Source organism: Burkholderia contaminans, assembly GCF_029633825.1.
In the GTDB taxonomy this organism is placed as follows: domain Bacteria; phylum Pseudomonadota; class Gammaproteobacteria; order Burkholderiales; family Burkholderiaceae; genus Burkholderia; species Burkholderia contaminans.
In genome coordinates this window covers 227046-337728 of the sequence record NZ_CP090640.1, presented here as the reverse complement: position 1 = coordinate 337728, position 110683 = coordinate 227046, and the positions used below count along the sequence as shown (strand labels likewise).

109 protein-coding genes, 1 tRNA gene, 1 other RNA gene, 2 pseudogenes and 1 riboswitch (2 of these 114 only partly in view) are annotated in these 110683 nt (G+C 67.2%); of the genes and pseudogenes, 60 read left to right on the top strand and 53 right to left on the bottom strand.

Features of this window, described 5'->3' with window-relative positions; translation table 11 throughout:
• Positions 1-77, top strand: partial view of a DUF3579 domain-containing protein gene (locus tag LXE91_RS01630; RefSeq protein ID WP_039368274.1) — the 3' end only. The gene continues 244 nt to the left of window position 1, outside the view; the window shows 77 of its 321 coding nt (coding positions 245-321); its start codon lies off the left edge, out of view; its stop codon occupies positions 75-77.
• A 157-nt stretch (positions 78-234) separates the two neighbouring features.
• On the opposite strand, the gene rpsT is transcribed toward LXE91_RS01630, so the two are convergent.
• Positions 235-507 carry a 30S ribosomal protein S20 gene (gene rpsT, locus LXE91_RS01625; RefSeq protein ID WP_039368270.1) on the bottom strand — a complete coding sequence of 91 codons (273 nt, stop codon included), beginning with the start codon at positions 505-507 and terminating at the stop codon, positions 235-237.
• 304 nt (positions 508-811) lie between these two features.
• On the opposite strand from rpsT, the gene murJ reads away from it, so the two are divergent.
• Together murJ and LXE91_RS01615 are read left to right on the top strand one after the other, a co-directional pair.
• Positions 812-2362, top strand: a complete 1551-nt coding sequence (gene murJ, locus LXE91_RS01620) for a murein biosynthesis integral membrane protein MurJ (protein ID WP_039368267.1) — start codon at positions 812-814, stop codon at positions 2360-2362.
• An 8-nt stretch (positions 2363-2370) separates the two neighbouring features.
• Positions 2371-3213, top strand: coding sequence for a SirB1 family protein (locus LXE91_RS01615; protein WP_039368457.1), 843 nt, complete (start codon positions 2371-2373; stop codon positions 3211-3213).
• A 63-nt stretch (positions 3214-3276) separates the two neighbouring features.
• On the opposite strand, the gene LXE91_RS01610 is transcribed toward LXE91_RS01615, so the two are convergent.
• From LXE91_RS01610 to lpxK, 5 genes are all read right to left on the bottom strand, one after another.
• Positions 3277-4035, bottom strand: a complete 759-nt coding sequence (locus LXE91_RS01610; RefSeq protein ID WP_039368263.1) for an SDR family NAD(P)-dependent oxidoreductase — start codon at positions 4033-4035, stop codon at positions 3277-3279.
• A 295-nt stretch (positions 4036-4330) separates the two neighbouring features.
• Positions 4331-4993, bottom strand: a complete 663-nt coding sequence (gene adk / locus LXE91_RS01605; protein ID WP_011352990.1) for an adenylate kinase — start codon at positions 4991-4993, stop codon at positions 4331-4333.
• Between the two features lie 207 nt (positions 4994-5200).
• Positions 5201-5986 (bottom strand): 3-deoxy-manno-octulosonate cytidylyltransferase, encoded by a 786-nt coding sequence (gene kdsB / locus LXE91_RS01600; RefSeq protein ID WP_039368261.1) that lies wholly within the window; start codon positions 5984-5986, stop codon positions 5201-5203.
• Positions 5987-6096: 110 nt separating this feature from the next.
• Entirely contained in the window at positions 6097-6291 is a 195-nt protein-coding gene (locus tag LXE91_RS01595; RefSeq protein ID WP_010090898.1) for a Trm112 family protein, read from the bottom strand.
• A complete protein-coding gene (gene lpxK / locus LXE91_RS01590) occupies positions 6272-7300 on the bottom strand; it encodes a tetraacyldisaccharide 4'-kinase (RefSeq protein WP_039368256.1) in 1029 nt (342 codons plus the stop codon). The genes LXE91_RS01595 and lpxK overlap by 20 nt, the downstream gene beginning before the upstream one ends.
• Before the next feature lie 449 nt (positions 7301-7749).
• Between lpxK and xseA the strand changes: the two genes are divergently transcribed.
• On the top strand, positions 7750-9132 hold the full coding sequence (xseA, locus tag LXE91_RS01585) for an exodeoxyribonuclease VII large subunit (protein ID WP_278068106.1): 1383 nt from the start codon (positions 7750-7752) through the stop codon (positions 9130-9132).
• A gap of 227 nt (positions 9133-9359) precedes the next feature.
• The gene (gene sodB, locus LXE91_RS01580) at positions 9360-9938 is read left to right on the top strand and encodes a superoxide dismutase [Fe] (protein WP_011352986.1); all 579 of its coding nucleotides are present in this window, start codon (positions 9360-9362) and stop codon (positions 9936-9938) included.
• 107 nt (positions 9939-10045) lie between these two features.
• On the opposite strand, the gene chrA is transcribed toward sodB, so the two are convergent.
• Complete coding sequence (gene chrA / locus LXE91_RS01575; RefSeq protein WP_039368249.1) at positions 10046-11257, bottom strand: chromate efflux transporter; 1212 nt, start codon at positions 11255-11257, stop codon at positions 10046-10048.
• An 88-nt stretch (positions 11258-11345) separates the two neighbouring features.
• Positions 11346-12053: a Crp/Fnr family transcriptional regulator gene (locus LXE91_RS01570; RefSeq protein ID WP_039368246.1), complete on the bottom strand. Its 708-nt coding sequence runs from the start codon at positions 12051-12053 to the stop codon at positions 11346-11348.
• A gap of 81 nt (positions 12054-12134) precedes the next feature.
• Between LXE91_RS01570 and LXE91_RS01565 the strand changes: the two genes are divergently transcribed.
• The 3 genes from LXE91_RS01565 to LXE91_RS01555 all read left to right on the top strand — a co-directional run bounded on the left by LXE91_RS01565 (position 12135) and on the right by LXE91_RS01555 (position 14401).
• Positions 12135-12659 carry an Mpo1 family 2-hydroxy fatty acid dioxygenase gene (locus LXE91_RS01565; RefSeq protein WP_039368242.1) on the top strand — a complete coding sequence of 175 codons (525 nt, stop codon included), beginning with the start codon at positions 12135-12137 and terminating at the stop codon, positions 12657-12659.
• Positions 12652-13698, top strand: coding sequence for a 2-dehydropantoate 2-reductase (locus LXE91_RS01560; protein WP_039368239.1), 1047 nt, complete (start codon positions 12652-12654; stop codon positions 13696-13698). Before LXE91_RS01565 ends, LXE91_RS01560 begins: the two co-directional genes overlap by 8 nt.
• Before the next feature lie 100 nt (positions 13699-13798).
• Positions 13799-14401 carry a class I SAM-dependent methyltransferase gene (locus tag LXE91_RS01555; RefSeq protein WP_039368236.1) on the top strand — a complete coding sequence of 201 codons (603 nt, stop codon included), beginning with the start codon at positions 13799-13801 and terminating at the stop codon, positions 14399-14401.
• 22 nt (positions 14402-14423) lie between these two features.
• Here LXE91_RS01555 and LXE91_RS01550 read toward each other — a convergent pair whose 3' ends face one another.
• Together LXE91_RS01550 and mdtD are read right to left on the bottom strand one after the other, a co-directional pair.
• Positions 14424-15698, bottom strand: a complete 1275-nt coding sequence (locus LXE91_RS01550) for an EAL domain-containing protein (RefSeq protein WP_039368234.1) — start codon at positions 15696-15698, stop codon at positions 14424-14426.
• 190 nt (positions 15699-15888) lie between these two features.
• Entirely contained in the window at positions 15889-17325 is a 1437-nt protein-coding gene (mdtD, locus tag LXE91_RS01545; RefSeq protein WP_039368231.1) for a multidrug transporter subunit MdtD, read from the bottom strand.
• A gap of 218 nt (positions 17326-17543) precedes the next feature.
• On the opposite strand from mdtD, the gene LXE91_RS01540 reads away from it, so the two are divergent.
• Positions 17544-17867, top strand: a complete 324-nt coding sequence (locus tag LXE91_RS01540) for a DUF2917 domain-containing protein (protein WP_039368229.1) — start codon at positions 17544-17546, stop codon at positions 17865-17867.
• Positions 17868-18317: 450 nt separating this feature from the next.
• Complete coding sequence (locus LXE91_RS01535) at positions 18318-19709, top strand: CoA transferase (protein WP_039368224.1); 1392 nt, start codon at positions 18318-18320, stop codon at positions 19707-19709.
• Positions 19710-19730: 21 nt separating this feature from the next.
• Here the strand turns inward: LXE91_RS01535 and LXE91_RS01530 are convergent, their stop codons facing one another.
• Positions 19731-20477, bottom strand: coding sequence for a GntR family transcriptional regulator (locus LXE91_RS01530; protein WP_011352976.1), 747 nt, complete (start codon positions 20475-20477; stop codon positions 19731-19733).
• A gap of 166 nt (positions 20478-20643) precedes the next feature.
• On the opposite strand from LXE91_RS01530, the gene LXE91_RS01525 reads away from it, so the two are divergent.
• The gene (locus LXE91_RS01525; RefSeq protein ID WP_039368222.1) at positions 20644-21489 is read left to right on the top strand and encodes an aldo/keto reductase; all 846 of its coding nucleotides are present in this window, start codon (positions 20644-20646) and stop codon (positions 21487-21489) included.
• Between the two features lie 60 nt (positions 21490-21549).
• Positions 21550-22872 carry a hypothetical protein gene (locus tag LXE91_RS43645; RefSeq protein WP_172625597.1) on the top strand — a complete coding sequence of 441 codons (1323 nt, stop codon included), beginning with the start codon at positions 21550-21552 and terminating at the stop codon, positions 22870-22872.
• 478 nt (positions 22873-23350) lie between these two features.
• Here LXE91_RS43645 and LXE91_RS01515 read toward each other — a convergent pair whose 3' ends face one another.
• The 5 genes from LXE91_RS01515 to LXE91_RS01495 all read right to left on the bottom strand — a co-directional run bounded on the left by LXE91_RS01515 (position 23351) and on the right by LXE91_RS01495 (position 28584).
• On the bottom strand, positions 23351-24361 hold the full coding sequence (locus LXE91_RS01515) for a HoxN/HupN/NixA family nickel/cobalt transporter (protein WP_039368220.1): 1011 nt from the start codon (positions 24359-24361) through the stop codon (positions 23351-23353).
• A gap of 155 nt (positions 24362-24516) precedes the next feature.
• Positions 24517-26628 (bottom strand): elongation factor G, encoded by a 2112-nt coding sequence (fusA, locus tag LXE91_RS01510; RefSeq protein ID WP_039368218.1) that lies wholly within the window; start codon positions 26626-26628, stop codon positions 24517-24519.
• A 216-nt stretch (positions 26629-26844) separates the two neighbouring features.
• The gene (locus tag LXE91_RS01505) at positions 26845-27345 is read right to left on the bottom strand and encodes a DUF192 domain-containing protein (protein WP_039368216.1); all 501 of its coding nucleotides are present in this window, start codon (positions 27343-27345) and stop codon (positions 26845-26847) included.
• A 163-nt stretch (positions 27346-27508) separates the two neighbouring features.
• On the bottom strand, positions 27509-27724 hold the full coding sequence (locus LXE91_RS01500; protein ID WP_011352970.1) for a hypothetical protein: 216 nt from the start codon (positions 27722-27724) through the stop codon (positions 27509-27511).
• Positions 27725-28005: 281 nt separating this feature from the next.
• Entirely contained in the window at positions 28006-28584 is a 579-nt protein-coding gene (locus LXE91_RS01495) for a pseudouridine synthase (protein WP_039368213.1), read from the bottom strand.
• Positions 28585-28861: 277 nt separating this feature from the next.
• On the opposite strand from LXE91_RS01495, the gene icd reads away from it, so the two are divergent.
• Positions 28862-30118, top strand: coding sequence for an NADP-dependent isocitrate dehydrogenase (icd, locus tag LXE91_RS01490; protein ID WP_039368210.1), 1257 nt, complete (start codon positions 28862-28864; stop codon positions 30116-30118).
• Positions 30119-30399: 281 nt separating this feature from the next.
• Positions 30400-32628: an NADP-dependent isocitrate dehydrogenase gene (locus LXE91_RS01485; RefSeq protein WP_039368206.1), complete on the top strand. Its 2229-nt coding sequence runs from the start codon at positions 30400-30402 to the stop codon at positions 32626-32628.
• A 123-nt stretch (positions 32629-32751) separates the two neighbouring features.
• On the opposite strand, the gene LXE91_RS01480 is transcribed toward LXE91_RS01485, so the two are convergent.
• Positions 32752-32976 carry a hypothetical protein gene (locus LXE91_RS01480; protein ID WP_006490888.1) on the bottom strand — a complete coding sequence of 75 codons (225 nt, stop codon included), beginning with the start codon at positions 32974-32976 and terminating at the stop codon, positions 32752-32754.
• Between the two features lie 657 nt (positions 32977-33633).
• On the opposite strand from LXE91_RS01480, the gene LXE91_RS01475 reads away from it, so the two are divergent.
• Positions 33634-35241, top strand: coding sequence for a multicopper oxidase family protein (locus LXE91_RS01475; protein WP_039368203.1), 1608 nt, complete (start codon positions 33634-33636; stop codon positions 35239-35241).
• Positions 35242-35425: 184 nt separating this feature from the next.
• Here LXE91_RS01475 and LXE91_RS01470 read toward each other — a convergent pair whose 3' ends face one another.
• The gene (locus LXE91_RS01470) at positions 35426-35629 is read right to left on the bottom strand and encodes a cold-shock protein (protein ID WP_006478030.1); all 204 of its coding nucleotides are present in this window, start codon (positions 35627-35629) and stop codon (positions 35426-35428) included.
• Positions 35630-36173: 544 nt separating this feature from the next.
• Here LXE91_RS01470 and clpS point away from each other — a divergent pair.
• The 4 genes from clpS (at position 36174) to LXE91_RS01450 (ending at position 41171) form a co-directional block, all read left to right on the top strand.
• The gene (gene clpS, locus LXE91_RS01465) at positions 36174-36488 is read left to right on the top strand and encodes an ATP-dependent Clp protease adapter ClpS (protein WP_006398529.1); all 315 of its coding nucleotides are present in this window, start codon (positions 36174-36176) and stop codon (positions 36486-36488) included.
• On the top strand, positions 36485-38785 hold the full coding sequence (clpA, locus tag LXE91_RS01460; protein ID WP_039368198.1) for an ATP-dependent Clp protease ATP-binding subunit ClpA: 2301 nt from the start codon (positions 36485-36487) through the stop codon (positions 38783-38785). Before clpS ends, clpA begins: the two co-directional genes overlap by 4 nt.
• A gap of 104 nt (positions 38786-38889) precedes the next feature.
• Entirely contained in the window at positions 38890-40269 is a 1380-nt protein-coding gene (locus tag LXE91_RS01455; protein WP_039368448.1) for an amino acid permease, read from the top strand.
• A gap of 131 nt (positions 40270-40400) precedes the next feature.
• Positions 40401-41171 carry a COG4705 family protein gene (locus LXE91_RS01450; protein ID WP_039368195.1) on the top strand — a complete coding sequence of 257 codons (771 nt, stop codon included), beginning with the start codon at positions 40401-40403 and terminating at the stop codon, positions 41169-41171.
• 52 nt (positions 41172-41223) lie between these two features.
• Here the strand turns inward: LXE91_RS01450 and dut are convergent, their stop codons facing one another.
• The 5 genes from dut to LXE91_RS01425 all read right to left on the bottom strand — a co-directional run bounded on the left by dut (position 41224) and on the right by LXE91_RS01425 (position 47442).
• Positions 41224-41670, bottom strand: a complete 447-nt coding sequence (dut, locus tag LXE91_RS01445; protein ID WP_021160741.1) for a dUTP diphosphatase — start codon at positions 41668-41670, stop codon at positions 41224-41226.
• A gap of 55 nt (positions 41671-41725) precedes the next feature.
• Positions 41726-42937 carry a bifunctional phosphopantothenoylcysteine decarboxylase/phosphopantothenate--cysteine ligase CoaBC gene (coaBC, locus tag LXE91_RS01440; RefSeq protein ID WP_039368192.1) on the bottom strand — a complete coding sequence of 404 codons (1212 nt, stop codon included), beginning with the start codon at positions 42935-42937 and terminating at the stop codon, positions 41726-41728.
• A 67-nt stretch (positions 42938-43004) separates the two neighbouring features.
• Entirely contained in the window at positions 43005-43505 is a 501-nt protein-coding gene (gene lspA, locus LXE91_RS01435; protein ID WP_039368190.1) for a signal peptidase II, read from the bottom strand.
• Between the two features lie 2 nt (positions 43506-43507).
• Positions 43508-46345, bottom strand: coding sequence for an isoleucine--tRNA ligase (gene ileS, locus LXE91_RS01430; RefSeq protein WP_039368187.1), 2838 nt, complete (start codon positions 46343-46345; stop codon positions 43508-43510).
• Positions 46346-46449: 104 nt separating this feature from the next.
• Positions 46450-47442: a bifunctional riboflavin kinase/FAD synthetase gene (locus LXE91_RS01425; RefSeq protein WP_039368185.1), complete on the bottom strand. Its 993-nt coding sequence runs from the start codon at positions 47440-47442 to the stop codon at positions 46450-46452.
• Between the two features lie 122 nt (positions 47443-47564).
• Between LXE91_RS01425 and purN the strand changes: the two genes are divergently transcribed.
• From purN to nadC, 6 genes are all read left to right on the top strand, one after another.
• Positions 47565-48227 (top strand): phosphoribosylglycinamide formyltransferase, encoded by a 663-nt coding sequence (gene purN, locus LXE91_RS01420; protein WP_039368183.1) that lies wholly within the window; start codon positions 47565-47567, stop codon positions 48225-48227.
• Positions 48224-49489, top strand: a complete 1266-nt coding sequence (locus LXE91_RS01415; RefSeq protein WP_039368181.1) for an RsmB/NOP family class I SAM-dependent RNA methyltransferase — start codon at positions 48224-48226, stop codon at positions 49487-49489. Before purN ends, LXE91_RS01415 begins: the two co-directional genes overlap by 4 nt.
• 18 nt (positions 49490-49507) lie before the next feature.
• Positions 49508-50890 (top strand): mechanosensitive ion channel family protein, encoded by a 1383-nt coding sequence (locus LXE91_RS01410; protein ID WP_039368180.1) that lies wholly within the window; start codon positions 49508-49510, stop codon positions 50888-50890.
• Positions 50891-51116: 226 nt separating this feature from the next.
• Positions 51117-52310, top strand: a complete 1194-nt coding sequence (locus LXE91_RS01405; protein WP_039368179.1) for a DesA family fatty acid desaturase — start codon at positions 51117-51119, stop codon at positions 52308-52310.
• Between the two features lie 352 nt (positions 52311-52662).
• The gene (nadA, locus tag LXE91_RS01400; protein WP_039368445.1) at positions 52663-53799 is read left to right on the top strand and encodes a quinolinate synthase NadA; all 1137 of its coding nucleotides are present in this window, start codon (positions 52663-52665) and stop codon (positions 53797-53799) included.
• Complete coding sequence (gene nadC / locus LXE91_RS01395) at positions 53799-54764, top strand: carboxylating nicotinate-nucleotide diphosphorylase (protein WP_223274381.1); 966 nt, start codon at positions 53799-53801, stop codon at positions 54762-54764. The genes nadA and nadC overlap by 1 nt, the downstream gene beginning before the upstream one ends.
• A gap of 90 nt (positions 54765-54854) precedes the next feature.
• On the opposite strand, the gene nadB is transcribed toward nadC, so the two are convergent.
• From nadB to radC, 4 genes are all read right to left on the bottom strand, one after another.
• On the bottom strand, positions 54855-56441 hold the full coding sequence (nadB, locus tag LXE91_RS01390) for an L-aspartate oxidase (protein ID WP_039368177.1): 1587 nt from the start codon (positions 56439-56441) through the stop codon (positions 54855-54857).
• 160 nt (positions 56442-56601) lie between these two features.
• On the bottom strand, positions 56602-56769 hold the full coding sequence (gene rpmG / locus LXE91_RS01385) for a 50S ribosomal protein L33 (RefSeq protein WP_006478046.1): 168 nt from the start codon (positions 56767-56769) through the stop codon (positions 56602-56604).
• A gap of 17 nt (positions 56770-56786) precedes the next feature.
• Complete coding sequence (gene rpmB / locus LXE91_RS01380) at positions 56787-57020, bottom strand: 50S ribosomal protein L28 (protein WP_004186391.1); 234 nt, start codon at positions 57018-57020, stop codon at positions 56787-56789.
• A 237-nt stretch (positions 57021-57257) separates the two neighbouring features.
• Entirely contained in the window at positions 57258-58031 is a 774-nt protein-coding gene (gene radC, locus LXE91_RS01375; RefSeq protein WP_039368174.1) for a RadC family protein, read from the bottom strand.
• Here radC and LXE91_RS01370 point away from each other — a divergent pair.
• The 9 genes from LXE91_RS01370 to LXE91_RS01330 all read left to right on the top strand — a co-directional run bounded on the left by LXE91_RS01370 (position 58030) and on the right by LXE91_RS01330 (position 65361).
• A complete protein-coding gene (locus LXE91_RS01370) occupies positions 58030-58155 on the top strand; it encodes a hypothetical protein (protein ID WP_256093565.1) in 126 nt (41 codons plus the stop codon). The two genes, radC and LXE91_RS01370, sit on opposite strands and share 2 nt — an antisense overlap.
• 11 nt (positions 58156-58166) lie before the next feature.
• On the top strand, positions 58167-58622 hold the full coding sequence (locus tag LXE91_RS01365) for an FKBP-type peptidyl-prolyl cis-trans isomerase (protein ID WP_027786673.1): 456 nt from the start codon (positions 58167-58169) through the stop codon (positions 58620-58622).
• A 2-nt stretch (positions 58623-58624) separates the two neighbouring features.
• Positions 58625-59605, top strand: coding sequence for a 4-hydroxy-3-methylbut-2-enyl diphosphate reductase (ispH, locus tag LXE91_RS01360; protein ID WP_034178810.1), 981 nt, complete (start codon positions 58625-58627; stop codon positions 59603-59605).
• Between the two features lie 269 nt (positions 59606-59874).
• On the top strand, positions 59875-60549 hold the full coding sequence (locus tag LXE91_RS01355; RefSeq protein ID WP_039368166.1) for an amino acid-binding protein: 675 nt from the start codon (positions 59875-59877) through the stop codon (positions 60547-60549).
• Positions 60550-60760: 211 nt separating this feature from the next.
• Positions 60761-61711, top strand: a complete 951-nt coding sequence (locus tag LXE91_RS01350) for a branched-chain amino acid ABC transporter permease (protein WP_006488946.1) — start codon at positions 60761-60763, stop codon at positions 61709-61711.
• 18 nt (positions 61712-61729) lie between these two features.
• On the top strand, positions 61730-62899 hold the full coding sequence (locus LXE91_RS01345; RefSeq protein ID WP_039368160.1) for an ABC transporter permease subunit: 1170 nt from the start codon (positions 61730-61732) through the stop codon (positions 62897-62899).
• 23 nt (positions 62900-62922) lie between these two features.
• Positions 62923-63699: an ABC transporter ATP-binding protein gene (locus tag LXE91_RS01340; RefSeq protein ID WP_011352945.1), complete on the top strand. Its 777-nt coding sequence runs from the start codon at positions 62923-62925 to the stop codon at positions 63697-63699.
• Complete coding sequence (locus tag LXE91_RS01335) at positions 63699-64415, top strand: ABC transporter ATP-binding protein (RefSeq protein WP_039368157.1); 717 nt, start codon at positions 63699-63701, stop codon at positions 64413-64415. Before LXE91_RS01340 ends, LXE91_RS01335 begins: the two co-directional genes overlap by 1 nt.
• 274 nt (positions 64416-64689) lie before the next feature.
• Positions 64690-65361 carry a DUF2278 family protein gene (locus LXE91_RS01330; protein ID WP_039368152.1) on the top strand — a complete coding sequence of 224 codons (672 nt, stop codon included), beginning with the start codon at positions 64690-64692 and terminating at the stop codon, positions 65359-65361.
• 24 nt (positions 65362-65385) lie between these two features.
• Here the strand turns inward: LXE91_RS01330 and LXE91_RS01325 are convergent, their stop codons facing one another.
• From LXE91_RS01325 to LXE91_RS01315, 3 genes are all read right to left on the bottom strand, one after another.
• Complete coding sequence (locus LXE91_RS01325) at positions 65386-65841, bottom strand: GNAT family acetyltransferase (protein WP_039368149.1); 456 nt, start codon at positions 65839-65841, stop codon at positions 65386-65388.
• Between the two features lie 13 nt (positions 65842-65854).
• Positions 65855-67039 carry an acetylornithine transaminase gene (locus LXE91_RS01320; RefSeq protein ID WP_039368141.1) on the bottom strand — a complete coding sequence of 395 codons (1185 nt, stop codon included), beginning with the start codon at positions 67037-67039 and terminating at the stop codon, positions 65855-65857.
• Positions 67040-67332: 293 nt separating this feature from the next.
• Positions 67333-68364, bottom strand: a complete 1032-nt coding sequence (locus LXE91_RS01315; protein ID WP_039368138.1) for a CDP-6-deoxy-delta-3,4-glucoseen reductase — start codon at positions 68362-68364, stop codon at positions 67333-67335.
• A 107-nt stretch (positions 68365-68471) separates the two neighbouring features.
• Between LXE91_RS01315 and LXE91_RS01310 the strand changes: the two genes are divergently transcribed.
• Positions 68472-69509, top strand: a complete 1038-nt coding sequence (locus LXE91_RS01310) for an NAD-dependent epimerase/dehydratase family protein (RefSeq protein ID WP_039368135.1) — start codon at positions 68472-68474, stop codon at positions 69507-69509.
• Here the strand turns inward: LXE91_RS01310 and LXE91_RS01305 are convergent.
• Entirely contained in the window at positions 69492-69677 is a 186-nt protein-coding gene (locus LXE91_RS01305) for a hypothetical protein (RefSeq protein ID WP_039368131.1), read from the bottom strand. The genes LXE91_RS01310 and LXE91_RS01305 overlap by 18 nt on opposite strands.
• A 108-nt stretch (positions 69678-69785) precedes the next feature.
• On the bottom strand, positions 69786-70502 hold the full coding sequence (locus LXE91_RS01300) for a pseudouridine synthase (protein WP_039368128.1): 717 nt from the start codon (positions 70500-70502) through the stop codon (positions 69786-69788).
• 114 nt (positions 70503-70616) lie between these two features.
• Here LXE91_RS01300 and copC point away from each other — a divergent pair, with 114 nt between their 5' ends.
• From copC to LXE91_RS01280, 4 genes are all read left to right on the top strand, one after another.
• Entirely contained in the window at positions 70617-70991 is a 375-nt protein-coding gene (copC, locus tag LXE91_RS01295; protein WP_039368126.1) for a copper homeostasis periplasmic binding protein CopC, read from the top strand.
• A gap of 63 nt (positions 70992-71054) precedes the next feature.
• The gene (locus tag LXE91_RS01290) at positions 71055-71555 is read left to right on the top strand and encodes a DinB family protein (RefSeq protein ID WP_039368122.1); all 501 of its coding nucleotides are present in this window, start codon (positions 71055-71057) and stop codon (positions 71553-71555) included.
• Positions 71556-71741: 186 nt separating this feature from the next.
• Positions 71742-72515: an SDR family oxidoreductase gene (locus tag LXE91_RS01285; RefSeq protein WP_039368119.1), complete on the top strand. Its 774-nt coding sequence runs from the start codon at positions 71742-71744 to the stop codon at positions 72513-72515.
• Positions 72516-72681: 166 nt separating this feature from the next.
• On the top strand, positions 72682-73611 hold the full coding sequence (locus LXE91_RS01280) for a LysR family transcriptional regulator (protein ID WP_039368116.1): 930 nt from the start codon (positions 72682-72684) through the stop codon (positions 73609-73611).
• Positions 73612-73651: 40 nt separating this feature from the next.
• Here LXE91_RS01280 and LXE91_RS01275 read toward each other — a convergent pair whose 3' ends face one another.
• The gene (locus LXE91_RS01275) at positions 73652-74545 is read right to left on the bottom strand and encodes a LysR family transcriptional regulator (protein ID WP_039368113.1); all 894 of its coding nucleotides are present in this window, start codon (positions 74543-74545) and stop codon (positions 73652-73654) included.
• Between the two features lie 105 nt (positions 74546-74650).
• Here LXE91_RS01275 and LXE91_RS01270 point away from each other — a divergent pair, with 105 nt between their 5' ends.
• Entirely contained in the window at positions 74651-75541 is an 891-nt protein-coding gene (locus tag LXE91_RS01270) for an alpha/beta fold hydrolase (protein WP_039368111.1), read from the top strand.
• Between the two features lie 30 nt (positions 75542-75571).
• Here the strand turns inward: LXE91_RS01270 and LXE91_RS01265 are convergent, their stop codons facing one another.
• Positions 75572-76471 carry an SDR family oxidoreductase gene (locus LXE91_RS01265; protein WP_039368110.1) on the bottom strand — a complete coding sequence of 300 codons (900 nt, stop codon included), beginning with the start codon at positions 76469-76471 and terminating at the stop codon, positions 75572-75574.
• A 44-nt stretch (positions 76472-76515) separates the two neighbouring features.
• The gene (locus LXE91_RS01260; RefSeq protein WP_039368108.1) at positions 76516-77253 is read right to left on the bottom strand and encodes an SDR family oxidoreductase; all 738 of its coding nucleotides are present in this window, start codon (positions 77251-77253) and stop codon (positions 76516-76518) included.
• A gap of 118 nt (positions 77254-77371) precedes the next feature.
• Between LXE91_RS01260 and LXE91_RS01255 the strand changes: the two genes are divergently transcribed.
• The gene (locus tag LXE91_RS01255) at positions 77372-78274 is read left to right on the top strand and encodes a LysR family transcriptional regulator (RefSeq protein ID WP_039368106.1); all 903 of its coding nucleotides are present in this window, start codon (positions 77372-77374) and stop codon (positions 78272-78274) included.
• Positions 78275-78318: 44 nt separating this feature from the next.
• Here the strand turns inward: LXE91_RS01255 and LXE91_RS01250 are convergent, their stop codons facing one another.
• The 4 genes from LXE91_RS01250 to LXE91_RS01235 all read right to left on the bottom strand — a co-directional run bounded on the left by LXE91_RS01250 (position 78319) and on the right by LXE91_RS01235 (position 81007).
• On the bottom strand, positions 78319-78486 hold the full coding sequence (locus LXE91_RS01250) for a hypothetical protein (protein WP_172625596.1): 168 nt from the start codon (positions 78484-78486) through the stop codon (positions 78319-78321).
• 148 nt (positions 78487-78634) lie between these two features.
• A tRNA-Leu gene (locus LXE91_RS01245) sits at positions 78635-78719 on the bottom strand.
• A 106-nt stretch (positions 78720-78825) separates the two neighbouring features.
• On the bottom strand, positions 78826-79983 hold the full coding sequence (locus LXE91_RS01240) for an ABC transporter substrate-binding protein (protein WP_039368439.1): 1158 nt from the start codon (positions 79981-79983) through the stop codon (positions 78826-78828).
• 82 nt (positions 79984-80065) lie between these two features.
• A complete protein-coding gene (locus LXE91_RS01235) occupies positions 80066-81007 on the bottom strand; it encodes a CysB family HTH-type transcriptional regulator (protein ID WP_027785173.1) in 942 nt (313 codons plus the stop codon).
• A gap of 216 nt (positions 81008-81223) precedes the next feature.
• Here LXE91_RS01235 and LXE91_RS01230 point away from each other — a divergent pair, with 216 nt between their 5' ends.
• The 6 genes from LXE91_RS01230 (at position 81224) to cobA (ending at position 87433) form a co-directional block, all read left to right on the top strand.
• Complete coding sequence (locus LXE91_RS01230) at positions 81224-82903, top strand: nitrite/sulfite reductase (RefSeq protein ID WP_039368099.1); 1680 nt, start codon at positions 81224-81226, stop codon at positions 82901-82903.
• A gap of 25 nt (positions 82904-82928) precedes the next feature.
• Positions 82929-83486: a DUF934 domain-containing protein gene (locus tag LXE91_RS01225; RefSeq protein ID WP_039368095.1), complete on the top strand. Its 558-nt coding sequence runs from the start codon at positions 82929-82931 to the stop codon at positions 83484-83486.
• A complete protein-coding gene (locus tag LXE91_RS01220) occupies positions 83483-84235 on the top strand; it encodes a phosphoadenylyl-sulfate reductase (RefSeq protein WP_039368092.1) in 753 nt (250 codons plus the stop codon). The genes LXE91_RS01225 and LXE91_RS01220 overlap by 4 nt, the downstream gene beginning before the upstream one ends.
• A 76-nt stretch (positions 84236-84311) precedes the next feature.
• On the top strand, positions 84312-85274 hold the full coding sequence (gene cysD, locus LXE91_RS01215) for a sulfate adenylyltransferase subunit CysD (protein WP_039368091.1): 963 nt from the start codon (positions 84312-84314) through the stop codon (positions 85272-85274).
• A gap of 22 nt (positions 85275-85296) precedes the next feature.
• Complete coding sequence (locus tag LXE91_RS01210) at positions 85297-86613, top strand: sulfate adenylyltransferase subunit 1 (RefSeq protein WP_039368088.1); 1317 nt, start codon at positions 85297-85299, stop codon at positions 86611-86613.
• Between the two features lie 70 nt (positions 86614-86683).
• Positions 86684-87433, top strand: a complete 750-nt coding sequence (cobA, locus tag LXE91_RS01205; protein WP_039368085.1) for a uroporphyrinogen-III C-methyltransferase — start codon at positions 86684-86686, stop codon at positions 87431-87433.
• 81 nt (positions 87434-87514) lie between these two features.
• Here cobA and LXE91_RS01200 read toward each other — a convergent pair whose 3' ends face one another.
• The 3 genes from LXE91_RS01200 to lptF are packed head-to-tail and all read right to left on the bottom strand — an operon-like array spanning position 87515 to position 90169.
• Positions 87515-87898, bottom strand: coding sequence for a sirohydrochlorin chelatase (locus LXE91_RS01200; RefSeq protein ID WP_039368082.1), 384 nt, complete (start codon positions 87896-87898; stop codon positions 87515-87517).
• Positions 87899-87925: 27 nt separating this feature from the next.
• Positions 87926-89074, bottom strand: coding sequence for an LPS export ABC transporter permease LptG (gene lptG, locus LXE91_RS01195; protein WP_039368079.1), 1149 nt, complete (start codon positions 89072-89074; stop codon positions 87926-87928).
• A gap of 3 nt (positions 89075-89077) precedes the next feature.
• Complete coding sequence (gene lptF, locus LXE91_RS01190; RefSeq protein ID WP_039368076.1) at positions 89078-90169, bottom strand: LPS export ABC transporter permease LptF; 1092 nt, start codon at positions 90167-90169, stop codon at positions 89078-89080.
• 122 nt (positions 90170-90291) lie between these two features.
• Here lptF and LXE91_RS01185 point away from each other — a divergent pair, with 122 nt between their 5' ends.
• The 3 genes from LXE91_RS01185 to LXE91_RS01175 are packed head-to-tail and all read left to right on the top strand — an operon-like array spanning position 90292 to position 93041.
• Positions 90292-91803, top strand: coding sequence for a leucyl aminopeptidase (locus tag LXE91_RS01185; RefSeq protein WP_039368075.1), 1512 nt, complete (start codon positions 90292-90294; stop codon positions 91801-91803).
• A gap of 34 nt (positions 91804-91837) precedes the next feature.
• A complete protein-coding gene (locus LXE91_RS01180) occupies positions 91838-92254 on the top strand; it encodes a DNA polymerase III subunit chi (protein ID WP_039368072.1) in 417 nt (138 codons plus the stop codon).
• A gap of 25 nt (positions 92255-92279) precedes the next feature.
• Positions 92280-93041: a DUF2486 family protein gene (locus tag LXE91_RS01175; RefSeq protein ID WP_039368069.1), complete on the top strand. Its 762-nt coding sequence runs from the start codon at positions 92280-92282 to the stop codon at positions 93039-93041.
• Between the two features lie 144 nt (positions 93042-93185).
• Here LXE91_RS01175 and LXE91_RS01170 read toward each other — a convergent pair whose 3' ends face one another.
• Together LXE91_RS01170 and ilvD are read right to left on the bottom strand one after the other, a co-directional pair.
• Positions 93186-93512: a c-type cytochrome gene (locus tag LXE91_RS01170; protein ID WP_039368066.1), complete on the bottom strand. Its 327-nt coding sequence runs from the start codon at positions 93510-93512 to the stop codon at positions 93186-93188.
• A 416-nt stretch (positions 93513-93928) separates the two neighbouring features.
• Positions 93929-95602 (bottom strand): dihydroxy-acid dehydratase, encoded by a 1674-nt coding sequence (gene ilvD / locus LXE91_RS01165; protein ID WP_039368063.1) that lies wholly within the window; start codon positions 95600-95602, stop codon positions 93929-93931.
• 135 nt (positions 95603-95737) lie between these two features.
• Here ilvD and LXE91_RS01160 point away from each other — a divergent pair.
• Together LXE91_RS01160 and lgt are read left to right on the top strand one after the other, a co-directional pair.
• A pseudogene (locus LXE91_RS01160) lies at positions 95738-96650 on the top strand (LysR family transcriptional regulator).
• A gap of 89 nt (positions 96651-96739) precedes the next feature.
• On the top strand, positions 96740-97630 hold the full coding sequence (lgt, locus tag LXE91_RS01155; RefSeq protein WP_039368060.1) for a prolipoprotein diacylglyceryl transferase: 891 nt from the start codon (positions 96740-96742) through the stop codon (positions 97628-97630).
• Positions 97631-97741: 111 nt separating this feature from the next.
• Here lgt and LXE91_RS01150 read toward each other — a convergent pair whose 3' ends face one another.
• The 5 genes from LXE91_RS01150 to LXE91_RS01130 form a co-directional block, all read right to left on the bottom strand.
• A complete protein-coding gene (locus LXE91_RS01150) occupies positions 97742-98482 on the bottom strand; it encodes an SIMPL domain-containing protein (RefSeq protein ID WP_031398447.1) in 741 nt (246 codons plus the stop codon).
• Positions 98483-98663: 181 nt separating this feature from the next.
• Positions 98664-99143 carry an EVE domain-containing protein gene (locus LXE91_RS01145; RefSeq protein ID WP_039368055.1) on the bottom strand — a complete coding sequence of 160 codons (480 nt, stop codon included), beginning with the start codon at positions 99141-99143 and terminating at the stop codon, positions 98664-98666.
• 71 nt (positions 99144-99214) lie between these two features.
• Positions 99215-99396, bottom strand: a non-coding RNA gene (gene ssrS / locus LXE91_RS01140) — 6S RNA.
• Positions 99397-99476: 80 nt separating this feature from the next.
• Positions 99477-99791, bottom strand: a complete 315-nt coding sequence (locus LXE91_RS01135; protein ID WP_011352906.1) for a cell division protein ZapA — start codon at positions 99789-99791, stop codon at positions 99477-99479.
• Positions 99788-100138, bottom strand: a complete 351-nt coding sequence (locus tag LXE91_RS01130; protein WP_021160796.1) for a hypothetical protein — start codon at positions 100136-100138, stop codon at positions 99788-99790. The genes LXE91_RS01135 and LXE91_RS01130 overlap by 4 nt, the downstream gene beginning before the upstream one ends.
• 154 nt (positions 100139-100292) lie before the next feature.
• A riboswitch (cobalamin riboswitch) is annotated at positions 100293-100543 on the top strand.
• A 159-nt stretch (positions 100544-100702) separates the two neighbouring features.
• Here LXE91_RS01130 and LXE91_RS01125 point away from each other — a divergent pair.
• The 5 genes and pseudogenes from LXE91_RS01125 to cobC all read left to right on the top strand — a co-directional run bounded on the left by LXE91_RS01125 (position 100703) and on the right by cobC (position 104955).
• A pseudogene (locus tag LXE91_RS01125) lies at positions 100703-101700 on the top strand (FecCD family ABC transporter permease).
• Positions 101697-102512: an ABC transporter ATP-binding protein gene (locus LXE91_RS01120; protein WP_039368050.1), complete on the top strand. Its 816-nt coding sequence runs from the start codon at positions 101697-101699 to the stop codon at positions 102510-102512. Before LXE91_RS01125 ends, LXE91_RS01120 begins: the two are co-directional and overlap by 4 nt.
• A gap of 52 nt (positions 102513-102564) precedes the next feature.
• On the top strand, positions 102565-103620 hold the full coding sequence (cobT, locus tag LXE91_RS01115; RefSeq protein ID WP_039368436.1) for a nicotinate-nucleotide--dimethylbenzimidazole phosphoribosyltransferase: 1056 nt from the start codon (positions 102565-102567) through the stop codon (positions 103618-103620).
• The gene (locus LXE91_RS01110) at positions 103610-104386 is read left to right on the top strand and encodes an adenosylcobinamide-GDP ribazoletransferase (RefSeq protein ID WP_039368047.1); all 777 of its coding nucleotides are present in this window, start codon (positions 103610-103612) and stop codon (positions 104384-104386) included. Before cobT ends, LXE91_RS01110 begins: the two co-directional genes overlap by 11 nt.
• The gene (cobC, locus tag LXE91_RS01105; RefSeq protein WP_039368044.1) at positions 104371-104955 is read left to right on the top strand and encodes an alpha-ribazole phosphatase; all 585 of its coding nucleotides are present in this window, start codon (positions 104371-104373) and stop codon (positions 104953-104955) included. The genes LXE91_RS01110 and cobC overlap by 16 nt, the downstream gene beginning before the upstream one ends.
• An 89-nt stretch (positions 104956-105044) precedes the next feature.
• Here the strand turns inward: cobC and LXE91_RS01100 are convergent, their stop codons facing one another.
• From LXE91_RS01100 to cobU, 4 genes are read right to left on the bottom strand one after another with little or no spacing between them, the layout of a single operon-like run.
• Positions 105045-105959: a cobalamin-binding protein gene (locus LXE91_RS01100; RefSeq protein WP_039368042.1), complete on the bottom strand. Its 915-nt coding sequence runs from the start codon at positions 105957-105959 to the stop codon at positions 105045-105047.
• The gene (gene cobD, locus LXE91_RS01095) at positions 105956-106975 is read right to left on the bottom strand and encodes a threonine-phosphate decarboxylase CobD (protein WP_039368039.1); all 1020 of its coding nucleotides are present in this window, start codon (positions 106973-106975) and stop codon (positions 105956-105958) included. Before cobD ends, LXE91_RS01100 begins: the two co-directional genes overlap by 4 nt.
• Complete coding sequence (cbiB, locus tag LXE91_RS01090; RefSeq protein WP_039368037.1) at positions 106968-107912, bottom strand: adenosylcobinamide-phosphate synthase CbiB; 945 nt, start codon at positions 107910-107912, stop codon at positions 106968-106970. The genes cobD and cbiB overlap by 8 nt, the downstream gene beginning before the upstream one ends.
• Positions 107906-108460: a bifunctional adenosylcobinamide kinase/adenosylcobinamide-phosphate guanylyltransferase gene (cobU, locus tag LXE91_RS01085; protein ID WP_039368034.1), complete on the bottom strand. Its 555-nt coding sequence runs from the start codon at positions 108458-108460 to the stop codon at positions 107906-107908. The genes cbiB and cobU overlap by 7 nt, the downstream gene beginning before the upstream one ends.
• Before the next feature lie 74 nt (positions 108461-108534).
• On the opposite strand from cobU, the gene LXE91_RS01080 reads away from it, so the two are divergent.
• From LXE91_RS01080 to LXE91_RS01070, 3 genes are all read left to right on the top strand, one after another.
• The gene (locus LXE91_RS01080) at positions 108535-110037 is read left to right on the top strand and encodes a cobyric acid synthase (RefSeq protein WP_039368433.1); all 1503 of its coding nucleotides are present in this window, start codon (positions 108535-108537) and stop codon (positions 110035-110037) included.
• An 81-nt stretch (positions 110038-110118) separates the two neighbouring features.
• Positions 110119-110259, top strand: a complete 141-nt coding sequence (locus LXE91_RS01075) for a hypothetical protein (protein WP_172625595.1) — start codon at positions 110119-110121, stop codon at positions 110257-110259.
• A gap of 150 nt (positions 110260-110409) precedes the next feature.
• On the top strand, positions 110410-110683 hold the 5' portion of the coding sequence (locus LXE91_RS01070; RefSeq protein ID WP_039368031.1) for a DoxX family protein. 140 nt of this gene lie beyond the right edge of the window; 274 of the gene's 414 nt are visible here — the first part of the coding sequence; its start codon is at positions 110410-110412; its stop codon lies off the right edge, out of view.

Sequence of the window (110683 nt, the reverse complement as noted above, 5' to 3'; positions counted from 1 at the left end):
TGCTGAATTTCGCGAAGGACAACAACCTCGTCGTGACCGAGGCGTGCGAACTGCCGGACTACGGCGTGAAGAAGTGATGCCGGCGCGGGCGAGGGCGCTTGCCGCGCCCGCCCTCGTGGCAACTGTCGTCGGCTTGCAGGATGCGCCGGCGACAGGCGACAAAAAAGCCCGCCTAGGCGGGCTTTTTTGCGATCGCAGGAAACAGGAACGCCCGCGTGAGCGGGCGCACCGGATTTACGCTGCTGCCTGCAGACCCTTGACGGCTGCGGCCAGGCGGCTCTTGCTGCGAGCGGCCTTGTTCTTGTGAACGATCTTCTTGTCGGCGATCGTGTCGATCGTCTTGACGGCAGACTTGAACAGCTCTGCAGCCTTTGCTTGATCGCCGGCGTCGACAGCCTTGCGAACAGCCTTGATCGCGGTACGGAATTTCGAGCGCAGCGCCGAGTTGTGCGAATTTGCCTTCGCGGCCTGGCGGGCGCGCTTGCGTGCTTGTGCGGAGTTAGCCATGACGGTTCCTTATCCTGTCCTGTTTCCAGAGCTTGGAGCCTAGACGGCCAAGCGCTGCTTTTCGATCCGTCCCCTGAGAGCGATTGCCCAGGGGCGCATAAAAAACGGTGATTTTAACCGAGGCAGGGACATGAAAACGGCAGTTGCCGTGCATGTACGAGCCCAGAAACCGGCGATTATAGCAACAAAATCAAGCGCGTGGCAAGTTCAACGTGACACCCGCCGAGGAGGGCGCCGCGCGCGTGCGCGCTTTTCGGCATCGGCCGCTGGCCGGGCCACGCAACGTCCGTATAATAAGCGCCCCATGAATCTATTCCGAGCCCTGCTGACGGTCAGCGGCTTCACGCTGCTGTCGCGCGTGACCGGACTGGCCCGCGAGACGCTGATCGCCCGTGCGTTCGGCGCCAGTCAATACACCGACGCGTTCTACGTTGCCTTCCGTATCCCGAACCTGCTGCGCCGCCTGTCTGCCGAAGGTGCGTTCTCGCAGGCGTTCGTGCCGATCCTCGCCGAGTTCAAGAACCAGCAGGGGCATGACGCGACGAAAGCGCTCGTCGACGCGATGTCCACCGTGCTGGCGTGGGCGCTTGCCGTGCTGTCGGTGGTCGGGATCGCCGGCGCATCGTGGGTCGTGTTCGCGGTCGCGTCCGGCCTGCACACCGACGGGCAGGCGTTCCCGCTCGCGGTCACGATGACGCAGATCATGTTCCCGTACATCGTGTTCATCTCGCTGACGACGCTCGCCTCCGGCGTGCTGAACACGTACAAGAGCTTCTCGCTGCCCGCGTTCGCGCCGGTGCTGCTCAACGTCGCGTTCATCGCCGCAGCCGTGTTCGTCGCGCCGCACCTGAAGGTACCGGTGTTTGCGTTGGCATGGGCCGTCATCGTCGGCGGCGTGCTGCAGTTCCTCGTGCAGCTGCCGGGCCTGAAGAAGATCGACATGGTGCCGCTGATCGGCCTCAACCCGCTGCGCGCGCTGCGCCACCCGGGCGTGAAGCGCGTGCTCGCGAAGATGGTGCCCGCGACGTTCGCGGTGTCGGTCGCGCAACTGTCGCTGATCATCAACACCAACATCGCGTCGCGGCTCGGGCAGGGCGCCGTGTCGTGGATCAACTACGCCGACCGCCTGATGGAATTCCCGACGGCGCTGCTCGGCGTCGCGCTCGGCACGATCTTGCTGCCGAGCCTGTCGAAGGCGCACGTCGATGCCGATTCGCACGAGTATTCGGCGCTGCTCGACTGGGGCCTGCGCGTCACGTTCCTGCTCGCGGCGCCGAGTGCGCTCGCGCTGTTCTTCTTCGCGACGCCGCTCACCGCGACACTGTTCAACTACGGCAAGTTCGACGCGCACACCGTCACGATGGTCGCGCGCGCGCTGGCGACCTACGGGATCGGCCTCGTCGGCATCATCCTGATCAAGATCCTCGCGCCGGGCTTCTATGCGAAGCAGGACATCAAGACGCCCGTGAAGATCGCGATCGGCGTGCTGATCGTCACGCAGATCTCGAACTACGTGTTCGTGCCGCTGATCGGCCACGCGGGCCTGACGCTGAGCATCGGCGTCGGCGCGTGCCTGAACTCGCTGCTGCTGTTCATCGGGCTGCGCAAGCGCGGCATCTACCAGCCGTCGCCGGGCTGGCTGCGCTTCTTCGTGCAGCTGATCGGCGCGGCGCTCGTGCTCGCCGGCCTGATGCACTGGCTGTCGATCAGCTTCGACTGGACCGGGATGCGTACGCGGCCGCTCGATCGCATCGCGCTGATGGCCGCGTGCCTCGTGCTGTTCGCTGCACTATATTTCGGTATGTTGTGGGTGATGGGCTTCAAATACGCTTATTTCAGAAGGCGCGCCAAGTGACGACCGCAATGACCCGCGTCCTCGACTACTTCAGCACGCTCGTGGCGGACGACGACAGTCTGCCCGTCACGGAAGCGGCGCTGTCGCTGGCGCAGGACGCGTATCCCGACCTCGACCTGCAGGGCACGCTGGCCGAACTCGACATGCTGGCGGCGCGGTTGCGCCGGCGGCTCACGGACGATGCGGACCTGAAGGGCCGCGTCGCCGCACTGAACGATTTCTTCTTCCGCGAGCTCGGCTTCGCGTGCAATCACAACGACTATTACGACCCCGATAACAGCCACCTGAACGCCGTGCTGAAGCGGCGGCGCGGGATCCCGATCTCGCTGTCGGTGCTGTATCTGGAGCTCGCCGAGCAGATCGGCGTGCCGGCGCGCGGCGTGTCGTTCCCCGGTCACTTCCTGCTGCGCGTCACGCTGCCGGACGGCGACCTGATCATCGATCCGGCCAACGGCCATTCGCTGTCCGAAGCCGAGATGGTCGAGATGCTCGAACCGTACGTCGCGCGGGCGGCCGGTGCGGTCGACAGCGCGTTGCGCGCGCTGCTGCAGCCGGCGACGAGCCGAGAGATCATCGCGCGGATGCTGCGCAACCTGAAGACGATCTATCTTCAGACGGAACGCTGGCAGCGGCTGCTCGCGGTGCAGCAGCGGCTCGTGATCCTGCTGCCCGAGCACCTCGACGAAGTCCGCGACCGCGGTTTCGCGTATGCGCGGCTCGATTACCTGCGGCCCGCGCTCGAGGATCTCGAACAGTATCTCGGCGAGCGGCCGGACGCGGACGACGCCACCGTCGTCGAGTCGCAGGTGACCGAATTGCGGCAGCGGATGCAGCGCGACGGCGAGGACTGAGCTACCGCGACGCTGCCGGAACCCTGAATGAAAAACGCCCGCATCGCGGGCGTTTTTTTATGCCTATTTCGGCTGCATCCGGATCGCGCCGTCGAGGCGGATCACTTCACCGTTGAGCATCGGATTCTCGACGATCTGGCGCACCAGCAGCGCGTATTCGGCCGGTTTGCCGAGCCGCGGCGGGAACGGCACCATCGCGCCGAGCGCGTCCTGCACGTCCTGCGGCATGCCGAGCAGCATCGGCGTCTCGAACAGGCCGGGCGCGATCGTCATCACACGGATGCCGCTGCGCGACAGATCGCGCGCGATCGGCAGCGTCATGCCCGCGACACCGGCTTTCGACGCCGCGTATGCGGCCTGGCCGATCTGCCCGTCGAACGCGGCAACCGACGCTGTGCTGACGATCACGCCGCGCTCGCCGTCCGCCGTCGGCGCGGTGGCAGCCATCGCGGCGGCCGCGAGCCGGATCATGTTGAATGTGCCCACGAGGTTCACGTTGATCGTCTTCGCGAACACGTCGAGCGGATGCGCGCCGTCCTTGCCGACGGTCTTCGCGGCGGGCGCGATGCCCGCGCAGTTCACGAGGCCGCGCAGCGTGCCGGCTTGCGTCGCCGCGCTGACGGCCGCGTGCGCGTCGGCTTCGCTCGACACGTCGCAGTGCACGAAGATGCCGCCCAGTTCGGTCGCGAGCGCCGTGCCCGCCGCGTCGTTCAGGTCGGCGAGCACGACCATGCCGCCTGCCTGCGCGAGCATCCGCGCGGTGCCGGCGCCGAGGCCCGATGCGCCGCCCGTGATCAGAAACACGTTGCCGCGAATGTCCATGACTGTCTCCGTTGTTGAGCGCCCCTGGCGCTTTAGCGCTCAGGGCGGACCCATCCAAGGTGATCGACCGCTGCTGGCGCCTCGGCGCTGGTTGCGGTGCCGCGCAAAGCGGTTGCGCGGTTCGATGCCGTGCGAGCGGTTGAGATGCCGGCGCCCGGGTCACGGGAGCGCCCGCACCCGACCGATTGTACGGGGCACGCTTGCGCGACGGCGAGACCGGAGCGGTCGTGCGAAGCCCGCCCGGGCAAAAAAAAGCCGCCCGGAACGGGCGGCTTGCGGGTGCGCGATGCGCTGCTTACTTCAGTGCGCCAAACGCGCGCTCGCGGATTTCCTCGACGCTGCCGAGGCCCGAGATCTTGCGATACTGCGGCGCCTTCAGGCCGTTTTCCTCGCCGCGCTGCGCCCAGTCGCCGTAGTACGTGATCAGCGGCTTGGTCTGCGCTTCGTACACTTCGAGACGCTTCTTGACGGTTTCTTCCTTGTCGTCGTCGCGCTGGATCAGCGGCTCGCCCGTCACGTCGTCATGGCCTTCGACCTTCGGCGGGTTGAACTTGACGTGGTACGTGCGGCCCGATGCCGGGTGCGTGCGGCGGCCGCTCATGCGCTCGATGATTTCCGAGAACGGCACATCGATCTCGAGCACGTAGTCGATCGCGACGCCGGCTTCCTTCATGGCGTCAGCCTGCGCGATCGTGCGCGGGAAACCGTCGAACAGATAGCCGTTCGCGCAGTCGGATTCCTTCAGGCGCTCCTTGACGAGGCCGATGATCAGCGCGTCCGGCACGAGCTTGCCGGCGTCCATGTAGCCCTTCGCCTCGACGCCGAGCGGCGTGCCGGCCTTCACGGCCGCGCGCAGCATGTCGCCCGTCGAGATTTGCGGGATGCCGAATTTTTCCTTGATGAAGTTTGCCTGGGTGCCCTTTCCCGCGCCGGGCGCGCCCAACAGGATCAAACGCATGGTGATATCTCCAGTATGTAGATTCGTGTGGCGAGACGAAAAAGCGCCGGCGACGGTGTGCGCGGGGCTTGCCTGGCGCGTGGCGGGCCGGTCTGATGCGGCGCGTCGGGTTGAGCGACGCGCGGCTGCCGGCAGGGCCGCGGGCGGGGTCAAGCGAGGACGCGCTGGTCGCGGACGGCTCGCACAATCGCCTGATTATGCCACGGGTTATTTTGATGACGGCTGAAAAAGGGCCTGCACGCGTGCGAGATCGGCCGGCGTGTCGATCCCGGCTTCCGGCGCGGACTCGGTGATCAGCACTGCGATGCGCTCGCCGTGCCAGAGCGCGCGCAGCTGCTCGAGCTGCTCGGCCTGTTCGATCGGCGCCTGCGCGAGCGTCGGATAGGTGCGCAGGAAACGCGCGCGATAGGCATAGAGGCCGATGTGCCGATAGACCGGGAAGGCCGGTGCAGGCATGGCCGCGACGTCGGGCCAGTGCGGCTGGTACGCGTCCCGGCTCCACGGAATCGGCGCGCGCGAGAAGTACAGCGCGACGCTCTGCGCGTCGAGCGCGACCTTCACCACGTTCGGGTTGAACACGTCGGCCGCGTCGTGGATCGGGTGGGCGGCCGTCGCAATCGCGCAGGCCGGATGGGTCGCGAGGTGCGACGCTACGTCGCGCACGAGCACGGGGTCGATCAGCGGTTCGTCGCCCTGCACGTTGACGACGACGGTGTCGTCGCTCCACCCGAACGTCGCCGCGACTTCCGCGAGCCGGTCGGTGCCGGACGGATGGTCGGCGCGCGTCAGCACCGCTTCGAAACCGTGATCGCGGGCCGCATCGAGCACGCTCTGCGCGTCGGACGCGACCAGCACCTGCTGCGCGCCCGCTTCGCGCGCGCGCTCGGCGACGCGCACGACCATCGGCTTGCCGCCGAGATCGGCGAGCGGCTTGTTCGGGAGCCGCGTCGAAGCGAGCCGGGCGGGAATGACGGCGATGAAGGGTTGAGTCATCGGGGAGGGCGGTGAAGAGAGCGGAGCGGGCGGCGCGTCAGAACGGGGGCCGCCCGCGGGTTCGGCGCCCTCGCTGCGGACGGGCCGCGACGAGGGCCGGGTCGGGCGGCTTAGCGGCCGGCCGGGTCGACCGGCGTGCCTTCGACGGTCTGACGTGCCTCGTCGACCAGCATCACGGGGATGCCGTCGCGGATCGGGTAGGCGAGCTTGTCCGCGTTGCAGATCAGCTCCTGCGCGGCACGGTCATAGTGGAGCGGGCCTTTGCAGATAGGGCACACAAGGATTTCAAGCAGGCGAGCGTCCACGGAGTTTCTCCACAACGAGGGCAATGAGGCGAGGGTCGAGCGCGGCTTCGACGGGGACCACCCACAGTCGGGCGTCGCGCCAGGAAGCGCCCAATTTTACTGCATCCTTCTCGGTGATCAGGATCGCATCGACGGCGTCGTCGACGAACGGATTTTCGGCGAACGCGTAGTGGTCGGGAAGCGCGCGCGTCGCGGGCGCGAGACCGGCCGCGCGCAGCGTCGCGAAGAAGCGTTCCGGCGCGCCGATGCCGGCCGCGGCGAGCACGCGCTCGTTCGCGAATTGCGACAGCGGGCGGCGCAGCGCGGGCTGGTCGAGGTGCCACGCGGCGCCCGGCGTGAGCGCGAGCGAATAGGTGTCGGGCCACGGCGGCAGCGCGCCGCTGTACGGATCGTTGACGAGCGTGGCGTCGCGATGCCGCGACAGCGGCTCGCGCAACGGTCCGGCCGGCAGCAGGAAGCCGTTGCCGCCGAGCCGGTGGTCGAACACGACGAGCTCGACCGTGCGCGCGAGGCGGTAATGCTGCAGGCCGTCGTCGCTGACGATCACGTCGACGTCCGGATGCGCGGCCCGCAGCGCCTGCGCGGCCGCGACGCGATCCGGGCAGACCCAGACGGGCGCGCCGGTGCGGCGTGCGATCAGGAGCGGTTCGTCGCCGCCCGCGCTGGCGCGCGACGCGGGCGTGACGGCGGTCGGCGCCTTCACGTTCGCACCGTAGCCGCGCGACACGATGCCGGGCGTGAAGCCGGCCGCGCGCAACGCGTCGACGAGGGCGATCACGGTCGGCGTCTTGCCGGTGCCGCCGACGGTCACGTTGCCGACCACGACGACGGGCACGCCGACGTCGACCGGCTTCTTCCAGCCCTGCGCGTAGGCGGTGCGCCGTAACGCCGCGCACAGGCCGAACACGCATGCAAACGGCGTGAGCGCCCACGCGAGCGCGCCGCGGCGCTGCCATTCGCGCGTCAGGCGGGCTTCGAGCCGGGCGAGCGGGCCATCGGGCGCGCTCATCGGGCCGGGCGCGGCAGGTCGTGCGCCGCGGCGTGGGACGGATTCGTCAAGGCGGATTCTCCGTTGGGCGGCGCATGCCGCGGGGTCTGCGGAAGGCGGCACTCTAGCGCGCCGCAGGCGGGGCGGCTAGCGCGACCGGCCGCCGCAGCCTGCGGGGCCGGATCGTGGGGGCTTGTGGATAACTCTGTGAAAAACTCCTCGTTCGATGACGTCAAACGCCCGCCGGGTGGGCTTCGAATCGGATGAGAATCATTCAGAAAGATTTAAAAATATATAAAAATCAATGTGTTGGAGCGAATTGTCTGGGTTTTGCAGCGGTTTTCCCGCGTTTCAGGCCGATGATTGCCAAAGTGTGGACACCTTCCGAACGTCACGGTACATGCGGCCGGCGCTGGACGTCGCGCGCGTGTCGGACTATCGTGTCGCCGCCAGCATTCATCCGACCGTCCATGCCTTCCGACTCCCCATTTGCCGCACCGGGCGCGACCCGCGGCGGCGACGAAGTGATTCCCGTTTCAGCGCTCAATCGCGCAATTTCGACGATGCTCGAGCGCTCGTTTCCGCTGCTGTGGATTTCGGGCGAAGTGTCGAATTTCACGCGCGCCGCGAGCGGCCACTGGTATTTCTCGATCAAGGACCAGCAGGCGCAGATGCGCTGCGTGATGTTCCGCGGCCGCGCGCAATACGCGGAGTTCACGCCGCGCGAAGGTGACCGGATCGAGGTGCGCGCGGTCGTCACGATGTACGAGCCGCGCGGCGAAGTGCAGCTCAATGTGGAGGCCGTGCGGCGCACCGGGCAGGGGCGCCTGTACGAGGCGTTCCTGCGGCTGAAGGCGCAGCTCGAGAGCGAGGGACTGTTCGCGCCCGAGCGCAAGCGGCCGCTGCCGGCCCACCCGCGCGCGATCGGCATCGTCACGTCGCTGCAGGCGGCGGCGCTGCGCGACGTGCTGACCACGCTCGCCCGCCGCGCGCCGCACATTCCGGTGATCGTCTATCCGGCGCCCGTGCAGGGCGCCGGTTCCGCCGAAAAGCTCGTCGCGGCCGTCGAGACCGCGAATGCGCGCCGCGAGGTCGACGTGTTGCTGGTCTGTCGCGGCGGCGGGTCGATCGAGGATCTGTGGTCGTTCAACGACGAGGCGCTGGCGCGCGCGATCGCGGCGAGCGAACTGCCGGTCGTCAGCGGCGTCGGGCACGAAACCGATTTCACGATCGCGGACTTCGCGGCCGACGTGCGCGCGCCGACGCCGACCGGCGCCGCCGAGCTGGCGAGCCCGCAGCGCGCTTTGCTGCTGCGCGAGGTCGGCGAGCGCCAGCGCGCGCTCGCGCGCGGCATGGAGCGCCGGCTCGAACAGCGCGCGCAGCAGCTCGACTGGCTCGCGCGCCGGCTGGTGAGCCCGGCCGAGCGGCTGCAGCGGCAGCGCACGCACGTCGAGCAGCTCGCGGTGCGGCTTGCGTCGGCGGCGTCGCGGCCGGTGCGCGACGCGCGCGCGCGGTTCGCGCTCGCTCAGCTGCGCTGGCAGCGCGCGCGCCCCGATCCGTCGCAGGCGCGCCGGGCGCTCGCGGGGCTGTCGCAGCGTCTTGCGCAGGCCTTGCAGCGCCGTCACGAACGCGACACGGCTCGCGTGTCAGCCTGTGCGGCACGGCTCGAGGTGCTGAGCCCGCAGCGCACGCTCGAGCGCGGCTATGCGGCGCTGATCGATGCGCAGACGGGCCGTGCGGTGCGCACGCCGAACGCGCTGAAGCCGCAGCGCCGGCTGACCGTGCATCTCGCGGAAGGCTCGGCCGACGTGTCGATCGCCGACGTGCAGCCGCGGCTGACGGATACGATCTGACGTAACGGGTGCAAGCGGCGCGAAGGTTGCGGCAACGGACGCATCGTGCACGGGAACGGATGCTGCTCATCGTCGGGTTCGTCCTACCGGACGATGCGCAAACATCGCTTTTCCGCATACCGCGGATAAATGGCCCGTGAGTTTGCGGGGTTATTCGTCCTCGCCTACAATCGGACGCTCGGCAGCATCCAACACAGCCTCCCTACATACTCAACGAAGGAATCGCCATGGCTCATACGCTCCCGCCGCTCCCGTACGCTGAAGACGCACTCGCGCCGACCATCTCGCTCGAGACGATCCAGTACCACTACGGCAAGCACCATCAGGCTTATGTGACGAACCTGAACAATCTGATCCCGGGCACGGAATTCGAAAACCTGTCGCTGGAAGAGATCGTGAAGAAGTCGTCGGGCGGCATCTTCAACAACGCCGCGCAAATCTGGAACCACACGTTCTTCTGGAACAGCCTGTCGCCGAACGGCGGCGGCGCACCGACGGGCGCACTGGGCGACGCGATCAACGCGAAGTGGGGTTCGTACGACGCATTCAAGGAAGCGTTCACGAAGGCTGCAGTCGGCACGTTCGGCTCGGGCTGGGCATGGCTCGTGAAGAAGGCTGACGGTTCGCTCGACATCGTGTCGACGAGCAACGCGGCAACGCCGCTGACGACCGCCGACAAGGCACTGCTGACGATCGACGTGTGGGAACACGCGTACTACATCGACTACCGCAACGCACGTCCGAAGTTCGTCGAAGCGTTCTGGAACATCGTGAACTGGGACTTCGCAGCGAAGAACTTCGCGTAAGGTCCGGCGCCTGCGCGCCGCTACGGCGCGCGGCACCCAGCAAAAAGCCCTCGAAACGAGGGCTTTTTGTTTTCTGTCGAGGTGGAACGTGCTGCGCGTATCGCCGGTCAGGCCAGGACGCCGAGCCCCCAGCCGAGCGCGGCGCTCGCGATCACGACGGCCCACGGCGGCACGCGCCAGAACACCAGTGCAACGAACGCGACGAGCGCGGCGGCCAGATCGCGCGGCGCCACGATCGTATCGGTCCAGACCGGGTGATAGAGCGCGGCGACCAGCAGCCCGACGACGGCCGCGTTCACGCCCGCGAGCGCGGCCTGCATGCGCGTGCTGCGGCGCAGCTGTTCCCAGAACGGCGCGGTGCCGGCCACCAGCAGGAACGACGGCGCGAAGATCGACACCAGCGCGATCGTGCTGCCGAGCCAGCCGTTCGGCGCGGTGCGCAACGACGCGCCGAGGAACGCCGAGAACGTGAACAGCGGCCCCGGCACGGCCTGCGCGACGCCGTATCCGGCCAGGAACGCCGCATCGCCGACCCAGCCGGGCGCAACCACGGCCGCCTGCAGCAGCGGCAGCACCACGTGTCCGCCGCCGAACACGAGCGCGCCCGTCCGGAAGAACGCATCGACGACGGCAAGCGTATCGGAGCGCAGCGTGCGGGTCGCAAACGGCAGGACGACGAGGAGCGCCGCGAACAGCGCGAGCCACAGCACGCCCGCGCGAGGCGACACGTGCAGCGGCAGCGGATCATGCGCGCCACGCGTCGGCTGCGGCAGCAGCACGAGGCCGGCCAGCCCGGCGGCGACGATCACTGCAACCTGGGTCCACGCGGCCGGTGCGAGCAGCACAACGCAGGCGGCCGCGGCCATCAGCGTGACGCGGCGCGCATCCGGGCACAGCGTGCGCGCCATGCCCCACACGGCTTGCGCGATCACGGCGACCGACACGATGCGCAGCCCGTGCAGCGCACCGGCTTCGATCGGCGCGCCCGTTGCGTGCACGCCGAGCGCGAACAGCGTCATCAGCAGCGCCGACGGCAGCGTGAAGCCGAGCCACGCCGCGAACATGCCCGCGTAGCCGGCGCGCGCGAGGCCGATCGCCATCCCGACCTGGCTGCTCGCGGGTCCCGGCAGGAACTGGCACAGCCCGACGAGATCCGCGTACGTGCGCTCGGTGAGCCAGCCGCGCCGCGTGACGAATTCGGTGCGGAAGTAGCCGAGATGCGCGACCGGGCCGCCGAACGACGTCAGGCCGAGCCGCAGGAACGCGATGAACACGGGCCACGGATGGCGGGAAGGGGCGGAGGCGGTTGACGTGCTCAAGGCGGTGCGGACAGAGATGAACGGACGAGCCGCCACGATAGCGCAACGCGGTAACGGCGGGGAGGCCGCGCTGCGGTGGTGCCGAAACTCAGCGCATGCCGTCGGGCAACCCGCTCGCCCGCCGCAGCGCATCGACGTCGACGAGCTCGATTTCGCCCACGTGCAGCCGCACGACGCCGTCGGCCTGCAGCGCCTTCAGCAACTGGTTGGTGGTCTGCCGCGTCAGCGACAGCATCGCCGCGAGCTTTTCCTGCGACAGCCGGATGCGGGTGCGCCCGGCGCTGATTCCGCCGTAGCCGTCGGCGATCATCAGCAGGCGGGCGGCGAGCCGCTGCGCGGCCGGCATCACGCTCATCGATTCGACGGTCAGGAAGCTCAGGCGCAGCTTCTGCGCCATCAGCAGCGCGAATTGCCGCCAGTATTGCGGCGTCGCGTCGAGGATCGCGAGCAGCGCGGCCTGCGGCACGTGCAGCAGCAGCGCGTCGTCGAGTGCGATCGCGTCGTGCGTGCGCGGCTGGCCGTCGAACAGCGCGATTTCGCCGAACCAGGTGACGGGCTCGGCCACCGTCAGCAGCGCTTCCTTGCCCTGCGGGTCGACCGCACCTATCGTGAGTGAACCGGCCAGTACCGCGTACAGCCCGCATGGCGGGTCGCCGCGCCGGAACAACGCATGGCCGGCCGGCAGCCGGCGCAGCGCCGCGCGGGCGAGCAGGTCCGCGCGCAACGCGGGCGGCAGCGCGGCGAACCACGGGTTCGCTTCGATCTGCGGCAGGTACGGGGCAAGCGGAGAGGGCATGGGCGCGCGATGTCGGGTAGCTGACAGAGGTTCTCGGGCGTGACGCGCATCATAGCGCTCAACCATGGACCAGGAGACGCGATGAAAACGCTCGAAGACCATCTTGCCCAGTATGCGGCCTACCACCGCGACGCGCGCAACATCGCGACGCATCTGGTCGGCATTCCGATGATCGTGTTCGCGGTCGAGGTGCTGTTGTCGCGGCCGGCGCTCGGGATGCTGGCCGGCGTCGCGCTGTCGCCGGCGCTGCTGATGGCCGTCGCGTTCGCGGTGTTCTATCTGCGCCTCGACCTGCGGTTCGGGATCATGATGACCGCGCTGTTCGCGCTCGGCCTGTGGGCCGCCCAGGCGCTCGCGTTGCTGCCGACTGTGCAATGGCTCGCAGTCGGCGTCGGCGCGTTCGTCGTCGGCTGGATCGTGCAGTTCGTCGGGCACTGGTTCGAGGGGCGCAAGCCCGCGTTCGTCGACGATCTGGTCGGCCTGATGGTCGGGCCGCTGTTCGTCGTCGCCGAGGTCGCGTTCTTCGCGGGGCTGCGCGGCGACGTGCGCCGCGAAGTCGAGCGTCGGGCCGGGCCCGTGCACGGCGGCGCGCATTCGCATGTCTGACGCACCGGCCTGTGTGTTCGGCGCGGGTGCCGTCGGCTGCTATCTCGGCGGACGTCTGGCGGCGGCTGGCGCGGATGTGACGCTCGTCGGCCGTGCACGGATCGGCGACGCGATTCTTCGGCACGGGCTGACGCTGACCGACCAGCGCGGCTATCGCGCGACCCTCGCGCCGGCCGATGTCGTGTTCGAGACCGATCCGGCGGCTGCGGCGACCGCGCGGCTCGTGCTCGTGGCGGTCAAATCGGCCGCGACGCGTGAGGCCGCGGCGCAGCTTGCCGGCGTGCTGCGGCATGGCACGGTCGTGATCAGCTTCCAGAACGGCCTGCATAACGCCGACGTGCTGCGCGAAGCGCTGCCGCAAGCCACCGTGCTGGCCGGCATGGTGCCGTTCAACGTGATCGAGCGCGAGCCCGGTGCGTTTCACCAGGGCTCGGCCGGTGCGCTGGCGGCCGAAGCCTCCCCCGCGCTGACGCCGTTCGCCGGCGCATTCGCGCGTGCCGGGCTGCCGCTCGCGCTGCATCGCGACATGCGGGCCGTGCAATGGGCGAAGCTGCTGCTCAACCTGAACAACGCGGTCAACGCGCTCGCGAACCTGCCGCTGCGCGACGAACTCGCGCAACGTGCGTACCGGCGCTGCGTCGCGCTTGCGCAGCGCGAAGCGCTGCACTGGCTGGCGCGGGCCGCGATCCGGCCCGCGCGGCTGACGCCGTTGCCGGCCGGGTGGCTCCCGGCCGTGCTCGACTTGCCCGATCCGGCGTTTCGCGTGCTTGGCGGCCGGATGCTCGCGATCGATCCGCTCGCGCGTTCGTCGATGTCCGACGATCTTGCGTCGGGGCGGGCGACGGAAGTCGAGTGGATCAACGGCGAGGTCGTGCGGCTGGCCGCCCACTTCGGCGGGCAGGCGCCCGTCAATGCGCGACTCTGCGCGCTCGTGCATGACGCGGAACGTGCGGCGGCGCGTCCGGCCTGGCGCGGCGATGCGCTGTGGGCCGAGCTGACCGCGCAGGCGCCGCATACGGGCAACGTGCGGGCTGCGTAGGGCTGCACGACTCGCCGCGTGGCCGTGCGCGATGCCGAACGGAGTGTGCAACGGCTAAGATGCGGAGTGCGTCATGCGACGCCTTTACGGAGCCGTCACCATGGTGGATCGCCCGACTCTCGATGCCTACGACGCCCATGCCGCGCAATACGCGCAGGACTGGCTCGACCAGGCTGCGCCCGACGACATGTACGCGCTGCTGGAGCAGCATTTCTTGCCGGGGCCGACTGCGGACGTCGGCTGCGGGGCCGGACGCGATACGGCCTGGCTCGCGTCGCGCGGCTTCGACGTGCGCGGCTACGACGCGAGCGCCGCGCTGCTCGACGAGGCGCGGCGCCACCATCCGGACCTCACCTTCGAGCTGGCCGCGCTGCCGGCGCTGGCCGGCGTGCCGTCCGGCGCGTTTCGCAACGTGCTGTGCGAAACGGTCGTCATGCATCTCGAACAGGCGGAAGCGGCGGCCGCCGCCACGCGGCTGGCCGATCTGCTGATGCCGGGCGGCACGTTGTACATGAGCTGGCGGGTGGCCGGAAACGGCGCGTTGCGCGACGAGCGCGGCCGCCTCTACACGCCGCTCGATTCGGCGCGGATGCGGGCGGCGCTCGGCGCCGGCACGCAGGTGATCGATGAGCACGAAGTCGTCAGCGCATCGTCCGGCAAGCGTGTGCACCGGCTGATCGTACGCAAGACCGCCGCGGCCTGAGCAGGGCGGCGCGGCGGCGCGCTCATTCGCGGTTGAGTGCCGCTTCCCAGTTGATGTCGACGCAAAGTACCTGCATGCCGGTCGCGACCGGCGCGGCGATCGATGCGGTCACGCACAGGTGCGCCTCGTTGATCGACAGGTAGGGCGCCGTCAGGTGCACACGGCCCGGTGCGCGCATCGCGTCGATGAAGTACGGGCGACGTTCCCAGCTCGCGCCTTCGGAGTGCAGCAGCGGCCGGAAGCGCTTGGCGCGCTGCGAGACGCTGCCGCGTGCGAGCACGTTGTCGCCGATCTGGCGACCCGATGCGTCGAGCAGGAAGCAGCGCGCGGTCTCGGGCAGCCCGAGCACGACGGCCGCCGCGTCGGTGAGCGGCTCGCCTGCGCCGAGCTTGCGGCTTGCTTCCTCGAGCGCCGCGACGTACGGTGCGAGCCGTTCCGCCTGCGTGCGCTCGCGTTCCGCGACGCGCAGCCGCAACGCGGCCGACAGTGTGTCCATGCAGCCCGCGGCGGCCTGCGGCTGCACCGGTTCGACGCTCGGCCCCGCGAAGTACTGGCCCTGCACGAAATCGACGTCGCACTCCAGTGCGATCAGCGCGTCGCGCTCGGTCGCGAGCCCGCCCATCAGCACGAGTTGCCCGGATTCGTGCAGCAGCGACACGAGCCCCGGCAGCACGCGTTCGAGATGTGAGTGCTCGCTCGCCTGCGCGAGGATGCCGCGGTCGAGCGTGACGATGTCGGGATGCAGGTGCCACACGCGGTCGATGTTCGAATGCTTCGCGCCGAATCCGACCAGCGCGATCAGGAAGCCGGCCTTGCGCAGCCCGTCGACGATCGCCGCGTAGCGCGGCGTTTCGCCGCCTGCCTGTTCGGGCACCTCTAGCACCACGCGATGCGGCGGCAGCCCGAGCGCCTTCAGGTTCGCGAGCATCGCGTCGCTGTAGACGGTATCCATCAGCGCGGCCGGATGCAGGCTCAGGAAGAGCCATTCGTCATGGCTGTCGAATGCGTGGAAGTTGCCGAGATGCAGCGATTCGGCGAGCCGGCCGAGCTCGAGCAGGTCGCCGCGCCGCGCCGCCTGCGTGAACACCTCGTGCGACGCCACCTGGCGGCTTTCCTCGTCGTGCGCGCGCAGCGACGCGTGATAGCCGATCGCGCGGCGATGCGACACCGAGAAAACGGGCTGGAACACGCTGAACACGGTGTAGCCGCCGTACAGCACGGTGCGCCGGTTCCCGTCGTCGCCCGCGACGGGGCGGGGCGGCTGAAAGCCGGGGGGATCGATTTCGATCATGCTCATGATGTCGGCCGAAGGAAGACTGCCAGTTTACCTAGAGAATAGGCGAGCAAGAAGCGTGCACGGCATCGTACCCCGTGCGGCGGCGCGTCGCGGTGGCGTCGCCGGGCATGGCGGATGTATCAGATGCGCATCGCGGGGCTGCGATGCACCGTGATGGTGCGCGCCGACCCGGTTCGGCGCGCACCACGCATCACGCGCGCTCGGACGGGTCGGTCTTGCGCGCGGTACTGCGGATCTCGGGCGCGAGCTGCGCGAAGATCCACGCGGAAGCCGCCGTGATGATCCCGACGCAGATGAACGTCGCATGGAACGCCGGCAGCGTGTTGCTCGGCGTCACGGTGCGCAGCATGCCCGTGAACGTCGCGAGCAGCGCGCCCGCGACCGTGACGCCGAGGCTCATCGACAGCATCTGCACCAGCGAGAACAGGCTGTTGCCGCTGCTCGCGCCGCCCGTGCCGAGATCCTTCAGCGTCAGCGTGTTCATCGCGGTGAACTGCATCGAGTTGAAGCCGCCGAACAGCGCCAGATGCACGACCTTCACCCACACCGGCACCGTGTCGCGCATCAGCGCGAAGCTGGCCATCATCACGCCGACCATGATCGTGTTCGCGAGCAGCACCTTGCGGTAGCCGTGCTGCGTGATCAGGCGCGTGATGATCCGCTTCGAGAACATCCCGGCGGCGGCCACCGGCAGCATCATCAGCCCGGCCTCGAAGGCCGAGTAGCCGAGGCTCACCTGCAGCAGCAGCGGGATCAGGTACGGCATCGCGCCGCTGCCGATCCGCGCGAACAGGTTGCCGAGCAGCCCGACGCTGAAGGTATGGATCCGGAACAGTTCCAGTGAAAAGATCGGTTGCGGCGCGCGCACCGCATACAGCCCGTACGCGACGAAGCACGCGAGGCTCAGGATCAGCAGCACGAGCACGGCCGCGTGCTGCATCCCGAGATCGGCGAGCCCGTCGAGCGACAGCGAGATCGCGACCATGCCGATCGTCAGCAGCAGGTAGCCCTTCAGGTCGAAACGGCCGACGGCCGGGTTGCGTGAATCGGGCATCGAATAGAAGGTCGCGATGCAGCCCGCGACGCCGACCGGCACGTTGATCAGGAAGATCCAGTGCCACGACGCGATCTTCACGAGCCAGCCGCCGAGCGTCGGCCCGATCAGCGGGCCGATCAGGCCGGGAATCGCGACGAACGACAGCGCGGCCAGGTAGCGCTCCGCCGGAAAGGTGCGCAGCACCGCGAGCCGTCCGACCGGCAGCAGCATCGCGCCGCCGACCCCCTGCACGACGCGGAACGCGACAAGTTGCGTGAGCGTATGCGCATTCGCGCACAGCAGCGAGCCGAGCGAGAACACCAGGATCGCGCTGAAGAACACGCGCCGCGTGCCGAAGGTATCGGCGAGCCAGCCCGACACCGGGATCATCACCGCCATCGTCAGCGAGTACGCGATCACGACCGACTGCATCCGCAGCGGCGATTCGCCAAGGCTCGCGGCCATCGACGGCAGCGCCGTGTTCACGATCGTCGCATCGAGTGTCTGCATGAAGAAGCCCGTTGCGACGAGCCAGAGCATCACGGTGAGGTTTTTTTCGCCGGGGGCGGCGGCAGGCGGACGCTGGAACATGGGGGCGGGATGGTGGCGCGGGACAGCCGACATTGTAGGGAAAGCCGTCGCGTCGTGCCGGTTCGGCGCAAGGGCGGCGCGAAGTCCGGCCGGCGGGCGCCCGTCCCCGTCGATCGACCAGTACAGTTCAGCCAAAAGTGTCTGCAGCCGTATCTGTCCGTGTGCTGCCGCTGTCCGAAATACTGACGCCATCGGACCCGTGCGACCAGGAGGCTGCCATGCGCGAACTGCGACTTTATGTGATCGATGGCGACGAGCCGGCCGGTCGGTGGCGGATCGTCGATCGCACCTCGCTGGAGGTGGCCGACGGCGAGGTTTGGGCGACGATCGAGGGCTTGCCGGATGATCACTGGCTGGGGGCCGGGGCCTCGCTGATGCTGACGCCCGGCATGCATGTATGGGTCAGCGCGGGGTCGCAGCGTGCGACGTTCGCGTTCGGTCCGCTCGAGGTGCCGGCGCCGCGCGCTGCGCACCCGTGGTGGAGGCCGCTCGTCTCGTGGCGAGACGGCCGGCGTCATGCGCCCGTATCGCTGCCGACGTAGCGCGCCCGGGGCGGGATTCGTTCCCTGTCCTGACATTGTTCGAGCGCATGCGTGATCCTGCAGGCCGTTTGGTCATGCGGCGATCTGGGTGATCTGCGAGTCCGGCTCGGGTGCATTCCGGTCGAACGAACGTTCGCCGCCGCCGCGCGAGCGTTTCGCGTCGGCACGGCAGCGTGCGGGCAGCCACGCTCGGTCCGCGTGATGGGAGCGGTGCCCGGTTGCGTGATCCGGTAGTGAGCGCAGCAGGTCACGGTTCACATGTGCAGGGGTTCGCGCCGGTATGGAGGAGAACGGCTGGCTTCCCGCGCACAGGAAGGTGTGATGTCGGCCGCTTCTGCCGGAGCGCAGGGAATGCGACCGTGCATGACATGCGGATTCGTGCAGCCAGTATTGCTCGCGACTGCCGCCGATCCTAGACTCGATCTTGTCTTCCTCACCGCTCATTCCGCCATGACACCCGAACTCGCTTTGGCGCATCTGTGGCGGCTCGCACGCGGCGACCCCGGCACGCTCGCCCGTGCGACCGTGACGGGGCAGGACACGACGTTGCCGTCGACCTTCCGCGTCGGCACGCTGGCCGCGGCGACGATCGCGGCAGCCGGGCTCGCGGCGGCCGAATGCCACCGCCTTCGCACGGGCGTCGCGCAATCCGTCGACGTGTCGGTGCGCGACGCGCTCGTCGCGTTCCGCAGCGAACGCTACCTGCGCGTGGACGATGGTCCGCCGCCGGAGTTGCGTCATCCGGTGACGGGCTTCTTCGAGACGGGCGACGGCCGCTGGATCCAGTTGCACGCGAACTTCCCGCATCACCTGAACGGAATTCTCGACGTACTCGGCTGCGGCGCGCAGCGGGACGCTGTTGCCGCGGCGATCCGCGCGCGGGACGGTGCGGCACTCGATACCGCGCTGGCCGACGCCGGGCTGTGCGCGGCATTGATCAGAACACCTGACGAGTGGGCGTCGCTCGAGCAGGCGCGCGCGATCGCGTCGCTGCCGCTGTTCGAAATCGAGCGGATCGGTGACGCGCCGGTCGAGCCGATCGGTCGCGGCGAAGCCGGCCAGCCGCTCACGGGTGTGCGTGTGCTCGATCTCACGCGCATCATCGCCGGGCCGGTCGCGGGCCGCACGCTGGCGTCGCACGGCGCGCAGACGCTGCTCGTCAACGGCCCGCACCTGCCGAACATCGCGCCGCTCGTGATCGACAACGGGCGCGGCAAGCGTTCGGCGTGGATCGACCTGCGCGACGCGGCGGGCATCGATACGCTGCACGCGCTCGCACACGATGCGGATGTGTTCCTGCAGTCGTACCGGCCCGGCGCGCTCGCAGCGCGCGGCTTCGCGCCCCACGCACTGGCGATGCGGCGGCCCGGCATCGTGTACGTATCGATATCCGCGTACGGGCATGCGGGGCCGTGGGCGCAGCGGCGCGGCTTCGACAGCCTCGTGCAGTCGGCGAGCGGGATCGCATGGCAGGAGCAGCAGGCCGCGCACGCGGACGGGCCGCGCCACCTGCCGTGCCAGGCGCTCGATCATGCAACGGGTTATCTCGCGGCGTTCGGTGCGATGATCGCGCTCGCGCGCCGGGCGCGCGAAGGGGGAAGCTGGCACGTACGGCTGTCGCTCGCGCAGACGGGACGCTGGCTGCAGTCGTTCGGCATCGTGCCGGACGGCCTGCAGGCACCCGACTTCACGCGCACCGACGTGCGCGACCGGATCGAGCGCATCGCGTCGCCGTTCGGCACGCTCGATGTGGTGCGGCCGGCCGAGCGGTTGTCGGCGACGCCGCCGTCGCTTGCGCGACCGCCCGTGCCGCTCGGCACCGATGACGCGCGCTGGCTGTGAGCGCCGGCGGCGCGGCCGGCGTTACTTGCGCAGCTCGACGACGAAGTCGTAGTAGTCGTTGCGGCAGTAGGTGTCGGTCAGTTCGATCGCGCGCTGGTCCGACGTATAGCCGATTCGTGTGATCAGCAGCAGCGCGTCGTGCGGCGCGATGCCCATCTGCTCGGCGATCTCGTCGGTCGCGTTGACGGCGCGGAAATGCTGCAGTGCGCGCACGATCGGCGTGCCGCGCGCTTCGAGATAGCTGTACAGCGAGCCGCCGATCGCCTGCGGATCGGGGATCAGCGTCGCGGGAAACGTCGAATTCTCGACGGCCATCACGATGCCGTCGGCGAGACGCAGGCGCTTCAGGCGCGTGACCGACGCGGCCGGCGACAGCCCGAGCTGGATCACTTCGTCGCGGTTCGCCGGCTGGATCTCGCGCGCGAGCCATTGCGAGCTCGGCTTGAAGCCGCGGCGCTCGAGCATTTCGCTGAAGCTCGACAGCCGCGACAGCGGATCTTCATAGCGTGGCTGGATGAAGTTGCCGGCGCCCTGCGTGCGGCGAATCAGGCCTTGCTCGACGAGCAGCGCGATCGCCTTGCGCGCGGTGATGCGCGAGACGCCGAGCGCATCGGACAGCACGCGTTCGGAGGGCAATGCCTCCCCGGCCGTCCAGCGGTTGTCGTGGATCGCGTCGCCGAGCTTGCGGGCGAGCTGCAGGTAGAGCGGCGTGTCGTTGTCGGGGTCGGGGCGCAGGTCCTGCCAGCGGTCGTCCGTGGATGCCTTCATGGAGTGGGTATCGATCTGATTGCGGCCATTCTAAGTCATCACGTGGCGCCGTTATAGCCGGTTTTTGCCGTGCAATAGGTGAATGGCGCGCCGATTGACTACACTGATGTGTCGTATTCCATGGCTGGGCCGCGGTGCGCGGCCACGAATCCGCAACGAGGAACGCATGACAGACACGATCGCCACGGTCGTCCTGCCGGACGGCGAGACGATTCCGAAGCTTGGCCTGGGCACGTGGGAAATGGGCGAGCGGCCCGCCCGGCGCGCCGACGAGATCGCGGCGCTGCGCGAAGGCGTCGCGCTCGGGATGACGCTGGTCGATACGGCCGAGATGTACGGTGACGGCGCGACCGAGGAACTGGTCGGTGAAGCACTCGCGGGCTTGCGCGACGACGTGTTCCTCGTCAGCAAGGTCTATCCGCACCATGCGAGCCGGCGCGGTGTCGTCGCCGCGTGCGATGCGAGCCTCAAGCGCCTGAGCACCGATCGCCTCGACCTGTACCTGCTGCACTGGCGCGGCTCGGTGCCGCTCGAAGAGACGGTCGAAGGCTTCGAGGCGCTGCAGCGCGCGGGCAAGATCCGTCACTGGGGTGTCAGCAACTTCGATACCGCGGACATGGCCGAGCTCGTCGATGAAGCCGGTGGCGGCGCGTGTGCGACCAACCAGATCCTTTACAACGTCGCGCGTCGCGGCCCCGAGTTCGACTTGCTGCCGTGGCTTGCCGACCACCGGATGCCGGCGATGGCCTACAGCCCGGTGGATCACGGGCGGCTGCCGAAGCACTCGCCGCTCGACGAGATCGCGCGGCAGCGCGGTGTGTCGGTGATGCGCGTCGCGCTCGCGTGGGTGCTCGCGCAGCCGGGGGTGTTCGCGATCCCGAAGGCGTCGCGGCTCGAACACGTGCGCGACAACCGGGCCGCGCTCGATTTCGTCTTCAGCGATGACGAGCGCGCGCAGCTTGACGCTTACTTCCGTCCGCCGCGCAGCAAGCGCGCGCTCGAGATGCTCTGACGGCACCCGCCCAGGCAACGTCTCCGGTCAGTGGTTGCCGCCGGAAGAGCCGCCGTTGCCGTGACCGCCGCCATTGCCGTGGCCACCGTTGCCTTCGCCGTTGCCCGAGCCACCGTTGCCGTGACCGCCGCCATTGCCCGAGCCGCCGTTGCCACCGCCAGTGCCTTGACCACCGTTGCCATGGCCGCCACCGTCGCCGTGGCCACCGCCGTTGCCGTGGCCGCCGCCGTCGCCATGGCCACCACCGTCGCCATGGCCACCACCGTCGCCATGGCCACCGCCGTCGCCATGGCCGCCACCGTCGCCGTGGCCGCCACCGTTGCCATGGCCGCCACCGTCGCCGTGGCCACCGCCGTTGCCGTGACCACCGCCGTCGCCATGGCCACCACCGTTGCCTTGGCCACCACCGTTGCCGTGGCCACCGCCGTCGCCATGACCGCCACCGTTGCCATGACCGCCACCGTCGCCATGACCGCCACCGTCGCCGTGGCCACCGCCGTTGCCGTGACCACCGCCGTCGCCATGACCGCCACCGTCGCCATGACCGCCACCGTCGCCGTGGCCACCGCCGTCGCCATGACCGCCACCGTCGCCGTGGCCACCGCCGTCGCCGTGACCACCGCCGTCGCCGTGACCACCGCCGTCGCCATGACCGCCACCGTCGCCGTGGCCACCGCCGTCGCCATGACCGCCACCGTCGCCATGGCCGCCACCGTCGCCGTGGCCACCGCCGTTGCCGTGACCACCGCCGTCGCCATGACCGCCACCGTCGCCATGACCGCCACCGTCGCCATGGCCGCCACCGTCGCCATGGCCACCGCCGTCGCCATGGCCGCCACCATCGCCGTGACCACCGCCGTCACCATTGCCACCGCCTCCGTGTCCGCCATGGCCTCCGCCACCGGAAGTGCCGCCCCCCGAAGTGCCGCCCCCCGAAGTGCCGCCACCGGAAGTACCACCACCCGAAGTGCCACCACCCGAAGTGCCACCACCCGAAGTGCCACCACCCGAAGTGCCGCCACCCGAAGTGCCGCCACCCGAAGTGCCGCCACCCGAAGTACCGCCACCCGAAGTACCTCCACCCGAAGTACCTCCACCCGAAGTGCCGCTACCACCGGAACTACCGTTACCACCGTTGCCGGACGAGTTGCCTCCGCGACCCGTGCCGCTCGTCCCGCCGGACGTTCCGCCTGTCGTTCCACCGACACCGGCAGGTCCGACGGCACCGTTGCCGTTATTTCCACCGCTACCGTTGCCGCTGCCACTACCGTTGGCCGGCCCAGGGCTGCCGCTCCCACTGCTGCTCGGGCCGGCCCCGTTCCCGCCGATACCATGACCGGCATAGACCTGCACCGCACACCCAGCCGGATTGGCCGCGCATGACGTAGCGTCGGCGACCAGCGTCATGATGGTGTCTGCGCCGGCGTTCGCGCCGGGCGCGGAATCAGGCGTGGTGGTTTGTGCGACGGCATACGAGCAGCAGCACGCAAACGCGGCCGCGGCCAGCAAGGTTGCACGAGGGCGCCGTCCCGCCGGGCGGGACGGTTGTTTCGTCTTATGCATCATGGCCTCCCCATGCGCGCGACGCCTCGTTGCCGCGCGGCTAGCTACGTGTAGTGCAGGGAGCCATAAAAGATTCGTTATCCTATCGGTAACCGATTGCCTTAGGGCCGGCGCTTGACGCCAGCCGCGAACGCGGATCGGCACGCGGGCCCGCCGTGCGAATCCCTATGTGCGAGATTCGTGCCATCGGCTGCTTGTGCCCGTCGCGCAAGGCGCGTGCGAGCGCGCGACGCATGCACGCAGCATCGTCGGGGGGATTTTGTTTCCGGAATGAAACGTCCGGGCGTTCGCGCGTGGCTCAGCGTGCAGGCGCGTCAGCCGCGCGCTGCCAGCGGTGGAACAGGATCGACGCGATCCAGCAGACGAGGAACAGGGCGACGATGCCATACCCGATCGAGCCGAAGCGTTCGCCGAGCGCGTCGAGCGCGTCGCGCACGGGGCCCGTCAGCGACAGCTTGTCGGCCAGCAGGCCGGCTGCCTCGATCCCGCCGATCGCCAGTGCGACGGCCGCCGACACGAACGTGATGCTCGCGTTGTAGAGCAGCTTGCGCTGCGGATCGTCCATCGCCCAGCCGTACGCGTGAATCATCAGCACGTTGTCGGTCGAGTCGATCAGCGTCATGCCGGCGGTGAAAAGCGCGGGAAACAGCATGACCGTATAGACCGGCAGCCCCTGGCTCGCCTGCGCAGCGGCGATCGCGAGCAGGCCGATTTCGGTTGCAGTATCGAAACCGAGCCCGAACAGCACGCCGACCGGATACATGTGCCAGCTCTTCGACACGAACCGGAACAGCGGGCGCAGCAGCCGGGAGACGAGCCCGGCAGGGCGGTGCACATGCGCGGCATCGTGCGCGTGCCCGTGCGTGCCGCGATAGCGCCGCCACACGTCGCGCAGGATCACCAGGTTTACGCACGCGAGCACGAGCAGGAAGGTGGCCGACACCGCCGTGCCGATCGTGCCGCCGATCTCGCGGAATGCGTCGAACCGGTCGCGCAGTGCGAACGCGGTCAGCGCGATGCCGAGCGTCGCGGCGATCACGATCGTCGAATGGCCGAGCGAGAAGAACAGGCCGACGCTCACCGGACGCTGGCCTTCCTGCATCAGCTTGCGCGTTGCAACGTCGATCGCGGCGATGTGGTCGGCGTCGACCGCATGACGCAGCCCGAGTCCGTATGCGATCGCCGCGGTGCCGAGCAGCAGCGGATGGTCGCGCAACACGGCGAGCGCCCACAGCCAGACGGCGGCGTTCGCGGCGATCAGGCCGGCATAGAGGATCAGCAGGCGGCGCAGGGCAGGGGTGAGCGGCATCGGGATGGTTCCATCTGACGAATCGCGATCCATTGTGGCACGCGAAAAAAACGCCTGGCGTGCCGATCAAAAGGCCGCGGGCGCCGAATGAAAAAAGGCCCGTCCGGAACCGGACGGGCCTTGCCTGCAGGCAGCAGCGCGCGAGCGCGCCGCGCTTACTTCACTTTCGCGCTGATCACGCCTTCCGACACGTTGGCCGGCGTTTCCGCGTACTGCTTGAACTCCATCGTGTAGGTCGCGCGGCCCTGCGTGGCCGAACGCAGCGACGTCGAATAGCCGAACATTTCCGCGAGCGGCACTTCGGCGCGCACGAGCTTGCCGCCGCCGCCCGCGATGTCTTCCATCCCCTGCACGATGCCGCGACGGCTCGACAGGTCGCCCATCACGTTGCCCATGAATTCCTCGGGCGTCTCGACCTCGACGGCCATCATCGGCTCGAGCAGTACGGGTTTTGCCCGGCGCATCGCTTCCTTGAACGCCATCGAGCCGGCCATCCGGAACGCGTTTTCGTTCGAGTCGACGTCGTGGTACGAGCCGAACGTCAGGTGCACCTTCACGTCGACGACCGGGTAGCCCGCAAGCACGCCGCTCTTCAGCGTCTCGGTGATGCCCTTGTCGACGGCCGGGATGAATTCGCGCGGAATCACGCCACCCTTGATCTCGTCGAGGAACTCATAGCCCTTGCCGGGATTCGGCTCGAGCGTGATCACCGCGTGGCCGTACTGGCCGCGACCACCCGACTGCTTGACGAACTTGCCCTCGACGTCGGATGCCGTCGTGCGCACTGTCTCGCGATACGCGACCTGCGGCTTGCCGACGGTCGCCTCGACGCCGAATTCACGCTTCATCCGGTCGACCAGGATTTCGAGGTGGAGCTCGCCCATCCCCGAAATGATCGTCTGGCCGGACTCTTCGTCGGTCTGCACGCGGAACGACGGATCTTCCTGCGCGAGGCGGTTCAGCGCCAGGCCCATCTTTTCCTGGTCGGCCTTCGTCTTCGGCTCGACGGCCTGCGAGATCACCGGCTCCGGGAATTCCATCTTCTCGAGGATGATCGGCTTCGCCGGATCGCACAGCGTGTCGCCGGTGGTCGCTTCCTTCAGGCCGACGGCCGCCGCGATGTCGCCTGCGCGCACTTCCTTGATTTCCTTGCGCTCGTTCGCGTGCATCTGCAGGATCCGGCCGAGCCGTTCCTTCTTGTCCTTGGTCGCGTTGAGCACGGTGTCGCCCGATTCGACCACACCCGAATACACGCGGAAGAAGATCAGCTGGCCGACGAACGGGTCGGTCATGATCTTGAACGCGAGCGACGAGAACGGCTCGTCATCGCTCGGATGGCGTTCCGCCGGCTTTTCCGGATCGGCGAAGTCGTGGCCGAGAATGGCCGGCACGTCGACCGGCGACGGCAGGTAGTCGATCACCGCATCGAGCATCGCCTGCACGCCCTTGTTCTTGAACGCGCTGCCGCACAGCATCGGCACGATCTCGTTCGCGATCGTGCGCTTGCGCAGCGCGGCCTTGATCTCGTCCTCGGTCAGCGATTCATGGTCGTGCAGGTACTTCTCGAGCAGTTCCTCGCTCGCTTCCGCCGCGGCCTCGACCATCTTCTCGCGCCATTCGTGGGCGAGATCGACGAGGTTCGCCGGGATGTCCTCGTACGAGAACTTCACGCCCTGGCTTTCGTCGTCCCACACGATCGCCTTCATCTTCACGAGATCGACGACGCCCTGGAAATGATCTTCCGCGCCGATCGGAATCTGGATCGGCACGGCGACGCCTTTCAGGCGCTCGCCGATCTGCTTCTGCACGCGGAAGAAATCGGCGCCGATGCGGTCCATCTTGTTGACGAACGCGATGCGCGGCACCTTGTACTTGTTGGCCTGGCGCCAGACGGTTTCGGACTGCGGCTGCACGCCGCCGACCGAGTCGTAGACCATGCACGCGCCGTCGAGCACGCGCATCGAGCGCTCGACTTCAATGGTGAAGTCGACGTGCCCGGGCGTGTCGATGATGTTGATCCGGTGCTCGGGGTAGTTGCCGGCCATGCCCTTCCAGAAGGCCGTGGTCGCGGCCGACGTGATCGTGATGCCGCGTTCCTGCTCCTGCTCCATCCAGTCCATCGTGGCCGCGCCGTCGTGCACTTCACCGATCTTGTGGCTCACGCCGGTGTAAAACAGGATGCGCTCGGTCGTCGTGGTTTTGCCGGCATCGATGTGAGCGCTGATCCCGATATTGCGATAGCGCTCGATGGGGGTTTTGCGGGGCACGTGAACCTCCTTAGGTTCGGATGTAAGCGGGCCGACAGTGGCGGCCCGGGCTGGTCAAGCGAGACTTAAAGCATAGCGCTTGCGCGTGGCTTTTGCAGATGCGGCCGGCAGCGGCGGAATCAAGCCGGGCGTCACCGCCGGCGGGCGAAAAAAAGCCGGCGCGCAACGGGCGGCCGGCTTCGGTCGTTGCGCGGCACCGCGCCGCGGCAATGGCCGTCACTGGGCCTTCGGCAGGCCTTCGAGCTTCATGCCGGGCTTGATGCCCTTCGCCGCGAACCAGCCCTTGCTCATTTCGAGCGCATAGACGCCGTTGTTGCGCGGGCAGTGGTTGTCGGTCGTCTCGGCCTTCATCTCGTCGATGTCGGTGATCGTGCCGTCCGCGCGGATGAACGCGATCGACAGCGGGATCAGCGTGTTCTTCATCCAGAAGCAATGCACGGCGTTCTCGTTGAACACGAACAGCATGCCTTCGTTCGGCGCGAGCTGCGAACGGTACATCAGCCCCTGTTCGCGGTCGGGGTCGTTCGCGGCGACGGCCGCGTCGATCACGTACATGCCGGCGCGCAGCTTCACACGCGGGAATTCGCTCGGCTGCTTGGCGCCGGGCGGCACTTGCGCGCTGGCGGCCTGCATGCCGAACGCCATGACGGCGAGTGCGGCGGGAAACACGGCGGCGCGCGCAAGGCGGCCGAGCGACGAGCGCAGGGAGAATTGCACAGCAAGGCTCCTATCTGGAAAACGAGACCCGCATGGTACGCGATGCGTGTCGTCGGGCACAAAAAGAAAAAGGCAGATCGCCTTGCGGTGATCTGCCTTTCAACGCCGTAAGAACGGCAAGACTGCGTGTTCTTGACTGCGTTATTTATTACAGCAAGCTTACTTAGTTCGAAGCAGCTGCCGGTGCTGCTGCGTCGCTCGCTGCAGCCTTCTTCGATGCCTTGTGGTGCTTCTTGGCTGCGTGGTGCTTCTTGGCAGCGTGCTTAGCCGGTGCCGAAGCAGCTTCAGCAGCAGCCGGAGCAGCTTCCGGAGCCGATGCTTGTGCGAAAGCAGCCGTTGCGAAGAGACCAGCGACCAGAGCAGCGATCAGTTTGTTCATGTTGTGTTCCTCAGCTTTAGTTAATTAACCAAATGACCCGGCAATAGGAGTCATGTCGTCTAACGGTGCCATCCACCTTTCGGTTGACAGACGCTTCGAGAAATTTCTCATTGCGCTGCGGGCGCCGAATCGTATTCGATAAAAACGTCGCTTTCGTGACGCAAACACGGGTTCGGCCGCCAATGCCGGATAGCTAAGGTTGGCATCTGCGTGGTTTAACGCGCGATCTTCGCAGCCGGTTGACGAAAAAGATGACGAAAAATTCGCCCGTCCCGAATTCGTCATCCGGCGGCCGCGAAACCCTCCCACGGTGCGCGTGGCGGCAGTGCGATCGTTTCTCCCGGTGCAATGCCGAGCGCGAATATATCCAGTGCGCCGATGCCGACACGCACCAGGCGCAGCGTCGGGAAGCCGACGGCCGCCGTCATCCGGCGCACCTGACGGTTCTTGCCCTCCGTGATCGCAAGCTCGATCCACGTCGTCGGGATCGCGGCGCGGTAGCGGATCGGCGGATTGCGCGGCCACAGCGTGTCGGGCGGTTCGATGAATTCGGCGCGGCACGGACGCGTCACGTAGTCGCCGAGGTCGACGCCGCGCGCGAGCGCCTTCAGGTCGGCGGGGCCCGGCGCGCCCTCGACCTGCGCCCAGTAGCGCTTGACGAGCTTGTGGCGCGGCTCCGCGATGCGCGCCTGCAGCGCGCCGTCGTCGGTGAGCAGCAGCAGCCCCTCGCTGTCCGCGTCCAGCCGGCCGGCCGCGTAGACGCCGGGCGTTTTTACCCAGTCGCCGAGCGACGGGCGCGTCTCGTGCGCGGAAAACTGGCAAATCGTGCCGAACGGCTTGTTGAGGGCGATCAGGTTCATGGCGGGGCGTCCGTCCGGCGCGCCGCGGGAAGCGGGGGCGGGCGGTCTATGGCAAATGGCGGAATCTTAATGCATAATACGGAACGGCAAGTCCTCTGTCTTATATAAGACATAAGTGGGGGCTTGATACGCAGTGCCGCGCTTCATGCCGAAGTGCCCGGTTGGGGCGCTAGAATAGCGGCTCGCTGTTGCCGTCACGGGGTGGCCATGCCGCGCCCCTGCCGCGCGCGCAGCTTCGACCAGCATCACCTGCTCAGCCACGTCACTGGAGTCGATCATGCCGTATCAGCACATCAAGGTTCCGGAAGGCGGTGACAAGATCACCGTCAACAAGGACTTCTCGCTCAACGTTTCCGATCAGCCGATCATTCCCTATATCGAAGGCGACGGTACGGGCTTCGATATCACGCCGGTCATGATCAAGGTGGTGGACGCGGCGGTCGCGCATGCCTACAAGGGCCAGCGCAAGATCCACTGGATGGAGATTTTCGCGGGCGAGAAGGCGACGAAGGTGTACGGTCCGGACGTGTGGCTCCCGGACGAAACGCTGCAGGTGCTCAAGGAATACGTGGTGTCGATCAAGGGGCCGCTCACGACCCCGGTCGGCGGCGGCATCCGTTCGCTGAACGTCGCGCTGCGCCAGGAACTCGACCTGTACGTGTGCCTGCGCCCGGTGCAGTACTTCAAGGGCGTGCCGTCGCCGGTGCGCGAGCCGCAAAAGATCGACATGGTGATCTTCCGCGAGAACTCGGAAGACATCTACGCGGGCATCGAATGGGCCGCGGGCTCCGAGCAGGCGAAGAAGGTGATCAAGTTCCTGCAGGACGAGATGGGCGTGAAGAAGATCCGCTTCCCGGAAACGTCGGGGATCGGCGTCAAGCCCGTGTCGACGGAAGGCACCGAGCGTCTCGTGCGCAAGGCGATCCAGTATGCGATCGACAACGATCGCAAGTCGGTCACGCTGGTGCACAAGGGCAACATCATGAAGTTCACGGAAGGCCTGTTCCGTGACGCCGGCTATGCGCTCGCGCAGAAGGAATTCGGCGGCGAGCTGATCGACGGCGGCCCGTGGATGCGCGTGAAGAACCCGAAGACGGGCAACGAGATCGTAATCAAGGATTCGATCGCCGATGCGTTCCTGCAGCAGATCCTGTTGCGCCCGGCCGAATACGACGTGATCGCCACGCTGAACCTGAACGGCGACTACATCTCCGACGCGCTGGCCGCGCAGGTCGGCGGCATCGGGATCGCGCCGGGTGCGAACCTGTCGGATTCGGTCGCGATGTTCGAAGCGACGCACGGCACCGCACCGAAGTACGCCGGCAAGGATTACGTGAACCCCGGTTCCGAGATCCTGTCCGCGGAAATGATGCTGCGCCACCTCGGCTGGACGGAAGCAGCCGATACGATCATCGCCGCGATGGAGAAGTCGATCCTGCAGAAGCGCGTCACGTACGACTTCGCGCGCCTGATGGAAGGTGCGACGCAGGTGTCGTGCTCGGGCTTCGGTGAAGTGCTGATCGAGAACATGTAAGACCCCTTCCGGGGTGGGCCGGCAGGTTGCCGGCCGCCCCGGCGCCTACTGCCGGCGCCGGAGCGTTTCGTGGATGGCAGGTTTGTTGGCAGGGCGGTCCGGCATGCGGGCCGCGGCGCCGCGATGCGGCCCGGAGCCCCTTGCAAGGTAGAACATGACGGCCCTCGCAATACCACCGCCCGGCTGAGCCGGCGCGCCCCTTTCGCGACCGACCCGGTCGCTCCCCGCCGGTTACCCGCCGGCGCTCCCAGTCCAAATTTTCACGTAGCAACGCATCGACCATGTCCACTTCGCCCAAGATCATCTACACCCTCACCGACGAAGCGCCCGCGCTCGCGACCTATTCGCTGCTGCCGATCGTCAAGGCCTTTACGCGCTCGTCCGGCGTCGCCGTCGAAACGCGCGACATCTCGCTCGCCGGCCGCATCATCGCGGCATTCGCGGACATCCTGCCGCCCGAGCAGAAGGGTTCCGACGATCTGGCCGAACTGGGCCAGCTCACGCTGAAGCCGGAAGCGAACATCATCAAGCTGCCGAACATCAGCGCATCGGTGCCGCAGCTCAAGGCCGCGATCGCCGAACTGCAGGCACAGGGCTACAAGCTGCCGGCCTATCCGGAAGATCCGTCGACGGACGAAGAGAAGGCGGTCAAGGCCCGCTACGACAAGATCAAGGGCAGCGCGGTGAACCCGGTGCTGCGCGAAGGCAACTCCGACCGCCGCGCGCCGCTGTCGGTCAAGAACTACGCCCGCAAGCATCCGCACAAGATGGGCGCGTGGAAGGCCACGTCGAAGGCCCACGTCGCGCACATGACCGAAGGCGACTTCTACGGCAGCGAGAAGTCGGCGCTGATCGCCGATGCCGGCAGCGTGAAGATCGAACTGACGACGACCGACGGCGCGAAGAAGGTGCTGAAGGAAAAGACGGCCGTGAAGGCCGGTGAAGTGATCGACGCGTCGGTGATGAGCCGCAACGCGCTGCGCAGCTTCATCGAAGCGCAGATCGCCGACGCGAAGGCGCAGGACGTGCTGTTCTCGGTGCACCTGAAGGCGACCATGATGAAGGTCTCGGACCCGATCCTGTTCGGTCACTTCGTGTCGGTGTTCTACCGCGACGCGCTCGCGAAGCACGCCGACGTGCTGGCGCAGGTCGGCTTCAACCCGAACAACGGTATCGGCGACCTGTACGCGCGCCTGAAGGACCTGCCGGCCGACACGCGCGAAGCGATCGAAGCCGACGTCAAGGCCGAATACGCGGTGCGTCCGCGCCTGGCGATGGTCAACTCGGACAAGGGCATCACGAACCTTCACGTGCCGAGCGACGTGATCGTCGACGCATCGATGCCGGCGATGATCCGCGATTCGGGCGGCATGTGGGGCCCGGACGGCCAGTTGTACGACGCGAAGGCCGTGATTCCGGACCGCTGCTACGCAGGCGTCTACCAGGCTGTGATCGAGGACTGCAAGCAGCATGGCGCGTTCGATCCGGTCACGATGGGCAGCGTGCCGAACGTCGGCCTGATGGCGCAGGCGGCTGAAGAATACGGTTCGCACGACAAGACGTTCCAGATCCCGGCGGATGGCGTCGTGCGCGTCACCGACGAAGCGGGCAACGTGCTGCTCGAGCATGCCGTGGAAGCGGGCGACATCTGGCGCATGTGCCAGACGAAGGATGCACCGGTGCAGGACTGGGTCAAGCTCGCGGTCAACCGCGCACGCGCGACCGGCGCACCGGCCGTGTTCTGGCTCGATCCGGCTCGCGCACACGACGCGCAGATCATCGCGAAGGTCGAGCGTTACCTGAAGGATCACGACACGAACGGCCTCGACATCCGCGTGATGACGCCGGTCGACGCCACACGTTTCTCGCTCGAACGGATCCGCGCGGGCAAGGACACGATCTCGGTGACCGGCAACGTGTTGCGCGACTACCTGACCGACCTGTTCCCGATCATGGAACTCGGCACCAGCGCGAAGATGCTGTCTATCGTGCCGCTGATGGCCGGCGGCGGGATGTTCGAAACGGGTGCAGGCGGCTCCGCGCCGAAGCACGTGCAGCAGTTCGTCGAGGAAGGCTTCCTGCGCTGGGATTCGCTCGGCGAATTCCTCGCGCTGGCCGCGTCGCTCGAACACCTCGGCAACGCATACCGGAACCCGAAGGCGGTCGTGCTCGCGAAGACGCTCGACCAGGCGACCGGCAAGTTCCTGGACGAGAACAAGTCGCCGGCGCGCAAGGTCGGCGGCCTCGACAACCGCGGCAGTCACTTCTACCTGTGCCTGTACTGGGCGCAGGCGCTGGCCGAGCAGACCGAGGACGCGGCGCTGAAGGCACAGTTCGAAGGCGTGGCGAAGGCGCTGTCCGACAGCGAAGCGCGCATCCTGGAAGAACTGGCGGCTGCGCAGGGCAAGGCGCAGGCCATCGGCGGCTACTACCGTCCGAATGTCGACCTGACGAGCCAGGCCATGCGCCCGAGCGCGACGCTGAACGGCATCGTCGACGCGGTCGCCTGACGCAGGCCGCGCGATCGCGCGGGCCGATGCATGTGCCGGTGCGGCGGGCATTGCCGCCTGACGCTGGTCACAAAAGAAAAACGCCCCGGTCGCCCGGGGCGTTTTTCGTTGCCGGCTTGTCATTCAGACGTGAACGATTTCCCATTCGGCGATTTCGTGCGGCACTTCGAGCGTTGCCGTGTCCAGTTCGGACAGTTGTTCGCAGTCGCCGCGGGAGATGTGGTCGGCTGCCACTTCGGGGCACGAGAATGCGCCGAGCAGGGCGTTGCCGAACGTCGCTTCCCAGCCGCCGTTACCCGGCAGGATGTAGAACGACCCGAGCGCTGAACCAAAGCGAAATCCCTTCATTTCCGTTCTCCCTTTCTGATCACAAGCGATTCTGTTGTGCCGCCTGCCGGCTTGGCCGGCTGTGGCCCGACTGGCTGCTTGCGCCGGGTTCCGTATCGAACGTCGTGGCGAAGCGTCAGTGCATGGAACAAAGTCTACGTCCGCGACCCGGTCGGATGGTGCATGTAGAACGGCTTCACTAAACAAAATTTCTCTTTTAAAAACAAATGATTATTTGCGTCATTTTGTATTGCGGAACGTTTTTCGGCATCGCGAAACGGGGATTTTGTGCCCTGCACCACGAATTTTTATAACGCAGAGACTTATTCCGCATCGTGAAATATTGGCGGGTTTGCGGATCGGTGAAGTGACCGGCGCCATGGTGGGGCGGAACGGCAGGCCCAAGGATGCCGCGTGGGAACTGCCGGGGGCAGGGTTGAGTGGCACTTAGGCCATGAGCGAAGGGCCGCGCACCACTGACCGACTATGCGTGCGGAATCACGTGCGGAGTTGTCGCGCGCTGCGGCGTATCGCCGCCGGGCGGTGGCGCTTCCCGATGTGGGCCTGCGGTTATGATGACGCGGGCATCGGGATTCGCGTCGCGCATCGGCGCGTCAGCCGGCCGGCGCGGGCGTCGCGGCGGCCGCGCGACCCAGCATGGATAACGAGGAACGATTGATGATACGGAGAACCTTCCTGTCGCATGCCATTGGTGTCGCGGCCGCGTCGCTGTTCGCGCGTGCCGCGTGGGCGCAGCATGCCGGTCACGCCGGCATGGCCGGCATGGACTCGATGGACGACATGCCCGGCATGTCGGGCATGCCAGGGATGGCGGGTCACGGGCCGCGCGGCAAGTCCGCACCGGCCGCGCTCGCGGCCGCCGACGCGCTGCCGGCCGGCGCGCCGCTCGCGGCGCTGCGCACGCTTGCGAACGAAAGCCGCGAGCCCGGCATGTTCCGGGCCACGCTGGTGGCGCAGCCGGTGGCGCGCCCGATGCTGCACGGCGCACGGCCGACCACGTTCTGGCAGTTCGGCGCGGGTACGCAGGGCCCCATCGTCGGTCCACTGATCGACGTGCGCGAGGGCGACACGGTCGAGATCAGGTTCGTGAACAAGCTGCCGCAGCCGTCGACGATCCACTGGCACGGCCTGCCCGTGCCACCTGACCAGGACGGCAATCCGTCCGATCCGGTTGCACCCGGCGCGTCGCGCGTGTACCGCTTCACGTTGCCGAAGGGGAGCGCCGGCACTTACTGGTACCACCCGCATCCGCACATGATGACGGCCGAACAGGTCTTCCGCGGGCTCGCCGGCCCGTTCGTCGTGCGCGCCGTGGACGATCCGCTGGTGGGCTGGCCCGAGCGCAACCTGTTCGTGTCGGACCTGAAGCTTGCGCGCGACGGCACGATTGCACCGAACGACATGATGGACTGGATGAACGGCCGTGAAGGCCAGTTCGTGCTGGTCAACGGCGCCCGCCGGCCGCGGATCGATGTCGCGGGCGACGAGCGCTGGCGCGTGTGGAACGCGTGCAGCGCGCGCTATTTGCGCGTCGCGTTCGACGACGGCCGCGCGTTCGAGCACGCAGGCACCGACGGCGGCCTGTTCGACGCGCCGCGCCGTGTCACGTCGCTGTTGATCGCGCCGGGCGAACGGGCGGAGTTGCTGGTCCGCGCCGGCGACCGCGCGTCGCGCGCCGTGCTGCAGGCGGCCGAATACGACCGCCGCAAGATGTCGATGTCGCACGATGACGGGCACGGCAGCCTGCCGCCCGATCCGGCGCTGGCCCTGGCCGACGTCGCATTCGCGCCTGCCGCCGCACGTGCGCTGCCGGCGACCCTGCGCGCGGTGCCGTCGCTGGGCGAACCGGTCGCGCACAAGGAGGTCGCGTTCGGCGAGGAGATGGACATGGACGCGATGATGAAAGGCGCGGCGCACGGCCGCCCGGCGGGCATGCGCTTCACGATCAACGGCGACACCTACGCGCCGCATCGCACGACGCTGACGAGCCGCCGTGGCGACGTCGAGCGCTGGACGATCCGCAACGGCACCGACATGGATCACCCGTTCCACCTGCACGGCACGCAGTTCCAGGTGATCGAGCGCGCGTCGGGCGGTTCGCGCACGAGCGAGCCGTTCCGTGCATGGCGCGATACGGTGAACGTGCGCAGCGGCGAAACCGTGACGATTCTCGTCACGCAAGACATGCCCGGAGAGCGCATGTTTCACTGCCACATTCTCGAACACGAGGATCTCGGCATGATGGGCACGCTGAAGGTCGTGTAACGAGGTGGCGATTATGTTTCACGCGCGGGAGGAGTATTCGATCTGCGCGTGTGACAAGACAATGTGTGTTCAGTTATCGGGATTGAACGAAAAGGCCGGCCAATCGATTATCGATTGGCCGGCCTCAAATAAAGAAACCCGGCGCAAGACATGCGCCGGGTTTCTTCGTCTGATATCCGGTGCCTTATGCGGCCTGGATGTTCGACGCTTGCTTGCCCTTCGGTCCTTGAACGACGTCAAAGCTCACCTTCTGGCCTTCCTTCAGCGTCTTGAAGCCATTCATGGTGATAGCCGAGAAGTGCGCAAACAGATCCTCACCGCCCTCATCGGGAGTGATGAAACCGAAGCCCTTCGCGTCGTTGAACCACTTAACGATACCAGTTGCCATTTTCCTACTTCCCCTGTCACACAGTCGCTGCTACTTACCACGAGCACGCTCGAAAAGCTAAACGACCTGAAACGCAGCCGTTCCCCCCTCACAAGCTCACCTCGGCCTCTTTCATTTTGCCAACCGGCAAATTGAAAAAAGTGCCAGCTTGATTGTTGGCGCTCTTTATTGGAGTGTCAAGTGGAATTTTTAGACGTTTAGAGGGACGTTGTAAAGAACCCATTTTCAGGGTTTTTCCGGCTTTGCTTAGCAGCACGCGGCCGAGCGCGAGGTCTTGAAAAGCCGCATAATCGGCTCATATACCAGGCTCGAGTGACACGCGTTCGAGTCGTCCCGGCTTGTGGGATACTGGATGCAGACACGACGTTCCGGTGCGGTTCCCCTGACGGTTCGTGTTCCGCGCCACGCGTGAAAGCCGGCACCGCAGCCGGCTTTCGTATGGCGCGAAGAAGATCGCGTGTTCCGGGATTCCGGGGAGGGCGCCGGCCGGTCGGTCGGGTAATGGCAGGATTGCGGGCCTGTCCGAGTTGTTTAGAATGGGTGTATGGCGATTATCCCGGACAAGCAGGACAGCACCGTCCTGGAACGCAAGCAGCAGAAGCTCAAGCCGCCTTCGATGTACAAGGTGGTGCTGCTGAACGACGACTTCACGCCGATGGAATTCGTTGTGATGGTGGTCCAGGAGTATTTCAAGAAGGATCGCGAGACGGCCACGCAGATCATGCTGAAGGTCCATCGCGAAGGGCGAGGGGTTTGTGGGGTCTATACGCGGGACATCGCGTCGACCAAGGTTGAGCAAGTCGTTACCCATGCGCGGCAGGCAGGGCATCCGCTGCAGTGCGTGATGGAGGAAGCATGATTGCCCAGGAATTGGAAGTCAGCCTGCACATGGCGTTCATGGAAGCACGCCAGGCGCGCCATGAGTTCATTACGGTCGAGCACCTGCTGCTGGCCCTGCTGGATAATCCGACGGCAGCCGAGGTGTTGCGCGCGTGTGCGGCCAACATCGAGGACTTGCGTCAGAACCTGCGCAATTTCATCCACGACAACACACCTACCGTCCCGGGTACCGACGATGTCGATACCCAGCCGACGCTCGGTTTCCAGCGCGTGATCCAGCGCGCGATCATGCACGTCCAGTCGACGTCGAACGGCAAGAAGGAAGTGACCGGCGCGAACGTGCTGGTCGCGATCTTCGGCGAGAAGGATTCGCATGCCGTGTACTACCTGCAGCAGCAGGGCGTCACGCGCCTCGACGTCGTGAACTTCATTTCGCACGGCATCGCGAAGACGAACAACGGCGAAGCCGCGAAGTCGTCCGACGCGAATGCGGAAAGCGAAGACGCGAATGCGCAGAAGGAAACCCCGCTCGCGCAATTCACGCAGAACCTGAACCAGATGGCGAAGGACGGCCGCATCGATCCGCTGATCGGTCGCGAGCCCGAGGTCGAGCGCGTGGTCCAGGTGCTGTGCCGCCGCCGCAAGAACAATCCGCTGCTCGTCGGCGAAGCCGGCGTCGGCAAGACCGCGATCGCGGAAGGGCTCGCCTATCGCATCACGCGCGGCGAAGTGCCGGACATCCTCGCGAACGCGCAGGTCTACTCGCTCGACATGGGCGCGTTGCTCGCGGGCACCAAGTACCGCGGCGACTTCGAGCAACGTCTGAAGACGGTGCTGAAGGAGCTGAAGGAGCGTCCGCACGCGATCCTGTTCATCGACGAGATCCACACGCTGATCGGCGCGGGCGCCGCGTCGGGCGGCACGCTCGATGCGTCGAACCTGCTGAAGCCGGCGCTGTCGTCCGGCGTGCTCAAGTGCATCGGCGCGACCACGTTCACCGAATATCGCGGCATCTTCGAGAAGGACGCGGCGCTGTCGCGGCGCTTCCAGAAGGTCGACGTGACGGAGCCGAGCGTCGAGCAGACGGTCGCGATCCTGCGCGGGCTGAAGTCGCGCTTCGAAGAGCATCACGGCGTCAAGTATTCGTCGGGCGCACTGTCGGCCGCAGCCGAACTGTCGGCGCGCTTCATTACCGACCGTCACCTGCCGGACAAGGCAATCGATGTGATCGATGAAGCGGGCGCCGCTCAGCGCATCCTGCCGAAGTCGAAGCAGAAGAAGACGATCGGCAAGAGCGAGATCGAGGAAATCATCTCGAAGATCGCGCGCGTGCCGCCGCAGAGCGTATCGCAGGACGACCGCAGCAAGCTGCAGACGCTCGACCGCGACCTGAAGAGCGTCGTGTTCGGCCAGGATCCGGCGATCGATGCGCTCGCAGCCTCGATCAAGATGGCGCGCGCGGGCCTCGGCAAGATGGACAAGCCGATCGGCGCGTTCCTGTTCTCCGGCCCGACGGGTGTCGGCAAGACCGAAGTGGCGCGCCAGCTCGCGTTCACGCTCGGCATCGAGCTGATCCGCTTCGACATGTCGGAATACATGGAGCGTCATGCGGTGAGCCGGCTGATCGGCGCGCCGCCGGGCTATGTCGGGTTCGACCAGGGCGGCCTGCTGACCGAGGCCGTCACGAAGAAGCCGCATTGCGTGCTGCTGCTCGACGAAATCGAGAAGGCGCATCCGGACATCTTCAACGTGCTGCTGCAGGTGATGGACCACGGCACGCTGACGGACAACAACGGCCGCAAGGCGGATTTCCGCAACGTCATCATCATCATGACGACGAACGCGGGCGCCGAGTCGATGCAGAAGGCGACGATCGGCTTCACGACGCGCCGCGAAACCGGCGACGAGATGACCGACATCAAGCGCCTGTTCACGCCGGAGTTCCGCAACCGCCTGGATTCGATCATCAGCTTCCGCTCGCTCGATGAGGAAATCATCATGCGCGTGGTCGACAAGTTCCTGATCCAGCTCGAGGAACAGCTGCACGAGAAGAAGGTCGACGCGCTCTTCACCGACGCGTTGCGCAAGCATCTCGCGAAGCACGGCTTCGACCCGCTGATGGGCGCGCGGCCGATGCAGCGGCTGATCCAGGACACGATCCGGCGCGCGCTGGCCGACGAGCTGCTGTTCGGCAAGCTCGTCAACGGCGGGCACGTGACGGTCGACGTCGACGAAAGCGACAAGGTGCAGTTGTCGTTCGACAAGTTGGCGAATCCGCCGCACAAGCCGAACGAAGAGGCGGTCGAAGTCGAGTAAGCGATAATCGGGTAGTTCATGCGAACGGCGCGGGATGTTTTCCGCGCCGTTTCGTTTTATCTGGCGCCGGCGGCGCGATGGTGGTGCAGGGGAGTGGCAACGCAGTGACACAAGAACAACGAACGTTCGACGACATCGTCGCGCGCGAACAGGGTTTGCGCCATGCGCTGACGTCCGGGCAGATGGCGATGATCGCGATCGGCGGCGCGATCGGCACGGGGCTGTTTCTCGGCAGCGGGTTCGCGATCGGGCTCGCCGGCCCGAGCGTGCTGGTCTCGTATGCGATCGGCGCGCTGATCGCGCTGCTGCTGATGGGCGCACTCGCGGAAATGACGGTCGCCCATCCGACGGCCGGGTCGTTCGGCGCGTATGCCGAGCACTATGTCGGCCCGCTGGCGGGTTTCCTGGTGCGCTATGCGTACTGGTTCGCGGTCGTGTTCGCGATCGGCACCGAGATCAGCGCGATCGCCGTGTTCATGAAGTACTGGTTCCCGGCCGTGCCCGGATGGTATTGGGTGATCGGATTCTCCGCGCTGCTGATCGCCGTTAACCTCGCGAGCGTCACGCTGTACGGCACGGTCGAATACGCGTTCTCGCTGCTGAAGATCGCGGCGATCGTCGTGTTCGTCGTACTCGGCGCCTATCTCGTCGGGTCGGCGCCGGCCGCATCGGGCATCGGTTTCGCGAACTACACCGCGCACGGCGGCTTCATGCCGAAGGGGCCGTGGGGCACCTGGGTCGCGGTGATCGTCGCGATCTTCAGCTACATGAGCATCGAAGCCGTCGCGATCGCGGCCGGCGAGGCGCGCGATCCGCAGCACGCGGTCACGCGCGCGTTCCGCTCGACCGTGTTCCGGCTCGTGCTGTTCTACCTGCTGACGCTGTCGCTGATGCTCGCGATCGTGCCGTGGACGCAGGCCGGCACCGACGAAAGCCCGTTCGTGAAGGTGATGGCCGCGACTCATGTGCCGTACGCGGCAGGCGTGATCAACTTCGTGCTGTTGATCGCGGCACTGTCGGCGATGAACAGCCAGCTTTACGTGACGACGCGGATGATGTTCAGCCTGTCGCGTGCGCGGCTCGCGCCGGCGGTGTTCGGCCGGCTCGGCACGAACGGCGTGCCGCGCGCGGCGCTGTGGATCTCGACGAGCGGCGTCGCGGTCGCGGCCGTGCTGGTCGCGCTGGCGCCCGACACCGCGTTCACCGTGATGATGGCGATCGCGATGTTCGGTGCGCTGTTCACGTGGCTGATGATCTTCGTCACGCACCTGCGCTTCCGTTCGCGCTATCGCGGCCCCGCGCTCGCGTTCCGGATGTGGGGCCACCCTTTCGGCAGCCTGCTCGGTGCCGGCCTCGTCGCAGCGATCCTGTTCACGACCGCGTTCACGCGCGAATTCCGGATGACGATGGTGGTCGGCGTCGTGTTCGTCGTGCTGCTTACGCTCGCGTACGCGCTGCATTACCGGCACCAGCACGCGCGTTGACGGGCGCGGCCCGCCCGCACCGATTCTCCATTCCCTAAGGTTCCGTTAAGCCCGCGGCGACTACATTCGATCCTGTCTGCAAGGCAGGCCGGCCCGCGCCGGCCCGCCGCTTTCCTGCAAAAGGGGTTCGAATGAACAAACTTCCTGAAATCACGCTCGCGTTCTGGATCATGAAGATCTGCGCGACGACGCTCGGCGAAACCGGCGGCGACCTGCTGTCGATGACGCTGAACGTCGGCTACGCGGTGAGCTCCATCCTGCTGTTCGGCTTCTTTCTCGTGACGCTGGGCGCGCAGCTCAGGACGACCCGCTATCGCCCGGCGATCTACTGGGCCGTGATCGTCGCGACGAGCACGGCCGGCACGACGATGTCAGACTTCATGGACCGCACGCTCGGTCTCGGCTATGCGGCCGGCTCGTCGATCCTCGTCGCGATCCTGCTGGCGATCTTCGCTGTGTGGCGCCTCAGCGGCGAATCGCTGTCGGTCGACCTGATCCGCACGCGCAAGGTCGAGTTGCTGTACTGGATCGCGATCCTGTTCTCGAACACGCTCGGCACCGCGCTCGGCGACTTCCTCGCGGACAGCTCGGGGCTCGGCTTCGGCGGCGGCGCGCTGCTGATCGGCGGGCTGCTCGCGGTGATCGTGCTCGCGCACTATTTCACGCGGATCTCCGGCGTGCTGCTGTTCTGGGCCGCGTTCGTGCTCACGCGTCCGTTCGGCGCGACGGTCGGCGACCTGCTGACGAAGCCGGTTGCGAAGGGCGGCCTTGCGCTCGGCACGATCGGCTCGTCGGCCGTGCTGCTCGGTGTGCTGGTTGCGATGGTGATCTACGCGATCGCGGCTCAGGCGCGGCAGCGCGACCTGGCGCCGGCGCGGATCGCACAACCCGTCGAGGAATGACGGCGACGGAATAGAAAAAAAGGGGCCGCGGCCCCTTTTTTCGTTGCGTCGTTCAGTGACGGCCGGTGCTGCCGAAGCCGCCCTCGCCGCGATCGCTTTCGGCGAAGTCGTCGACGATGTTGAACTGCGCCTGCACGACCGGCACGATCACGAGCTGGGCGAGCCGCTCGAACGGATTGAGCACGAACTCGGTCTGGCCGCGGTTCCACGTCGAGACCATGAGTTGGCCCTGGTAGTCGGAATCGATCAGGCCGACGAGGTTGCCGAGCACGATGCCGTGCTTGTGGCCGAGGCCGGAGCGCGGCAGGATCAGCGCCGCGTAGCCGGGATCGGCGAGATGGATCGCGAGGCCGGTCGGCACGAGCGTCGTTTCGCCCGGCTGCAGCGTGACCGGTGCATCGAGGCACGCACGCAGGTCGAGGCCCGCGCTGCCGGTGGTCGCGTAGGCGGGCAGGTAGTCGCGCATGCGCGCGTCGAGAATCTTCAGGTCGAGTTTCATGCGGTCGTCGAATGGGTCGGGAAGGGCGCGGCAGCGACGGCCGCCGCGCGGGAGATCAGATCAGGCGGTTGTCGGGCAGGCGCTTCGCGATTTCCGCGACGAGCGTGTGCGCGAGTTCGTCCTTCGGTGCGCGCGGCAGGCGCGTGAGGCCGGCGGCCTCGAACAGCACGACTTCGTTGTCGTCGCGCCCGAACGTCAGCGGGCCGAGGTTGCCGACGAGCAGCGGCACGTTCTTGCGCTTGCGCTTTTCGTCGCCGTGCACGTCGAGGTCGCCGCTTTCGGCCGCGAAGCCGACGCAGAACGGCGGGGCGGGCAGCGCCGCGACCGACGCGAGGATGTCGGGGTTCTCGACGAACGCGAGCGTGGGCACCTTGTGGTCGGCCGTCTTCTTCATCTTGTGCTCGGCCGGCTGGGCGACGCGCCAGTCGGCGACTGCAGCCACCGCGATGAAGATGTCGGCATCGGCGACGGCATGCATGACCGCGTCGTACATCTGCTGCGCCGTCTGCACGTCCTGGCGGTAGACGCCCCACGGCGTGTCGAGCGCGACCGGCCCCGCGACGAGATGCACGTCGGCGCCGGCCTGCTGCGCGGCGCGCGCGAGCGCGAAGCCCATCTTGCCGCTCGAGCGGTTCGTGAGGCCGCGCACCGGGTCGAGCGGTTCGAACGTCGGGCCGGCCGTGATCAGCACGCGCCGGTGCGCGAGTACCTTCGGCGCGAAGTGCGCGACGATCGCTTCGTAGATCGCCTCGGGCTCGAGCATCCGGCCGTCGCCGACTTCGCCGCATGCCTGCGCGCCCGAATCCGGGCCGAGCACCGACACGCCGTCCGCGCGCAGTTGTGCGGCGTTGCGTTGCGTGGCCGGGTTCTGCCACATCTGGCGATTCATCGCGGGAACGACGAGCAGCGGGCAATCGCGCGCGACGCACAGCGTCGACAGCAGATCGTCCGCGAATCCGTGCGCGAGCTTCGCGAGGAAGTCCGTCGATGCGGGCGCGATCACGATCGCATCGGCTTCGCGCGACAGGTCGATGTGCGCCATGTTGTTGTCGATGCGCGCGTCCCACTGGCTCGTGTAGACGGGCCGGCCCGACAGCGCCTGCATCGTGACGGGCGTGATGAACTGGGTAGCGGCTTCGGTCATCGCGACCTGCACGGTCGCGCCGGCCTTTACGAGCAGCCGCGTGAGCTCGGCGATCTTGTAGCAGGCGATCCCGCCCGTCAGGCCGAGAACGAGGTGTTTTCCTGCGAGTTCTGCGTGTGCCAACTCAGGCCTCCAAGGGTCAAACGGAACGGCCGGCGCGAAGCCGGCCGTCGACGCCGAGTATGCGCGCTTAGCGTGAGCCGCGCACGCGACGCAGTTCGTCGTAGATCAGCAGCACCGCGCCGACCGTGATCGCGGAGTCGGCGAGGTTGAACGCCGGGAAGTGCCAGGCGCCGAGATGAAAATCGAGGAAGTCGATCACGTGGCCGTAGACGAGCCGGTCGATCACGTTGCCGAGCGCGCCGCCCAGGATCATCGCGAGCGACAGGCTGAACAACCGCTGCTGGCCGTGACGTTTCAGCAGGAAGCAGATCACGAGCGTCGCGCCGATGCCGAGCGCGGTGAATGCCCAGCGCTGCCAGCCGCCCGCGGTCGACAGGAAGCCGAACGCGGCGCCGCGGTTGTACACCAGCACGAGATTGAAGAACGACGTCAGCTCGTGCTGCGCGCCGTACGCGAACGTCTTCAGGATCGCGATCTTCGACAGTTGGTCGAACAGGATCACGATCAGCGAAATGCCGAGCCAGGGCGCAAGCGCGCCGCTGGCCGGTTTCGACAGGGTTTTCGCCATAGTTAAGCAGCGCTCCGGATTTCGCCGTTTTCGAACAGGTTGGAGAAGCAGCGGCCGCACAGCGTCGGATGATCGGCATGCGCGCCGACATCTTCACGGTAGTGCCAGCAGCGCTCGCACTTCTGGTACTTCGACGCGGCCACGTCGACGCTTTCCTGCGCTTCGTCGTCGACCTTGACGACCGTCGCAGCCGACGTGATCAGCACGAACTTGAGATCCTCGCCGAGGCTCGTGAGCGCGTCGTAGCGTGCGCCGCTCGCGTGCACGGCGACTTCGGCCTGCAGCGACGAACCGATGCGGTTCGCGGTGCGGGCTTCCTCGAGCGCCTTCGTCACGTTGCCGCGCACATCGCGCAGCAGTGCCCACTTCTCGATCAGCGCGGCGGAGCCGGCGACTTCCGGATACGCGTAGTAGGTTTCCGTGAAGATCGTGTCGCTGGCCGGCTGGAACACCTTCCACGCTTCTTCCGCCGTGAACGACAGGAACGGTGCGAGCACGCGCAGCAGGCCGTGCGTCAGGTGGTACAGCGCCGTCTGCGCGGAGCGGCGTGCGAGCGAATCGGCCGCGCTCGTGTACAGGCGGTCCTTCAGCACGTCGAGGTAGAAGCCGCCGAGATCTTCCGAGCAGTACGTCTGCAGCTTCGCGACGACCGGGTGGAATTCGTACTTCTCGTAGTGGCCGAGCAGCTCCGTCTGCAGTTGCTGCGAGAACGCGACCGCATAACGGTCGATCTCGAGCCATTCGTCGACGGGCACCGCATGCTGCGCGAAGTCGAAGTCCGACAGGTTCGCGAGCAGGAAGCGCAGCGTGTTGCGGATGCGGCGATAGCCTTCCGTCACGCGCTTCAGGATTTCCTCGGAGATCGCGAGCTCGCCCGAATAGTCGGTCGACGCGATCCACAGGCGGATGATTTCCGCGCCGAGGCGGTTCGCGACTTCATGCGGGTCGATGCCGTTGCCGAGCGACTTGCTCATCTTGCGGCCTTCGCCGTCGACCGTGAAGCCGTGCGTGAGCAGGCCCTTGTACGGTGCGCGGCCGTCGATCATCGACGCGGTGAGCAGCGACGAGTGGAACCAGCCGCGGTGCTGGTCCGAGCCTTCGAGGTAGAGGTCGGCCGGGAACTGCAGCTGATCCTTGTGCGAGCCGCGCAGCACGTGCCAGTGCGTCGTGCCCGAATCGAACCACACGTCGAGCGTGTCGCGGTTCTTCTCGTACAGGTTCGCGTCGTCGCCGATCAGCTCGCGCGGGTCGAGCGTCTGCCACGCCTCGATGCCCGACTGCTCGACGCGCTTCGCGACTTCCTCGAGCAGTTCGAGCGTGCGCGGATGCAGCTCGCCGGTTTCCTTGTGCACGAAGAACGCCATCGGCACGCCCCACTGGCGCTGGCGCGACAGCGTCCAGTCAGGACGGTTCGCGATCATGCTGAACAGGCGCTGCTTGCCCCACGACGGGTAGAACGCGGTCGCGTCGACGCCTTCGAGCGCCGTTTCGCGCAGCGTCTTGCCGCCGTCGCGCGGCGTCACGTCCATCCCGGCGAACCACTGCGACGTGGCGCGGTAGATGATCGGCGTCTTGTGGCGCCAGCAGTGCATGTAGCTGTGCGTGTACTTCTCGCTGCGCAGCAGCGAGCCGGCTGCATTCAGCGCCTCGACGATCTTCGGGTTCGCGTCCCAGATCGACAGGCCGCCGAACAGCGGCAGCGATTCGATATAGCGGCCGTCGCCCATCACCGGGTTGATGAAGTCGGAGTCGGTCATCCCGTGCGCCTTGCAGGACAAGAAGTCCTCGATACCGTACGCGGGCGACGAGTGCACGACGCCGGTACCGGTGTCGGTCGTCACGTAGTCGCCGAGGTACACGGGCGCGGTGCGCTTGTAGCCGGGGTGAGCCGACGCGAGCGGGTGATGGAAGCGCAGGCCCGCGAGCTTCACGCCCGGCGCGGTCGCAACGACGCGGCCGGTCAGCTTGAAGTCGGTCATGCAGGCTTCGACGCGCTCTTCCGCGATGATCAGCAGCCCGCGCTCGGTGTCGACCAGCGCGTAGACGATTTCCGGATGGAGGTTCAGCGCCTGGTTCGCGGGGATCGTCCACGGCGTGGTGGTCCAGATCACGATGCCGCCTTCGGCGCGCGGCAGCGCCGGCAGGCCGAACGCCTGCGCGGTCTTTTCCGGTTCCGCGAACGCAAACATCACGTCGATCGTCGGATCGGTGCGGTCCTTGTACTCGACTTCCGCTTCGGCGAGCGCCGAGCCGCAGTCGAAGCACCAGTTCACCGGCTTCAGCCCGCGATACACGTAGCCCTTCTCGATGATCTTGCCGAGCGCGCGGATCTCTTCCGCCTCGTTGACGAAGTTCATCGTCTTGTACGGGTTGGCCCAGTCGCCGAGCACGCCCAGACGCTTGAAGCCGACCTTCTGCTTCTCGATCTGCTCGGTCGCGTACGTGCGCGCCTTGCTCATCACTTCGGCCGCCGGCAGCGACTTGCCGAACTGCTTCTCGATCTGGATCTCGATCGGCATCCCGTGGCAATCCCAGCCCGGCACGTACGGCGCGTCGAAGCCGGCCATGTTGCGCGACTTGACGACGATGTCCTTCAGGATCTTGTTGACGGCGTGGCCGAGGTGGATGTCGCCGTTCGCATACGGCGGGCCGTCGTGCAGGATGAACTTCGGACGGCCGGCGCTGGCCGCGCGGATCTTCTCGTAGATGCCGCGCTCTTCCCATTCCTTGACCCACTGCGGCTCGCGCTTGGGCAGGTCGCCGCGCATCGGGAACGGCGTGTCGAGCAGGTTGACCGGATACTTGGCCTGCGGTTTCGAATCGGCTTTCTTGTTGCTCATGATGGGATCGCTATCTAAATCTCGGGGGACGCGCGAGCGTCGTGAATCGGGTATGCGCGCGACTGGGCGGCGCGAGGGTGCGGCGCGGGGCGCCGCTGTCCGGATCAGCTAATTCGGTCGGTGGCCGACGTCGCGAAGCCCGTGGCGCGGCTGCCCGGCGCACGGTCGCGCTCGATGAAATACGCACGCGCATTCGCGACGTCCAGCGCGATCGCGCGCGACAGCGCCTCGAGATCGTCGAATTTCGCCTCGTCGCGCAGCTTCTTCAGGAATTCGACGCGGATGAGCTTGCCGTACGCATCGCCGTGCCAGTCGAGCAGGTGCACTTCGAGCAGCACGCGGCCCGAATCGTCGACGGTCGGGCGCAGGCCGAGGCTCGCGACGCCCGGCAGCGGGGCGGGGCCGAGGCCGTGCACCTGCACGACGAAGATGCCCGCGAGCGCCGGCCGCTTGTGTGCGATCGGCAGGTTCAGCGTCGGGAAGCCGAGGTCGCGGCCGAGCTTCAGCCCGTGCGCGACGTGGCCGCTGATCGCATAGCCATGGCCGAGCGCCTGCGCGGCCGCTTCGAGATCGCCGGCCGCGAGCGCGGCGCGCACGCCCGAGCTCGAGATGCGCGTGCCGTCGCTGCCGGCCACCGTACCCATCTGCTCGACCTCGAAGCCGTACTGCGCGCCGGCCGCCTGCAGCGTGTCGAAGGTGCCCGCGCGTTTCGCGCCGTAGCAGAAATCGTCGCCGACCATCATCCAGCGCGTGTGCAGCCCGTTCACCAGCGTGCGTTCGACGAACGCCTGCGGCGACTGGCTCGCGAACGTGTGGTTGAAGTGCTCGACGACCACACGGTCGACGCCGTGATCGCGCAGCGCCTCGAGCTTGTCGCGCAGCATCGCGATGCGCGGCGGTGCGCCGGCCGGGTTGAAGAATTCGCGCGGGTGCGGCTCGAACGTCATCACGCACACGGGCAGGCCGCGCGCGTCCGCTGCCGCGCGCACGCGCGCGAGCAGGGCCTGGTGGCCGCGATGGACACCGTCGAAGTTGCCGATCGTCAGCGCGCAAGGCGCGCGGCTCTCGGCGTTGGGCAGGCCGCGGAAGACTTTCACGATAGCGGATGCAGCGTCGGGGAATGGGCGGTGGGATGCCGCAAAGCAGAAGATTATAAACGTTCGGGCGGCCCGACGGCCGAGAAGGGGGGAAACGCGGGGGCGAATGGTAAAATTCGCGGATGAAAAAACTCGTGATCCTGATTTCCGGTCGCGGCAGCAACATGGAGGCCATCGTCCGCGCGTGCGCGCAGGAACGCTGGCCGGCCGAAGTTGCGGCCGTGATCGCCAACCGGCCCGACGCGGCCGGCCTGGCATTTGCCGCGTCGCACGGGGTGGCGACGGCGGTGGTCGACCACCGGTCGTTCGACGGCCGCGACAGCTTCGACGCGGCGCTCGCCGCCGAGATCGACCGATTCGCGCCCGATCTCGTGGTCCTCGCCGGCTTCATGCGCATTCTCACGCCCGCATTCGTCAGACGATACGAAGGCCGGCTGCTGAACATCCATCCGTCGCTGCTGCCGAGCTTCAAGGGCATTCACACGCACCAGCAGGCGCTCGACGCGGGTGTCGCGCTGCATGGCGCGAGCGTGCATTTCGTGATTCCCGAGCTCGACAGCGGCGCGATCGTCGCGCAGGGCGCCGTGCCCGTGCGCGCGGGCGACGACGCGGCCGCGCTCGCGCAGCGTGTGCTGACGGTCGAACATGTGCTGTATCCGCGCGCGGTGCGCTGGTTCATCGAGGGGCGTCTGCGCCTCGAGAACGGCCGTGCAGTGGTGGCGCCGGAAGAGGCGCGCTGGATTTTCGCGGATCAACCGCATACCGAAACGAGTGAGGGCGTATGAAACTGCACGGATTCCTGATCGGCCAGACCGAGACTTTGCTGGCCGAGGTGCTGAAGTTCGCCGGCCCCGCCGATGCGACGACGAGCCGGTTCTTCCGCGCGCATCCGAAGCTCGGGCATGCCGAGCGCGGCGTGATCGCCGAGGCCGTGTTCGCGGTGCTGCGCCGCAAGATGGAGTTTTCGCATCTCGCCGAGAGCGGCACGGGCACGCCCGCGCGGCGCCTCACGCTGCTGGGCCTGATGCAGACGGTCGGCCGCAATGCGCTGAAGCCGTTCCTGTCCGATACCGAATCCGCATGGCTCGAGCACGTGTCGAAGATCGATCCGGCGAGCCTGCCGGTGCGCATTCGCACGAACCTGCCCGACTGGATCTACCAGGCGCTGTCGGCGCGTTTCGATTGTGAGGAACTCGCGCAGCTCGCCGCCGCGCTGAACTACCCGGCGCCGCTCGACCTGCGCGCCAACGCGCAGAAGGCGACGCGCGACCAGGTGATCGAAGGGCTGCGCGTGAGCGGCATCGATGCGGGCGCGACGCCGTTCGCACCGTTCGGCGTGCGCGTGGTCGGCAAGCCGGCGCTGACGCGCCTGAAGCTGTTCGAGGAAGGCGCGATCGAGGTGCAGGACGAAGGCAGCCAACTGCTGTGCTCGCTGGTCGCGCCGCGCCGCGGCGAGATGGTCGTCGATTTCTGTGCGGGTGCGGGCGGCAAGACGCTCGCGCTGGGCGCGATGATGCGCTCGACCGGGCGCCTCTACGCGTTCGACGTGTCGGAGAAGCGCCTGGCGAAGCTGAAGCCGCGCCTTGCGCGCAGCGGGCTGTCGAACGTGAACCCCGTGCTGATCGACAGCGAACACGACGCGAAGATCAAGCGGCTCGCCGGCAAGATCGACCGCGTGCTGGTCGATGCGCCGTGCAGCGGCCTGGGCACGTTGCGCCGCAACCCGGACCTGAAGTGGCGCCAGACGCGCACGGCGATCGACGAGCTGACGCCGAAGCAGGCGTCCATCCTCGCGAGCGCCGCGCGCCTGGTGAAGAAGGGCGGCCGGCTCGTCTACGCGACCTGCAGCGTGCTCGACGCCGAGAACGAACGCATCGTCGAACAGTTCCTGGCCGACCATCCCGACTTCGTGCTGGTACCGGCGCAGAAGGTGCTGGAAGACCAGCGCATCGAGCTCGAGACGGGTGACTACCTGTCGCTGTGGCCGCATCGTCACGCGACCGACGGCTTCTTCGCCGCGGTGCTCGAACGGCGCGCTGCGCAGTAACGGCGGGCCGGACGGACGATGGAGAATCTGCAGAGCCGCCTGCTGTCGCACCGGCTGGCATCGGTCATTCGCGACTTCCACCAGCCGGTGATGATCTGGCAGGCGGCGATACTCATCGGCGCGCTGTGCTTCGCATGGGTGGCCGCGCGCTTCGTGCACGGCCGGATCGACGCGCGCCGCCGGGCGGCCGGACGCGCGCCCGGCGCGGGCGCGCAAAGCCTGAAGCGCGCGTTGTTCCCGTTGTTCGGCAGCGTGTTCGTGGGCGGCGCGCAGCTCGCGTTCGACCCGTTCATGTCGACGTCGCTGCTGTCGCTCGCGCTCGTGCCGCTGTTCGGCATCGGGCTGATCTACGTGCTGTTCTTCTTTGCCCGGCGCGTATTTGCGCGCGACGGCCACACGCATGCATGGCTGTCGATCGTCGAGAAGATCGTGTCGACCGTCGTGTGGGCCGCGATGGTGCTGACGGTGCTCGGCATCCAGCGCGACGTGCTCGGCTGGCTCGACAGCGTGCAGTTCCGTGTCGCCAATGCGCATCTCACGCTGCTGTCGGTGATCTCCGGCGCGCTGTGGGTGTGCGTGACGCTGATGGTCGCGATGTGGCTCGGCTCGGTGCTCGAGGATCGCCTCACGCGCGCGAGCACGCTCGACGCGAACCTGAAGGTCGTGCTGTCGCGGGTCGGCCGCGCGCTGCTCGTGTTCGCGGCGATCCTGATCGGGCTGTCGCTGGTCGGCATCGACGTGACGGTGCTCGGCGTGTTCGGCGGTGCGGTCGGTGTCGGCCTCGGTTTCGGGCTGCAGAAGATCGCCAGCAACTACGTGTCGGGCTTCATCATCCTGCTCGACCGCTCGCTGCGGCTCGGCGACGCAATCAGCGTCGGCGGTCTGCAGGGCGTCGTCACGCAGATCCGCACGCGCTATACGGTCGTGCGCGGCCTCGACGGCAACGAGACGCTGATCCCGAACGAAAAGCTGATCACCGACGTCGTGCAGAACCAGTCGTCGTACCTGACGCGCGGCTACGCGAAGGTCGCCGTGCAGGTCGCGTACTCGAGCGATGTCGAGCACGCGCTCACGCTGCTCGCCGAGGCAGCCAAAGGTGTGCCGCGTGTGCTGGCCGAACCGGCTCCGACCCCGTATCTGGTGAGTTTCGGGGCGGACGGGATCGACCTGGAGCTCGGGTTCTGGATCGAGGATTCGGCGAAGGGCACGTCCGGCGTGCGTTCGAGCGTGAACCGCAACATCTGGCGCCTGTTCAACGAGCACGGGATTTCGATTCCGTTCCCGCAGCGAGAAGTGCGCGTCGTCGGGTTGCCAGACGGTTTTTCCGCTGCGGGCGCGGCTGCCGGGCTCGATCCGGCCGCCGCCAACGGCGCGTCGGACGGGCGCGCGCCGGCTGCATAGCGCGCGCCGGCCGCCAATCCAGTCGTATCGACCCCGCGGTCGGAACCGGATCGCGGGCCTTTTCAAGTCCGCGCGTGGACTGCACCGGTTGCGTCAGGGCAAGAAAATGTTCATTTTTTACAAAGACTTGGAACGGTTGAAGTAAAATTCTGGTCTACACGCGGTATGCTTTCATTTTTCTGACGCTTGGCGCGGGCCGGCGTCGCTCTCATCACAGGTAACTGCCTTGTTGAATTCCCTGCTCGATTTTCTTTCCCACGGGCTCCTGCATTTTTCGTGGTGGCAGGTCGCGCTGTTCGCGCTCGCCGTCACGCACGTCACGATCATCGGCGTGACGGTCTACCTGCACCGTTGCCAGGCGCATCGCGCGCTTGAGCTGCATCCGATCGCGAGCCACTTCTTCCGCCTCTGGCTGTGGATGACCACCGGCATGCTGACCGGCCAGTGGGCCGCAATTCACCGCAAGCACCACGCGAAGTGCGAGACCGAGGAAGATCCGCACAGCCCGCAGACGCGCGGCATCTGGAAGGTGTTCCTCGAGGGCGCCGAGCTGTATCGCGCGGAAGCGAAGAACGAAGAGACGATGCGCAAGTTCGGCCACGGCACGCCGAACGACTGGGTGGAGCGCAACGTCTATTCGAAGTACCCGATTCTCGGCATCAGCCTGATGATGGTGATCGACGTCGCGCTGTTCGGCGTGATCGGCCTCACCGTGTGGGCCGTGCAGATGGTCTGGATTCCGTTCTGGGCGGCTGGCGTCGTCAACGGCTTCGGCCACTTCTGGGGCTATCGCAACTTTAACTCGGCCGACGCGAGCACGAACCTGTTCCCGTGGGGCATCGTGATCGGCGGCGAAGAGCTGCACAACAACCACCACACGTTCGCGACGTCGGCGAAGCTGTCGAACAAGTGGTACGAGTTCGACATCGGCTGGATGTACATCCGCATCATGTCGGCGTTCGGTCTCGCGAAGGTGAAGAAGGTCGCGCCGACGCCGCGCCTGAACAAGCCGAAGACGGTGCTCGACCAGGAAACGCTGCAGGCCGTGCTGTCGAACCGCTACGAAGTGATGGCGCGCTACGGCAAGGCCGTGAAGCGTGCGTACCGCCAGGAGCTCGCGCACCTGAAGGAAATCGGCGGCGAGAAGTACCAGATGATGCGCGGCGCACGCAAGTGGTTCCACAAGGACGCCGACGGCCTCGACGAGCCGCAGAAGAAGCTGCTGCCGGAAATCTTCGCGAACAGCCAGAAGCTGCAAACCTACTTCCAGCTGCGCCAGGATCTCGCTGCGATCTGGGATCGTTCGACCGCATCGCGCGAACAGCTTCTCGCGCAATTGCAGGATTGGTGCCATCGCGCAGAACAAAGCGGCATCAAGGCGCTGCAGGAATTCGCGACGCGCCTGCGCCGCTACGCCTGATTCGAAATCGATTAGAATCTAAGGACGTCAAAAACCCCGCGTTGGCGGGGTTTTTTATTTGGTCCGCCGGTTTTTGAACGTGATCGGCAGGGCTGGATTCGTATGAGGCTTGGGGCAGCGTGGAAGTGTTGTCCCGGGGCGAATGCAGGGGATGGGATCGGAGTGGGCGCTAACGCGCCAACGCTGATCGACCGCGAAGGATGGGACCCGCGTAAGCGCTGCAGCGCGAACGTGGGTCGACCGCGAAGCATGGGACCAGCATAAGCGCTAAAGCGCTAACGCTGGTCGACCGCGAAGCATGGGACCAGCGTAAGCGCTAAAGCGCTAACGCTGGTCGACAGGAGATATGGAGATGCAATCGACGATCAAACCCGTCGAGTACGACCGGCCCGTTGCAGCAGGGACCGTGTGCGGTGTGGGGCAGGCATGGGCCAAGGTGCCCGATGCGCCGTCCGCCGAAGAGCGCGCCGCGCTGAAGGCGCGCATCAAGGCATTGCTCGTGCGTGAAAAGGCCGTGCTGGTCGCGCACTACTATGTCGACGCCGAGTTGCAGGAGCTCGCCGACGAAACCGGCGGCTGTGTCGCCGATTCGCTCGAAATGGCCCGCTTCGGCCGCGACCACGACGCGCAGACGCTCGTCGTTGCCGGCGTGCGCTTCATGGGCGAAACCGCGAAGATCCTGAGCCCGAACAAACGCATCCTGATGCCCGATCTCGACGCGACCTGCTCGCTCGACCTCGGCTGCCCCGTCGACGAATTCTCGGCGTTCTGCGATGCGCATCCCGACCGTACCGTCGTCGTCTACGCGAATACCAGCGCCGCCGTGAAGGCGCGCGCGGACTGGATGGTCACGTCGTCGATCGGCCTCGAGATCGTGGCCGACCTGCATGCACGCGGCGAGAAGATCATCTGGGCGCCGGATCGCCATCTCGGCAGCTACATCCAGAAGAAAACCGGCGCGGACATGCTGCTGTGGCAAGGCTCGTGCCTCGTTCATGACGAATTCAAGGGCATCGAGCTCGACCTGCTGCGCGCCGAGTATCCGGACGCGAAGGTGCTCGTCCACCCCGAATCGCCGGAAAACGTCGTCGCGCAGGCCGATGTGGTCGGCTCGACCACGCAGCTGATCGACGCAGCGGTCAAGCTCGACGCGACGCACTTCATCGTCGCGACCGATCTCGGCATCCTGCACAAGATGCAGCTTGCGGCGCCCGGCAAGACCTTCATTGCCGCGCCGACGGCCGGCAACAGCGCCACCTGCAAGAGCTGCGCGCACTGCCCGTGGATGGCGATGAACGGCCTCGCGAACCTTGCCGACGTGCTCGAGCGCGGTCACAACGAGATCTTCGTCGATCCCGCGATCGGCGAGCGCGCACGCCTGCCGATCGACCGGATGCTCGATTTCGCATCCGCGCACAAGAAGCGCGTGCAGGCGAGCGGCGATCTGCAGCGCGATCAGCAATTGTTTGCGAACGTGGGGGCTGCGTAATGAATAGCCCCCACGCTCACATTCGTTCCCTGCCCCCCGAGGGGGCGGCCACCTTCCTTGGGGGCGGCCCGGCGGAAGGCGGCGCGAACTCCGCAGTATCCCCGCTGTTCGACGTCGTCCGCGAGCAGTACGGCGCGGCATTCGACGACGCGATCGCGCGCAATGTGGTCGATGCGATCGCGGAAGACGTCGGCACCGGCGACCAGACCGGGCGGCTCGTACCGGCCGGCGGGCGTCGCCGTGCTCGCATCATCGTGCGCGAGGAAGCCGTGCTGTGCGGCGTGCCGTGGTTCGAGGCCGTGATTGCCCGGATCGATCCGGCGATCGTCGTGCAGTGGCGTTATCGCGAAGGCGATCGTATGTCGCCCGATTCGACCGTCTGCGAACTCGAAGGGCCGGCGCGCGCGCTGCTGACGGCCGAGCGCAACGGATTGAACTTCCTGCAACTGCTGTCGGGCGTCGCGACCGCGACGCGTCGTTACGTCGATCGCGTCGAAGGCACGCGCGCGAAGATCCTCGATACGCGCAAGACGCTGCCGGGCCTGCGGCTCGCGCAGAAGTACGCGGTGCGCGTCGGCGGCGGTGAGAACCAGCGTCTCGCGCTGTACGACGGCATCCTGATCAAGGAAAACCACATCGCGGCGGCAGGCGGTGTCGGCGAGGCGCTCGACGCGGCGTTCGCGCTGAAGTCGGGCGTGCCCGTGCAGATCGAAGTCGAAACGCTTGCGCAACTCGATACGGCGCTCGCACACCGCGCGCAGTCGGTGTTGCTCGACAACTTCACGCTCGACATGATGCGTGAAGCGGTGCGCGTGGCGAACGGCAAGGCCGTGCTCGAAGTGTCGGGCGGCGTCAATCTCGATACGGTGCGGGCATTCGCGGAAACGGGGGTCGACCGTATCTCGATCGGCGCGCTGACAAAGGACGTGCGCGCGACGGATTATTCGATGCGGATCGTCGACTGACCGAGTGCCGTTGATCACAAAAAAAGCCGTTGGCGCGCAAACGCCAACGGCTTTTTTCCTGTGCGGCCGCAGCCGGGAAGGGTGTGCCGCTCAGCGACGCGCGCGCGGCGTGAGCACGCTCGGCAGCGCCTTCGGCAGCGAGCTCGGCCAGTCGCGGCTGTAGTGCAGCCCGCGGCTTTCGCGGCGCGAGTGTGCGCTCTTCACGATCAGGGTCGCCACGTCGACGAGGTTGCGCAGTTCGAGCAGGTCGCGCGTCACGCGGAAGTTCGCGTAGTACTCCTGGATCTCGTCGCGCAGCAGCGACAGCCGGTGCTTCGCGCGCTCGAGGCGCTTGTCGGTGCGCACGATGCCGACGTAGTTCCACATCAGGCGGCGCAGCTCGTCCCAGTTGTGCGCAACGACGACTTCCTCGTCCGCATCCGACACGCGGCTTTCGTCCCACGCGGGCAGCGTGGCCGGCGTTTCGGCATCGAAGCCGGCCGCCTCGATCGCTTCGGCCGCGGCACGGCCAATCACGAGACATTCGAGCAGCGAGTTGCTCGCGAGCCGGTTCGCGCCGTGGAGCCCCGTGTACGACGTTTCGCCAACTGCATACAGGCCCGCGAGATCGGTGCGCCCGGCGAGGTCGGTGACGACGCCGCCGCACGTGTAGTGCGCGGCCGGCACGACGGGGATCGGCTCTTTCGCGATGTCGATGCCGAATTCGAGGCAGCGCGCGTGGATCGTCGGGAAGTGTTCGCGCAGGAACGCTTCCGGCTGGTGGCTGATGTCGAGATACACGCAGTCGATCCCGCGCTTCTTGATCTCGAAGTCGATCGCGCGCGCGACGATGTCGCGCGGCGCGAGTTCGGCGCGCGGATCGTGCGCGGGCATGAAGCGCGTGCCGTCGGGCAGCTTCAACAGGCCGCCTTCGCCGCGCACGGCTTCGGAAATCAGGAACGACTTCGCGTACGGATGGAACAGGCAGGTCGGGTGGAACTGGATGAATTCCATGTTCGACACGCGGCAACCTGCGCGCCACGCCATCGCGATGCCGTCGCCGGTCGCGGTGTCGGGGTTCGTCGTGTACAGGTAGACCTTGCCGGCGCCGCCCGTTGCGAGCACCGTATGCGGCGCCTCGATCGTGATCGTGCGGTCGTTGTCGACGTCGAGCGCGTACAGGCCGTGACAGCGGCGGCCGGGCAGGCCGAGCCGGTCCGACGTGATCAGGTCGATCGCGTGGTGGTTTTCGAAGAACGTGATGTTCGGATGCTGGCGCACACGCGCCGACAGCGTGGCGAGCACCGCATGGCCGGTCGCGTCGGCCGCGTGGATGATCCGGCGATGGCTGTGGCCGCCTTCGCGCGTGAGGTGGAAGCCGAGCTCGGCCGCGTCGTCCTTCGTGAACGGCACGCCCTGCGAGATCAGCCATTCGATCGCTTCGCGGCCGTGCTCGACGATATAGCGCGTCGCGCCTTCGTCGCACAAGCCGCCACCGGCGACCAGCGTGTCGTCGACGTGGTTCTCGATGCTGTCCGCCGAATCGAGGACAGCCGCGATGCCACCTTGCGCGTTATCGCTCGCGCCCTCCATCATCGACCGTTTCGCGATCAGCGCGACTCGTCGCGTGCTGGCCAGGTTGAGTGCGACCGACAGCCCTGCCAGGCCGCTGCCGACGATCGCCACGTCGAATTTCATGCTGCATCTCCATCGTTACGCTTTTGATCTTGTGCGTTCCGGCGGCCGTGGCCGCGGAAAGGGGAGAGCATACCGCGTCGGGCCGGAGCGTGCGCGCAAAACAAAAAGCCCCGCATGTGCGGGGCTTTTCGGTCGCCGTCAGGCTAGCAGAAACCGGAGATTACTTGATCTTGGTTTCTTTGTATTCAACATGCTTGCGGACGACGGGATCGAACTTCTTGATCGCCATCTTTTCCGGCATGTTGCGCTTGTTCTTCGTGGTCGTGTAGAAGTGACCCGTACCAGCGGTCGACTCGAGCTTGATCTTGTCGCGTGCGCCTTTTGCCATGATTGTGCTCCTTGGGCTTAGGCTTCGCCGCGTGCGCGCAGGTCAGCGAGCACGGAATCGATGCCGTTCTTGTCGATCAGGCGCAGGCCGGCGTTCGAGACGCGCAGGCGCACCCAGCGGTTTTCGCTCTCTACCCAGAACCGGCGGTTTTGCAGGTTCGGCAGGAAGCGGCGCTTCGTCTTGTTGTTGGCGTGGGAAACGTTGTTGCCGCTCATCGGCGCTTTCCCAGTTACTTGGCATACGCGTGCCATGAGAGCACTCCTAATACGCTAAATTCGGGGTTCGATCGCCGATGAAGGTTCCATCGTACCGCCACGTGATCCATGGCTGCACTCAGAACGCCGAAGCCCTTACAGACAAGGCCCTTCGATGGCTAGAACTGGTTGGAAAAAAGACAGACGGCGATTCTAGCAGAAAAAGTTCAGAAAAATCAAACCTAATTTCGCATCACCGTTGCGGCGCCCTTGGGCGGGCCGCAACCGCACAGTCTACATCCAACCGGCCCGTGCGAACGAAAAAGTATCACTGGTGCCGATCACGACGTGATCGAGCAGCCTGACATCGACGAGCGCGAGCGCATCGTGCAGCACGCGGGTCAGGCGGCGATCTTCCGCGCTCGGCTGCACCGCACCCGACGGATGGTTGTGGGCAACGATCAGCGCCGCAGCGTTGTATGCCATCGCGCGGCGCACGATCTCGCGCGGGTAGACGGCCATGCGCGTCAGCGAGCCGCGCGTGATTTCCTCCATGTCGATCAGGCAGTGGCGTGCGTCGAGGTAGACCGCGGCGAACACTTCGTACGGACGCCCGCCGATCTTCAGCCGCAGATAGTCCTCGACCGCGCCTGGTGAATCGATCGGCTTCTTCTCGTGCGCTTTCTCCTTCAGCATGCGACGCGCGATCTCGATGACGGCAACCAGCCGCGCGGAGCGCGCGGGGCCGATGCCGGGGTGCGCCTCGAAATCGCCGGTGGTCGCCTCGAGCAGCCCGTGCAGCGACTTGAACTGCTTGACCAGTGCGCGGGCGGTGGTGAATACATCGTGCCCGGGCTTGCCCGTGCCGAGCAGCAGGGCGACCAGTTCGTCGTCGGTGAGCGCCGCCGGCCCGCGCTCCAGCAACCGCTCGCGCGGCCGCTCGGGCCGCCAGCCGCGCAGGCGGCGCTTGCGCCGGTGGATCGGGATGACGCGGCCGGGCGGATCGGCCGGCAGATCGGTGCTGTCGCGGCATTCGACGGGCGGCAAGGCTGGGCAGGGTGACAGCATGCTTGAAACTCCATTGGCGGCGGGCAGTGTGCGCGACGTCGTCGCACTTTCAGCCTTGCGCGCTCAGGTGACTTACAATATTGGTTTTGCGCCGGGCCTTTCGGCCGTATCGGGCGCCGACTGAACGAGTAATTCATGAGCCTCATCGATCTATCCGAAGTGAAGCCCGGTTCCCACGTCACATTGCATTACCGGCTGGCACTCGCCGACGGCGCCGATATCGTCAACACCTTCACCGACAAGCCGGCCACGCTGCTGCTCGGCGCGGGGCAACTGGCGCCGTCGCTGGAACAGATTCTGATCGGCCTCAGGGTCGGCGACCATTCGACTTTTCAGCTAACCCCCGAACAGGGGTTCGGTCCCCGCAATCCCGACATGCTCCAGCGCGTGACGCTGTCGACGCTGCGCGAGAACGGGATGGTCGGCGACGATTTCACGCCGGGCGAACTGATCGAGTTCAACGCGCCGGACGGCGGCCGGTACGCGGGGGTGCTGAAGGAAGTCAGCGAAACCTCGGCACTGTTCGACTTCAATCATCCGCTCGCGGGCCAAGCGCTCACGTTCGAAGTGAAAATCATCGGAATCCTGTAATCATGAGCACCACCGATACGCTGTCCGGGCAGACCGTCGCCGCCGATGCCGAAATCCTGCTGGCCCAGCCGCGCGGTTTCTGCGCGGGCGTCGATCGCGCGATCGAGATCGTCGAGCGCGCCATCGCGATGCACGGTGCGCCGATCTACGTCCGTCACGAGATCGTCCACAACAAGTACGTGGTCGAGGATCTGAAGAAGAAAGGCGCGATCTTCGTCGAGGAGCTCGAGGAAGTGCCGGCCGGCAATACCGTGATCTTCAGCGCGCACGGCGTGTCGAAGGCCGTGCGCGACGAGGCCGACGTGCGCGGGTTGCGTATTTACGACGCAACCTGCCCGCTCGTCACGAAGGTGCACGTCGAAGTGGCGAAGATGCGCCAGGACGGCGTCGACATCGTCATGATCGGGCACAAGGGCCATCCGGAAGTCGAAGGCACGATGGGGCAGGTCGAGCGCGGCATGCATCTCGTCGAGAGCGTCGAGGACGTGCAGAAGCTCGAGCTCGCCGATCCCGAACGCATCGCGCTCGTCACGCAGACGACGCTGTCCGTCGACGACGCAGCCGAGATCATCGCCGCGTTGAAGGCCAAGTATCCGAAGATCCGCGAGCCGAAGAAGCAGGACATCTGCTACGCGACGCAGAACCGCCAGGACGCCGTGAAGTTCATGGCGCCGCAGTGCGATGTCGTGATCGTCGTCGGCAGCCCGAACAGCTCGAATTCGAGCCGCCTGCGTGAAGTGGCCGAGAAGCGCGGCGTGGACGCGTACATGGTCGATGCGCCCGACCAGATCGATCCGGCATGGGTCGCAGGCAAGCGTCGCATCGGCGTGACGGCCGGCGCGTCGGCCCCCGAAGTGCTCGCCCAGGCCGTGATCGCGCGGCTGCGCGAACTCGGTGTGCGCAATGTGCGCGCGCTCGACGGCATCGAGGAAAACGTGTCGTTTCCGCTGCCGCGCGGGTTGAACCTGCCGCCCGCCGCCTGATTGCCGCATCGCACCCGCGGAACACCGAAGCGCGCCTGACGGCGCGCTTTTTTTTGCTTGTCGAAATCGCAATCGCAACCATTATTCGGATGAATGGTGCAACCAGGTTGCTCTACGCGCTTCCAAGCGTCTCTCAAAATTGGTTGCAATGCAGGAAAACCCCATCGAATCAGGATTATTGGCGTCCTATAAATGGAGTTACAATGCGCCCGTTTTCAGGCCTGAATGGCTTTGAAATCGGATTTTGGCAAGGCGCGGGAGACCACTCAATGCATGTGAAGTCGGCTTACGCCATGTCCGTCGCCGCACCGGTTGCAATGCTTGCCGGCTGCAGCAAAAAGAGCGACGACGAGGCGGGGGAGGCTGCGGCGTTTGCGGCACCGCCGGCCAGCGGCGTGCGCGTCGCCGGAACCGGTCGTGTGGCACCGTTCGCGTGCCGCACCGCGCAATTGGGCAAGGACAAGGGAAACGGGGCACGTTTGGCGATCGAGGAAATCAACGCGTTGGGCCTGGCGAACGGCCAGGCTGCGGGCACGCAGGTTGCAGCACAGCAGGCCGCCGGTCGTGGCGTGACAGCGACCGTGCGCGCCGATCGACGCAGGCCGGCCAAGGCGCCCGGCGGTGCGGGCAGCGTGCCGATGTCGCCGGTCCCCTCTCATTTCGATTCGACGAAACAGCGCGTTGCCGCGAGCAATGATGTCGCGGCGCGCGGTCTGGTTCGTACGATGGATTCCGACGCAGTCCTGACGAATGTCGGGCGCGGCGTTCGCGGTGCCTTGCGGGGCGGCGCGGCACGGAATCCGATCTGCCCGGGTGCGGGGCTTGCCTCGCACCGGACAGGAAAAGGCACGGATGCCGGGCAACCGGACGATGGCCGTCTCGGCATGCTGCCCTACGACTTCAAGGAGGCCACGAACACCGTCCTCGATGTCGTGACGATTTAGCGACGGGACTCATGACGGCACCGGAACAGTGCGGTGCCGTTTTTGTATCCGCTCCGGCGGCAGGTCCGGCCGTACAGGCCGGGCGGCGCGCGCCGGGACGATCCACCCTTACCGGTATCGACTAGTACCCGCAGTGTCGCCGAGAAGGCGCGATTCCTCGCTTACCCGCGGGGCGCAACGTCCTCCGGCAGCACGGGCCAAGGAGCTTTAAATGGATATTTTCGTCCAGCAGGTTCTCAACGGGCTGGTGCTCGGCAGTGTCTACGCCATCATCGCGTTGGGCTATACGATGGTGTACGGCATTCTCGGCATCATCAACTTCGCGCATGGCGACGTGCTGATGATCGGCGCGATGGTCGCCCTGTCGGCCATCACCGTGCTGCAGAACCATTTCCCCGGACTCGGCAACGTCGCGACGCTGACGATCGGCCTGGGTATCGCCGCAGTCGTCTGTGCATTCGTCGGCTTCACGATCGAACGGGTCGCCTACCGGCCGCTGCGTCGCGCACCGCGCCTCGCCCCGCTGATCACCGCGATCGGCGTGTCGATCCTGCTGCAGACCGCCGCGATGATCATCTGGTCGCGCAACCCGCTGCCGTTCCCGCAATTGCTGCCGACCGATCCGATCAACGTGATCAAGGCGACGGACACGACGCCCGGCGCCGTGATCTCGGTGACTGAAATCGTGATCATCGCTGTGGCGTTCATCGTGATGGGCGGCCTGCTGCTGCTCGTGCACAAGACCAAGCTCGGCCGCGCGATGCGCGCGATCGCCGAAAGCCCGAATACCGCGAGCCTGATGGGCGTGAACCCGAACTTCGTGATCTCCGCGACGTTCATGATCGGCTCCGCGCTCGCCGCGCTGGCCGGCGTGATGATCGCCTCCGAATACGGCAACGTGCACTTCTACATGGGCTTCATCCCCGGCATGAAGGCATTCACGGCCGCGGTGCTGGGCGGGATCGGCAACCTCGGCGGTGCGATGGTCGGCGGCGTGCTGCTCGGCCTGATCGAGCAGCTCGGGGCCGGCTATATCGGCAACCTCACGGGCGGCGTATTCGGCAGTAACTACCAGGACGTGTTCGCCTTCATCGTGCTGATCATCGTGCTGGTGTTCCGTCCGTCCGGCCTGCTGGGCGAACGTGTCGCGGATCGCGCGTAACGGAAGGGAGCAAACAACATGACATCCATTCAACCGATCGAATCCTCGACGTCGCTCGTCGAAGAGCGCAACACCACCAAGACGGTCATCATCGGCCTCCTGACCGCGGTCTTCGTGATCGCCGCGCCGATCATCATCGGCTCGGCCGGCGGCAACTACTGGGTCCGTGTGCTCGACTTCGCGATGCTGTACGTGATGCTCGCGCTGGGCCTGAACGTGGTGGTCGGCTTCGCCGGCCTGCTCGACCTGGGCTACATCGCGTTCTACGCGGTGGGTGCGTACACGGCGGCGTTGTTGAGCTCGCCGCACCTGAGCTCGCAATTCGAGTGGATTGCGGCGCTCGCGCCGAACGGGCTGCACATCCCGTTCCTGATCATCGTGCCGATCGCGATGGCGCTGGCGGCGACCTTCGGGATCCTGCTCGGCGCGCCGACGCTGCGCCTGCGCGGCGACTACCTGGCGATCGTGACGCTCGGCTTCGGTGAAATCGTCCGGATCTTCATGAACAACCTCGACCGTCCGGTGAACATCACCAACGGCCCGAAGGGGATCACGGGCATCGATCCGGTGCACATCGGCGACTTCAGCCTCGCGCAGACGCACTCGCTGTTCGGGATCCAGCTGCCGTCGGTCTACATGTACTACTACCTGTTCGTGCTGTGCTCGCTGCTGGTGATCTGGGTGTGTACGCGCCTGCAGCACTCGCGTATCGGCCGCGCATGGGCGGCGATCCGCGAAGACGAGATCGCGGCGAAGGCGATGGGCATCAACACCCGCAACGTGAAGCTGCTCGCATTCGCGATGGGCGCGTCGTTCGGCGGCCTGTCGGGTGCGATGTTCGGTTCGTTCCAGGGCTTCGTGTCGCCGGAATCGTTCACGTTCTGGGAATCGATCGTCGTGCTCGCATGCGTGGTGCTCGGCGGCATGGGCCATATCCCGGGCGTGATCCTGGGCGCGGTGCTGCTCGCCATCTTCCCGGAATTCCTGCGCTCGACGATGAGCCCGCTGCAGCACGCGCTGTTCGGCCACGACGTCGTCGATACGGAAGTGATCCGTCAGGCGCTGTACGGCCTCGCGATGGTGGTCATCATGCTGTACCGCTCGGAAGGCCTGTGGCCGGCGCCGAAGCATGAGGACAAGATCGCGAAACTGGCGAAGCGCGCCAGCAAGAAGCCGGTGCGCGCTTAACCTACGGACAAGGGGATACACACATGAGCGACAAACAAATCCGACTGTCCGTCAAAGGCGTGAACAAGCGCTTCGGTGGCCTGCAGGCGCTGTCCGACGTCGGCCTCGAGATCAAGGAAGGCGAGATCTATGGCCTGATCGGCCCGAACGGCGCCGGCAAGACGACGTTCTTCAACGTGATCACGGGCCTCTATACGCCCGACTCCGGCGAGTTCAAGCTCGACGGCACGGAATACAAGCCGACCGCGGTGCATCAGGTCGCGAAGACGGGCATCGCGCGCACGTTCCAGAACATCCGCCTGTTCGGCGGGATGACGGCCCTCGAGAACGTGATGGTGGGCCGCCACGTGCGCACCAAGCACGGGCTGCTCGGCGCGGTGTTCCAGACGCCGGCCGAACGCCAGGAAGAGCGCGAGATCAAGGAGCGCGCGATCGAGCTGCTCGAATACGTCGGCGTGCTGCAGTACGCCGACTACACGTCGCGCAACCTGTCGTACGGCCACCAGCGCCGTCTCGAGATCGCGCGTGCGCTGGCTACCGACCCGAAGCTGCTCGCGCTCGACGAGCCGGCGGCCGGGATGAACGCGACCGAGAAGGTCGAACTCACGCGCCTGCTCGACAAGATCCGCTCGGACGGCCGCACGATTCTCCTGATCGAGCACGACGTGAAGCTCGTGATGGGGCTGTGCAACCGGATGACGGTGCTCGATTACGGCAAGGTGATCGCCGAGGGTCTGCCGCAGGACGTGCAGAAGAATCCGAAGGTGATTGAGGCATATCTCGGCGCAGGGGTGCACTGATGGCAGCGGCAATGTTGAAAATCAAGGGCTTGCAGGTCAACTACGGCGGCATCCAGGCCGTCAAGGGCGTTGACATGGAAGTCCGTCAGGGCGAGCTCGTGACGCTGATCGGCGCGAACGGCGCAGGCAAGACCACGACGATGAAGGCGATCACGGGTCTGAAGGCGTATTCGGCCGGCGACATCGAGTACGAGGGTAAGTCGATCAAGGGCATTCCGACGCACGAGCTGCTCAAGCGCGGCCTCGCGATGGTGCCGGAAGGCCGCGGGATCTTCGCGCGGATGTCGATCGTCGAGAACATGCAGATGGGTGCATATCTGCGCAACGACAGCGAGCAGATCAAGAAGGACGTCGACCGCATGTTCGGCTTCTTCCCGCGCCTGAAGGAGCGGGCGACGCAGCTCGCGGGCACGCTGTCGGGCGGCGAGCAGCAGATGCTGGCGATGTCGCGCGCGATCCTCTCTAAGCCGAAGCTGCTGCTGCTCGACGAACCGTCGATGGGCCTGTCGCCGATCATGGTCGAGAAGATCTTCGAAGTGGTGCGTGAAATCTCGAAGGAGGGCATCACGGTGCTGCTCGTCGAGCAGAATGCACGCCTCGCGCTGCAAGCGGCCGACCGTGGCTACGTGATGGATTCGGGCACGGTCACGATGGAAGGCGATGCGAAGCAGATGCTCGACGATCCGAAGGTGCGTGCCGCTTACCTGGGTGAATGAGTGAGTGAATGAGCGGGCCCGCGGGCGCGCGCCGGCAGATGCCGGGCGCGTCGCACACGGGCTTTCGAAAGGCTGTCACGGGATGCCGTGACAGCCTTTTTTTTCGTGTCATGCGATTCCGGTCGAACTTGTGCGTGCGAGCGCGACTCCATTCGACTGTCGGGCCGCACACGCGGCACGGGAACGATGGGGGCGGCCGCTCGTTACCGGTCGCCTGCCAACCGTCACACGGGCCGCGTAGCATCGACGGCCGATCGGCACACGGAGAGCACGCATGAGTCTGGACTACGGTTTCGTGAAGGCGAAGGTGACATCGGTGGCGAAGCTGAAGGGCTCGCCGCACGGCAGCGAGATCCAGTATCACATCCACCTGACGCTGGCGCTGCCCGGAGGCGACTGGGACGTCGCGATCAACGTCGGCACCAACGATGCTGACGACCTGCTGAACTACAAGCTCGTCTACGACTTCCACCACCCGATTACGCAGACGCTCGCGGCCGCGGCCGAAGGCTATACGGACCTGACGGGGCAGGCAGCATTGCCCGCGCTCGACTACCTGCGCAGCGACATCCTCAACGAAACGGGCGCATGGCGCCCGAGCGCCGTGATGGACGGTACGGAGCAGCAGGAGCCGATCCCGTCGCTGCTGCGGCTGGTGAACGCCGCGCAGTCGCAGGGGCTCGACGTCGTCGTGTTCGGCCGCTCGTATTCGGAAGGCAACGGCATCCACGACACGCACATGAACCAGGGTTCGACCGGCTCGAACTACCTGCACCGCGCGGGCGACGACCACAACGATCACAACGACATCTGGCAGGACGGCGCGCTGATCGTGCGTGTGAGCGAGTCGCAGTGGGCCGCGTATTTCGCGGCGTTCGAGCAGCAGGCCGTGCCGACCGACGCGCTCGGCAATCCGCTGCCGGGCGCTGGGCCGATCACGCGCTGAAGTGGCGGGCTGCCGGCCTCTGCTTCACGCGGCCGGCAGCGTCTTGCCGAACGAGATGCGTTCCTCGACGCGATAGCCGAGCGCCGCGTAGAAGCGGCACGCATCGTCGTTGCCGGGCAGTACCTGCAGGTTGATCTTCAGGCAGCCGCGTGCGGCGAGCGCGCGTTCCGCATGCGCGATCAGCGCGCGGCCGATGCCGAGCCGGCGTGCGTCGTTCAATACGCCGAACGAGTAGAGCCAGCCGCGATGTCCGTCGAAACCCGCCATCAGCGTGCCGACCACGCGGGCGCCGCTAGTTGCGACGAAGAACAGTTCCGGCTGCGTCGCGAGCTTCAGCTCGATCGATCGCAGCGGATTGCGGTGCGGCGGCGCATCCGCGTCTTCGTACTGAGGGAACGCGTCGCGCCATACCGCGAGCACGGCATCGGTGTCGGTGCGTTCGAACGGGCGGATTGCGACAGCATCGGCGGCGGCATCCATCGGCGGGCTCTCCTTAGAGCGTGTCGAGCACCGACCGCAGCATCGCCATCATCTGGTCGATTTCCTCGGTCGTCACGTTCAGTGCGGGCATGAAGCGCAGCAGGTTCGGCCGCGCGGCGTTCAGCAGCAGGCCGTCAGGCTGCATGTCGCGCGCCTTCTCGACGATCTGCGGGCCGATGTCCTTGCCGAGCAGCAGCGCGCGCAGCAGGCCTTCGCCCCGTTCGCCTTCGAAGCCGCGCTCTTCCGACAGCTCGAGCAGCTTGCGCTTCAGGTATTCGCTGCGCGCCCGCACACCTTCGAGGAAGCCCGGTGCGACGAGCTGCGAGATCACCGAATAGCCGACCGCCGTCATCAGCGGGTTGCCGTTGTACGTGCCGCCCTGGTCGCCGGCCTCGAACACCGCGAACTCGGCTTTCGACAGCAGCGCGCCGAGCGGGGCGCCGCCGCCGATCCCTTTCGCGAGCGTCATGACGTCCGGCTCGATGCCGGACAGCTCGTACGCGAACAGCGTGCCCGCGCGGCCGCAGCCGCTTTGCACCTCGTCGACGATCAGCATCAGGTTGTGCTGCTTCGTCAGCGCGCGCAGCGCCTGCATGAATTCGCGCGTGGCCGGAATCACGCCGCCTTCGCCCTGGATCGGCTCGAGCATCACCGCGACGGTCTTGTCGGTGATCAGCTTCTCGACCGAGTTGATGTCGTTCAGCTCGGCCTTCGGGAAGCCCGGCACCTGCGGTGCGTAGATCGTGTCCCAGCCCGGCTTGCCGCTGGCCGACATCGTCGCGAGCGTGCGGCCATGGAAGCTGTGGTCGAACGTGATGATCTCGTACGCGCCGTTCTTGAACTTGCGACCCCACTTGCGCGCGAGCTTGATCGCGCCTTCGTTCGCTTCCGCGCCGCTGTTCGTGAAGAACACCTTGTCGAACACGCTGTGCTGCGTGAGCAGGCCCGCGAGCTTCGCCATCGGCTCGTTGTAGAACGCGGGCGACGGGTTCAGCAGTTTTTCTGCCTGCGTCTTCAGCGCGTCGACGATGCCTTCGTTGCAATGGCCGAGGCTGTTGACGGCCCAGCCCTGGATGAAGTCCAGATAGCGCTTGCCCGTGTGATCGTAGAGCCACGAACCCTTGCCGTGCGTAAACACGATGTCGGGGCGGTTCGTGATGTACATCAGCGAGTCGATCGGATAATCGTTCAGGGGCATGGCAGCAGACTCCAGCGGGCGTTGAAAGGGAAACAGGCAATAAAAAAGCCACGGAAGGCCGTGGCTGGTGGGTCGAACAGCTTGTGCGTAACCGGTGAAGCGGTGTGGGGGTTACGCGCGAGTCCGTGACGAGCCGGCGGCATCCGGGCGGAGCGGCGAGCGGCGACGTCGAAGGGCGGACAGGAAGCGGTTCATGTGCGCAAGCATAAGGCATCCCGCGCCTCACTGTAAACCGGCGCGATGCCACGGATGTGACATCGCGGCGCGCAGTGCCGTACGCGGGTGCGCGGGCCTCAGACCGGATGCGCGAGATCGGCGGCGCTCGTGAACGAGTCCGCATAGAACTCGTCGGCCGGCAGCGCGTGGTGCTGCGTGAAGTCGCGCTGCGCGGATTCGACCATCACCGGCGCGCCGCACGCGTACACCTGGTGGCCCGACAGATCGGGCAGGTCCTCGATCACCGCGCGATGGACGAAGCCGGTGCGGCCCGTCCATTGATCGCCGGCGTCCGGCTCGGACAGCACCGGCACGTACTTGAAGTTCGGGATCTCGCGTGCCCACTGCTCGGCGAGCTCGCCGAGGTAGATGTCCTTCTTGCGGCGCGCACCCCAGTAGAGCGTCATCGGGCGCGTGATGCCCGTGTGCTTCACGTGCTCGATGATCGCCTTGATCGGCGCGAAGCCCGTGCCCGATGCGAGCAGCACGATCGGCTTGTCGGAATCCTCGCGCAGGAAGAACGTGCCGAGCGGGCCTTCGAAGCGCAGGATGTCGCGCTCCTTCATCGCGCCGAACACGTGGTCGGTGAACTTGCCGCCCGGCATGTGGCGGATGTGCAGCTCGATCGGGCCTTCCTCGTGCGGCGCGTTCGCCATCGAGTAGCTGCGGCGCGAGCCGTCCTTCAGGATGAACTCGACGTACTGGCCCGCGAGATACTGCAGGCGTTCATTGGCGGGCAGTTGCAGCTTCACGACCATCACGTCGTCGGCCTTGCGCTCGAGCGCGGCGATCCGGCACGGCAGCTTCTTGACCTGCACGCCGTCGACGCCGGCGATTTCACGCACGTCGATCTCGAGATCGCACTGCGCCTTCGAGCAGCACAGCAGCGCGAGGCCGCGCGTGCGTTCGTCGTTGGACAGCGCCGACGCGGCGTGCGGGCCCTGTTCGATCTGGCCCGACACGATCTGGCCCTTGCAGGAGCCGCACGCGCCGTTCTTGCAGCCGTACGGCAGATGGACGTTCTGGCGCAGCGCAGCCGCCAGCACGGTTTCATCCGACTCGACCTGGAATTGCCGGCCGCTTTGCTTGAGAGTGACGTTGAATGCCATAGAACCAAACTAGAACAAAATGGGGGGACCGTGCATGTCGGGCACGGCAGCTACAATGCAAACCCGTTGCGCGTCGCGCAACGGTGGCTACTGATTTCGCAACCAACATGATCGCGACTCGAATCCTGCGCCGGCCGCGCGCACTGATCGTCGGCTGCGGCGACGTCGGCATGCGCTGCGTCGCGCAATGGCGCGACACGCGCTGCAACCTGCGGATCTTCGCGCTGACGAGCCACCCAGCCCGCCGCGACGAACTGCGCGCCGCGGGCGTGACGCCGATCGTCGGCGACCTCGACCGCCGGGCGACGCTTGGCCGCCTCGCGGGCCTGGCCCGCACGATCCTGCATCTCGCACCGCCGCAGTCCGATGGCCGCGACGACCGACGCACGCGTGCGCTGATTGCCGCAACGACCGTGCCTGCGCGACGGCTGCCGGTACCGCCGGCATCGGCGGTCGGCCGGCTCCGCACACTGCGGACCGCTACCCGACAGGCCGGCGCGCCCGTTCGGGCAGCGCGTATTGTACCCGACGGCCTTCGTGCGCCGAGGCTCGTCTACGCCAGTACGACGGGCGTTTACGGCGATTGCGGCGGCGCGCGCATCGACGAAACGCACCCGTTGCGCCCCGCGAATCCGCGCGCGTTCCGGCGCGTGTCGGCCGAGCGGCAACTGCGTGCCGCGACGGTGCGTGGCGTGCTGTCCGCGCGCATCGTACGCATTCCGGGCATCTACGCGGCGAACCGCCTGCCGATCGCACGGCTCGAGCGCGGCACGCCGGCACTCGAGCCGGCCGACGACGTCTACACGAACCACATCCATGCGGACGATCTCGCGGCGATCCTGCGCCGCGCGGCCGGGCGCGGCAAGCCGGCGCGCGCCGTGCACGCGTCGGACGACAGCGAACTGCGGATGGGGGAGTATTTCGACCGGGTCGCGCAGGTGCTCGGCCTGCCGAGGCCGCCGCGCGTCAGCCGCGCGGACGCCGAGCGTCAGCTCGAACCGACACTGCTGTCGTTCATGCGCGAGTCGCGGCGCTTGTCCAACGCACGGCTCAAGGCCGAATTGTGCGTGACGTTGCGGTACCCGACCGTAGACGATTTCCTTCAAACGCTCGCGCCGGGCAGCGCATCAGGTGAGCGCCGGTAACGCCTCGATCAGCAGGAAGCACAGCAGCGCGCCGATCAGCGCGCCAATCAGGTTCGGATGATATTTGTGCTTCATGTGCATCGCGGCCAGCAGCCCGCCGATCACGATGACACCGATGACCGCGAACGCGATCATCACGGACGACAGTTCAAAAGTATGGTTGCTCATGGTGCCTCCCCCTGCATCGCTGTTCTCTTACAGCTTGTGATTTCAGTATAGCGGGGGAACATGCGGCCGAGATGCGGCCGGGCGTCGAACGGTCGTGCGGATTTTCCCTTACAGGGTTTTGACGGGATTGCGCAGCGCTGAAAGGTCGGCGTCATCGAGCCAGCACCACGCGCCGGGTGCGAGATCGCCCGGCAGCGTGAAGCCGCCGATGCTTTCGCGATGCAGCGCTTCGACGCGATTGCTCGCCGCCGCGACCATGCGCTTGACCTGGTGATACTTGCCTTCGAGCACGGTCAGCGCGAGTGCGTGCGGGTCGCGCGCGTCGGCGGCGACCGCCGCGATCGGCTTCGGCTCGCCGTGGAGCTGCACGCCGGCGCGCAGCGCATTCAACTGGGTGTCGTCGAGCGGGTGACGCACGGTTGCCACGTAGGTCTTCGGCACCTTGCGTTTCGGCGACGTGTACGCGTGCACGAACTGGCCGTCGTCGGACAGCAGCAGCAGGCCCGTCGTGTCCTGGTCGAGACGCCCGACGCACTGCACGCCGCGCGCGACGAGCGGTGCGGGCAGCAGGCTGAACACGCTTGCGTGGTGTTGCGGATCGCGCGAACACTCGTAGCCGGCCGGCTTGTTGAGCGCGAGATAGGCGCGTGCGCGGAACGGCCACGCCGTATCGTCGACCGAGAACACGAGGCCGTCGGTATCGAACGCGGCATCGGGGTCGGTCGCGCGGGCGCCCGCCACGGCGACGCGGCCCGCTTCGATCAGGCCGCGGCACTGGCGGCGCGAGCCGAAGCCCTGGGTGTAGAGAATGCTTTCGAGATCCATAGCGCGCGCATTCTATCAAGCGATGGCGCGCGACCGGCATGAACGGGCATGCGCTGGTAAGCTGCCGGTACGCCGCGCGGGGCGCGGCGCCCGTTCATTCTTCACGGAAAGCACATGCCTTTTGCTTCGTTCCCGATCGGCCGCAATGCCGCTGCCGTCATTGTTGCCGCGACCGTCTCGTCGGCCGCGTTCGCGCACGCGCACCTCGCGAAGAGCGATCCGGCGGCGGGCGCGGCGGTGGCTGCCGCACCGGCCGCCGTCACGATCGATTTCACCGAGCCGCTGGAGCCGGCGTTCAGCTCGATCGTCGTCGTCGACGGCGACGGCAAGACGGTGTCGGACGGCCGAGCGCGCATCGACGCGTCGAATCGCAAGCGGATGTCGGTGCCGCTCACGGCGGTCGGCACCGGCGCCTATACGGTGAAATGGGTGGCCGTCGCGACCGACGGGCACCGCACGCAGGGCGCGTACGGCTTCAGCGTGAAGTGACGCAACGGCGACGGCAGGCCCGTGCCAGGGCTGCCGCCGCCCCTATCCGACAGGGAGTCCCGCATGAATCCGACGACGCTCGACGCACTCGCCGATTTCCCCCGTCAGCTCGAAGCCCATTTTGCGGCCGTGCCCGACGGCTACGCGCGCTGGACGCCCGACGACTGGGCCGGGATTCCGAGCGAACATTTTTCGCCGCTCGGGCAGCTCTGCCACGTGCGCGACATCGAGATCGACGGCTATCACGTGCGGCTGCGGCGGATGCTCGACGAAGACCGGCCGCTGCTCGTGTCGATCGACGGCGACGCGCTCGCGATCGAGCGCCGCTACAACGACGCGTATGCGTCCGACGTGCTCGCGGCGATCCGCGAAGCGCGGCGCGAGACGCTGGACCTCGTGTCGCGTCTCACGCCCGAACAGCTCTCGCGCACCGGAGAATTCGAAGGCTACGGGTCGCTGACCGTGCGCGGGCTCGTCCACTACCTGTGCAGCCACGACCAGCAGCATCTGGCCGGCATGCAGTGGCTGCTCGGCAAGATCGACGCGGCGTTGTACGCGCGCTGAGCGGGCACCGGCATCGGCGCCAGTCAATCGAGGTCAGATTCCGGCGCGGTTGTCGGTGCGGCAGGCTGCAGTATGGCGCTTCGATTGGATCGTTTTTCTGGATAATCCATCCAGCCGTACCCGGCTGACCGGTGCGTCGCGCATGCCTACACTCCTAGCTTCGTTCAACGAAAAAAGGAGTCAGCCGTGGCAACTCATACGCTCGCAGACAAGGTCGTCCTGATCGCAGGCGGCGCAAAGAATCTCGGCGGCCTGATCGCGCGGGATCTGGCGAGCCACGGCGCGAAGGCCGTGGCGATTCACTACAACAGCGCCGCATCGCAGGCGCAGGCCGAGGAGACGGCCGCCGCGGTGCGTGCGGCCGGCGCGGAAGCGGCTACGTTCCAGGGCGACCTGACGACGGCCGCCGCGGTCGAGAAGCTGTTCGACGACGCGAAGCAGCGCTTCGGCAAGATCGACATCGCGATCAACACGGTCGGCAAGGTGCTGAAGAAGCCGTTTACCGAGATCAGCGAGGCCGAGTACGACGAGATGTTCGCGGTCAACAGCAAGTCGGCGTTCTTCTTCATCAAGGAAGCGGGGCGGCACCTCGAGGATCACGGCAAGCTCGTCACGCTCGTGACGTCGCTGCTCGGCGCGTTCACGCCGTTCTATGCGGCGTACGAAGGGTCGAAGGCGCCGGTCGAGCATTTCACGCGCGCGGCGTCGAAGGAATACGGTGCGCGCGGGATCTCGGTGACGGCCGTCGGGCCGGGCCCGATGGACACGCCGTTCTTCTACCCGGCCGAAGGCGCCGATGCGGTCGCGTACCACAAGACGGCGGCCGCGCTGTCGCCGTTCAGCAAGACCGGCCTGACCGACATCGAGGACGTCGTGCCGTTCATCCGCCATCTCGTCACCGACGGCTGGTGGATCACCGGCCAGACGATCCTGATCAACGGCGGCTACACGACCAAGTAAGCTGCCCGGGGACGGGCCGCGCGGCGCACCGCAATGGCGCGTTTGCGTGGACAATGGGCGGGCGCGCGGCCTCGTGGCTGCGTGCCCGTTTTCCCTGTGCCGCCGGACCTGGCCGCGCCCCGCGACGGCTGGCGGCGGCGTTCGTCCGAACCTACGCTCCCTGCCGATGGACAAGCTGGATCAGGTCAGAATCTTCCTGCAGGTTGCCGAGATGGGCAGCTTCATCAAGGCTGCACATGCGCTCGACGTGCCGCGTGCGACCGTGTCGGCGGCTGTCCAGCAACTGGAGACGGGGCTCGGCACGCGCCTCTTGCACCGCACGACGCGCCAGGTGCAGCTCACCGCCGACGGCGCGCTGCTGCTCGAACGCGGCCGGCGCCTGCTCGCGGAGGCCGACGAACTCGACCGCCTGTTCCGCCGCCGCGACCGCGACGTGATCGGCCGGCTGAACGTCGACGTGCCGAGCCGGATCGCGCGCCGCATGGTGGCGCCCGCGCTGCCGTCGCTGTTTCACCGTTATCCGAAGCTGCAACTGTCGCTCGGCTCGACCGATCGTTCGATCGACCTGGTGCAGGAGGGCGTCGACTGTGCGATCCGCGTCGGGCGGCTCGCCGACAGCAGCCTCGTCGTGCGGCCGCTCGGGCAGTTCACGCTGATCAACTGCGCGAGCCCCGATTACCTGCGCGAATGCGGCGTGCCCGAGCATCCGGATGCGCTCGCGCACGGACACTGGGCGATCGGCTATGCGTCGCCGACGACCGGGCGCGAACTCGACTGGGAATACTGCACGGACGGCCAGCGGCACACGCTCGCGCTGCCGAGCCGCGTGATCGTCAACAACGCAGAAACCTATATCGCCAGTTGCATCGCCGGGATGGGGCTGATCCAGATTCCGCGCTTCGACGTCGAACATCTGCTCGACAGCGGCGCACTCGTCGACGTGATGCCCGGCCACCGCGCCGCACCGATGGATGTGTCGGCCGTGTATCCGCACCGGCGCCATCGTTCGCGCCGGCTCAATGCTTTCATCGAATGGTTCGGGGAACTGATGGCGAGTGCGCTGACGAACGGCGGCAAGGGCGCGGAGGGCGACTGACCGGCACGGCCGGTTGTGCTCGCGTGCCGTCGTGCCTGTTTCAGGGCAGCGCCGCGAACTGCCGGCTGCGCCCGGTTTCCCGCACCGCATCGATCAACGCCGCGCCGGCGCCATCCGGTTTCGTCGCGAACGCGTAGAAACGCGCGGCCGGCAGCGCCGGCAGGCCGTCTTGCGGCCCGCATTCGCGCAGGCCGTCGCGCAACTGGCTGCGCGCCAGCGCGGTGACCGCGAAGCCCGCGAGCGCGGCCGACACGCAGCCGGCCATGCTGCTGCTCTCGAACAGCACGCGGAACGGCCGCAGCGCGGCGGCGAGTGCCGCGACGGCGGCTTCCCGATAGACGCACGGCTGCGGAAACAGCGCGAGCGGCACGTCGCCGCCGGCGTCGAGCGTGCGATCCGATGCGAACGCCCACACGAGCGGCTCTTCCCACAGCAGTTCGCCCGGCGTGTCGACCTGCCGGCACTGCTTGCCGAACACGACGTCGAGCCGGCCGAGCGTCTGCTCGCGCAGCAGCGACGCGGTAATCCCCACCTTCAGCTCGATCGACGTGCGCGGGTGGCGGTCGCGAAACGTGCGCAGCACGTGCGGCAGCCACGCGCCCGCGAAATCCTCCGATGCGCCGACTCGCAGCGGCCCGTGCGCCGGCGCGCCGCGCAGCCTCGCGCGCACTTCGCGCTCCATGTCGACGATGTTGCGCGCGTATGCGTACAGCGTGTCGCCTGCCGGCGTGAGCGCGATGCGACGGGTGGTGCGCGCGAGCAGCACCGTGCCGGCCGCCAGTTCGAGCCGCTTGATGTGGCCGCTGACGGCGGACGGCGTCAACGCGAGCCGTTCCGCAGCCGGCGCGAACCCGCGGCTGTCGACGACTTCGAGAAAGGTGCGCAGCAGCGTGATGTCGAGGGCGGTCGACGCGGGATCGGTCAGCGGTTCCATGGATCAATTCAACGCAATACTCGACGAATGAACAATGATACTCCGTGAATCGTGATGAAAGGCCGGCCTACCATCGTGCATTCGGATCGACCCACGGAGTGCACGATGACGACCTATGCGCATGCGACGACCGCGTCGCTCGACATTGCCTATCTCGAATGGAACCCGCGCGGCGAGCGCGTGGCCGTGCTGCTGCACGGCTGGCCGGACAGTCCGGTCGGCTGGGAGGTCGTGGCTGCCGCGCTCGCCGCGCGCGGCTACCGCGTGCTCGCGCCCGCGCTGCGCGGTTTTGCGCCGACCCGCTTTCGTGACGCATCCGTGCCGCGCAGCGGCCAGCTCGCGGCGCTCGGGCGCGACCTGCTCGACTTCGTCGATGCGCTTGGCATCGAGCGGCCCGTGCTGGTCGGGCACGACTGGGGTGCGCGGGCGGCCGCGAACGCTTGCGGGCTGCGCGACGGCGCCGCATCGCATCTCGTGATGCTGTCGGTCGGGTACGGCACCAACGATCCTGGGCAGCCGCTGTCGCTGCAGCAGGCGCGCAACTACTGGTATCACTGGTTCATGGCGACGCCGCGCGGCGAGCAGGCATTGCGCGACGATCGCCGCGCGTTTGCCCGCTTGATGTGGGACACGTGGTCGCCGCCGGGCTGGTATCGCGACAGCGATTTCGAGGCGGCTGCTGCGGCGTTCGACGGGCCCGACTGGATCGACGTCGTACTGCATTCGTACCGGCATCGATGGGCGTTCGTGCCGGGCACGCCGGCCTATGCCGACGACGATGCGCGGCTGAATCCCGCGCCGGTGCTGGCGTTGCCGACGCTCGTGCTGCACGGCGGCGCGGACACCTGCAATCATCCGGACGGTTCGGCCGGGCGCGAGCGGTTCTTCACGGGGCGCTACGCGCGGAAAGTGCTGGACGGCGTCGGTCACTTTCCGCAGCGCGAGGCGCCGGCGGCGGTCGCCGACGCGATCCTCGGATTCTGCGAGCGAGGCTGAGGCGTGCCGGCGTGGCCGGCGCGCGGTGGATCAGCTGCCGATGCGGGCCGCGAGCAGGTCGGCGAGACCGATGTTCCTGAACATCTCGCGGCGGATGCGGTCGCCGACGCGGAACACTTCCTCCGCGCCGTCCTGCGACGGATCGACGAAGACGCGGTACGGGCGCTTGCCGGCCGGGGCGGCGACGATGTCGGCAATCGCCGTCGCGACGGTGCCGGCATCGGCGTCCGCCGGTTCGAGCGCGGCGAGGCCTTGAAGCGCCTGCTCGGCGACGCCCGCATAGGGGCCGTCGACGTAGGCGGCCTGAACGGTCGCGTCGGCCGGCTTGCCTGCGTGGGCGAAGTGATTCGTGCCTTGCGTGAAGGCGCCCGGCACGACGATCGATGTCTCGATCCCCCAGCGGGCCAGTTCGGCCGCATAGGACACCGCGAGCGAATCCATCGCGGCCTTCGCGGCGAAATAGGGCGCGAGGAACGGCGGCGTACCGCCGCGCGCGGATGACGACGATACCCAGACGAGCAGGCCGCGCCCCTGGCGGCGCAGGTGCGGCAGCGCCGCGCGGTTCACGCGCTGGGTCGACACGACGTTGATGTCGTAGAGCTGCGCGATCTGCTCCGGCGTGAACGCTTCGGCCGGGCCGAACACCATGTGGCCGGCGTTGTGGACGATGACGTCCAGGCGGCCGTTGTCGGCGATCACGCGGTCGATGGCGGCGTCGACCGATGCATCGTCGCCGACGTCGAGCTCGACCGTGTGCAGGTCGACGCCGTATTCCTGCGCGTAGGTGGCGATGGCGGCGACGCGCGGCGCGTTGCGGCCGGTGCTTTCGCGCATCGACGCGTAGACCGTGTGACCGGCGCGGGCGAGCGCCTGGGCCGTCAGCAAGCCGAAGCCGCTGGACGCGCCGGTGACGAGGACGACTTCCTTCATGAGCGATCTCCTGGCGGAAAGATGGGGCAGCAGCGAGCGGTCCGTCAGCACATGCCGCCGTTGGCGCGCAGGATCTGGCCGTTGATCCACGCGCCGTCCGGGCCGGCGAGGAAGGCGACGACGCGCGCGATGTCGTCGGGCTGGCCGAGCCGCTCGAGCGGGTTCAGCTTCGCGAGCCGATCGACGAGTTCGGGGCTCTTGCCCTGCAGGAACAACTCGGTCGCGACCGGTCCCGGCGCGACGGCATTCACGCGGATGCCGCGCCCGCGCATTTCCTGCGCGAGCACCTGCGTGAGGCTTTCGACCGCCGCCTTGCTCGCGACGTACAGGCCGTAAGACGGCATGCGCATGCCGATCACGCTGGTCGACAGGTTGATGATGCGTCCGCCGTCGCGCACGTGCTTCGCCGCTTCGCGACAGACGTTGAACGTGCCTTTCACGTTGATGGCGAGCGTTTCGTCGAGCACCGCGTCATCGAACTCGGCGATCGCGGCGAGCTTCATGACGCCCGCTGAATTGACCACCACGTCGAGTCCGCCGAACGTGTCGCGCGCCGTATCGAACAGCGCGGCCACGGCGGCGGGATCGGCGACGTTCGCCTGCACCGCGATGGCATGGCCGCCGTCGGTGACGATCGCGTCGACCACTTCGCGCGCCGGCCCGGCGCCGCCGGCATAGTTGACGACGACCCGGAAACCGTCCCGGGCGAGATGGCGGGCGATTTCCGCGCCGATGCCGCGCGACGAACCCGTGACGAGTGCGACCTGTTCCGATGTGCTCATGTCCTGCTCCTGGTAGCGGTGAGTGCCGAGCGATCCGGCGACAGGACTAATGTAGGCTTCCTCGATCAATAAAAATAATGAATAATGATCAGATCAAGAATGACTGAAAGTATGTCTCATGGCGTTCGACAGCAGGCTTTTGAGCGGTATCGGCGTGCTCTCCGCGGTGATCGAGGCCGGCACCTTCGCGCGCGCCGGCGAGGCGATGGGGCTGACGCAGCCGGCGGTGAGCCGTGCCGTCGCCCGGCTGGAGGAGCGCGTCGGCATCCGGATCTTCAACCGCACGGCGCGCGCGATCACGCTGACCGACGAGGGGCGGCGCTTCTATGAAGCGGTCGCGCCGCTGCTGGCCGGCATCGAGGACGCGGCGCTCGACGCCGGCCAGTCGAAGGCGCGTGTCAGGGGGCGGCTGCGCGTCAACGTCGACGCGACTTTCGGCCACTACGTGCTGGCGCCGAAGATGGCCGAGTTTCTCGACCGCTTTCCCGACCTGTCCGTCGAGATCAGCGTGCGCGACCGGATGGGCGACCTCGTTGCCGACGGGTTCGACGTGGCGGTGCGGTTCGGCATTCCGGAACCGTCGTCATACCGTGCCCGGCTGCTGCTGGAAACGCGCGTGCTGACCTGCGCGTCGGCGGCCTATGTCGCGCGTCACGGCGAGCCGCGGCACCCGCGGGATCTCGCGAGCGGGCATCGCTGCGTGCTGATCCGCGATCCGGTGACGGGGCGGCCGTTCGAATGGGAATTCCATCGCGGCCAGGAGGTGGTGCCGTTCGATGCCGCGGGCCGGCTGATGGTCAACGATACGGGCATGCTGCTCGGCGCGTGCCTGGGCGGCGCGGGGATTGCCCAGCTGCTGGAACTCTACGCGCGCGACATCCTCGCCGACGGGCGGCTGGTGCTGCTGCTGCCGGAATGGGCGGACGAGACGTTTCCGCTCTACGCGTATCACCACGCGTCCAACCTCGTTTCCGCGAAAGTGCGCGTGTTCCTCGACTTCGTGCGGGCGTTGATGGCCTGAGCCTGAGCTCGACTTGACGTGCCGACGGCGGCCCTCCCGTCCGGTCATTCGGTGCGATGCGGAATGCTGTCCGGGAACGGGTAGGGCGCGTGCGGGCCCGGCCAATCGGGTACCGGCGGGGCGGTCAGTACGTCGCATCCGGCCAGCATGAGCGACAGCGCCGCGGCGAGCACGCGGCGGCAGAGCGGGAATGAAATCGTGCGCATGGACATGGCGTGCCTCCGTGCCGCGCATCCTCATGATGCTTGGACTGTCGCGCGGGGGCACGCGTTGCGGCGCGCACGGCAAAAACAAAAAACCCGCGAAGCGGCGAGCTTGCGCGGGTTTCGGGACGCGCAGCGCTTCACGCTGCGAGAATGCTGGTGCCCAGGGCCGGAATCGAACCGGCACGCCTTGCGGCGGGGGATTTTGAGTCCCCTGCGTCTACCAATTTCACCACCTGGGCTTGATCCTGGCCGCGCATGCGATTGTGTGGATTGAGCGCGGCGAAACGCGGATTATGTCCGAAATCCTGCCGCCGGGCAAGCTGCTCCGGTTACCGGCTGCGCACGTCACTGACTGAGGTAGACGAACCGGCCCTGCTTGACGATCCCCATCACGCTCGCGCGCTGGTCGAGTCCCACATGATCCTTGTCGCTCGTGTTGACGACACCGTTCGGCACGACGAGCTCGTGCGCGCGTTCCAGCTCGCGCCGCAGCGCCATGCGGAACGCGGGCGTGCCCGGCTGCGCGGCCTTCAGCGCGCGGCCGACCGCGTCGGCGAGGCGCGGGTAGACGCCCGCCGCGTCGCCCGCGAACTGCGTGACCGTGCCGGGGCCGTACTTCGCCTCGTACGCGTCGACGAACGCGAGCGCGGCCTTGCGGGCCGGATGATCGGCCGGCAACGTGCGCGCGACGACCACCGGCTGGGTCGGGAACAGCGTGCCGTCGACGTCCTTGCCGCCCAGCTTGATGAATTCCGGTGTCGCGATCCCGTGCGTCTGGTAGACCGGGCCCTTGTAGCCGCGTTCGATCAGCGTGCGCTGCGGCAGCACGGCCGGCGTGCCCGAGCCCGCGATCAGGATCGCGTCGGGTTTCGCCGCGATCAGCTTCAGCGCCTGGCCCGTGACGCTCGCGTCGGAGCGGTTGAAGCGCTCGGTCGCGACCACGCGGATCTTGCGCAGGTCCGCGAAGCGCGTGAACTCGTTCAGCCAGCTGTCGCCGTAGCTGTCCGCGAAGCCGATGAAGCCGACCGTCTTCACGCCGTGGTTCGCCATGTAGCGCGTCATCACGTCGGCCATCGCGCGGTCGCTCTGCGCCATCTTGAACGCCCAGGTCCGCGCGCCTTCCTGCGGCTCGACGATCGCGCCGGAGCCGACCAGCGTGATCATCGGCGTCTGCCCGGCAGCCACCGCGTCGAGCGCCGCGAGCGCGGCCGGCGTGATGTTCGGTCCGACCACGACGTCGACGTGATCCTCGTCCACCAGCTTGCGGATGTTGCGCACCGCGGCGCCCGGGTCGGACGCATCGTCGAGCACCGTCACCTGCACCGGCTGCCCGGCAATCGTCTTCGGCCACATCAGGATCGCGTTCTTGCTCGTGATGCCGATCGCGGCGGCCGGGCCGGTCGACGACAGGTCGACACCGACCTTCAGGTCGGCATGCGCGGCAGCGCAGGCGAGCGCGAAGGCAACGCCGGCGGCGCGGCGCAGCAGCGCGGGAAGTCGCAACAGGGCGGGAAGCGTCATGCGGAATTCTCCGTCGGACAGAAAAAAGGGGCGCGATATGCGCCCCCGTGTTTATACACGCCGCTCAGAGTTCGTACGATTCGGATTCGCCCTTGAGCGCCTGTTCGATCAGCTTGCGGTTCAGCGTCGGCGACAGCAGTTCGACGAGCGTATACACATAGCTGCGCAGGTAGGCGCCCTGCTTGAGCGCGACGCGCGTCACGTTGCTGCCGAACAGGTGGCCGACCGGGATCAACCGCAGGCCGCGGTCGCGCTCGGGATTGAACGCGATGTCGGCCATGATGCCGACGCCGAGGCCGAGTTCGACGTAGGTCTTGATCACGTCGGCGTCGATCGCCTCGAGCACGATGTCCGGAGACAGCCCGCGCAGCGCGAACGCATGGTTGATCTTCTTGCGGCCCGCGAACGCATCGTCGTACGTGATCAGCGGGTACTGCGCGAGATCGTCGAGCGTGACCGGCTTGCGTTCGAGCAGCGGATGGTCCGCCGGCACGACGGCCGCGTGGTGCCACTGGAAGCAGGGCAGCGACACGAGCTCCTTGTAGTCGGAAATCGCCTCGGTGGCGATCGCGAGATCGGCCTGGTCGTGGATCACCATCTCGGCCACCTGCGTCGGGCTGCCCTGCAGGATCGACAGGTGGACCTTCGGGAAGCGCTTCTTGAACTCGGCGATCGCGGCCGGCAGCGAGTAGCGGGCCTGCGTGTGGGTCGCGGCGATGGTCAGGTTGCCCTGATCCTGCGCCGCATAATCTTTCCCGACCCTTTTAAGGCTTTCAACCTCCTGAAGAATCCGCTCGACCGACGCGAGGATGATCCGGCCCGGCTCGGTGAGCGAGCGCACGCGCTTGCCGTGCCGCGTGAAGATCTCCACGCCGAGCTCGTCCTCGAGCTCGATGATCGCCTTCGACACCCCCGGTTGCGACGTGTAGAGCGCCTTGGCGGCCTCGGTGAGGTTGAAATTCTGCCGGACGGCCTCGCGCACGAAGCGAAATTGGTGCAGGTTCATTTATAACCCTTCCGCATATCAACAGAATTTTTTAGTCGTTTGAAATATAAGGCGAGTTTATTACGATTCACCGGAGTTTTTCAAATATGGATATCTGTTTTCGTCATTAGCAATCCAGCCGGGCAGCGGAAGGCCGGCGATAGCGGCGGAACGGAGATTCGGGCGCGACGTGGCTAGGACGTCGCGCGGTCACCACGAAAACCCTGGGGTCCCCGAATGTATCAGTACGACCAATACGACCAGACGATCGTCGACGAGCGTGTCGCGCAGTACCGCGATCAGGTGCGCCGCCGGCTGTCGGGCGAGTTGAGCGAAGACGAGTTCCGTCCGCTGCGCCTGCAGAACGGCCTGTACATGCAGCGCCACGCGTACATGCACCGCATCGCGATTCCGTACGGCAACCTGCGCAGCGACCAGCTCCGGATGCTGGCGCGCATCGCCCGCGAACACGATCGCGGCTACGGTCACTTCTCGACCCGCTCGAACATCCAGTTCAACTGGATCAAGCTGGAAGAAACGCCCGAGATCCTCGCGAAGCTCGCATCGGTGCAGATGCACGGTATCCAGACGTCGGGCAACTGCATCCGCAACATTACGGCCGACCAGTTCGCCGGCGTCGCGCACGACGAAGAGATCGATCCGCGTCCGTGGTCGGAAATCCTCCGTCAATGGTCGACGTTCCATCCCGAATTCGCATGGCTGCCGCGCAAGTTCAAGATCGCGGTGTCGGGCTCGAAGCATGATCGCGCGGCCGTGCAGATCCACGACCTCGGCGTGTACCTGAAGAAGAACGCGCAGGGCGAAGTGGTCGCGAGCATCCTCGCGGGCGGCGGCCTCGGCCGTACGCCGATCATCGGCGCGGTGATCAAGGAAGACCTGCCGTGGCAGCACCTGCTCACCTACTGCGAAGCCGTGCTGCGCGTGTACAACCGTTACGGTCGCCGCGACAACCTGTACAAGGCGCGCATCAAGATCCTCGTGAAGGCGCTGTCGCCCGCGAAGTTCGCGCAGCAGGTCGAGGAAGAGTGGCAGCACCTGAAGGACGGCCCGTCGACGCTCACGCAGGCGGAAGTCGATCGCGTGTCGCAGTACTTCCAGCCGCCCGTCTACGAGAAGCTGGCCGACACCGACGCATCGTTCGAACAGCACCTGCTCGAGAACAAGGCGTTCGCACGCTGGGTCGAGCGTAACGTTGCCCCGCACAAGGTGGCCGGCTATGCGGCCGTCACGCTGTCGCTGAAGGATCACCGCATTGCGCCGGGAGACGCGACCGACCAGCAGATGGATCTGGTGGCCGACTGGGCCGACGCATACTCGTTCGGCGAGCTGCGCGTGTCGCACGAGCAGAACCTGATTCTCGCGAACGTGAAGAAGCGCGACCTGTTTGCCGTGTGGGAAAAGGCGAAGGCAGCCGGTTTCGCGACGCCGAACATCGGCCTGCTGACCGACATCATCGCGTGCCCGGGCGGCGACTTCTGCTCGCTCGCGAACGCGAAGTCGATCCCGATCGCGCTGGCGATCCAGCAGCGTTTCGACGATCTCGACTATGTGTACGACCTCGGCGACCTGTCGCTGAACATTTCCGGTTGCATGAACTCGTGCGGTCACCACCACGTCGGCAACATCGGCATCCTCGGCGTCGACAAGGACGGCGCCGAGTGGTACCAGGTGTCGCTCGGCGGCGAGCAGGGCACGGGCCGCAACGGTGCGCGCCTCGGCCGCGTGATCGGGCCGTCGTTCTCGGCGGAAGAAGTGCCCGACGTGATCGCGAAGCTGATCGACACGTTCGTCGAATCGCGCATCGACGGCGAGCGCTTCGTCGACACGTACGATCGCATCGGCATCGCGCCGTTCAAGGAGCGCGTGTATGCGGCGCGCCAGGCAGTGAACGCGTAACCAACCGGGTAGAAGGAATTAGCAGATGGCTTCGATTATCAAGAACCGCGCAGTGATCGACGATGCATGGCAGGTCGTGCGCGCGGCGGAAGACGGTGCACTGCCCGCGGTCGATGCGTTGCCGGCCGGCAAGGTGCTGGTGCCGTTCGCGTTGTGGCAGGCCGAGCGCGCGGCGCTCGTCGCCGCGAAGACGAAGGACGAGCTCGGCGTGTGGCTCGCACCGGACAGCGAGCCGGCCGATCTCGTGGCCGACTTCGGCGCGATTTCGCTGATCGCCGTCGATTTCCCGCGCTTCGCGGACGGCCGCGGCTACAGCATCGCGCGCCTGCTGCGCGAGCGCCACGGCTGGACGGGCGAACTGCGCGCGATCGGCGACGTGCTGCGCGACCAGTTGCTGTACATGTCGCGTTGCGGCTTCGACGCCTATGCGGTGCGCGCCGACAAGGACATCCACGACGCGCTGAACGCGTTCACGGAATTCACGCAGCGTTACCAGGGCGCGTTCGACCAGCCCGAACCGCTGTTCCGCCGCCGCGGCGCGTCGGCAGGCGTAGCGACGCCCGACGCGAAGGTGGGCGCATGAGCAGCGCGACCACCACCGCGCTGACGCCGGAGCTCGCCGCGAAGGTCGAGCGCCTCGACGCGCTGCTCGCGCAGATCGGTGCGCGTCACGAGAAGGTGAAGTTCGCGAGCAGCCTCGCGGCGGAAGACATGCTGCTCACGCATGCGATCCTGTCGAAGGGCGTGCGCATCGGCATCTTCTCGCTGAACACGGGCCGCCTGCACGCGGAAACGCTCGGCATGATCGACCGTGTGCGCGAGCGCTACGGCTACGAGATCGAGCAGTTCCATCCGCAGCAGGACGCGGTCGACCAGTATGTCGCCGAGCACGGCCTGAATGCGTTCTACGAGAGCGTCGAGCTGCGCAAGTCGTGCTGCCACATCCGCAAGGTCGAGCCGCTGAATCGCGCGCTCGCCGACGTCGGCGCATGGGTCACCGGCCAGCGCCGCGAGCAGTCGGTCACGCGGGCCGAGCTGCACGAGGAAGAGCAGGACGAAGCGCGCGGGATCGCGAAGTACAACCCGCTCGCCGACTGGACGGAAAGCGACGTGTGGGCGTACCTTAAGGCGTTTGACGTGCCGGTGAACCCGCTGCATGCGCGCGGCTACCCGAGCATCGGCTGCGAGCCGTGTACGCGGGCGATCCGTCCCGGCGAGGACAGCCGAGCGGGCCGCTGGTGGTGGGAGTCGCGCGATACGAAGGAATGCGGGCTGCACATCACGACGATCACGCCGATTCCCGCGGAAGCCGTTGCCGGCGCCACGCACTGAAAGCCTGACAAGAAACTGAATATTGCGCCGCCTGCGACAGCGGGCGGCACGAACCCAGAAGAGAAGGACTGAAATCATGAGCACGACGCTCGAGCAATCCGCCTTTGCCCCGCCCGCCGGTGCCGACAGCCGCATGGGCCACCTCGACTGGCTCGAAGCCGAGTCGATCCACATCCTGCGCGAACTGGTCGCCGAATGCAGCAAGCCGGCGCTGTTGTTCTCGGGCGGCAAGGATTCGGTCGTCGTGCTGCATCTGGCGCTGAAGGCATTCGGCCTCGGCGCGAACCGCAAGACGACGCTGCCGTTCCCGCTCGTGCACATCGATACGGGCCACAACTACGAGGAAGTGATCGACTTCCGCGATCGCCGCGCGAAAGAACTCGGCGCCGAGCTGGTCGTCGGCCACGTCGAGGATTCGATCAAGCGCGGCACGGTCGTGCTGCGTCGCGAAACCGATTCGCGCAATGCCGCGCAGGCCGTCACGCTGCTCGAGACGATCGAGGAGCACGGCTACACGGCGCTGATCGGCGGCGCGCGCCGCGACGAAGAGAAGGCGCGTGCGAAGGAACGCATCTTCTCGTTCCGCGACGAATTCGGCCAGTGGGATCCGAAGGCGCAGCGCCCGGAACTGTGGAGCCTGTACAACGCCCGCCTGCACAAGGGCGAGCACCTGCGCGTGTTCCCGATCTCGAACTGGACCGAGCTCGACGTGTGGCAGTACATCGCGCGCGAGAACCTCGAACTGCCGTCGATCTATTACGCTCACCAGCGCGAGATCGTGCGCCGCAACGGGCTGCTCGTGCCCGTCACGCCGCTCACGCCGATGCGTGACGGCGAGACGAGCGAGCTCGCGCAGGTGCGCTTCCGCACGGTCGGCGACATCTCCTGCACGTGCCCGGTCGAAAGCGACGCGGACGACGTCGAGAAGATCATCGCCGAGACGGCGGTGACCGAGATCACCGAGCGCGGCGCGACCCGGATGGACGACCAGGCCTCCGAAGCCGCGATGGAACAGCGCAAGAAGCAAGGTTATTTCTGAAGCACACGAGGACATTCAAATCATGAGCATCATCGAGAACACCGAAGACCTCGGCGTGCTGCGCTTCATTACCGCGGGCAGCGTCGACGACGGCAAGAGCACGCTGATCGGCCGCCTGCTGTACGACAGCAAGGCCGTGCTGTCCGACCAGCTGTCCGCGCTGTCGCGTGCGAAGAACAAGCGCACGGTCGGCGACGAGCTCGATCTCGCATTGCTGACCGACGGCCTCGAAGCCGAGCGCGAGCAGGGCATCACGATCGACGTCGCATACCGCTACTTCGCGACCGCGAAGCGCAAGTTCATCATCGCCGATACGCCGGGCCACGAGCAGTACACGCGCAACATGGTGACGGGCGCGTCGACCGCGCACGCGGCGATCGTGCTGATCGACGCGACGCGCATCACGGTCGAGAACGGCGTCGTGCAACTGCTGCCGCAGACCAAGCGCCACAGCGCGATCGTCAAGCTGCTCGGGCTGCAGCACGTGATCGTCGCGATCAACAAGATGGACCTCGTCGACTACAGCGAAGCGCGTTTCAACGAAATCCGCGATGCGTACGTCGCGCTCGCGAAGCAGCTGGGCCTGACCGACGTGCGCTTCGTGCCGGTGTCGGCGCTGAAGGGCGACAACATCGTTGGCGCGAGCGAGCGCATGCCGTGGTACGCGGGCGAGCCGCTGCTCGACGTGCTCGAATCGCTGCCGGTCGAGACGCAGGCGCATGACGCGCTGCGCTTCCCGGTGCAGTGGGTCGCGCGCCAGGACGGCAGCTCGGCAGACGATTTCCGCGGCTACATGGGCCGTATCGAGTCGGGCGAAGTGAAGGTCGGCGACGAGATCGTCGTGCTGCCGTCGAACCGCACGGCGACGATCGCCGAGATCGTCGCGCCGGTGCCGGGCGGCACTGCGTCCGTTCCGCACGCGTTCGCGGGCCAGACCGTGACGATCCGCCTCGCGGAAGACGTCGACGTGTCGCGCGGCGACATGTTCGTCACGTCCGGCGAGCCGGTCGAGCCGGCGAAGAAGCTCGAAGCCGATCTGTGCTGGTTCGACGAGACGCCGCTGTCGCCGCAGCGCAAGTACCTGCTGAAGCAGACCACCAGCACGGTGTTCGCGAAGATCGGCGGCGTCAAGCAGGTACTCGACGTGCACACGCTGTCGCACGCGACCGATCGTCACGATCTGAAGATGAACGACATCGGCCGCGTTGCGCTGACGCTGCAGAAGCCGATCGTGTGCGACACGTACGACGCGCATCCGGGTACCGGTGCGTTCGTGCTGATCGACGAGGCGACGCATCACACGGTCGCCGCAGGGATGATCCGGGCGTTCTCGGCATGACCGGGCAACCGCGCCGCTTCGCGGCGGCGCGGGCCGGAGCCGACGCCCGCTGGAAGGCGAAGCGATAAACATGGGCAAGGTGTATCTGATCGGAGCAGGGCCGGGCGCGGCCGACCTCATCACGGTGCGTGGCGCGCGGCTGCTCGAGCAGGCGGACGTCGTGCTGCACGACGCGCTCGTCGAGCCCGCGATGCTCGACTACGCGCCGAATGCGCGCCGGATCGCCGTCGGCAAGCGCTGCGGGCAGCGTTCGATCGCGCAGCACTTCATCAACAAGCAGATCGTCGATGCGGCGCGCGAGCATGCGTGCGTCGTGCGGCTGAAGGGTGGCGACCCGATGCTGTTCGGTCGCGCCGAAGAGGAGATGCGCGCGCTGGAAGCGGCCGGCATCGACTACGAGGTCGTGCCGGGCATCACCGCGGCGCTGGCCGGGGCGGCGACGCTGAAGCGTTCGCTGACGTTGCGCGGCGTGTCGCGCAGCGTTGCGTTCGCGACGCACAGCCGCGCGCCGGGCAGCGACGAGATTCGCGAGGCCGCACGCGCCGATTCGATCGTCTATTACATGGGCCGCGACAGCGCGCCCGGCATCGCGCAGGAACTGATCGACGCGGGCCGTGCGCCGGCGACGCCCGTGGCGATCGTCGAGGCGTGCAGCACCGCGCGCGAACGCTCTCTGACGCTCACGCTCGCGCAGATGGCGGCAGGCGACGCGCAGGCGTGGCTCGATCCCGCGGAACCGAGCCTGCTGATGATCGGCGATGCATTCGCCGAGCGCGCCGGGCAGGCGAAAGCGGGCGATGCGCTGCGAAGTGCGGCCTGAGCGGAACCCGGCTGGAGTTCCAAATGAAAAAAGCGCTGGCGGAAGCCGGCGCTTTTTCTTTGTGGGCCGTGACGGCGTGATTTACGCGCCGTCGCCGATCTGGTCGATGCAGTAGCGCGCGATCGCGTCGAGCACGCCGTCGTCTTCGCCGACGGCCGTCGCGCAGCGGATCTCGATACCCGGATGCACGGCTCGGCATGCGTCGACGAGCTGCGGCAGGTCGCGGCGGACATGGCCGCCCTGGCCGAAGAACACCGGCACCACGGTGATGTGGGTGCAGCCGGCCGCGACCTGCGCGGCGACCGCGTCGCCGAGCGACGGCGTCATCAGTTCGAGGAACGCGAGCGACACGTGTGCAGCGGGAGAAGAGGCGCCGCGCAGCCGCGCGGCGAGCCGTTCGAACGGCTCGGCCCAGCGCGGGTCACGCGCGCCGTGGCCGAACAGGACGATGCCGTGCGAATTCATGTCGAAGCCTCCGTCGTGACGCGGCGCTCAGTGCCGGTCGACCCACTTGAGCGCGAACAGGCCGAGCGCGAGATAGATCAGGCCCGGCGTAGCCGCGGTGAGCGGCGCGGGCCACGTGTTCAGCGTGCCGATGTGCGAGAACAGCGTATTGAGCAGCTGGAAGCTCATGCCGAGCATGATGCCGCCGAACACCTTCACACCGACCACGCCCGCACGCGTGTGCAGGTACGCGAACGGCAGCGACAGTACCAGCATCACGAACACCGCGAACGGATACAGCAGCTTGCGCCACAGCGCGATGTCGTAGCGCTGCGTGTCCTGCTGGTTCTCGCGCAGATGCTGGATGTAGCGGAACAGGTTGATGATCGACATGCGATCCGGCGACACGAGCAGCACCGACAGGATCTGCGGCGTCAGGTCCGAGCGCAGCCGGTATTCGGCCAGCGAGACCTGCTGCGACCGGTACACGGGGTTCAGCGCGTCGGCTGGCTGCCCGCCGATCGGCTTGATCGGGGTGAGCTCGGTTTCGTTGACGCCCTTGAGCAGCCAGTGGCCGGGCGGCTCGTAGCGGCCCGTCTGCGCGATCCGCACGTTGCGCAGCTGGAATTTCGAATCGAATTCGTAGATGCGCACGTTGCTGATCGTCGAGTCGGGCGACAGGCTGCCGACGTTGACGAAGCGCGTGACCTGCTCGCCGTTTTCACGGGCCGCGAGCGTGTCCTTCACCCACACGCCCGACTGGAAATTCGACGACACCGACGCGCCGAGCGCCTGCAGCCGCACGCGTTCGGACAGCTGGTCGGCGTACGGGCCGACGAATTCGCCGATCAGGTAGGTGACGATCACGAGCGGCACGCCGATCTTCAGCAGCGAGCGCAGCGCCTGGTTGGTCGCGAGGCCCGACACGCGGAAGATCGTGAATTCCGAGTTCGCGGCCATTTGCGCGAACACATAGATCGCGCTGATCAGCGCGGCGACCGGGATGATTTCGTAGAAGCGCGACGGGGTCTGCAGCGCGACGCGCAGCACCGCGTAGCCGAACTTGTAATTGCCGTGCCCGACCGAGTTCAGTTCGCTGATCAGGTCGAAGAAGAAGAACAGGCCCGAGAACGCGAACAGGATGAAGACGAACGTGACGTAGATCTGTCGCGCGAAGTACTTTTCATAGAGCCGCATCGATCATGCTCCCGAGCGGCCGAACAGCGCGCGTGTAAACAGCGGACGATTGCGCACGCGCAACCAGAAGATGAACGCGACGATCACCGCGACGACGAGATGCAGCCCAACGAGACCGACGCCGAACGACATCTTGCCCTGCTCGATCTGCGACTGCACCACGTTCAGCAGGTTCGAGTACGTGAGATAGATCAGCACGGCCATCACGAGGTTGATCGTGCGGCTGCGGCGCGGGTTCTGGTACGACAGCGGAATGCCGAGCACCATCAGGTTGATCGCGATCAGCGGCAGCCCCGCGCGCCACGCGAATTCCGCGAGGTTGTCGTTCGTCGGGTTGCGCAGCAGGTCCGGCGTCGGCGTGCTGTTGGTGGTCTGCACGTTGGTGACCGGGGTGCTCGTGATCTTCACGCCGTAGCGCTCGAACTCCATGATCTTGAAGTTCGGCTGGCCAGGCGTGCCGTCGTAGCGGCGGCCGTCCTCCAGGACGACGAAGCGGTTGCCGTCGCGCGTTTCCGTGTGCCCCGTCTGCGACACGACCACGTTGACCTTGCCGTTCTCGGTCGAGGTCACGAACACGTTCTGCACCTTGCTCTGGTCGGGCGTCATCTTCTCGATGAAGAACACGCGGTGGTTCGACGCCGATTCGCGGAACTGGCCGGGCGCGAGCAGCGAGATTTCGTCGCGCTGCTGGAAGCGCGCCTTGATCATCTTGCTTTGCTGGTTCGACCACGGCCAGCCGACGAACGCGAAGAAGGCGATCAGCAGGATGATCGGCGTGGCGAACACGCCGATCGGCTTGATGAGGCGCGTGAGGCTCACGCCCGACGCAAGCCACACGACCATTTCGGAGTCCCGGTACCACCGGGTCAGCACGAACAGGATCGACACGAACAGCGTGACGACGAGCATCACGGCGAGGTAGCCGATCACGGTGAGGCCGATCAGCACGAGGACGTCCCGCGGATCGATTTCACCGGACGCGGCGTAGCCGACGATGCGGATCATCATCGTCGTGAGCATGATCGTGAGCAGCACCATGAACACGGCGCCAGCCGTATACGCAAGCTCGCGCTGGAGGGAGCGTTCGAAGATCATTCTTGATGAGAAGAGGGCGGGAGGCTGCGCACGCGTGGTGGAGCGCTCGCGCCGCCACGGGAAAAATAGCGGATAATTGCGGCTTTCATCCTTAGCCCAGATTTTATCCGAGGACAAGCGCGATGGACTTTAGCATAAAAGGCTGTGATTGGAGCAAAGGCGAGGCGAAGGGGTTCCTGACCGGGAAGTCCGACTGCATCGTGCTCGGCATCTTCGAGGCGCAGACCCTGTCGGGCGCGGCGCTCGATATCGACACGGCCACCAAGGGGCTGATTTCGCGCGTGATCAAGGCCGGCGACATGGACGGCAAGCGCGGCAAGACGCTGTTCCTGCACGAAGTGTCGGGCATCGGCGCGTCGCGCGTGCTGCTCGTCGGCCTCGGCAAGCAGGATGCTTTCAATCAGAAAGCCTATAACGATGCCGCGACGGCCGCATGGCGCGCGCTGCTGGCGACCAAGGTCGTCCAGGTCACGTTCACGCTCGCGCAACTGCCGGTCGACGAGCGCAGCTCCGACTGGGGCGTGCGCGCGGCAATCCTCGCGCTGCGCAACGAGACCTACCGCTTCACGCAGATGAAGAGCAAGCCGGAGCCGGCGTCGCACACGCTCAAGCGCGTCGTGTTCAGCGTCGATCCGTCCGACGAAAAGGCCGCGAAGGTCGCGGTCAAGCAGGCCGTCGCGCTCGCGAACGGGATGGATCTCACCCGCGACCTCGGCAACCTGCCGGGCAACGTCTGCACGCCGACCTATCTCGGCAACACCGCGAAGAAGATCGCGAAGGATTGGGGCCTGAAGGCGGAAGTGCTCGGGCTCAAGCAGATCCAGGCGCTGAAGATGGGCTCGTTCCTGTCGGTCGCGCGCGCGTCGGTCGAGCCGCCGCAATTCATCGTGCTGCACTACCAGGGCGCCGCCGCGAAGGCCGCGCCGGTCGTGCTGGTCGGCAAGGGCATCACGTTCGACACGGGCGGCATCTCGCTGAAGCCGGGCGAGGGCATGGACGAGATGAAGTACGACATGTGCGGCGCGGGTTCCGTGCTGGGCACGATGCGTGCAGTCGCCGAGATGGGCCTGAAGATCAACGTCGTCGCGATCGTGCCGACCTGCGAGAACATGCCGGGCGGCAACGCGACGAAACCGGGCGACATCGTCACCAGCATGAAGGGCCTGACGATCGAGGTGCTGAACACCGACGCCGAAGGCCGTCTGATCCTGTGCGACGCGCTCACGTATGCCGAGCGCTTCAAGCCGGCTGCGGTGATCGACGTTGCCACGCTGACGGGCGCGTGCGTGATCGCGCTGGGCGGCCACAACAGCGGCCTGTTCTCGACGAACGACGCGCTCGCGGGCGAACTGCTCGACGCGTCGCGCGAAGCGAACGACCCGGCATGGCGCATGCCGCTCGACGACGAGTACCAGGACCAGCTGAAGTCGAATTTCGCGGATCTCGCGAACATCGGCGGGCGTCCGGCCGGCGCCGTGACGGCCGCGTGCTTCCTGTCGCGCTTCACCGAGAGCTATCCGTGGGCCCACCTCGACATCGCGGGCACCGCATGGAAGGGCGGTGCGGCGAAGGGCGCGACGGGCCGTCCGGTGCCGTTGCTCGCGCAGTTCCTGATCGACCGCGCCGGCCAGTGATGGCGGTGTTGACGACGCTGCGGGTGCGCGGGCAATGACGCGGATCGATTTCCACTCGAACGTCGGCGATTCGCTCGCGTACGCGTGCCGGCTGCTGCGCAAGGCCTACCTGGCCGGGCAGCCGGTCGTCGTGCTCGCCGAGCCCGCGCGCCTGCGCGCGCTCGACGAGCGGCTCTGGACGTTCTCGCCGCTCGATTTCATCCCGCATTGCGGTGTCGACAGCGAGCACGCAGCCGGCACGCCGATCGTGCTGGCCGCGGATCTCGACCGCGCGCCGCATCACCACGTGCTGCTGAACCTCGGCGCGGCCGTCCCCGCACAGTTCGCCCGCTTCGAGCGCCTGCTCGAAGTGGTCGGCAATGCGCCGGACGAGCTGGCCGCGGGCCGCGACCGCTACCGGTTCTACCGCGACCGCGGCTACGCGCTGAACAACTACAAGCAGGGCAGCTAGCCGCAACCGTCAACGGAGTGTTCCCGTGACAGAAGCCGATACATCCTCGATCCCGACGCTGACCGACGTGCTGGTGCCGGGCAAGCCGGTGCCGGCGCGCTCGCCTGCGTCCGCCGCGCCGCAGCCGCCCGCCAGCGCGGCGATTCCGGTGCTCACCGACGTGGTCGCGCCGCACGCCGCAGGTGCGGCGCCGGCTGATTCCAGGCAAAGTGAACTTGACCGCGATTCCGTCGTGGTCGAATGCGTGCCGACACCGCACGTACCGGCGGTCGAACTGCCGGGCGACGCGGCGACGGCTGCAGCGGCAGCGATGGGCGAGACCGATGCGCCGGCCGAACCCGGCGCCGCGGAGCATGTGGTCGCCGAAGATTCAGCCGCAATGAGTGCGCCTCTGCCATCGTCGCTGGCCGGCGACGACGTGCCGCCACCCGCGTTCGCCGCGCTCGCGCATGAGGCAGTGGGGCACGCGCGTGAAGCGCATCTGCCGGAGTTCGTCGTACCAGTCGCTGCGCTGCAGCCGGAAGCGCAGGCCGCAGCCGGGCTGACGCCGGAAGATGCGCAGCACATCGCCGAGCGTCTGCGCAATCGTCTGACGAACTATCTGACCGGGGAAGGGCGCGACGCGATCGAAGCCCGCTGCCGCGATGCGTTGCACGAGCATTCGGCCTGGCTGGTCGGCCAGATCACGCGCGAGGTGGCGCTGGCACTCGAAACCGAGGTGATGGACTGGGTTCGCGACGCGGTCGATGAAGAGATCGCACGCCGCCGCGCCGGCCATTCGAGCTAAACCACACGGCGTTTAGCTGAAAAACGGGGTGTGAATCCAGTAAAGACCGGTGAAGCTGCCGGCGGGACACTGCACGAGGTAGCCGGGGCATGTCCGCCAGTCGGCGGAATCCGGCGGGTTGTCTGTTCGGCCCGGGCGTCCGGTTCAGCGCACCGACAGCACCCATTGCGCGAGCGTGTGGGCTTCGCCGTTCGTCAGTTGTGTATTGGCGGGCATCGGCACGCTGCTCCATACGCCGACGCTGCCTTTCACGATCGACTGGGCAAGGTAGTCGACGGCATCGCCGCGCGCCGCATACTTGCCGGCGATGTCGCGGAACGACGGACCCATCAGCGGCTTGCCGAGCGCGTGGCAGGCCATGCAGTTCTTGCGCTGAGCCAGCGCGAGCCCGTCGGCCTGGTCGGCGCGCGCTGCCGCCCCGCTGCCGATCAGCAGCGTGGCGAGCAGGACGCGCAATGTCGAGTGTTTCATGCGGTTCTCCGCCGGCGGGGACGGCCGGCTACATGGTCCGCGCATTATAGAAGCAAAGGGAAAGCGCGTTTTGCGCGTTCCCCGGGCGGCCATGTTTATCGGGGTCGCATGTCTTGACGTGCCGCGATTAGGGCCTGTTCACGCTAATAACGGGCTTGCGCTGGCCACCAGAAGGGCCGAGCGCAAGGATTGCGACGAAGCGAATACTCAACGTATTCGCGAGGAGCATGACGCGGCGATCGGCCCTTCTGGTGGCCAGCCCCACGAATGAATTTCTCCGAACAGGGGAACGCGCCTTGCCGGCCGTATTGCGGCGTCGATCGTCGCTTGTTTGGCTCGGCCAAACGGCGCTCCTCACTCCTTGCACGACGACCGGCAAGGCGCGTTCGCAGGCCCGTTTTTAGCGTGAACAGGCCCTAACCCGTGACGGCACCATTATTGGCCGGGCGGGCGAGTGCCGCGAATTTCGCGAGCACGCCGCGCGTGTAGCGTGGCGCCGGCTGTTGCCATGCAGCGCGACGGCGCGCGAGTTCCGCGTCGTCGACGTTCAGTTGCAGCAGCAGTCGATGCGCGTCGATCGTGATCGAGTCGCCTTCCTGCACGAGTGCGATCGTGCCGCCGACGAACGCCTCGGGCGCGACGTGGCCGACCACCATCCCCCAGGTGCCGCCCGAGAAGCGGCCGTCCGTGATGAAGCCGACCGATTCGCCGAGCCCCTTGCCGATGATCGCGGACGTCGGCGCGAGCATTTCCGGCATGCCGGGGCCGCCCTTAGGGCCCAGGTAGCGAAGCACGAGGATGTCGCCGGCGCGGATCCGGTCGCCGAGGATTGCATCCATCGCGCTCTGCTCGTCGTCGAACACGCGTGCCGGGCCCGTGATCACAGGGTTCTTCAGGCCGGTGATCTTCGCGACCGCGCCGTCTTCCGCGAGATTGCCCTTCAGGATCGCAAGGTGGCCTTCCTTGTACAGCGCGCGGTCGATCGGGAAGATCACGTCCTGATCCGCGCGCGGCACGCTCGGCACGTCCTTCAGTTCTTCGGCGATCGTGCGGCCGGTGATCGTCATGCAGTCGCCGTGCAGCAGCCCCGCGTCGAGCAGGATCTTCAACACCTGCGGAATGCCGCCAGCCCGGTGGAGGTCGGTCGCGACGTACTTCCCCGACGGCTTCAGGTCGCAGATCACGGGTACGCGCTTGCGGATGCGCTCGAAGTCCTCGATGGTCCAGTCGACCTCGGCCGCGTGCGCGATCGCGAGATAGTGCAGCACCGCATTGGTCGAGCCGCCCGTCGCCATGATCACCGATACCGCATTCTCGATCGATTCCTTCGTGATGATGTCGCGCGGCTTGAGATCGCGCTTCACGGCCTCGACGAGCACACGTGCCGATTCGGCGGCCGAATCGACCTTCTCCTGGTCGGGGTTCGCCATCGTCGACGAGTACAGCAGCGACATCCCGAGCGCCTCGAACGACGAGCTCATCGTGTTCGCCGTGTACATCCCGCCGCACGACCCCGACGTCGGGCAGGCGTTCTGCTCGACGCCTTCGAAATCCTCCTGCGACATCCGGCCCGCAGTGAATTCGCCGACGGCCTCGAACGACGACACGATCGTCAGGTCCCGGCCTTTCCAGTTGCCCGGGCGGATCGTGCCGCCGTACACGTAGATGCCCGGCACGTTCAGGCGCGCGAGCGCGATCATCCCGCCCGGCATGTTCTTGTCGCAGCCGCCGACGACGACCACCCCATCCATCCATTGCCCCTGCACGCAGGTCTCGATGCAGTCGGCGATCACCTCGCGCGACACGAGCGAGTACTTCATGCCTTCGGTACCCATCGACATGCCGTCCGAAATCGTCGGCGTGCCGAAGATCTGCGGGTTCGCATCGGCCGCCTTCACGGCGGCGACGGCCGCGTCCGACAGGCGCTGCAGGCCGGAATTGCACGGCGTGATCGTCGAATGGCCATTCGCGATGCCGACCATCGGCTTGTCGAAATCGTCCTTCTGGTAGCCGAGGGCGTAATACATCGAGCGGTTCGGCGAGCGGGCCACGCCCTGCGTGATGTGCTTCGAGCGACGGTTGTAAGCCATGGGGGACTCCATCGTTGTCTGGGCAACGCCGGTGAACGGCGCGCCGGTTCGGATCGATCAAGAATGGAGTGTCCGGATTGGGATGTCCAATATATTATTTGTCGCGTATTAAGTCATTTTGCGAATGAGAGAGGCATGGCCGATCCGACTCCCGACCTGCGCCAGTGGCGCTATTTCGTGACCGTCGCCGACGAGCGCCATTTCGGCCGCGCGGCTGAGCGCCTGTCGATGACGCAGCCGCCGCTGTCCCAGGCGATCCGTGCGCTCGAGGATGCGCTCGGCGTCGCGCTGTTCGCGCGCACCAAGCGCTCGGTGGCGCTGACGGCGGTCGGGGCGGCGCTGCTGCCCGACGTGCGCCGGCTGCTTGCCTCGGCCGATGCGCTGCCGCCGCTGGCGCGACGGCTCGCGCGGCGAGGCCGGCTCGCTGTCGCTCGCGTTCGTGTCGACCGCCGATTACGGGCTGCTGCCCGCGCTGCTGCGGGCGTTCGGCGCGCGCTATCCGCAGGTGCGGCTGCAACTCGCGGAGGCGACGAGCGACGTGCAGATCGACGAGCTCGTCGCGGGGCGTATCGACGCGGGGCTCGTCATTCCGCCCGTGCCGCCGCGCCACGCGGCCGGGCTGGCGTACCTGCCCGTCATGCGCGAGCCGCTCGTGGTGGCGATGCCGGCGGCCGCGAGCGATGCGCCGGAAGACGTGCCCGTCCGTCTCGCGGAGGTTGCCGCGTTGCCGCTCGTGATCTTTCCGCGTCGTCTGGCGCCCGGCTTTTATGACATCATTACGGGCTGCTACGGCGCGGCGGGGGAAACGCCGCACATTGGCCAGGAGGCGATCCAGATGCAGACGATCGTCAGTCTCGTGTCGGCCGGCATGGGCGTCGCACTGGTGCCGCAATCGCTGCGTAACCTGCGGCGCACCGGCGTGGTCTACCGGCCGCTTGCCGATCACGCGCCGGTCGTCGAGACCGGCCTCGTGTGGCGCACCGGTGACGTAAGCCCCGTGCTGGCCGGCTTCATCGATGTCGTGCGCGCGCAGGGCCTCGCCACGTGACGTGAACGATGACGCGCCGGTGCCGTCCAACGCGCGGTGCTGCGCGTGTGCGACGGCCGTACCGCATTCGAAAACTTCTTCGCTAACCCATGATCATTCACCCGAATTTCGACCCCGTTGCGATCCATCTCGGGCCGCTGGCCGTGCGCTGGTACGGGCTCATGTATCTCGTCGGCTTCATCGCGGCGATCGTCGTCGGCCGGATCCGCCTGAAGTTGCCGCACGTCGCGGCGCAGGGCTGGACCGCGAAGGACATCGACGACATGATGTTCTACGGCGTGCTCGGCACCGTGCTCGGCGGCCGGCTCGGCTATGTGCTGTTCTACAAGGCCGATTTCTATTTCTCGCATCCGCTCGACGTGTTCAAGGTGTGGGAGGGCGGCATGTCGTTTCACGGCGGCTTCCTCGGCGTGACGCTCGCGATGGTGCTGTTCGCGTGGCAGCGCAAGCGCCACTGGCTGCAGGTCACCGACTTCGTCGCGCCGATGGTGCCGACGGGGCTCGCGGCCGGGCGGCTCGGCAACTTCATCAACGGGGAACTGTGGGGCCGCGTGACCGATCCGTCCGCACCGTGGGCGATGCTGTTCCCGGGCGCGATGCGCGACGATGCGGCGTGGTTGCCGAAGCACCCGGAGCTCGTCGAGAAGTGGCATCTTGCCGACGTGTTCATGCAATACCAGATGCTGCCGCGCCATCCGTCGCAGCTCTATGAAATTGCGCTCGAAGGCATCGCGCTGTTCTTCGCGCTGTTCTTCTTCGCACGCAAGTCGCGGCCGATGGGCGCCGTGTCCGCGCTGTTCCTGATCGGCTACGGGCTCGCGCGCTTCACGGTCGAGTTCGCGCGCGAGCCCGACGATTTCCTCGGCCTGCTCGCGCTCGGCCTGTCGATGGGACAGTGGCTGTCGCTGCCGATGATCCTCGCGGGCGTCGCGCTGATGGTCTGGGCGTATCGCCGCCGGGCGGCGACTGCCGCTGCATGATGCAATGCCGATGCGCGTGCGATCGGCGCGTGCATCGGCACCGTGCAGGTAAACGCAAAACGCCGGCCCTCGGGCCGGCGTTTTTCATTTCGGACTGCCGTGCGCTGCGCGTTACTTCATCTGCACGGAGCCGTTGACGGTGACCGACACGGTGGCCTTGCCGCCCTCGACCGCGATCGGCGCGCTCATCTTTGCGCTGTCCATCGGCGCCGCGGCCATCGCCATCATGCGCGGGTACGGCTGCACGTTGCGGCCGCCGCCCACGTTCACGTCGCGGATCGTGTAGCTGCTGTAACCGAATGCCTTTGCGGCTTCATCGGCGCGGGCACGGAACGACTTGATCGCTTCCGTCGTCAGCTTCTGCTCGGCCGCGCGCTGCGCTTCGGGCGACAGCGAGAACTCGACGTTCGCGACCTGCATCAGGTTCGACAACTGGCCGGCAAGCTTCGACGCGGCAGCGAAATCGCGCGATTCCAGCGCGACCTCGGTGCGGCCACGCCATGCGGAGATCTTGCCGTCGCGATCGGTGCTCGGGTACACGGAGAATGCGCCCGTGTGGGCGGTGACGCCCGATACGCCCTTTGCCTGCGACAGCGCGGCGTCGGCGCGCTGGTTCAATTGCGCGGTGAGGCTGCCCGGATCCTTGGCCTGCTGCTCGTAGAACAGCGTGATGTGGATGATGTCCTGCGGCACGTCGGCGCTGGCTTGCGACGACAGCGACAGCACGCCTGCCGGCTCCGGAAAGTGCGGGTTCGCGGTTTGCGCGTGCGCGGCGGGCGAGGCGAGCGTCAGCGCGACGGGAACGGCGGCGGCAAGGGCGAGCGACAGCGCGAGTGCGGATTTCTTGGTCATTGTTGGACTCCTTGTGCGAGGGCGTGCACGCGGATCGCGCGTGCACGACGCGGGCGTACCGCGCGACGAAAAAAACGACAGCCGGCCTGATCGGCCGACAGCGGTTGCTTAGGCCGCGCGAAAGTGCCGCGAGTTCCGTTGCGGCGGTGCGTACTGACCAGATTTGACCTTTGGCGTGCGCCTACTTCATCAGCTTTTCGGTGATGAAGCGCCATTCGGCGCGCGTGACCGGCGTGATCGACAGCCGGTTGCCGCGCGCGAGCACGCGCATGTCGGCGAGTTCGTCGTGTTCGCGCAGCGCCGCAAGCGGCACGAGCGCCGCAAGCGGCACGAGCGCCGTTTTTTTCACGTAGCGAACGTCGACGAGCAGCCACCGTGGTGCTTCCTGAGTCGACTTCGGATCGTAATAGGGGCTTTTCGGGTCGAACTGCGTGGGGTCGGGGTAGGGCGTCGACGACACTTCGGCGAGGCCCGCGATGCCCGGCTCGGGGCAACTCGAGTGATAGAACAGCACGCCGTCGCCGATCTTCATCGTGTCGCGCATGAAATTGCGCGCCTGATAGTTGCGCACGCCGGTCCACGGCAGCGAGCGCTGCGGTGCGTTGGCGAGATCGTCGATGCTTGCTTCGTCCGGTTCGGACTTCATCAGCCAGTATTGCATGGATCGTGATCGACGCAGAAAGAGGCTGCTACAAAAGAAAACGGCACCGGGCTTCGCCCGATGCCGTTGGATAGGCCCCCGCCTTGGCCGCTAGGCCGGCATCCTGAACCTGAGGTTCAGAATTGGTCGCAGTTAGCAGCACTTCGGGTACATCAGACAGAGTGACGCGCGCGCCCGTGCTACAAATTTCCGCAACCGTGCACATGGCATTGGTTCAAGGAATATATGACCTTGGCGAACCAGGCAGGGAAGCTGACTGAACTGTGTTTCGTTGCGCCAATTTGACCACCGTTGATCGCCGAGATCAAGGGGAATCGACGCATCGATCAAACGTTACTGCGTCTCGTGCTGTGCGAGCACCGCGCCGAGTTGTTCGTTCATCTGGTGCATTGTACGACGGATTTCTTCCGCCGGAAATGCTTCACCGTGGCGCACGCTCGTTTGCAGCCGCAGCAATTCGGACGCGAGCGACAGCGCGGCCATCACTGCGATGCGATCGGTGCCGCGTACCGAGCTGTTCGAGCGGATTTTCGACATTTCGGCGTCGACGCGCGCGACCGCTTCGAGCAGCGCCGCTTCGGTCTCGGCCGAACAGGCGAGCCGATAGGCCTGACCGAGAATCGAGACTTCGATCTGCTTGGTGCTCATGCATGTTCTCCGTGGCTGGCCGCGTCATCGCCATCCGTACGCGCCTGCGCATCCAGCAGGTCGAGCTGGTTGTCGGCTTGCTCCGCACTTTTCGAGCGCGGCAGCTTTTCGAGAATCGCGTTCAGTTTCACCTGGGCGTCGTCGATCTTTGCCGACAGCGTGTCACGCTCGGCCGCAAGTGCATTGCGTTCATCGCGCAGTTGCGCGAGTTCCGCGCGGACAGTGTCCGCATCCGCGCGCAATTGCGCGACCTGCTCCTCGAGCGCGAGCCGTTCCGAGTGATAGCGCTTGTTCAGCGAAATCAGACGGCCAATATTTTGAGATAGGGTTTCGAGTTCGTTGAGCATTTGCTGCGTCCTCTAAAGACCCAGCATTTTAGCGCGGAATAACGCGCAATCCGACATCTGTAACGTTTCCAGTCGTAACACCCCTGCTTCTTGCCGCGAATCGGCGGGTCCCGTGCGTGTCCGGACGCTTCCTTGACGCTCGCGCGACCCGCTCCTAAACTGGCGCCGCCTCGGTGCTCGCGCGTGGAACGCGCGGTTAAACGGGAAGCAGGGCGCGGGCGCCAGACGCTCGCCAACCTGCGCTGCCCCCGCAACGGTAAGCGGCCGCGTCTCGTGACGCAGGCCGGCTCGGGCGCGTTTCGTGTGCAAGTCCTGCATGCGGGCGCGGGCCACTGCGCGTCATCGCGCGGGAAGGCGAGCCGGACCGCCGCCAGCCCGGATACCGGCCGAGACGGGGAGCCCGCACGGGCTTCGTGACGCGCGGCCCGCGGGGAGGCGGGGCGCGCCATGCTTCATGGAATCTTCTTCGATGCTGACCCCAATCGTCCGCGCGGCGTTCAGGTCACGACCGGCCGGCACCCGCAAGCGGGTACGCCGCACGTCGTGTGCGGCGCCGTGCGCGGCATGAGCGCCGCACGCGCTGCCGCGATCTGGGCCGGGCTGGCCGCCATGGTTGCGCTGCTGTTCGTCGCGTCGCTGTCGATCGGCAGCGTGCCGATGTCGCCATGGCAGGCGCTCGCGTCGCTCGTGCCGCATGGCGGCGACGCGCTGTTCGCCGATATCGTCCGCACGCTGCGCCTGCCGCGCGCACTTGCCGGCTTCGCATGCGGCGCGCTGCTCGCGCTGGCCGGCGCACTGCTGCAGGTACTGTTGCGCAATCCGCTCGCGGAGCCGTACGTGCTCGGCGTGTCGGGTGGCGCGGCCGGCTTCGCGCTCGTCGCGATGATCGCGGGCGGCGCGTGGTGGCTCGTCGATGCGTCGGCGTTCGCCGGCTCGCTCGTGTCGGTCGCGCTCGTGCTCGGTCTCGCGCGCCGCGAGCTGGGGCGCGCCGAATCGCGCGATGCGTCGCCGCGGTTGCTGCTCACGGGCGTCGTGATCGCGGCCGGGTGGGGCGCACTCGTCACGCTGCTGCTGTCGCTCGCGCCCGACGCACGCCTGCGCGGGATCATCTTCTGGCTGACCGGCGACCTCAACGGCGTGACCGCGCCGTGGTTCGCGTGGGGGCGCTGCTGCTGGCCGGCTGCGTCGCGCTGCCGGCCGCGCCGCAACTGAACGTGCTGCTGCGCGGCGACGCGACCGCGCTCGCGCTCGGCGTGCCCGTTGCGCGCGTGCGCGTGCGGATCTATCTCGTCGCGTCGCTGGCCGCTGCAGCCGCGGTGACGACGGCCGGCACGATCGGCTTCGTCGGTCTCGTCGTGCCGCATGCGCTGCGGCTCGCCTTCGGCAACGACCAGCGAATGCTGTTGCCCGCCGCGATGCTCGCGGGCGGCGGCGGCGTGATGGCGGCCGACCTGCTCGCACGCACCGTGATCGCGCCCGCGCAATTGCCGGTCGGCGTGATGACCGCGTTGATCGGCGTGCCGGTGTTCCTGTGGATGTTGTTGAGGAGGTCGATGCGATGACGAGGGCCGCACTGCACGCCACGGCCGGCGACATGAGCTGCGCGGCCGTCGGCCTGACGCTGAAGGCCGGCGCGCGTACGCTGCTCGACGGCTTCACCCAGGTGTTTCGTCCCGCCGAGATCTGGTGCGTCGTCGGGCCGAACGGCGCGGGCAAGACGACGCTGCTCGCGACACTCGCAGGGCTGCAGCCGCCGGCCGGCGGACACGTCGAGATCGATGGCCGGCGGCTTGCCGCATGGCCACCCGAGCAGCTCGCGCAGCGCCGCGCGCTGATGCCGCAGCAACTGCACGACGCATTCAGCGCGACCGTGTTCGACACGGTGCTGCTCAACCGTTTTCCGTATCTCGGTGGTTGGGGCTGGGAGCGTGACGGCGATCGCGCGGCCGCGCATGACGCGCTGGCAACGTTCGACCTCGCTGCGCTGGCGTCGCGCGACGTGCTGTCGCTGTCGGGCGGCGAGCGGCAACGCGTCGCGCTCGCCGCGACGCTGTGCCAGGATGCGCCGCTGATGCTGCTCGACGAGCCGCTCGCGCATCTCGACCTGCATCATCAGATCGATTGCCTGACCGCGCTGGCCGCCTGGCTCGACGCAGGCCCGCGCACGGTGCTGTTCTCGTGCCATGATCTGAATCTCGCACGGCGTTTCGCGACGCACGCACTGCTGCTCGACGGTCGCGGCCATGCGTGGGCCGGCCCCGTGCACGACGTGCTGACGCCCGAGCGCGCGAGCGACGCGTTCGGCTATCCGCTCGTGCTGATCCGCGAGAACGGCCGCGATGCGCTGCTGCCGGCGTGGCCCGAGCGACAATGATCTTTCCTTTTTCGATGCGCGGCGCATGCCGCGCCAACGACACGGCTTCCTGATGACGACCCCGACCCACTTCCCGCCGCCGATCGCGCCGCTCGACGAGGTGCTGCGCAAGCGCCTGCAGCACGTGATCGACCACAAGACCAAACCGCCCGGCAGCCTCGGCCAGCTCGAGGCGATCGCGTTGCAGATCGGCCTGATCCAGCATACCGAGCGGCCGGTCGTGCAGCGTCCCGTGATGATCGTGTTTGCCGGCGATCACGGGATCGCCGCCGAGGGCGTGAGTCCTTATCCGCAAGCGGTGACCGCACAGATGGTCGCGAACTTCCTCGCGGGCGGCGCGGCGATCAACGCATTCTCCGGTGTCGCGCAGAGTACGCTCGAGATCGTCGATGCGGGTGTTGCGTCGCCGCTGCCGCTGTCCGACCGGCTGGTGTCGCTGCCGGTCGCGCGCGGCACGCGCAACTTCGCGGCGGAGCCGGCGATGACGCGCGACGAGGCGATGACGGCGCTCGCGGCCGGCGCGGCACGCGTGCGCCTGCATGCGTCGCTCGGCACGAACGTGATCGGTTTCGGCGAGATGGGAATCGCGAATACGTCGTCGGCTGCGTGCCTGATGAGCCGCCTGCTCAGCGTGCCGATCGACGCGTGCGTCGGGCGCGGCACGGGCCTCGACGACCAGGGCCTCGCGCACAAGCGCGCGGTGCTCGGACGCGCGCTCGTCAAGCACTCGCACGCGATTGCGCCGCTCGACGTGCTCGCAACGTTCGGCGGCTTCGAGATCGCGATGATGACGGGCGCATATCTCGCGGCCGCGAGCGAGCGGATGACGATCCTCGTCGACGGCTTCATCGCGACGGCCGCGCTGCTGGTTGCCGAGCGCATCGCGCCCGGCGTGCGCGACTACTGCGTGTTCTCGCATGCGTCGCACGAGGCCGGGCACCGGCGCATGCTCGAGCATTTCGGCGCGAAGCCGCTGCTCGCGCTCGACCTGCGGCTCGGCGAAGGCACGGGCGCCGCGCTCGCGCTGCCGCTCGTGCGTGCGGCCGCCGCATTCCTCACGGAGATGGCGAGCTTCGAATCCGCCGGCGTCGACAATCGTGACGCCTGATCGCGCGCGCGGCGTGCAGGCCGAACTGCGCTACTTCTTCGTCGCGCTCGGCTATTTCACGCGTGTGCCCGTGCCGCGCTCGATCGGCTACGCGGCCGGCGATCTCGACCAGGCCGCCCGCTATTTCCCGCTCGTCGGCGCATGCGTCGGCGCGTGGGGCGCGCTCGTCTATCTCGCTGCGCTGCGCGTGCTGCCGCCGTCGATCGCGGTCGGGTTGTCGATGGCCGCGACGCTGCTCGCCACGGGCGCCTTTCACGAGGACGGCCTGGCTGACAGCTGCGACGCGTTCGGCGGCGGCTATACGCGCGACGACGTGCTGCGCATCATGCACGACTCGCGGATCGGCACGTTCGGTGCGGTCGCGCTCGTGATCTCGCTCGGCGTGAAATGGCAGGCGCTCGCGTCCATGCTGCCGTTGCGTGCCGCGTGGACGATGATCGCCGCGCACGCCGCGAGCCGGGCGGTGGCTGTGAGCCTGCTGATGACGCTCGACTACGTGCGGCCGGAGGGCAAGGCGAAGCCGGTCGCGCAACGAATGGGCGCACGCGCGGCGTGCGTCGCGGCGCTGTTCGGATTGCCCTGGCTGTTCTGGCCCGACTGGCGCATGGGCGCCGCCGCATGCGTTGCGCTCGTGCTCGTGCGCGCGTGGGCCGCCCGCTACTTCGTGAAGCGGATCGGCGGCTATACGGGCGACTGTCTCGGCTTCACACAGCAACTGTGCGAACTGGCGATCTATCTCGTGGTGCTCGGATGGACGTCGTCCTGATCCGTCATCCGGCCGTCGGTATCGAGCCGGGCATCTGCTACGGACGCAGCGACGTGCCGCTCGCTGCATCTGCCGATGCCGGCGCGCAGGCCGTGCGCGCGCATCTGTCGGCACTCCGTGCGCCGCTTCCCGAACAGGTCTGGACGAGCCCGCTGACGCGCTGCGCGTCGGTTGCCGAACGGCTCGCGCGGGCATGCGACGTGCCGCTGCGGCGCGACGCGGACTGGCAGGAAATGGATTTCGGCGCGTGGGAAATGCGGCGCTGGGACGATATCGATCGCGCGGCGCTCGATGCGTGGGCGGCCGATCTGATGCATGCGTGTGCGCATGGCGGCGAAAGCGTTGCGCGGTTTGCCGCGCGGGTCGTGGGTCGGGTCGACGCGGTGGCGCAGTTCGACCGGCCGCAGTGGGTCGTCACGCATGCAGGCGTGATCCGTGCGTTTGCATCGCATGTATTGCGCGTGCCGCTCGATACGTTGCTGTCGCGCCCCGTACCGACAGGGGGTGTCGTCTGGCTGCGCGCGGATGCTGCCACGCGAACGTGGGAAGCGATGCACTGGGACGAATAGGCGCGTTGGCCACTGCGTGCGAACGATGCAGCGCGCGGTCGATTCGTCTCAGGCATCCGGCACGCGATGAACGCGCAAGTCGCCGGAAATCAGCGTGGCCGCCGCGCACGCGCGGCGTCGAGATCCTCGCACAGCGCAGCCGCACCATGCGCGATCCGCGGCGACGGCCGTGTCAGCAGATCGCCGTCGATCGCGAACAGATTGTTGCGTGCCACGGCCGTCAGTGCGGGCCACGCGCGCCAGCGCGCGAGGCTCGGCAGCGGTTCGTCGGAGCGCGTCGTACCGGCACTGGTCGTCACGATCGCCTCCGGATTGGCCGCGAGCACGGCCTCGTCGGTGACGGTCGGCACGAGCGGCTTGAGCGACGCGAACACGTTGCGGCCGCCGCACAGCTCGATCACGTCGTTGATCAGGTGCGCACCATTGAGCGTCATCAGCGGCCGATCCCAGACCTGGAAGAACATCGTGACGGGCGTTCGTGCTGAGTAACGCGTGCGCAGCGCCGCGATGTCGCGCGTATAGGCGGCTGCGGCCGCATCGGCAGCCGGTTGCGTGCCGAGCAGCGTGCCGAGCCGGCGCAGCGACGACGCGACGTCGTCGAGATGCTTCGGTTCGCTGAAGAACAGCGGGATGTGCAGCGCGTGCAGCGCGTCGGTCTGCCGCTCGGCGTTGCCGTGCCGCCAGACGACGATCAGGTCGGGCTTCAGCGCGGCGATCCGCTCGAGATCGAGCGCCTTGTTGTCGCCGACGCGCGGTATCGCTTGCGCGGCGGGCGGATAGTCGCTGTACGTGACGGTGCCGACGAGCTTTGCGCCGCCGCCGGCCGCGTAGACGAGTTCGGTCGCGTGCGGCGCGAGGCTGATCACGCGCTGCGCGGGCGCCGGCAGCGTGACTGCGTTGCCGGCGTCGTCGCGCGTCGAGACATCGGCGTGGACGAGTGGTGCGTAGGCGAGCGCGACGAGTTGCGCGATTGGCGCGAGCCGGCGAAGCATGCGTGGATTCATGCGGGTTGCCGTTGCAGCGTCGGCACGCAGCGCGCGAGCGCGTCGCCGAGGCGCTGCCATTCCACTTCGCTCCCCGGCAGGCCGATGCGTACGCTCGACGGTATCGGGAAGTGCCGCGTCCAGACCCCGCATGCCGCGAGTGCCGCATGCAGTGCCGCGGCGCGCGGGTCATCGGTCCAGCTGAAGAGCGGCGTCGCGCGAACCGCGAAGCCGTGCGCGCGCAGCAAGGCGGCCAGCCGCTCGCCGTCGGCCGCGAGCCGTTCGCGGGCGGCGGCCTGCCATGCGCGATCGGCGAACGCCGCGGCGACCGCGTGGCGGGCGGGGCCGCCGACCGTCCACGCGCCGAGCATGTCGCGCAGCGCAACGATCTGGTCAGGACATGCGAGCACGAAGCCTGCGCGGATGCCGGCGAGCCCGAAGAACTTGCCGACCGAACGCAGCACGACGAGTCCGGGGCGATCGACGTGCGGCGCAAGCGACCGTGTCGCGCCCGTATCGGCGAATGCCTCGTCGACGATCAGCGTGCCGCCGCGCGCCGCCAGTTGCGCGTGCCAAGCGAGCAGGCGCTCGGCCGGCACGAATTCGGCGGTCGGATTATTCGGATTCCCGACGATGACGTGACGCAACGTCGCAGGCAGCGTATCCGCATTGATGTCGAGCGCGACGACGCGATGGCCGTGGCGCGCAAAGGCGGGCGCGTATTCGCCGTACGCGAGCGCCGCGACGCCGGCGTCGCCGGCCGGCAGCAACGCGGGCAATGCGCGGATGGCTGCCTGGCTACCGGCGACCGGCAGCACGTGTGCAGGATCGGGCGCGTGGTAGTACTGCGCGGCGCAGGCCGCGAGGCCGTCGCCGTCGTCGGGCAGCCGGCGCCATGCGTCGGCCGGGACGGGCGGGACCGGATAGCCGACCGGATTGATGCCGGTCGACAGGTCGAGCCATGCGTCGTACGGAATGCCGTGGCGGCGCGCGGCTTCATGCAGGTTGCCGCCGTGTGCGATGCGGGTGTCAGACATGATGGGTGGCCATGGCGAGTGCGCCGCTCGCGACCAGCAGCGCGAGCCACAGGGCAAGCGTGCGCGTGACGAGCGACAGTGCGGCGACGATGTGGACGGCGGTTGCCGCGGCGCCGGTGCCGAGCGCGGGACGATCCTCGATCTCGCCGTGATAGACGGCCGGGCCGCCGAGCTGCACGTTCAGGCTGCCGGCACCGGCAGCCATCACCGGGCCTGCGTTCGGGCTGTCCCAGTGGCGCGCCTGCGTGCGCCAGCAGCGCCATGCGGCGGCCGTGTCGCCGAGCAGCGCGTAGCTCGCGGCCGTGAGGCGCGCGGGAATCCAGTTCAACGCGTCGTCGAGGCGCGCGGCGGCCCAGCCGAAGGTCAGGAAGCGCGGCGTGCGGTAGCCCCACATCGCGTCGAGCGTATTCGCGAGCCGGAACAGCAGCGCGCCGGGACCGCCCGCGACGACGAACCAGAACAGCGCACCGAAGATCGCGTCGTTGCCGTTCTCGAGCGCGGATTCGACGGCCGCGCGCGACAGCGCGCCTTCGTCCGCGTCGCTCGTGTCGCGCGACACGATGCGCGCGGTCAGCGCGCGGGCGGCGCCGAGGTCATGCCGCAGCAAGGCGGCAGCGATCGGCGCGACGTGGTCGGCAAGGCTTTTCGCGCCGAGCGCGAACCACAACAGCGCGATGTGCAGCGCGGCTGCGAGCGGCCACGGCAGCGCGGTCGTGAGCCATGCCGCGATGGCGACCGGCGGCACGACCGTCGCGACCCACGCGGCGACGCCGACCACGCGGCCGCGCCGGCCCGTGTTCAGCGCGCCTTCGATGCGCGCGGCGAGGCGGCCGAATGCGACGAGCGGGTGCCAGCCGGCCGGTTCGCCGATCGCGCGGTCGATGATCACGGCCGCGACCGCGAACATCGCGACGACGGGCAGCGACAGCATCAGCATGACGGGGCTCCCGTCTTGAGTTCGAGCGGCAGCCCGGCGACGAGCAGCGTCACGCGCGTGGCGAGCGCGGCGACGCGCTGGTTCAGGCGCCCGAGTTCGTCGACATAGCGCCGCGTGACCGAGCCAAGCGGCACGACGCCGAGCCCGATCTCGTTGCTGACGACGATCACCTTCGCGCGCGCGCCGCGCAACGCGTGCTCGAGCCGGTCGACCTGCACCGCGTACTGCGCATCGTCGAGCGGTTCGCCGTCGGCGGGGCACAGCAGGTTCGTGAGCCACAGCGTCAGGCAGTCGACGAGCAGGCACGCGTGCGGATCGTCGAGCCGCGCAAGCGTGCCGGCGAGGTCGACGGGGGCATCGGCGAAACCCCAGTCGGCCGGCCGGCGCGCGCGATGGTGCGCGATGCGCTGCGCGAATTCGGCATCGGCGGCGGTCGCGGTCGCGATGTAGGTGACGGGGAGGCCGCTGTCGGCGGCGAGCCGCTCGGCATGTGCGCTCTTGCCCGAGCGCGCGCCGCCGAGGACGAAGGTGAGGTCGTGCGGAATCATCGCGTGATTGTAACGGCGCGGGCATGGCGGCGCGGGGGATAATGCGGCCTTTGCTTCGCGACGACCTCTACACGATGAATGCACCCGAGCCGCGGCCGCGCGGCACGCTGATGATCCAGGGCACGACGTCCGATGCCGGCAAGAGCACGCTGGTTGCCGGCCTGTGTCGGCTCGCGCGCCGCGCCGGCGCGCGCGTTGCGCCGTTCAAGCCGCAGAACATGGCGCTCAACAGCGCGGTGACGGCCGACGGCGGCGAGATCGGCCGCGCACAGGCGCTGCAGGCCCTGGCCGCGGGCGTCGCGCCGCATACGGATTTCAACCCCGTGCTGCTGAAGCCCACGAGCGACCGCGGCGCGCAGGTGATCATTCACGGCAAGGCGCGCATGAACCTCAATGCGCGTGCGTATCACGACTACAAGCCGGTCGCGTTCGACGCGGTGCTCGAGTCGTACGCGCGCCTGCGCGCCGGCTACGACACGGTGATCGTCGAAGGCGCCGGCAGCCCTGCCGAGATCAACCTGCGCGACGGCGACATCGCGAACATGGGGTTTGCCGAACGCGTCGATTGCCCGGTCGTGCTCGTCGCCGACATCGACCGCGGCGGCGTGTTCGCGCACCTGGTCGGCACGCTCGCGTGCCTGTCGGACAGCGAGCGTGCGCGCGTGCGCGGCTTCGTGATCAACCGTTTTCGCGGGGACCTCAAGCTGCTCGAACCGGGGCTCGACTGGCTGCGCGCGCAGACGGGCAAGCCCGTGTTCGGCGTGCTGCCGTACCTGCACGGGCTGCTGCTCGACGCCGAGGACATGCTGCCCGCTCAGGCACGCAGCGCCGCCTCACGTGGCGATGCCGGCGTGCTGCGCGTGGTCGTGCCGGCGCTGCCGCGCATCAGCAACCACACCGATTTCGATCCGCTGCGCGCGCATCCGCAGGTCGAATTCACGTACTGGAAGAGCGGGCCCGTGCCCGACGCCGACCTGCTGATCCTGCCCGGTTCGAAGAGCGTGCAGCGCGACCTCGCGTGGCTGCGCGACGCGGGCTGGGACACGCTGATTCGTCGCCACCTGCGCTACGGCGGCAAGGTGATCGGCATCTGCGGCGGGATGCAGATGCTCGGCCGCACGCTCGACGATCCGCTCGGCCTCGAAGGGGCGCCCGGCAGCGTGCCGGGGCTCGGCCTGCTCGATTTCGACACGACGCTGCAGCCCGACAAGACGCTGAAGAACGTGACAGGGCATCTCGCGCTGCCGGGCGGGGCTACCGTGCGCGGCTACGAAATCCACATGGGCGATACGCACGGGCCTGCGCTCGCGTCGCCCGCGCTGGCGCTGGCAGCCGACACCGCGCAGGACGGCACACGCCCCGACGGCGCGGTGTCCGACGACGGCCAGATTCTCGCGACCTACGTGCACGGGCTGTTCGACTCGCCGGACGCCTGCACGGCGCTCCTCGCATGGGCCGGGCTCGACGGCGCGGAGCGCATCGATTATCCGGCGCTGCGCGAGGCATCGCTCGAACGGCTGGCCGACTCGTTCGCCAACCATCTCGACCTCGACGCGCTGTACGCCGAGTTTCGTTGACGGGGGTTGGGCCGTGCTCGCTTTTTCCGCCGGATCGCGTACAACACAGAGGGGCGGAGGTCCGCCCGGAGGAGTGCGACGATGAAGGCTCGATGGGGGTGGAGCGTGCTGCTCGCGGCGCTGCTGGGCGTGTCGGCGGTTGCACACGCGTGCGATTCGTACGTACCGGGCGGCAGCCAGACCGGTTCCGGCGACGCCACGCAAGGCAAGAGCGGTTACTGAAGCAGGTTGCGGGGCATGATCGGTCATGCCCCTTTTTTACGCCCCGATTAATTCCACATGGGAATCAGTTAAAGCGAATTAGCGAGTTTATCGGCCGAATTGATTCGAATAGAGTGCAAGCCATTCACACCACTCACGAAGGAATTCGCCATGAACCCCAATCGCCTCAACGATTTCGCCGCGACCCTGCTGCGCGTCGCGCTCGGCGTGCTGTACCTCGCGCACGTCGCGCAGAAGGTGTTCGTCTTCACGCTGCCCGGCACCGCGCAGTTCTTTGCATCGATCGGCCTGCCGGGCTGGCTCGCGTACCTGACGACGTTCGTCGAGCTGGCCGGCGGCCTCGCGCTGCTTGCGGGCTTCCGTGTGCGCGTCGCCGCACTCGTGCTGCTGCCGTTCATGCTCGGCGCAACCGCTACGCATCTGC

What these genes read in the sequence shown, in the direction of transcription:
- rpsT (WP_039368270.1), bottom strand. Translation starts at nt 507, where the DNA reads ATGGCTAACTCCGCACAAGCACGCAAGCGCGCCCGCCAGGCCGCGAAG.
- murJ (WP_039368267.1), top strand. Translation starts at nt 812, where the DNA reads ATGAATCTATTCCGAGCCCTGCTGACGGTCAGCGGCTTCACGCTGCTG.
- LXE91_RS01615 (WP_039368457.1), top strand. Translation starts at nt 2,371, where the DNA reads ATGACCCGCGTCCTCGACTACTTCAGCACGCTCGTGGCGGACGACGAC.
- LXE91_RS01610 (WP_039368263.1), bottom strand. Translation starts at nt 4,035, where the DNA reads ATGGACATTCGCGGCAACGTGTTTCTGATCACGGGCGGCGCATCGGGC.
- adk (WP_011352990.1), bottom strand. Translation starts at nt 4,993, where the DNA reads ATGCGTTTGATCCTGTTGGGCGCGCCCGGCGCGGGAAAGGGCACCCAG.
- kdsB (WP_039368261.1), bottom strand. Translation starts at nt 5,986, where the DNA reads ATGACTCAACCCTTCATCGCCGTCATTCCCGCCCGGCTCGCTTCGACG.
- lpxK (WP_039368256.1), bottom strand. Translation starts at nt 7,300, where the DNA reads ATGAGCGCGCCCGATGGCCCGCTCGCCCGGCTCGAAGCCCGCCTGACG.
- xseA (WP_278068106.1), top strand. Translation starts at nt 7,750, where the DNA reads ATGCCTTCCGACTCCCCATTTGCCGCACCGGGCGCGACCCGCGGCGGC.
- sodB (WP_011352986.1), top strand. Translation starts at nt 9,360, where the DNA reads ATGGCTCATACGCTCCCGCCGCTCCCGTACGCTGAAGACGCACTCGCG.
- LXE91_RS01570 (WP_039368246.1), bottom strand. Translation starts at nt 12,053, where the DNA reads ATGCCCTCTCCGCTTGCCCCGTACCTGCCGCAGATCGAAGCGAACCCG.
- LXE91_RS01565 (WP_039368242.1), top strand. Translation starts at nt 12,135, where the DNA reads ATGAAAACGCTCGAAGACCATCTTGCCCAGTATGCGGCCTACCACCGC.
- LXE91_RS01560 (WP_039368239.1), top strand. Translation starts at nt 12,652, where the DNA reads ATGTCTGACGCACCGGCCTGTGTGTTCGGCGCGGGTGCCGTCGGCTGC.
- LXE91_RS01555 (WP_039368236.1), top strand. Translation starts at nt 13,799, where the DNA reads ATGGTGGATCGCCCGACTCTCGATGCCTACGACGCCCATGCCGCGCAA.
- LXE91_RS01550 (WP_039368234.1), bottom strand. Translation starts at nt 15,698, where the DNA reads ATGAGCATGATCGAAATCGATCCCCCCGGCTTTCAGCCGCCCCGCCCC.
- mdtD (WP_039368231.1), bottom strand. Translation starts at nt 17,325, where the DNA reads ATGTTCCAGCGTCCGCCTGCCGCCGCCCCCGGCGAAAAAAACCTCACC.
- LXE91_RS01540 (WP_039368229.1), top strand. Translation starts at nt 17,544, where the DNA reads ATGCGCGAACTGCGACTTTATGTGATCGATGGCGACGAGCCGGCCGGT.
- LXE91_RS01535 (WP_039368224.1), top strand. Translation starts at nt 18,318, where the DNA reads ATGACACCCGAACTCGCTTTGGCGCATCTGTGGCGGCTCGCACGCGGC.
- LXE91_RS01530 (WP_011352976.1), bottom strand. Translation starts at nt 20,477, where the DNA reads ATGAAGGCATCCACGGACGACCGCTGGCAGGACCTGCGCCCCGACCCC.
- LXE91_RS01525 (WP_039368222.1), top strand. Translation starts at nt 20,644, where the DNA reads ATGACAGACACGATCGCCACGGTCGTCCTGCCGGACGGCGAGACGATT.
- LXE91_RS01515 (WP_039368220.1), bottom strand. Translation starts at nt 24,361, where the DNA reads ATGCCGCTCACCCCTGCCCTGCGCCGCCTGCTGATCCTCTATGCCGGC.
- LXE91_RS01500 (WP_011352970.1), bottom strand. Translation starts at nt 27,724, where the DNA reads ATGAACAAACTGATCGCTGCTCTGGTCGCTGGTCTCTTCGCAACGGCT.
- LXE91_RS01495 (WP_039368213.1), bottom strand. Translation starts at nt 28,584, where the DNA reads ATGAACCTGATCGCCCTCAACAAGCCGTTCGGCACGATTTGCCAGTTT.
- icd (WP_039368210.1), top strand. Translation starts at nt 28,862, where the DNA reads ATGCCGTATCAGCACATCAAGGTTCCGGAAGGCGGTGACAAGATCACC.
- LXE91_RS01485 (WP_039368206.1), top strand. Translation starts at nt 30,400, where the DNA reads ATGTCCACTTCGCCCAAGATCATCTACACCCTCACCGACGAAGCGCCC.
- LXE91_RS01480 (WP_006490888.1), bottom strand. Translation starts at nt 32,976, where the DNA reads ATGAAGGGATTTCGCTTTGGTTCAGCGCTCGGGTCGTTCTACATCCTG.
- LXE91_RS01475 (WP_039368203.1), top strand. Translation starts at nt 33,634, where the DNA reads ATGATACGGAGAACCTTCCTGTCGCATGCCATTGGTGTCGCGGCCGCG.
- LXE91_RS01470 (WP_006478030.1), bottom strand. Translation starts at nt 35,629, where the DNA reads ATGGCAACTGGTATCGTTAAGTGGTTCAACGACGCGAAGGGCTTCGGT.
- clpS (WP_006398529.1), top strand. Translation starts at nt 36,174, where the DNA reads ATGGCGATTATCCCGGACAAGCAGGACAGCACCGTCCTGGAACGCAAG.
- clpA (WP_039368198.1), top strand. Translation starts at nt 36,485, where the DNA reads ATGATTGCCCAGGAATTGGAAGTCAGCCTGCACATGGCGTTCATGGAA.
- LXE91_RS01450 (WP_039368195.1), top strand. Translation starts at nt 40,401, where the DNA reads ATGAACAAACTTCCTGAAATCACGCTCGCGTTCTGGATCATGAAGATC.
- dut (WP_021160741.1), bottom strand. Translation starts at nt 41,670, where the DNA reads ATGAAACTCGACCTGAAGATTCTCGACGCGCGCATGCGCGACTACCTG.
- lspA (WP_039368190.1), bottom strand. Translation starts at nt 43,505, where the DNA reads ATGGCGAAAACCCTGTCGAAACCGGCCAGCGGCGCGCTTGCGCCCTGG.
- ileS (WP_039368187.1), bottom strand. Translation starts at nt 46,345, where the DNA reads ATGAGCAACAAGAAAGCCGATTCGAAACCGCAGGCCAAGTATCCGGTC.
- purN (WP_039368183.1), top strand. Translation starts at nt 47,565, where the DNA reads ATGAAAAAACTCGTGATCCTGATTTCCGGTCGCGGCAGCAACATGGAG.
- LXE91_RS01415 (WP_039368181.1), top strand. Translation starts at nt 48,224, where the DNA reads ATGAAACTGCACGGATTCCTGATCGGCCAGACCGAGACTTTGCTGGCC.
- LXE91_RS01410 (WP_039368180.1), top strand. Translation starts at nt 49,508, where the DNA reads ATGGAGAATCTGCAGAGCCGCCTGCTGTCGCACCGGCTGGCATCGGTC.
- nadA (WP_039368445.1), top strand. Translation starts at nt 52,663, where the DNA reads ATGCAATCGACGATCAAACCCGTCGAGTACGACCGGCCCGTTGCAGCA.
- nadC (WP_223274381.1), top strand. Translation starts at nt 53,799, where the DNA reads ATGAATAGCCCCCACGCTCACATTCGTTCCCTGCCCCCCGAGGGGGCG.
- nadB (WP_039368177.1), bottom strand. Translation starts at nt 56,441, where the DNA reads ATGAAATTCGACGTGGCGATCGTCGGCAGCGGCCTGGCAGGGCTGTCG.
- rpmG (WP_006478046.1), bottom strand. Translation starts at nt 56,769, where the DNA reads ATGGCAAAAGGCGCACGCGACAAGATCAAGCTCGAGTCGACCGCTGGT.
- rpmB (WP_004186391.1), bottom strand. Translation starts at nt 57,020, where the DNA reads ATGGCACGCGTATGCCAAGTAACTGGGAAAGCGCCGATGAGCGGCAAC.
- LXE91_RS01370 (WP_256093565.1), top strand. Translation starts at nt 58,030, where the DNA reads ATGCTTGAAACTCCATTGGCGGCGGGCAGTGTGCGCGACGTCGTCGCA.
- radC (WP_039368174.1), bottom strand. Translation starts at nt 58,031, where the DNA reads ATGCTGTCACCCTGCCCAGCCTTGCCGCCCGTCGAATGCCGCGACAGC.
- LXE91_RS01365 (WP_027786673.1), top strand. Translation starts at nt 58,167, where the DNA reads ATGAGCCTCATCGATCTATCCGAAGTGAAGCCCGGTTCCCACGTCACA.
- ispH (WP_034178810.1), top strand. Translation starts at nt 58,625, where the DNA reads ATGAGCACCACCGATACGCTGTCCGGGCAGACCGTCGCCGCCGATGCC.
- LXE91_RS01355 (WP_039368166.1), top strand. Translation starts at nt 59,875, where the DNA reads ATGCATGTGAAGTCGGCTTACGCCATGTCCGTCGCCGCACCGGTTGCA.
- LXE91_RS01350 (WP_006488946.1), top strand. Translation starts at nt 60,761, where the DNA reads ATGGATATTTTCGTCCAGCAGGTTCTCAACGGGCTGGTGCTCGGCAGT.
- LXE91_RS01345 (WP_039368160.1), top strand. Translation starts at nt 61,730, where the DNA reads ATGACATCCATTCAACCGATCGAATCCTCGACGTCGCTCGTCGAAGAG.
- LXE91_RS01340 (WP_011352945.1), top strand. Translation starts at nt 62,923, where the DNA reads ATGAGCGACAAACAAATCCGACTGTCCGTCAAAGGCGTGAACAAGCGC.
- LXE91_RS01335 (WP_039368157.1), top strand. Translation starts at nt 63,699, where the DNA reads ATGGCAGCGGCAATGTTGAAAATCAAGGGCTTGCAGGTCAACTACGGC.
- LXE91_RS01330 (WP_039368152.1), top strand. Translation starts at nt 64,690, where the DNA reads ATGAGTCTGGACTACGGTTTCGTGAAGGCGAAGGTGACATCGGTGGCG.
- LXE91_RS01325 (WP_039368149.1), bottom strand. Translation starts at nt 65,841, where the DNA reads ATGGATGCCGCCGCCGATGCTGTCGCAATCCGCCCGTTCGAACGCACC.
- LXE91_RS01320 (WP_039368141.1), bottom strand. Translation starts at nt 67,039, where the DNA reads ATGCCCCTGAACGATTATCCGATCGACTCGCTGATGTACATCACGAAC.
- LXE91_RS01315 (WP_039368138.1), bottom strand. Translation starts at nt 68,364, where the DNA reads ATGGCATTCAACGTCACTCTCAAGCAAAGCGGCCGGCAATTCCAGGTC.
- LXE91_RS01310 (WP_039368135.1), top strand. Translation starts at nt 68,472, where the DNA reads ATGATCGCGACTCGAATCCTGCGCCGGCCGCGCGCACTGATCGTCGGC.
- LXE91_RS01305 (WP_039368131.1), bottom strand. Translation starts at nt 69,677, where the DNA reads ATGAGCAACCATACTTTTGAACTGTCGTCCGTGATGATCGCGTTCGCG.
- LXE91_RS01300 (WP_039368128.1), bottom strand. Translation starts at nt 70,502, where the DNA reads ATGGATCTCGAAAGCATTCTCTACACCCAGGGCTTCGGCTCGCGCCGC.
- copC (WP_039368126.1), top strand. Translation starts at nt 70,617, where the DNA reads ATGCCTTTTGCTTCGTTCCCGATCGGCCGCAATGCCGCTGCCGTCATT.
- LXE91_RS01290 (WP_039368122.1), top strand. Translation starts at nt 71,055, where the DNA reads ATGAATCCGACGACGCTCGACGCACTCGCCGATTTCCCCCGTCAGCTC.
- LXE91_RS01280 (WP_039368116.1), top strand. Translation starts at nt 72,682, where the DNA reads ATGGACAAGCTGGATCAGGTCAGAATCTTCCTGCAGGTTGCCGAGATG.
- LXE91_RS01275 (WP_039368113.1), bottom strand. Translation starts at nt 74,545, where the DNA reads ATGGAACCGCTGACCGATCCCGCGTCGACCGCCCTCGACATCACGCTG.
- LXE91_RS01270 (WP_039368111.1), top strand. Translation starts at nt 74,651, where the DNA reads ATGACGACCTATGCGCATGCGACGACCGCGTCGCTCGACATTGCCTAT.
- LXE91_RS01265 (WP_039368110.1), bottom strand. Translation starts at nt 76,471, where the DNA reads ATGAAGGAAGTCGTCCTCGTCACCGGCGCGTCCAGCGGCTTCGGCTTG.
- LXE91_RS01260 (WP_039368108.1), bottom strand. Translation starts at nt 77,253, where the DNA reads ATGAGCACATCGGAACAGGTCGCACTCGTCACGGGTTCGTCGCGCGGC.
- LXE91_RS01255 (WP_039368106.1), top strand. Translation starts at nt 77,372, where the DNA reads ATGGCGTTCGACAGCAGGCTTTTGAGCGGTATCGGCGTGCTCTCCGCG.
- LXE91_RS01250 (WP_172625596.1), bottom strand. Translation starts at nt 78,486, where the DNA reads ATGTCCATGCGCACGATTTCATTCCCGCTCTGCCGCCGCGTGCTCGCC.
- LXE91_RS01235 (WP_027785173.1), bottom strand. Translation starts at nt 81,007, where the DNA reads ATGAACCTGCACCAATTTCGCTTCGTGCGCGAGGCCGTCCGGCAGAAT.
- LXE91_RS01230 (WP_039368099.1), top strand. Translation starts at nt 81,224, where the DNA reads ATGTATCAGTACGACCAATACGACCAGACGATCGTCGACGAGCGTGTC.
- LXE91_RS01225 (WP_039368095.1), top strand. Translation starts at nt 82,929, where the DNA reads ATGGCTTCGATTATCAAGAACCGCGCAGTGATCGACGATGCATGGCAG.
- LXE91_RS01220 (WP_039368092.1), top strand. Translation starts at nt 83,483, where the DNA reads ATGAGCAGCGCGACCACCACCGCGCTGACGCCGGAGCTCGCCGCGAAG.
- cysD (WP_039368091.1), top strand. Translation starts at nt 84,312, where the DNA reads ATGAGCACGACGCTCGAGCAATCCGCCTTTGCCCCGCCCGCCGGTGCC.
- LXE91_RS01210 (WP_039368088.1), top strand. Translation starts at nt 85,297, where the DNA reads ATGAGCATCATCGAGAACACCGAAGACCTCGGCGTGCTGCGCTTCATT.
- cobA (WP_039368085.1), top strand. Translation starts at nt 86,684, where the DNA reads ATGGGCAAGGTGTATCTGATCGGAGCAGGGCCGGGCGCGGCCGACCTC.
- LXE91_RS01200 (WP_039368082.1), bottom strand. Translation starts at nt 87,898, where the DNA reads ATGAATTCGCACGGCATCGTCCTGTTCGGCCACGGCGCGCGTGACCCG.
- lptG (WP_039368079.1), bottom strand. Translation starts at nt 89,074, where the DNA reads ATGCGGCTCTATGAAAAGTACTTCGCGCGACAGATCTACGTCACGTTC.
- lptF (WP_039368076.1), bottom strand. Translation starts at nt 90,169, where the DNA reads ATGATCTTCGAACGCTCCCTCCAGCGCGAGCTTGCGTATACGGCTGGC.
- LXE91_RS01185 (WP_039368075.1), top strand. Translation starts at nt 90,292, where the DNA reads ATGGACTTTAGCATAAAAGGCTGTGATTGGAGCAAAGGCGAGGCGAAG.
- LXE91_RS01180 (WP_039368072.1), top strand. Translation starts at nt 91,838, where the DNA reads ATGACGCGGATCGATTTCCACTCGAACGTCGGCGATTCGCTCGCGTAC.
- LXE91_RS01170 (WP_039368066.1), bottom strand. Translation starts at nt 93,512, where the DNA reads ATGAAACACTCGACATTGCGCGTCCTGCTCGCCACGCTGCTGATCGGC.
- ilvD (WP_039368063.1), bottom strand. Translation starts at nt 95,602, where the DNA reads ATGGCTTACAACCGTCGCTCGAAGCACATCACGCAGGGCGTGGCCCGC.
- lgt (WP_039368060.1), top strand. Translation starts at nt 96,740, where the DNA reads ATGATCATTCACCCGAATTTCGACCCCGTTGCGATCCATCTCGGGCCG.
- LXE91_RS01150 (WP_031398447.1), bottom strand. Translation starts at nt 98,482, where the DNA reads ATGACCAAGAAATCCGCACTCGCGCTGTCGCTCGCCCTTGCCGCCGCC.
- LXE91_RS01145 (WP_039368055.1), bottom strand. Translation starts at nt 99,143, where the DNA reads ATGCAATACTGGCTGATGAAGTCCGAACCGGACGAAGCAAGCATCGAC.
- LXE91_RS01135 (WP_011352906.1), bottom strand. Translation starts at nt 99,791, where the DNA reads ATGAGCACCAAGCAGATCGAAGTCTCGATTCTCGGTCAGGCCTATCGG.
- LXE91_RS01130 (WP_021160796.1), bottom strand. Translation starts at nt 100,138, where the DNA reads ATGCTCAACGAACTCGAAACCCTATCTCAAAATATTGGCCGTCTGATT.
- LXE91_RS01120 (WP_039368050.1), top strand. Translation starts at nt 101,697, where the DNA reads ATGACGAGGGCCGCACTGCACGCCACGGCCGGCGACATGAGCTGCGCG.
- cobT (WP_039368436.1), top strand. Translation starts at nt 102,565, where the DNA reads ATGACGACCCCGACCCACTTCCCGCCGCCGATCGCGCCGCTCGACGAG.
- cobC (WP_039368044.1), top strand. Translation starts at nt 104,371, where the DNA reads ATGGACGTCGTCCTGATCCGTCATCCGGCCGTCGGTATCGAGCCGGGC.
- LXE91_RS01100 (WP_039368042.1), bottom strand. Translation starts at nt 105,959, where the DNA reads ATGAATCCACGCATGCTTCGCCGGCTCGCGCCAATCGCGCAACTCGTC.
- cobD (WP_039368039.1), bottom strand. Translation starts at nt 106,975, where the DNA reads ATGTCTGACACCCGCATCGCACACGGCGGCAACCTGCATGAAGCCGCG.
- cbiB (WP_039368037.1), bottom strand. Translation starts at nt 107,912, where the DNA reads ATGCTGATGCTGTCGCTGCCCGTCGTCGCGATGTTCGCGGTCGCGGCC.
- cobU (WP_039368034.1), bottom strand. Translation starts at nt 108,460, where the DNA reads ATGATTCCGCACGACCTCACCTTCGTCCTCGGCGGCGCGCGCTCGGGC.
- LXE91_RS01080 (WP_039368433.1), top strand. Translation starts at nt 108,535, where the DNA reads ATGAATGCACCCGAGCCGCGGCCGCGCGGCACGCTGATGATCCAGGGC.
- LXE91_RS01075 (WP_172625595.1), top strand. Translation starts at nt 110,119, where the DNA reads ATGAAGGCTCGATGGGGGTGGAGCGTGCTGCTCGCGGCGCTGCTGGGC.